The 109,971-nt window shown below is 68.6% G+C and carries 113 protein-coding genes and 1 tRNA gene (2 of these 114 only partly in view); 59 read left to right on the plus strand and 55 right to left on the minus strand.

The features are described 5' to 3' along the window. From mnmE to BUR28_RS13160, 3 genes are all read right to left on the minus strand, one after another. Positions 1-1,055: the 5' portion of a tRNA uridine-5-carboxymethylaminomethyl(34) synthesis GTPase MnmE gene (gene mnmE / locus BUR28_RS13150; protein ID WP_074220539.1), read on the minus strand. 235 nt of this gene lie to the left of the window's left edge; 1,055 of the gene's 1,290 nt are visible here — the first part of the coding sequence; the start codon lies at positions 1,053-1,055; the stop codon falls past the left edge of the window. A 24-nt stretch (positions 1,056-1,079) separates the two neighbouring features. Continuing rightward, positions 1,080-2,351 (minus strand): transcription termination factor Rho, encoded by a 1,272-nt coding sequence (rho, locus tag BUR28_RS13155; protein WP_074220540.1) that lies wholly within the window; start codon positions 2,349-2,351, stop codon positions 1,080-1,082. Between the two features lie 124 nt (positions 2,352-2,475). Then, a complete protein-coding gene (locus tag BUR28_RS13160) occupies positions 2,476-2,925 on the minus strand; it encodes a CopD family protein (RefSeq protein WP_074220541.1) in 450 nt (149 codons plus the stop codon). A 426-nt stretch (positions 2,926-3,351) separates the two neighbouring features. Here BUR28_RS13160 and BUR28_RS13165 point away from each other — a divergent pair, with 426 nt between their 5' ends. The 4 genes from BUR28_RS13165 to dnaQ are packed head-to-tail and all read left to right on the plus strand — an operon-like array spanning position 3,352 to position 6,068. Next, complete coding sequence (locus BUR28_RS13165; protein ID WP_074221652.1) at positions 3,352-3,951, plus strand: Maf family protein; 600 nt, start codon at positions 3,352-3,354, stop codon at positions 3,949-3,951. Then, on the plus strand, positions 3,948-4,781 hold the full coding sequence (locus tag BUR28_RS13170; protein ID WP_074220542.1) for a shikimate dehydrogenase: 834 nt from the start codon (positions 3,948-3,950) through the stop codon (positions 4,779-4,781). Before BUR28_RS13165 ends, BUR28_RS13170 begins: the two co-directional genes overlap by 4 nt. Continuing rightward, the gene (gene coaE, locus BUR28_RS13175; RefSeq protein ID WP_074220543.1) at positions 4,778-5,377 is read left to right on the plus strand and encodes a dephospho-CoA kinase; all 600 of its coding nucleotides are present in this window, start codon (positions 4,778-4,780) and stop codon (positions 5,375-5,377) included. The genes BUR28_RS13170 and coaE overlap by 4 nt, the downstream gene beginning before the upstream one ends. Next, positions 5,370-6,068: a DNA polymerase III subunit epsilon gene (dnaQ, locus tag BUR28_RS13180; RefSeq protein WP_074220544.1), complete on the plus strand. Its 699-nt coding sequence runs from the start codon at positions 5,370-5,372 to the stop codon at positions 6,066-6,068. The genes coaE and dnaQ overlap by 8 nt, the downstream gene beginning before the upstream one ends. Positions 6,069-6,072: 4 nt before the next feature. Here dnaQ and secB read toward each other — a convergent pair whose 3' ends face one another. After that, positions 6,073-6,585, minus strand: a complete 513-nt coding sequence (gene secB, locus BUR28_RS13185) for a protein-export chaperone SecB (protein ID WP_074220545.1) — start codon at positions 6,583-6,585, stop codon at positions 6,073-6,075. A gap of 58 nt (positions 6,586-6,643) precedes the next feature. Beyond that, positions 6,644-7,123, minus strand: a complete 480-nt coding sequence (locus tag BUR28_RS13190) for an FxsA family protein (RefSeq protein ID WP_074220546.1) — start codon at positions 7,121-7,123, stop codon at positions 6,644-6,646. Between the two features lie 112 nt (positions 7,124-7,235). Here BUR28_RS13190 and BUR28_RS13195 point away from each other — a divergent pair, with 112 nt between their 5' ends. From BUR28_RS13195 to BUR28_RS13205, 3 genes are read left to right on the plus strand one after another with little or no spacing between them, the layout of a single operon-like run. Then, positions 7,236-7,904, plus strand: a complete 669-nt coding sequence (locus BUR28_RS13195) for a Tim44/TimA family putative adaptor protein (protein WP_074220547.1) — start codon at positions 7,236-7,238, stop codon at positions 7,902-7,904. Continuing rightward, entirely contained in the window at positions 7,901-8,932 is a 1,032-nt protein-coding gene (locus BUR28_RS13200; protein ID WP_074220548.1) for a murein transglycosylase A, read from the plus strand. The genes BUR28_RS13195 and BUR28_RS13200 overlap by 4 nt, the downstream gene beginning before the upstream one ends. A gap of 3 nt (positions 8,933-8,935) precedes the next feature. Further along, positions 8,936-9,520: a Smr/MutS family protein gene (locus tag BUR28_RS13205; protein WP_074220549.1), complete on the plus strand. Its 585-nt coding sequence runs from the start codon at positions 8,936-8,938 to the stop codon at positions 9,518-9,520. Here the strand turns inward: BUR28_RS13205 and BUR28_RS13210 are convergent. The 13 genes from BUR28_RS13210 to regB all read right to left on the minus strand — a co-directional run bounded on the left by BUR28_RS13210 (position 9,503) and on the right by regB (position 26,196). Next, positions 9,503-10,726: an MFS transporter gene (locus BUR28_RS13210; protein ID WP_074220550.1), complete on the minus strand. Its 1,224-nt coding sequence runs from the start codon at positions 10,724-10,726 to the stop codon at positions 9,503-9,505. The genes BUR28_RS13205 and BUR28_RS13210 overlap by 18 nt on opposite strands. Before the next feature lie 27 nt (positions 10,727-10,753). Next, positions 10,754-11,866, minus strand: coding sequence for an alpha/beta hydrolase (locus tag BUR28_RS13215; protein ID WP_083626643.1), 1,113 nt, complete (start codon positions 11,864-11,866; stop codon positions 10,754-10,756). 21 nt (positions 11,867-11,887) lie between these two features. Beyond that, complete coding sequence (gene hslU, locus BUR28_RS13220) at positions 11,888-13,198, minus strand: ATP-dependent protease ATPase subunit HslU (RefSeq protein ID WP_074220551.1); 1,311 nt, start codon at positions 13,196-13,198, stop codon at positions 11,888-11,890. 8 nt (positions 13,199-13,206) lie between these two features. Then, entirely contained in the window at positions 13,207-13,527 is a 321-nt protein-coding gene (locus tag BUR28_RS13225) for a DMT family transporter (protein WP_074220552.1), read from the minus strand. 1 nt (position 13,528) lies between these two features. Next, positions 13,529-14,092, minus strand: a complete 564-nt coding sequence (gene hslV, locus BUR28_RS13230; protein WP_074220553.1) for an ATP-dependent protease subunit HslV — start codon at positions 14,090-14,092, stop codon at positions 13,529-13,531. A gap of 117 nt (positions 14,093-14,209) precedes the next feature. Further along, positions 14,210-14,530: a thioredoxin gene (gene trxA, locus BUR28_RS13235; protein WP_074220554.1), complete on the minus strand. Its 321-nt coding sequence runs from the start codon at positions 14,528-14,530 to the stop codon at positions 14,210-14,212. Between the two features lie 59 nt (positions 14,531-14,589). Continuing rightward, positions 14,590-17,973: a double-strand break repair helicase AddA gene (gene addA, locus BUR28_RS13240; protein WP_074220555.1), complete on the minus strand. Its 3,384-nt coding sequence runs from the start codon at positions 17,971-17,973 to the stop codon at positions 14,590-14,592. Beyond that, on the minus strand, positions 17,970-20,915 hold the full coding sequence (addB, locus tag BUR28_RS13245) for a double-strand break repair protein AddB (protein ID WP_074220556.1): 2,946 nt from the start codon (positions 20,913-20,915) through the stop codon (positions 17,970-17,972). Before addB ends, addA begins: the two co-directional genes overlap by 4 nt. After that, entirely contained in the window at positions 20,908-21,600 is a 693-nt protein-coding gene (locus BUR28_RS13250) for a nucleotidyltransferase family protein (RefSeq protein ID WP_074220557.1), read from the minus strand. Before BUR28_RS13250 ends, addB begins: the two co-directional genes overlap by 8 nt. Further along, positions 21,582-22,598: an aminoglycoside phosphotransferase family protein gene (locus tag BUR28_RS13255; protein ID WP_074220558.1), complete on the minus strand. Its 1,017-nt coding sequence runs from the start codon at positions 22,596-22,598 to the stop codon at positions 21,582-21,584. Before BUR28_RS13255 ends, BUR28_RS13250 begins: the two co-directional genes overlap by 19 nt. Further along, a complete protein-coding gene (gene tsaE / locus BUR28_RS13260; protein ID WP_074220559.1) occupies positions 22,591-23,106 on the minus strand; it encodes a tRNA (adenosine(37)-N6)-threonylcarbamoyltransferase complex ATPase subunit type 1 TsaE in 516 nt (171 codons plus the stop codon). Before tsaE ends, BUR28_RS13255 begins: the two co-directional genes overlap by 8 nt. Positions 23,107-23,148: 42 nt before the next feature. Then, on the minus strand, positions 23,149-24,690 hold the full coding sequence (locus BUR28_RS13265) for a PAS-domain containing protein (protein WP_074220560.1): 1,542 nt from the start codon (positions 24,688-24,690) through the stop codon (positions 23,149-23,151). Between the two features lie 108 nt (positions 24,691-24,798). Further along, positions 24,799-26,196, minus strand: coding sequence for a sensor histidine kinase RegB (gene regB, locus BUR28_RS13270; protein ID WP_074220561.1), 1,398 nt, complete (start codon positions 26,194-26,196; stop codon positions 24,799-24,801). Positions 26,197-26,282: 86 nt separating this feature from the next. Between regB and BUR28_RS13275 the strand changes: the two genes are divergently transcribed. The 3 genes from BUR28_RS13275 (at position 26,283) to BUR28_RS13285 (ending at position 27,938) form a co-directional block, all read left to right on the plus strand. Further along, positions 26,283-26,909 carry an SCO family protein gene (locus BUR28_RS13275; RefSeq protein ID WP_074220562.1) on the plus strand — a complete coding sequence of 209 codons (627 nt, stop codon included), beginning with the start codon at positions 26,283-26,285 and terminating at the stop codon, positions 26,907-26,909. A 67-nt stretch (positions 26,910-26,976) separates the two neighbouring features. Next, positions 26,977-27,531 carry an ActR/PrrA/RegA family redox response regulator transcription factor gene (locus tag BUR28_RS13280; protein WP_074220563.1) on the plus strand — a complete coding sequence of 185 codons (555 nt, stop codon included), beginning with the start codon at positions 26,977-26,979 and terminating at the stop codon, positions 27,529-27,531. Then, complete coding sequence (locus BUR28_RS13285) at positions 27,528-27,938, plus strand: hypothetical protein (RefSeq protein WP_074220564.1); 411 nt, start codon at positions 27,528-27,530, stop codon at positions 27,936-27,938. The genes BUR28_RS13280 and BUR28_RS13285 overlap by 4 nt, the downstream gene beginning before the upstream one ends. A gap of 37 nt (positions 27,939-27,975) precedes the next feature. Here the strand turns inward: BUR28_RS13285 and BUR28_RS13290 are convergent, their stop codons facing one another. After that, the gene (locus BUR28_RS13290; protein ID WP_074220565.1) at positions 27,976-28,566 is read right to left on the minus strand and encodes an HD domain-containing protein; all 591 of its coding nucleotides are present in this window, start codon (positions 28,564-28,566) and stop codon (positions 27,976-27,978) included. A gap of 110 nt (positions 28,567-28,676) precedes the next feature. On the opposite strand from BUR28_RS13290, the gene ahcY reads away from it, so the two are divergent. Further along, positions 28,677-30,071: an adenosylhomocysteinase gene (ahcY, locus tag BUR28_RS13295; RefSeq protein ID WP_074220566.1), complete on the plus strand. Its 1,395-nt coding sequence runs from the start codon at positions 28,677-28,679 to the stop codon at positions 30,069-30,071. A 167-nt stretch (positions 30,072-30,238) separates the two neighbouring features. Here ahcY and trpB read toward each other — a convergent pair whose 3' ends face one another. Beyond that, positions 30,239-31,444, minus strand: coding sequence for a tryptophan synthase subunit beta (gene trpB, locus BUR28_RS13300; protein WP_074220567.1), 1,206 nt, complete (start codon positions 31,442-31,444; stop codon positions 30,239-30,241). Between the two features lie 168 nt (positions 31,445-31,612). Here trpB and BUR28_RS13305 point away from each other — a divergent pair, with 168 nt between their 5' ends. Both BUR28_RS13305 and BUR28_RS13310 read left to right on the plus strand, forming a co-directional pair. Next, the gene (locus BUR28_RS13305; protein WP_074220568.1) at positions 31,613-31,954 is read left to right on the plus strand and encodes a DUF2853 family protein; all 342 of its coding nucleotides are present in this window, start codon (positions 31,613-31,615) and stop codon (positions 31,952-31,954) included. Positions 31,955-32,279: 325 nt separating this feature from the next. Next, positions 32,280-33,143, plus strand: coding sequence for an MBL fold metallo-hydrolase (locus BUR28_RS13310; protein WP_074220569.1), 864 nt, complete (start codon positions 32,280-32,282; stop codon positions 33,141-33,143). Positions 33,144-33,149: 6 nt separating this feature from the next. On the opposite strand, the gene BUR28_RS13315 is transcribed toward BUR28_RS13310, so the two are convergent. The 4 genes from BUR28_RS13315 to tsaD are packed head-to-tail and all read right to left on the minus strand — an operon-like array spanning position 33,150 to position 35,891. After that, positions 33,150-33,563, minus strand: coding sequence for an EVE domain-containing protein (locus tag BUR28_RS13315; protein ID WP_074220570.1), 414 nt, complete (start codon positions 33,561-33,563; stop codon positions 33,150-33,152). Next, positions 33,563-33,838 (minus strand): YciI family protein, encoded by a 276-nt coding sequence (locus tag BUR28_RS13320; RefSeq protein ID WP_371441596.1) that lies wholly within the window; start codon positions 33,836-33,838, stop codon positions 33,563-33,565. The genes BUR28_RS13315 and BUR28_RS13320 overlap by 1 nt, the downstream gene beginning before the upstream one ends. 2 nt (positions 33,839-33,840) lie before the next feature. Continuing rightward, positions 33,841-34,806, minus strand: coding sequence for an NAD(P)H-dependent glycerol-3-phosphate dehydrogenase (locus tag BUR28_RS13325; RefSeq protein ID WP_074220572.1), 966 nt, complete (start codon positions 34,804-34,806; stop codon positions 33,841-33,843). Next, positions 34,803-35,891 carry a tRNA (adenosine(37)-N6)-threonylcarbamoyltransferase complex transferase subunit TsaD gene (tsaD, locus tag BUR28_RS13330; RefSeq protein ID WP_074220573.1) on the minus strand — a complete coding sequence of 363 codons (1,089 nt, stop codon included), beginning with the start codon at positions 35,889-35,891 and terminating at the stop codon, positions 34,803-34,805. The genes BUR28_RS13325 and tsaD overlap by 4 nt, the downstream gene beginning before the upstream one ends. A 76-nt stretch (positions 35,892-35,967) precedes the next feature. Between tsaD and BUR28_RS13335 the strand changes: the two genes are divergently transcribed. From BUR28_RS13335 to BUR28_RS13350, 4 genes are all read left to right on the plus strand, one after another. Beyond that, on the plus strand, positions 35,968-36,693 hold the full coding sequence (locus BUR28_RS13335) for a uroporphyrinogen-III synthase (protein ID WP_254813749.1): 726 nt from the start codon (positions 35,968-35,970) through the stop codon (positions 36,691-36,693). An 81-nt stretch (positions 36,694-36,774) separates the two neighbouring features. Then, positions 36,775-38,019 (plus strand): COG4223 family protein, encoded by a 1,245-nt coding sequence (locus tag BUR28_RS13340; protein WP_074220574.1) that lies wholly within the window; start codon positions 36,775-36,777, stop codon positions 38,017-38,019. 13 nt (positions 38,020-38,032) lie between these two features. Continuing rightward, on the plus strand, positions 38,033-39,430 hold the full coding sequence (locus tag BUR28_RS13345) for a heme biosynthesis protein HemY (protein WP_074220575.1): 1,398 nt from the start codon (positions 38,033-38,035) through the stop codon (positions 39,428-39,430). A 56-nt stretch (positions 39,431-39,486) separates the two neighbouring features. Beyond that, a tRNA-Thr gene (locus BUR28_RS13350) sits at positions 39,487-39,562 on the plus strand. A 34-nt stretch (positions 39,563-39,596) separates the two neighbouring features. On the opposite strand, the gene BUR28_RS13355 is transcribed toward BUR28_RS13350, so the two are convergent. Beyond that, positions 39,597-40,523: a ring-cleaving dioxygenase gene (locus BUR28_RS13355; protein WP_074220576.1), complete on the minus strand. Its 927-nt coding sequence runs from the start codon at positions 40,521-40,523 to the stop codon at positions 39,597-39,599. 230 nt (positions 40,524-40,753) lie between these two features. On the opposite strand from BUR28_RS13355, the gene BUR28_RS13360 reads away from it, so the two are divergent. The 5 genes from BUR28_RS13360 to BUR28_RS13380 all read left to right on the plus strand — a co-directional run bounded on the left by BUR28_RS13360 (position 40,754) and on the right by BUR28_RS13380 (position 46,665). Beyond that, positions 40,754-41,617, plus strand: coding sequence for an OmpA/MotB family protein (locus tag BUR28_RS13360; protein ID WP_074220577.1), 864 nt, complete (start codon positions 40,754-40,756; stop codon positions 41,615-41,617). 86 nt (positions 41,618-41,703) lie between these two features. Beyond that, on the plus strand, positions 41,704-43,053 hold the full coding sequence (locus BUR28_RS13365; protein ID WP_074220578.1) for a flagellar hook protein FlgE: 1,350 nt from the start codon (positions 41,704-41,706) through the stop codon (positions 43,051-43,053). Positions 43,054-43,090: 37 nt separating this feature from the next. Further along, positions 43,091-44,548, plus strand: a complete 1,458-nt coding sequence (gene flgK / locus BUR28_RS13370; RefSeq protein WP_074220579.1) for a flagellar hook-associated protein FlgK — start codon at positions 43,091-43,093, stop codon at positions 44,546-44,548. A gap of 3 nt (positions 44,549-44,551) precedes the next feature. Beyond that, positions 44,552-45,562, plus strand: a complete 1,011-nt coding sequence (locus BUR28_RS13375; protein WP_074220580.1) for a flagellin — start codon at positions 44,552-44,554, stop codon at positions 45,560-45,562. Then, a complete protein-coding gene (locus BUR28_RS13380) occupies positions 45,562-46,665 on the plus strand; it encodes a flagellar basal body P-ring protein FlgI (protein WP_074220581.1) in 1,104 nt (367 codons plus the stop codon). The genes BUR28_RS13375 and BUR28_RS13380 overlap by 1 nt, the downstream gene beginning before the upstream one ends. A gap of 442 nt (positions 46,666-47,107) precedes the next feature. Here the strand turns inward: BUR28_RS13380 and fliP are convergent, their stop codons facing one another. From fliP to fliF, 4 genes are read right to left on the minus strand one after another with little or no spacing between them, the layout of a single operon-like run. Further along, the gene (gene fliP, locus BUR28_RS13385; RefSeq protein WP_074220582.1) at positions 47,108-47,845 is read right to left on the minus strand and encodes a flagellar type III secretion system pore protein FliP; all 738 of its coding nucleotides are present in this window, start codon (positions 47,843-47,845) and stop codon (positions 47,108-47,110) included. Between the two features lie 3 nt (positions 47,846-47,848). Next, complete coding sequence (locus tag BUR28_RS13390) at positions 47,849-48,142, minus strand: FliM/FliN family flagellar motor switch protein (protein ID WP_074220583.1); 294 nt, start codon at positions 48,140-48,142, stop codon at positions 47,849-47,851. Beyond that, positions 48,135-48,731 (minus strand): FliH/SctL family protein, encoded by a 597-nt coding sequence (locus tag BUR28_RS13395; RefSeq protein WP_074220584.1) that lies wholly within the window; start codon positions 48,729-48,731, stop codon positions 48,135-48,137. Before BUR28_RS13395 ends, BUR28_RS13390 begins: the two co-directional genes overlap by 8 nt. Beyond that, positions 48,728-50,347 (minus strand): flagellar basal-body MS-ring/collar protein FliF, encoded by a 1,620-nt coding sequence (gene fliF / locus BUR28_RS13400; protein WP_254813750.1) that lies wholly within the window; start codon positions 50,345-50,347, stop codon positions 48,728-48,730. Before fliF ends, BUR28_RS13395 begins: the two co-directional genes overlap by 4 nt. A 137-nt stretch (positions 50,348-50,484) precedes the next feature. Here fliF and fliL point away from each other — a divergent pair, with 137 nt between their 5' ends. From fliL to BUR28_RS13445, 9 genes are all read left to right on the plus strand, one after another. After that, entirely contained in the window at positions 50,485-50,982 is a 498-nt protein-coding gene (fliL, locus tag BUR28_RS13405; RefSeq protein ID WP_074220586.1) for a flagellar basal body-associated FliL family protein, read from the plus strand. Positions 50,983-50,992: 10 nt separating this feature from the next. Further along, a complete protein-coding gene (locus BUR28_RS13410; protein ID WP_074220587.1) occupies positions 50,993-51,445 on the plus strand; it encodes a hypothetical protein in 453 nt (150 codons plus the stop codon). Beyond that, a complete protein-coding gene (locus BUR28_RS13415; protein WP_074220588.1) occupies positions 51,442-52,041 on the plus strand; it encodes a MotE family protein in 600 nt (199 codons plus the stop codon). The genes BUR28_RS13410 and BUR28_RS13415 overlap by 4 nt, the downstream gene beginning before the upstream one ends. Before the next feature lie 64 nt (positions 52,042-52,105). Continuing rightward, complete coding sequence (gene motA / locus BUR28_RS13420; protein ID WP_074220589.1) at positions 52,106-52,975, plus strand: flagellar motor stator protein MotA; 870 nt, start codon at positions 52,106-52,108, stop codon at positions 52,973-52,975. After that, positions 52,972-55,230 (plus strand): hypothetical protein, encoded by a 2,259-nt coding sequence (locus BUR28_RS13425; protein WP_074220590.1) that lies wholly within the window; start codon positions 52,972-52,974, stop codon positions 55,228-55,230. The genes motA and BUR28_RS13425 overlap by 4 nt, the downstream gene beginning before the upstream one ends. Before the next feature lie 239 nt (positions 55,231-55,469). Next, positions 55,470-57,563: a flagellar biosynthesis protein FlhA gene (flhA, locus tag BUR28_RS13430; RefSeq protein WP_074220591.1), complete on the plus strand. Its 2,094-nt coding sequence runs from the start codon at positions 55,470-55,472 to the stop codon at positions 57,561-57,563. Next, positions 57,560-58,330, plus strand: coding sequence for a flagellar biosynthetic protein FliR (locus BUR28_RS13435; RefSeq protein ID WP_074220592.1), 771 nt, complete (start codon positions 57,560-57,562; stop codon positions 58,328-58,330). Before flhA ends, BUR28_RS13435 begins: the two co-directional genes overlap by 4 nt. Beyond that, on the plus strand, positions 58,327-59,406 hold the full coding sequence (locus tag BUR28_RS13440; RefSeq protein ID WP_074220593.1) for an EscU/YscU/HrcU family type III secretion system export apparatus switch protein: 1,080 nt from the start codon (positions 58,327-58,329) through the stop codon (positions 59,404-59,406). The genes BUR28_RS13435 and BUR28_RS13440 overlap by 4 nt, the downstream gene beginning before the upstream one ends. Next, positions 59,406-59,753 carry a hypothetical protein gene (locus tag BUR28_RS13445; RefSeq protein WP_074220594.1) on the plus strand — a complete coding sequence of 116 codons (348 nt, stop codon included), beginning with the start codon at positions 59,406-59,408 and terminating at the stop codon, positions 59,751-59,753. Before BUR28_RS13440 ends, BUR28_RS13445 begins: the two co-directional genes overlap by 1 nt. Before the next feature lie 8 nt (positions 59,754-59,761). On the opposite strand, the gene BUR28_RS13450 is transcribed toward BUR28_RS13445, so the two are convergent. From BUR28_RS13450 to BUR28_RS13490, 9 genes are read right to left on the minus strand one after another with little or no spacing between them, the layout of a single operon-like run. Continuing rightward, positions 59,762-60,280, minus strand: coding sequence for a flagellar basal body-associated FliL family protein (locus BUR28_RS13450; RefSeq protein ID WP_074220595.1), 519 nt, complete (start codon positions 60,278-60,280; stop codon positions 59,762-59,764). Positions 60,281-60,285: 5 nt separating this feature from the next. Then, a complete protein-coding gene (gene flgH, locus BUR28_RS13455) occupies positions 60,286-61,023 on the minus strand; it encodes a flagellar basal body L-ring protein FlgH (protein WP_074220596.1) in 738 nt (245 codons plus the stop codon). A gap of 14 nt (positions 61,024-61,037) precedes the next feature. Continuing rightward, on the minus strand, positions 61,038-61,469 hold the full coding sequence (gene flgA, locus BUR28_RS13460) for a flagellar basal body P-ring formation chaperone FlgA (protein ID WP_074220597.1): 432 nt from the start codon (positions 61,467-61,469) through the stop codon (positions 61,038-61,040). Then, the gene (gene flgG / locus BUR28_RS13465; protein ID WP_074220598.1) at positions 61,469-62,254 is read right to left on the minus strand and encodes a flagellar basal-body rod protein FlgG; all 786 of its coding nucleotides are present in this window, start codon (positions 62,252-62,254) and stop codon (positions 61,469-61,471) included. The genes flgA and flgG overlap by 1 nt, the downstream gene beginning before the upstream one ends. Before the next feature lie 15 nt (positions 62,255-62,269). Beyond that, positions 62,270-62,992, minus strand: coding sequence for a flagellar hook-basal body complex protein (locus BUR28_RS13470; protein WP_074220599.1), 723 nt, complete (start codon positions 62,990-62,992; stop codon positions 62,270-62,272). Positions 62,993-62,995: 3 nt separating this feature from the next. Further along, positions 62,996-63,262 carry a flagellar biosynthetic protein FliQ gene (locus BUR28_RS13475; RefSeq protein WP_074220600.1) on the minus strand — a complete coding sequence of 89 codons (267 nt, stop codon included), beginning with the start codon at positions 63,260-63,262 and terminating at the stop codon, positions 62,996-62,998. 3 nt (positions 63,263-63,265) lie between these two features. Beyond that, positions 63,266-63,550: a flagellar hook-basal body complex protein FliE gene (gene fliE, locus BUR28_RS13480; protein ID WP_074220601.1), complete on the minus strand. Its 285-nt coding sequence runs from the start codon at positions 63,548-63,550 to the stop codon at positions 63,266-63,268. 11 nt (positions 63,551-63,561) lie between these two features. Further along, positions 63,562-63,954, minus strand: coding sequence for a flagellar basal body rod protein FlgC (gene flgC, locus BUR28_RS13485; RefSeq protein ID WP_074220602.1), 393 nt, complete (start codon positions 63,952-63,954; stop codon positions 63,562-63,564). A gap of 15 nt (positions 63,955-63,969) precedes the next feature. Beyond that, positions 63,970-64,356: a FlgB family protein gene (locus BUR28_RS13490; RefSeq protein ID WP_074221655.1), complete on the minus strand. Its 387-nt coding sequence runs from the start codon at positions 64,354-64,356 to the stop codon at positions 63,970-63,972. An 84-nt stretch (positions 64,357-64,440) separates the two neighbouring features. Here BUR28_RS13490 and BUR28_RS13495 point away from each other — a divergent pair, with 84 nt between their 5' ends. Beyond that, positions 64,441-65,793 (plus strand): FliI/YscN family ATPase, encoded by a 1,353-nt coding sequence (locus BUR28_RS13495; RefSeq protein ID WP_074220603.1) that lies wholly within the window; start codon positions 64,441-64,443, stop codon positions 65,791-65,793. 15 nt (positions 65,794-65,808) lie between these two features. Here the strand turns inward: BUR28_RS13495 and BUR28_RS13500 are convergent, their stop codons facing one another. The 6 genes from BUR28_RS13500 to BUR28_RS13525 form a co-directional block, all read right to left on the minus strand. After that, positions 65,809-67,056 carry a DUF1217 domain-containing protein gene (locus tag BUR28_RS13500; protein WP_074220604.1) on the minus strand — a complete coding sequence of 416 codons (1,248 nt, stop codon included), beginning with the start codon at positions 67,054-67,056 and terminating at the stop codon, positions 65,809-65,811. After that, positions 67,053-67,460 carry a flagellar biosynthesis repressor FlbT gene (flbT, locus tag BUR28_RS13505; protein WP_074220605.1) on the minus strand — a complete coding sequence of 136 codons (408 nt, stop codon included), beginning with the start codon at positions 67,458-67,460 and terminating at the stop codon, positions 67,053-67,055. Before flbT ends, BUR28_RS13500 begins: the two co-directional genes overlap by 4 nt. Further along, the gene (flaF, locus tag BUR28_RS13510) at positions 67,457-67,837 is read right to left on the minus strand and encodes a flagellar biosynthesis regulator FlaF (protein WP_074220606.1); all 381 of its coding nucleotides are present in this window, start codon (positions 67,835-67,837) and stop codon (positions 67,457-67,459) included. Before flaF ends, flbT begins: the two co-directional genes overlap by 4 nt. A 77-nt stretch (positions 67,838-67,914) precedes the next feature. Further along, positions 67,915-69,192 (minus strand): flagellin, encoded by a 1,278-nt coding sequence (locus BUR28_RS13515; protein WP_074220607.1) that lies wholly within the window; start codon positions 69,190-69,192, stop codon positions 67,915-67,917. A 213-nt stretch (positions 69,193-69,405) separates the two neighbouring features. After that, a complete protein-coding gene (locus tag BUR28_RS13520) occupies positions 69,406-69,744 on the minus strand; it encodes a hypothetical protein (protein WP_074220608.1) in 339 nt (112 codons plus the stop codon). Then, positions 69,731-70,024, minus strand: a complete 294-nt coding sequence (locus BUR28_RS13525; RefSeq protein ID WP_074220609.1) for a rod-binding protein — start codon at positions 70,022-70,024, stop codon at positions 69,731-69,733. The genes BUR28_RS13520 and BUR28_RS13525 overlap by 14 nt, the downstream gene beginning before the upstream one ends. Positions 70,025-70,140: 116 nt before the next feature. On the opposite strand from BUR28_RS13525, the gene BUR28_RS13530 reads away from it, so the two are divergent. Beyond that, positions 70,141-71,940 (plus strand): flagellar hook-length control protein FliK, encoded by a 1,800-nt coding sequence (locus BUR28_RS13530; protein ID WP_074220610.1) that lies wholly within the window; start codon positions 70,141-70,143, stop codon positions 71,938-71,940. 14 nt (positions 71,941-71,954) lie between these two features. Then, the gene (locus BUR28_RS13535) at positions 71,955-72,632 is read left to right on the plus strand and encodes a flagellar hook capping FlgD N-terminal domain-containing protein (RefSeq protein ID WP_074220611.1); all 678 of its coding nucleotides are present in this window, start codon (positions 71,955-71,957) and stop codon (positions 72,630-72,632) included. 7 nt (positions 72,633-72,639) lie between these two features. Here BUR28_RS13535 and ubiB read toward each other — a convergent pair whose 3' ends face one another. Both ubiB and ubiE read right to left on the minus strand, forming a co-directional pair. Then, the gene (ubiB, locus tag BUR28_RS13540) at positions 72,640-74,169 is read right to left on the minus strand and encodes a 2-polyprenylphenol 6-hydroxylase (RefSeq protein ID WP_074220612.1); all 1,530 of its coding nucleotides are present in this window, start codon (positions 74,167-74,169) and stop codon (positions 72,640-72,642) included. A 1-nt stretch (position 74,170) separates the two neighbouring features. Continuing rightward, positions 74,171-74,923 (minus strand): bifunctional demethylmenaquinone methyltransferase/2-methoxy-6-polyprenyl-1,4-benzoquinol methylase UbiE, encoded by a 753-nt coding sequence (gene ubiE, locus BUR28_RS13545; RefSeq protein ID WP_074220613.1) that lies wholly within the window; start codon positions 74,921-74,923, stop codon positions 74,171-74,173. Positions 74,924-75,009: 86 nt separating this feature from the next. Here ubiE and mutM point away from each other — a divergent pair, with 86 nt between their 5' ends. The 9 genes from mutM to gyrB all read left to right on the plus strand — a co-directional run bounded on the left by mutM (position 75,010) and on the right by gyrB (position 85,097). Next, positions 75,010-75,861, plus strand: coding sequence for a bifunctional DNA-formamidopyrimidine glycosylase/DNA-(apurinic or apyrimidinic site) lyase (mutM, locus tag BUR28_RS13550; protein WP_074220614.1), 852 nt, complete (start codon positions 75,010-75,012; stop codon positions 75,859-75,861). Positions 75,862-75,924: 63 nt separating this feature from the next. Then, positions 75,925-76,701 (plus strand): enoyl-CoA hydratase, encoded by a 777-nt coding sequence (locus tag BUR28_RS13555; RefSeq protein ID WP_074220615.1) that lies wholly within the window; start codon positions 75,925-75,927, stop codon positions 76,699-76,701. 228 nt (positions 76,702-76,929) lie between these two features. After that, a complete protein-coding gene (gene rpsT, locus BUR28_RS13560) occupies positions 76,930-77,196 on the plus strand; it encodes a 30S ribosomal protein S20 (RefSeq protein ID WP_074220616.1) in 267 nt (88 codons plus the stop codon). Positions 77,197-77,792: 596 nt separating this feature from the next. Then, entirely contained in the window at positions 77,793-79,151 is a 1,359-nt protein-coding gene (gene dnaA, locus BUR28_RS13565; protein WP_074220617.1) for a chromosomal replication initiator protein DnaA, read from the plus strand. 116 nt (positions 79,152-79,267) lie between these two features. Next, complete coding sequence (dnaN, locus tag BUR28_RS13570; protein ID WP_074220618.1) at positions 79,268-80,386, plus strand: DNA polymerase III subunit beta; 1,119 nt, start codon at positions 79,268-79,270, stop codon at positions 80,384-80,386. Positions 80,387-80,443: 57 nt separating this feature from the next. After that, entirely contained in the window at positions 80,444-81,556 is a 1,113-nt protein-coding gene (gene recF, locus BUR28_RS13575) for a DNA replication/repair protein RecF (protein ID WP_074220619.1), read from the plus strand. Then, positions 81,553-81,984 carry a VOC family protein gene (locus tag BUR28_RS13580; RefSeq protein WP_074220620.1) on the plus strand — a complete coding sequence of 144 codons (432 nt, stop codon included), beginning with the start codon at positions 81,553-81,555 and terminating at the stop codon, positions 81,982-81,984. Before recF ends, BUR28_RS13580 begins: the two co-directional genes overlap by 4 nt. Further along, positions 81,981-82,601: a LysE family translocator gene (locus tag BUR28_RS13585; RefSeq protein WP_074220621.1), complete on the plus strand. Its 621-nt coding sequence runs from the start codon at positions 81,981-81,983 to the stop codon at positions 82,599-82,601. The genes BUR28_RS13580 and BUR28_RS13585 overlap by 4 nt, the downstream gene beginning before the upstream one ends. A gap of 78 nt (positions 82,602-82,679) precedes the next feature. Then, positions 82,680-85,097, plus strand: coding sequence for a DNA topoisomerase (ATP-hydrolyzing) subunit B (gene gyrB, locus BUR28_RS13590; protein WP_074220622.1), 2,418 nt, complete (start codon positions 82,680-82,682; stop codon positions 85,095-85,097). Positions 85,098-85,109: 12 nt separating this feature from the next. On the opposite strand, the gene BUR28_RS20145 is transcribed toward gyrB, so the two are convergent. After that, entirely contained in the window at positions 85,110-85,280 is a 171-nt protein-coding gene (locus BUR28_RS20145; RefSeq protein ID WP_175566949.1) for a hypothetical protein, read from the minus strand. A 217-nt stretch (positions 85,281-85,497) separates the two neighbouring features. Between BUR28_RS20145 and BUR28_RS13595 the strand changes: the two genes are divergently transcribed. Continuing rightward, complete coding sequence (locus tag BUR28_RS13595; protein ID WP_074220623.1) at positions 85,498-86,460, plus strand: DUF808 domain-containing protein; 963 nt, start codon at positions 85,498-85,500, stop codon at positions 86,458-86,460. Positions 86,461-86,632: 172 nt separating this feature from the next. Next, on the plus strand, positions 86,633-87,058 hold the full coding sequence (locus BUR28_RS13600) for an NUDIX hydrolase (RefSeq protein ID WP_254813751.1): 426 nt from the start codon (positions 86,633-86,635) through the stop codon (positions 87,056-87,058). A gap of 9 nt (positions 87,059-87,067) precedes the next feature. Here the strand turns inward: BUR28_RS13600 and idi are convergent, their stop codons facing one another. Genes idi through BUR28_RS13630 form a run of 6 tightly spaced genes read right to left on the minus strand, consistent with a single transcriptional unit; the run spans position 87,068 to position 93,295 of the window. Next, positions 87,068-87,598: an isopentenyl-diphosphate Delta-isomerase gene (idi, locus tag BUR28_RS13605; protein WP_074220625.1), complete on the minus strand. Its 531-nt coding sequence runs from the start codon at positions 87,596-87,598 to the stop codon at positions 87,068-87,070. Next, on the minus strand, positions 87,595-88,776 hold the full coding sequence (locus BUR28_RS13610) for a geranylgeranyl diphosphate reductase (RefSeq protein WP_074220626.1): 1,182 nt from the start codon (positions 88,774-88,776) through the stop codon (positions 87,595-87,597). The genes idi and BUR28_RS13610 overlap by 4 nt, the downstream gene beginning before the upstream one ends. A 5-nt stretch (positions 88,777-88,781) precedes the next feature. Then, positions 88,782-90,071 carry a BCD family MFS transporter gene (locus BUR28_RS13615; protein WP_074220627.1) on the minus strand — a complete coding sequence of 430 codons (1,290 nt, stop codon included), beginning with the start codon at positions 90,069-90,071 and terminating at the stop codon, positions 88,782-88,784. Between the two features lies 1 nt (position 90,072). Beyond that, a complete protein-coding gene (gene chlG, locus BUR28_RS13620; protein WP_074220628.1) occupies positions 90,073-90,978 on the minus strand; it encodes a chlorophyll synthase ChlG in 906 nt (301 codons plus the stop codon). A gap of 54 nt (positions 90,979-91,032) precedes the next feature. Beyond that, positions 91,033-92,457, minus strand: a complete 1,425-nt coding sequence (gene ppsR, locus BUR28_RS13625; protein ID WP_074220629.1) for a transcriptional regulator PpsR — start codon at positions 92,455-92,457, stop codon at positions 91,033-91,035. 37 nt (positions 92,458-92,494) lie between these two features. Further along, positions 92,495-93,295, minus strand: coding sequence for a cobalamin B12-binding domain-containing protein (locus BUR28_RS13630; protein ID WP_175566950.1), 801 nt, complete (start codon positions 93,293-93,295; stop codon positions 92,495-92,497). 296 nt (positions 93,296-93,591) lie between these two features. On the opposite strand from BUR28_RS13630, the gene bchF reads away from it, so the two are divergent. The 14 genes from bchF to BUR28_RS13700 all read left to right on the plus strand — a co-directional run bounded on the left by bchF (position 93,592) and on the right by BUR28_RS13700 (position 108,441). Beyond that, on the plus strand, positions 93,592-94,095 hold the full coding sequence (gene bchF / locus BUR28_RS13635; RefSeq protein WP_074220630.1) for a 2-vinyl bacteriochlorophyllide hydratase: 504 nt from the start codon (positions 93,592-93,594) through the stop codon (positions 94,093-94,095). Beyond that, the gene (locus BUR28_RS13640) at positions 94,092-95,381 is read left to right on the plus strand and encodes a ferredoxin:protochlorophyllide reductase (ATP-dependent) subunit N (RefSeq protein ID WP_074220631.1); all 1,290 of its coding nucleotides are present in this window, start codon (positions 94,092-94,094) and stop codon (positions 95,379-95,381) included. Before bchF ends, BUR28_RS13640 begins: the two co-directional genes overlap by 4 nt. Further along, positions 95,378-96,925: a ferredoxin:protochlorophyllide reductase (ATP-dependent) subunit B gene (bchB, locus tag BUR28_RS13645; protein ID WP_074220632.1), complete on the plus strand. Its 1,548-nt coding sequence runs from the start codon at positions 95,378-95,380 to the stop codon at positions 96,923-96,925. The genes BUR28_RS13640 and bchB overlap by 4 nt, the downstream gene beginning before the upstream one ends. Then, positions 96,915-100,490 (plus strand): magnesium chelatase subunit H, encoded by a 3,576-nt coding sequence (locus tag BUR28_RS13650; RefSeq protein ID WP_074220633.1) that lies wholly within the window; start codon positions 96,915-96,917, stop codon positions 100,488-100,490. The genes bchB and BUR28_RS13650 overlap by 11 nt, the downstream gene beginning before the upstream one ends. Before the next feature lie 21 nt (positions 100,491-100,511). Further along, entirely contained in the window at positions 100,512-101,408 is an 897-nt protein-coding gene (gene bchL, locus BUR28_RS13655; RefSeq protein ID WP_074220634.1) for a ferredoxin:protochlorophyllide reductase (ATP-dependent) iron-sulfur ATP-binding protein, read from the plus strand. A 13-nt stretch (positions 101,409-101,421) separates the two neighbouring features. Continuing rightward, positions 101,422-102,105 (plus strand): magnesium protoporphyrin IX methyltransferase, encoded by a 684-nt coding sequence (bchM, locus tag BUR28_RS13660; RefSeq protein WP_074220635.1) that lies wholly within the window; start codon positions 101,422-101,424, stop codon positions 102,103-102,105. Further along, positions 102,102-103,541, plus strand: coding sequence for a PucC family protein (locus BUR28_RS13665; protein WP_074220636.1), 1,440 nt, complete (start codon positions 102,102-102,104; stop codon positions 103,539-103,541). Before bchM ends, BUR28_RS13665 begins: the two co-directional genes overlap by 4 nt. Positions 103,542-103,558: 17 nt before the next feature. After that, on the plus strand, positions 103,559-104,344 hold the full coding sequence (gene puhA, locus BUR28_RS13670) for a photosynthetic reaction center subunit H (protein WP_074220637.1): 786 nt from the start codon (positions 103,559-103,561) through the stop codon (positions 104,342-104,344). A 12-nt stretch (positions 104,345-104,356) separates the two neighbouring features. After that, positions 104,357-104,986: a photosynthetic complex putative assembly protein PuhB gene (gene puhB, locus BUR28_RS13675; protein ID WP_074220638.1), complete on the plus strand. Its 630-nt coding sequence runs from the start codon at positions 104,357-104,359 to the stop codon at positions 104,984-104,986. Positions 104,987-104,994: 8 nt separating this feature from the next. Next, on the plus strand, positions 104,995-105,462 hold the full coding sequence (puhC, locus tag BUR28_RS13680) for a photosynthetic complex assembly protein PuhC (protein WP_074220639.1): 468 nt from the start codon (positions 104,995-104,997) through the stop codon (positions 105,460-105,462). A 48-nt stretch (positions 105,463-105,510) separates the two neighbouring features. Beyond that, the gene (locus tag BUR28_RS13685; RefSeq protein ID WP_074220640.1) at positions 105,511-105,807 is read left to right on the plus strand and encodes a hypothetical protein; all 297 of its coding nucleotides are present in this window, start codon (positions 105,511-105,513) and stop codon (positions 105,805-105,807) included. Further along, positions 105,804-106,919 (plus strand): magnesium-protoporphyrin IX monomethyl ester (oxidative) cyclase, encoded by a 1,116-nt coding sequence (acsF, locus tag BUR28_RS13690; RefSeq protein ID WP_074220641.1) that lies wholly within the window; start codon positions 105,804-105,806, stop codon positions 106,917-106,919. The genes BUR28_RS13685 and acsF overlap by 4 nt, the downstream gene beginning before the upstream one ends. Next, positions 106,916-107,737 (plus strand): putative photosynthetic complex assembly protein PuhE, encoded by an 822-nt coding sequence (gene puhE / locus BUR28_RS13695; protein WP_371441597.1) that lies wholly within the window; start codon positions 106,916-106,918, stop codon positions 107,735-107,737. The genes acsF and puhE overlap by 4 nt, the downstream gene beginning before the upstream one ends. A gap of 263 nt (positions 107,738-108,000) precedes the next feature. After that, a complete protein-coding gene (locus BUR28_RS13700) occupies positions 108,001-108,441 on the plus strand; it encodes a c-type cytochrome (protein WP_074220642.1) in 441 nt (146 codons plus the stop codon). 62 nt (positions 108,442-108,503) lie between these two features. Here BUR28_RS13700 and bchO read toward each other — a convergent pair whose 3' ends face one another. Together bchO and BUR28_RS13710 are read right to left on the minus strand one after the other, a co-directional pair. Next, positions 108,504-109,367 (minus strand): alpha/beta fold hydrolase BchO, encoded by an 864-nt coding sequence (bchO, locus tag BUR28_RS13705; RefSeq protein WP_074220643.1) that lies wholly within the window; start codon positions 109,365-109,367, stop codon positions 108,504-108,506. Positions 109,368-109,376: 9 nt separating this feature from the next. Beyond that, positions 109,377-109,971, minus strand: the final stretch of a protein-coding gene (locus tag BUR28_RS13710; RefSeq protein ID WP_254813752.1) for a magnesium chelatase subunit D. Its footprint extends 1,112 nt past the window's final position; only the last 595 of its 1,707 coding nucleotides appear in the window; the start codon falls outside the window, past its right edge; its stop codon occupies positions 109,377-109,379.

Here is a 109,971-nt window from a genome sequence, read left to right on the forward strand (position 1 = left end):
TCGAGAACGGAGGTAATGCGCGCAACCAACTCCGCAACTCCGGCGCCCGTCCTACCTGACACCGTCAAGCCCGTCCCCCGACCCAGGTCCGCCTTCCCTTGCACCACGATGTCATCGGCCTCCAGTACCAGGTCCTGCGTCATGTCACCCCCGCTCAGCAAGAACACGCGCAGGTCCGCCGCGCGGGCGCGTTCCACCGCGCGGGCGATGCCGATCGATTCGATGGCATCCCTGCTTTCGCGCAGGCCCGCGGTATCCAGAATCGTAACCGGCAGACCGTGAAGATCCATTCGCACCTCGATCACGTCGCGCGTCGTGCCGGCATGTTCCGAGGTGATCGCCGCATCCCGCCCCGCCAGATGGTTCAAAAGCGTCGATTTCCCCGCATTCGGCGGGCCGACAATCGCCACCTCGAACCCTTCCCGAATACGTTCCGCAGCGGCGACTCCGGCGATCTCGGCCTTCAAGCCCGCGGCCACCTCCTCCAGCAGCACAGAGACCTCGGGCGTGACATCAACCGGTACATCCTCGTCGGCGAAATCGATCGTCGCCTCCAGTAGCGCAGCCGCCCGGATCAAGCGGTCGCGCCACGCATCGACCTTTTCGCCCAGCGCGCCCGAGAACACCCGCAGCGCCTGGCGTCGCTGCGCCTCCGTCTCTGCCTCCAGCAAATCGCCGAGCCCCTCGATCTCGGCCAGATCCAGCACCCCGTTCGCCAGCGCGCGCCGCGTGAACTCTCCCGGTTCGGCCAGCCGAAGCCCCGCGATCCCGCCAAGCGACCGCAACACGGCCGAGACCGTCGCGGGGCTGCCGTGGCAATGGAGTTCGACGACGTCCTCTCCGGTAAAACTGGCCCCCGCCTCAAACCGGACCACCAGCGCCTCGTCGAGCAGATCGCCCCCCGCATCCCTCAGCCGGCGAAGTCCCGTCCGCCGGGGTGGCGGAAGCGTGCCGCACAGAGTTTCTGCGGCGTCAGCGGCCCGCGGCCCGGAAACCCGGATCACCGCAACGCCGGCTTTCCCGCGCGCCGAGGCCAAGGCAAAGATCGTGTCCACCTTTCATCTCCGGACGTCGCCGCGTCAGGTGTTCATCGAATCGAAGAATTCCGAATTCGTCTTTGTCTGCTTGAGCTTGGAGATCAGGAAATCGATCGCGTCCGTGGTTCCCATGGGGTTCAGGATGCGGCGCAGGACGAAAGTCTTCTGCAGATCGCCCTTGTCGATCAGCAGGTCTTCTTTCCGCGTGCCGGACTTCAGGATGTCCATCGCCGGGAAGACGCGCTTGTCCGCGACCTTTCGGTCCAGAACGATTTCGCTGTTACCCGTGCCCTTGAACTCCTCGAAGATCACTTCGTCCATCCGGCTGCCGGTGTCGATCAGCGCGGTCGCGATGATGGTCAGCGATCCGCCCTCTTCGATGTTCCGCGCCGCGCCGAAGAACCGCTTGGGCCGCTGGAGCGCGTTGGCGTCCACGCCGCCGGTCAGGACCTTGCCCGAGGACGGGACGACCGTATTGTAGGCCCTACCAAGTCTTGTGATGGAATCAAGCAATATAACCACATCTCGCTTATGCTCGACCAAGCGCTTGGCCTTTTCGATCACCATCTCGGCAACGGCGACGTGCCGCGTGGCCGGTTCGTCGAAGGTCGAAGAGATCACCTCGCCCTTCACCGAACGCTGCATGTCGGTCACTTCCTCGGGGCGCTCGTCGATCAGCAGGACGATCAGGTAGCATTCGGGGTGGTTCGCCTCGATCGAGTGGGCGATGTTCTGCAAGAGCACCGTCTTGCCGGTCCGCGGCGGGGCCACAATCAGAGAGCGCTGCCCCTTCCCGATCGGTGCCACCAGATCGATAATCCGGGCCGAGCGGTCCTTGATCGTGGGATCCTCGATTTCCATTTTCAGCCGCTCGTCAGGATAAAGCGGCGTGAGGTTGTCGAAGTTTATCTTGTGCCGCGCCTTCTCGGGCTCCTGGAAGTTGATCGCGGTGACCTTCGTGATCGCGAAATACCGCTCGTTCTCGCGCGGGGCCTGCATCACGCCTTCCACCGTGTCGCCGGTGCGCAAGCTGTGCTGGCGGATCATGTCGGGCGAGACGTAGATGTCGTCCGGCCCCGGAAGGTAGTTTGCCTCGGGCGAGCGCAGGAAGCCGAAGCCGTCCTGCAAGACTTCCAGAACGCCATCGCCCGAGATCTCCCAGCCGTCCTCGGCCCGTTCCTTCAGGATGGCGAACATCATGTCGCCCTTGCGCATCGTCGAGGCGTTCTCGATCTCGAGCTCCTCGGCCATGGAAAGGAGATCCTTGGGGCTCTTGGCCTTGAGATCGGCAAGGTTCAGGCGGTCTTGGGTCATGGGAGAACTTATCAGAAACAGGGTGCCTCAGGCGGCACGGCTTGAAGAAGGGCGGAAAATCAACGGGCCGGACGGCCCGTGCTGACCTCGCTCAATAGGCTTGTGCGGACCGCGAGTCAATCGCTCAGAACTTGAACACCACCGAGAACACGATGACCAGCATAAGAAGCGTCGGCAACTCGTTCATCATCCGATAGGTGCGGCCGCTGCGTGTATTCGTGCCCGCAAGGAATTCCTTCCGACGCAGACCCAGCCACATGTGGAACCAGGTCATCGCGATGACCCCGACCCCCTTGGTGTACGGCCAGATCGTATCCCAGGCGACGATCCCGGGAGTGAAGACAAGCGCCAGCCCGAAGATCCAGACCGCGATGATCGAGGGATTCATGATGTAGCGGTAGAGCTTCATCTCCATGATCTTGAAGATCTCGTCGGTCTCGCTGCCGACGCCCGCCTTTTCGACATGGTAGACGAATATCCTTGGCAGGTAGAACAACCCCGCCATCCAGGTCAGCACGGCGATGATGTGCAGCGTTTTCATCCATGGATAGAGATACGCAAGGAACTCGCCCATTCTTCGTCACTCCCGCTCTCAACGCTGCACGGCCCCCTTCTAGAACAAGAAAATAAGGAAAGGAAAGATGATGTTTTTGTTGGGGCTGTGAAGATTGGGGATTACGTGACCGTCCCCGGTTCCATCCACAGACCGCGTCTTGTTGACAACACTGGTGATATTTCTTGAAATCGACGTTCGGGACGAGAAATATACATATTATCAATACTTTGCGTTCCTATAGCCGCACGTCGGCCTGTGGATGCTTTTGGATACCTCCGACGCAGCCGAGTCGTTCACAGCCGACCGGTCGGTCGGTCCACGGTGGATGCTCACCCCCGAACGCTTGACATTTTCCCCTGTCGTCGCCACGCCGGAGATGCTCGCTTGAGTTGTCCGCTCACATCCCGAGTGTTCGACCTCTTCTATCCACAGGGTTCTTCGCAGATGTCGCAGCGCGTTATCCTCGCCTCCGGCTCGGCCATCCGCCGCCAGCTGCTCGAGCGCGCCGGACTGGACTTTGACGTTCTGCCCGCGCGCCTCGATGAAGGCGCCATTCGCGACGGGCTGGCGGCCGAGGGCGCGACGGTGCAGGTCGTGGCCGAGGCTCTGGCCGACTTCAAGGCACGGCGGGTGGCCGAACGGGACCCGACCGCGCTGGTGATCGGGTGCGACCAGGTCCTTGCCCACAGGGGAAAGGTGCTGGCCAAGCCGCAATCGATCGACGAGGCCCGCGCGCAGCTGCGCGCGCTGCGCGGGGCCCCGCACGAGTTGCTCTCGGCGGTGGTGGTCTACGACGATCTCGCGGCGCTCTGGCGCCATGTCGGCAAGGTCACGCTGACGATGCGCCCGTTTTCCGACGCCTATCTCGACGAGTATCTCGCGCGGAACTGGGAAAGCGTGCGCGAGTCGGTCGGAGCGTATAAGCTGGAAGAGGAAGGGGTGCGGCTGTTCTCGCGGATCGATGGCGACTATTTCGATGTCCTGGGCCTGCCCCTGCTGCCGCTGCTGACCTTTCTGACGACGCGTGGAGTGCTGATGGCATGAGTGAACGGATTCCCCTCGCCGGCGTGATCGGCTCTCCGGTCGCCCATTCCAAGTCGCCGCTTCTGCATCGCCACTGGCTGGAGCGTTATGAAATCCCCGGCTACTACATCCCGATGGACGTCTCCCAATCCGACCTTCGACAGGTTCTGGCGGCTCTGCCCCGCATGGGTTTCGTCGGTGTGAACGTTACCATCCCGCACAAGGAAACGATCCTGGGTCTTGCCGATCTCGTCTCAGATCGCGCCGCGTTGATCGGGGCGGCCAACACCCTGATCTTTCGTGCCGACGGAAAGGTGCATGCCGACAACACCGACGGCATCGGGTTCATCGAGAACCTGCGACAGGGCGCCCCGGGATGGGAGCCGACCTCGGGACCGGCGGCGGTTCTGGGGGCCGGCGGCGCCGCGCGGGCCGTGGTCGCGGCGCTGGCGGAACAGGGTGTGCGCGAGATCCGCGTCAGCAACCGCACCCGCTCGCGGGCCGAGGCGTTGCGGGCCGAGTTCGGCCCCAAGATCGTGGTCCATGAATGGGTGCAGGCCGGGAACATGATCGACGGGGCGGTAACGGTCGTGAACACCACGTCGCTGGGGATGGTCGGCAAGTCGGCCTTCCGCGTTCCCTTGGATGCGCTCTCGCCCAAGGCCGTGGTCTGCGATCTCGTCTATACCCCGCTTGAGACAACGTTCCTCAAGGAAGCGCGCAAGCGGGGCTGCGTGGCGGTAGACGGGCTGGGCATGCTGCTGCACCAGGCCGCGCCGGGCTTCGAGCGGTGGTTCGGCCGCCGGCCCGAAGTGGACGAAGCCGCCCGCGGCGTGGTTCTCGGCGAATGACCTCCCGGCCTTTTCTGCTTGGCCTGACCGGGTCGATCGGGATGGGAAAGTCGACGACCGCAACCCTGTTTCGTGATCTCGGGGTGCCGGTCTGGGACGCCGATGCCGCGGTTCATCGGCTTTATGCGAAAGGCGGGGCCGCGGTTGCGCCGATCATGAAGTTGCGGCACGAGGCGGTCCGCGATGGCGCCGTCAGCCGGCCCGTGCTGAAATCCTGGATCGTGGAGGACCCGGAGGCGCTGGCCCGCATCGAGGCGGTCGTTCACCCGCTGGTGGCCGAGGACAGGCAGGGGTTCATCGCCGATCACGCACAGATTCCGTTGATCGTGCTCGACATCCCGCTGCTGTTCGAAACGGGCACGGATGCGTGGCTTGACGCCGTGCTCGTCGTGACGGCCGATCCGGACACCCAGCGCCGGCGGGTCCTCTCGCGCCCGGGCATGACCGAGGCCCAGTTCCGGGCGATCCTGGCCAAGCAGATGCCCGATGCGGAAAAACGCAGGCGCGCGGATTTCGTGATCGAGACGCGCACCCTTGAACAGACGCGCGCCGAGGTGCACGCCTTGGTGAAACGGCTGAGGAAACGCGATGCGTGAGATCGTTCTGGATACCGAAACGACGGGGTTCGAACCGGCCGAGGGGCACCGGATCGTTGAAATCGGAGCGGTGGAATTGTGGAACCACCTGCCGACGGGCAACACCTTTCACGAATACGTCAATCCGGAACGCCCGATGCCGCAGGAGGCGTTCGAGGTTCACGGGCTGGGCGACGACTTTCTGCGCAGCAAGCCCGTCTTCGCCCATGTCGGGCAGAGATTTCTGGATTTCGTCGCCGACGCCAAGCTTGTCATCCACAACGCGTCGTTCGACATGAAATTCCTCAATGCCGAGCTCGAATGGCTTGGCCTGCCGCGCCTGCCGATGGAGCAGGCCATCGACACGCTTGTGATGGCGCGGCAAAGGTTCCCCGGCGCGCCGGCGACCCTCGACGCGCTGTGCCGCCGTTTCGGGGTCGACAACTCCGCCCGCGAGAGACACGGCGCGCTTCTTGATTCCGAAATCCTAGCCGAGGTCTATCTGGAACTGATCGGCGGGCGGCAGCCCGATCTGGTGCTGGCGACGCGGTCGGCGGGAGGACCGGCTACGGGCTCGGGAACGGGTGAGATCTGGCGCCCTTCGCCACGTCCCGCCCCGCTGCCGCCGCGCCTGACCGATGAGGAAGCGGCCGCCCACGCCAGTTTCGTCGAGAGACTGGGCGACCAGGCGCTGTGGAAGCGCTTGGAGTAAGCGCTCAGGCGGTCTCGCCGTTGGCGGGCGTGTCCTGCGCCTGCTGCTGGGCCCGCCGTGCGATCTCCTGGCGATAGAGCGCCACGAAATCGACCGGCTCCAGGTTCAGCGGCGGGAAGCCGCCGTCGCGGGTCATGTCCGACACGATCCGACGCACGAAGGGGAACAGCATCCGCGGGCACTCGATCAGCAGGAAGGGATGAAGCTGTTCTTCGGGGACGTTCTCGATGTGGAAGATCCCGGCATATTCCAGTTCCATCAGGAACAGTTGCGCGTCGTCACTCTTGTTCTTCGAGTTTATCGTGAACTTGGTGATGATCTCGTACTGGTTCTCGGCGGTCCGCTTGCGGGCATCCAGCGCGACCTGAACCGAAATATCGGGGCTGACCTCGCCCTGTGCGCCCTTGCGCACCAGCATGTTCTCGAAGGACAGGTCCCGGATATACTGACCGAGGATCTGCATCTTCACTTGGGGCGGCTGCTGCGTCGCGGCGCCGTTGCCTTCGGTCTCGCTCATGGCGTGCTCCTGCCGGATGTTGAGTCGGTCGCTGCCTTAGCAGCTTGCCCCGGTTCTCTCAATGCCGTGTCCATTGTGACGGGCCGTCGGGGCGGTGCGGACGGGTTCCCAGATCCTCGAACTCGCCCTCGATCACGTCGCTCCGGTCGGTCCGCGGCTGTTCGGGGCCTTGGCCATAGGTCATGGTCTGCACCACGACGCGCCGCGACAGCCAGCGATAGGCCGCACTGCGCACCGGCGGCATGAGAAGTGCGAATCCGACGGCATCGGTGAAGAACCCGGGCGTGAGCAACAAGGCCCCCGCGAACAGGATCATCGCGCCGTGGGCCAGCGGCTCGGCCGGGTCGCGCAATTCCTGGAAGGATCGGCGCAACTGCACCAGCGCATGCGCCCCTTGCCGGCGCAGGAGCCAGGTGCCCAGCACCGCGGTCAGCACCACGATCGCCAGCGTCGGCCAAAGGCCGATAGCGCCGCCTACCTGGATGAACAGCGCGATCTCGATCAGCGGGACCGACAGGAAAATCAGGAAGAGCCACATGGCGAGAAGACCTCATTCGCACGGCGGGGCTGGTGGACTTGATCGGAGCCGTGACTTACATATGTGCGATGACGCTTGGATACAAACCCTGACGGCGCACTGCGAGGTTTCAATGGGCTCTGCCATCATCCAACTTCTGGTTCTCGCGGGGATCGCCGTGTTCCTGATCCTGCGGCTTCGCTCGGTGCTCGGCACGCGCGAGGGATTCGAGAAGCCGCCCCTGTCGATGCCCGACCCGGCCTCGCGCCGGTCGGAGGCGCGCCGGGACTTCGAGGTGATCGAGGGCGGGGTGGATACCGACATCACCGATCACGTCCCCGACGGCAGCGATGCCGCCAAGGCACTGGCCGCGATGAAAATGGCCGAGCCCGGCTTTTCGGTGGGCGAGTTCCTGCACGGCGCCCGCGGCGCCTACGAGATGATTCTGATGGCCTTCGAGACGGGTCAGCTTGAAGAGGTCGAACCGTTCCTCGCGCCGGATGTCTACGAAAGCTTCGCAGAGGTCGTGAAGCTGCGCGAGGACCAGGGGCTGACGGTCGAGGCGAACTTTGTGGGCGTGCGCGAACTCAGCCTGAAGGACGCGACGTTCGACCGCCAGACGCGCGAGGGCGAACTGACCGTGAAATACGTCGGCGAATTGACCTCGGTCGTGCGCAACAAGGCCGGGGACGTCATCGAGGGCAGCCCCAGCGAGATCAAGCGCCAGCGCGACGTCTGGACCTTTGCCCGGCGGATGGGCGTGGATGACCCCAACTGGCAGCTGGTCGCCACGGGCGAATGACCCGGGGCCTCGGCGCGGCGCTCTGCTTGGCCCTTGTCGTGAGTGCCGGAACAACCCGCGCCGACCCGCCGGTGGAAATCCTCCGGTTTTCCGATCTCAAGGGGTGGGCAGCCGACGACCATGGCGCGGCGCTGTCGGTCTTCCGTGAAACCTGCGGCAATCTCGACGCGCCCGACTGGGCGCCGCTCTGTGCGCTCGCCGAAACCCAGACAGATGCCCGCCGCTTCTTCGAGCTGTTCTTTCGCCCCGTGCTGATCGGCGGGCAGGAGGCCGCGCTGTTCACCGGCTATTTCGAGCCGGAACTGCACGGCGCCCGCACGCCCGACGACCGCTACCAGTATCCGATCTACCGCACGCCGCCCGACCTCGTTCCGGGCGAGACCTGGCATTCGCGCCGCGAAATCCATGACCTCGGTCTGTTGCGCGACCGGGGCCTGGAAATCGCCTGGCTCGACGACCCGGTCGATGCGTTCTTTCTGCAGGTCCAGGGCTCGGGCCGCATCCGCCTGACCGACGGCACGGCGATCCGGGTGGGCTATGGCGGGACCAATGGCCATGATTACCGCTCAGTCGGCAAGGAACTGGTGCGCCGCGGGATCTATGCGCCGCACCAGGTCTCGGCGCAGGTGATCCGCGCCTGGGTGCGGCGCAATCCCGAGGCGGGGCGCGAGTTGCTGCTGCACAACCCATCCTTCGTGTTCTTCAGGGAGTTGACGCGCGTTCCGCCCGACAAGGGTCCGCTGGGGGCGATGAACCGCTCGGTCACGCCGATGCGCACCGTCGCGGTCGATCCCGAATTCGTGCCGCTGGGCGCCCCGGTCTGGATCGAAAAGGGCGGCCGCGGACCCCTGCACCGGCTGATGGTGGCGCAGGATACCGGCTCGGCGATCAAGGGGGCGCAGCGGGCGGATATCTTCTATGGCACGGGCGACGCCGCCGGCGAGAGGGCCGGGCGGGTGCGTGACCGTGGGCGCATGGTCGTGCTTCTGCCCATAGACACGGCGCTCGCGCTGCTACCCGGGGGCTGAGCGTTGAGCCGGAGGGGACGGAAAGACCTCAGCCGCGAGGACCGCGCGCTTTGGGAGCAGGTGGCCAGACGCACCCGGCCGCTCGACCCGACCCGCAAGCCGCCGCCACTAGCCGAGGCGGACGCGCGCGCGCCGGACAAGGGTCAGGCCGACGCGCCGCCGCCCGTGCCGGCGTTCCGCATCGGCGAAAAGGCCGGTCAGGCGGGCTCGACGCTGGCCGGGTCACGGGCGGAGCGCTCGGTCGCGATGGACCGCAAGCTCTTCACCCGGCTCAAGCGCGGCAAGATGGCGCCCGAGGCGCGCATCGACTTGCACGGGATGACGCTGGCCCAGGCCCACCCGGCGTTGATGGGGTTCATCCTGCAAAGCCAGGCCTCGGGCCGGCGCCTTGTCCTTGTCATCACCGGCAAGGGCGCTGGGCCTGATGGCGACGGGCCCATCCCGGAGCGGCGCGGGGTTCTCAAGCGGCAGGTGCCCCACTGGCTGCGGCAGGCCCCCCTTGCCGGGGCCGTGTTGCAGGTGACCGAGGCGCATCGCCAGCACGGGGGCGGCGGGGCCTATTACGTCTATCTACGACGTGCGCGGTAGCAGGCGCGCCGCGCGCGAGACACCTGTCGCCAGCAGCGCCGCGGACAGCGCGAAATAGACCGACATGCCCAGAAGCTGCGCCTCGAAGCCGATGCCCAGATCGATCAACGCGCCGGTCAGGCCGGGGCCGAGCGCGGTGCCCAGCACCATGACCGCCGCCCCCAGCGCCTTGATGGCACCCAGATTGCGAGTGCCGTAGAACTCGGCCCAGAACGCCGAGGGCAGGGTGGTGAACGCGCCGATCGACAGCGCGCTGAAGCCAAAGGCAAGCGCGGCACCGGTCAGGCTGTCGGCGCCGGCCATTAGTGCGAAGCCGACGGCGACGGGCAAGAGCGCACCGGGCATCAGGCGCGCCGTGCCGACGCGATCGATGGCCCATCCGGCGATCAGCATCGCCAGAACCGAGATCGCGGTGAACAGGGGAAACAGCGCGACGAGATCGACCAGCGGCCAGCCCTTGATCTCGGCCAAGTGCACCTGCTGGAAGAACAGCGCGGTCCCGAAGGCGGGCGGCCCGGCCACCGCGGGCACCACCAGCCAGAAAAGCCAGTGGCGCACCACCTCGCCCCGCCGCCAGTGCCGGCCGTCCATGCCCTCCGACTGGGTCGTTTCGGCGTGGTATTGTGGCGTTCGTTCCTGCCGCAGCAGGAGCAGAAGCACCGGCAGGGCCGCGAGCACCAGGCCGGCGGCCAGCAGCCAGAGCGTGCGCCAGGGCATGACCTGCATCAACGCGACAAAGACGACCGGCAACACCGCTTGGCCCGCCTGCACCCCGAGGATCGCGATCGACAGGGCGCGCCCGCGATTGCGCACGAACCAGCGTGCCATCGCCACCATCGCAAGCTGACTCGTGATCCCCTGCCCGAACAACCGCAGCCCCAGGATGACCAGCGGCAGCGCCCAGACGGCGCTGACCGTCGCCATCGCGATGCAGGCCAGCGCCAGCAGGCCGAGTACGGCAATCGCCAGGCTGCGCACCCGCCAGCGGTCGGTCAGCGCGCCGGCCCAGACCATCAAGAGTGCCGAGACCGCCGTCCCCAGCGTGTAGATCCCGCCCCAGGCGGCGTGGCTCAGTCCGAACTCCGCGCGGATCTCGCCCGCGAAGATCGCGATGAAGAAGGTCTGGCCGTAGCTCGATGTGAAGGTCAGCAGCGCCCCGGCGGCCAGCCAGGCGCGGTTCTCGCGCAGGAAGTGCCAGAATGGCATGCGGTCGGGCTTTCTTTGGGGGCCGCCCTACTGCGCCGAAAGCGCGGTCAGCGGCGACAGGATGATCGCCGTCGCGTTCTGCACCGTCAGTACCGTCCCCGGCAAGAGCCCGGGTCGGCCCGGCGCCCCCTCGTTGAAGGCACGGTCCAGATCCTCGACCCCACGCAACAGCCGGATCAGGTCGGGCGAACTGCCCGCCGTGAAATGGCCCAGCCCGCGCGAGAACTCGGTCACGTCGACCAGTGTGATGTCGAGATCGGCCACCTCATCGACACTGTCGAGATTGCCCAGCCGGTCGCGCTGGCCCGACAGCCGGGCCGAGAGCGTCAACGCCCGGTCGCGCTGCGATGTCACGATGATCACGCTGTCGGGCATGCGGCCGATATCGCGTACCTGCGCGCGGAACACGTCGATATCGATATCGGGCGAGAGCAGCACAAGCTCGTGGATCTCGCGTCCGACGCGGCCCGGCGCCTCCAGCGCCATCTGGCGCAGCGCCTCCATCGTCAGCAGCGCCCCCATGGAATGCGCGACGATCAGGACATCGTCGGGCTTGGCGGCGATCACGGCGTCGAGGAACCGGTCGAACCCCGTGCGTGCGAACAGCGTGCTGTCGCGGTCATGGGCATATCCGAAGGGGCTGGCGAGGCTCGGCCAGGAATAGTGCAGCGTCACGCCACCGATCCCGAAATCGTGCGACAGCTGCGCCGACCGGTAAAGCCCCTCGGCGAAATTCGTGTTGAAGCCATGGACATAAAGCACGACTGCGCGCTCGCCGCGCGGCCGGTCGACCAGCGCCCGCCGGAGCGCCGCGGTGAACTCGGGCGCCGCGCCATAGCTTTGGGCCGCCACGGTCACGAAATCCTCGCGCGGGTCCGGCGCGCCGCGCGGATAGCTGATCTGGCCTGGCGCACGATCCGCAGGAATCGCGACCTCGTAACTGGCGAACCGCAGCTCCGGTGCGCGGTCTTCGGAGAACCCGGCCCCGGTTTCGGGCACCCGGGTTGTGCCGACGAACACGCTGCGCGTCACCGCCGAGGGATCGGGCGCGGGGACGAAGTGGAGCACGCCCCGCGGCGCGCAGCCCGCAAGCGTCACGAGGCAGGCCAGGCAGATCAGGAATGCATGCTGTCGGAGCACGGAGGCCCCCGCCGGAAAGCGTTAGAGGATATAGCGGGTCACGTCCGCCGACCGCGTCAGTTCCCCAAGGTTCTTCTCGACGAAATCCGCGTTCACTTCAACCGTCTCGCCGGTGCGGTCCGGCGCGGTGAAGCTGAGCTCCTCGAACACGCGCTCCATCACGGTGTAAAGCCGCCGCGCCCCGATATTCTCGATGCTCTCGTTGACCTCGGCCGCGATCCGGGCGAGCGCCGCGATCCCGTCCTCGGTGAAGCTGACCGCGACCTCCTCGGTGGCCATCAGCGCGGAGTATTGCCGGGTGAGCGCGTTGTCCGTCTCGGTCAGGATGCGGACGAAGTCGGCCTCGGTCAGGGCGCGCAGTTCCACCCGGATCGGCAGGCGCCCCTGCAATTCGGGCAACAGGTCCGAGGGCTTGGCGATGTGGAAGGCGCCGGACGCGATGAACAGGATGTGGTCAGTCTTCACGGGGCCGTATTTCGTGGATACCGTCGTGCCCTCGATCAGCGGCAGCAGGTCGCGCTGCACGCCCTCGCGGCTGACATCACCGCCGCGGGTTTCGGACTTGGCGCAGACCTTGTCGATCTCGTCGAGGAAGACGATGCCGTTCTCTTGCACCGCTTCCAGGGCCGCGCGGTTCACCGTCTCGTCATCCAGAAGCTTGTCGGCCTCTTCGGAAATCAGCACCTCGTAGCTGTCGCGCACGGTCGTCTTCTTCTTGACGGTGCGCCCCCCGAACGCCTTTCCGAACAGGTCGCCAAGCGACATCATGCCGCCCTGCTGTCCCGGCGGCATGCCCGGCAGGTCCATCATCGGCAGCGGGTTCGACGTGTCGGTGATTTCCAGTTCGATCACCTTGTCGTCCAACTCGCCTTTCTTCAGCTTGGTGCGGAACATCTCGCGGGTCTGCTCGCGCGCGTCGGTTCCGGCGATGGCCTCGATCACCCGGTCCTCGGCGGCCTGGTGGGCGGCGGATTTCACCTCGTCGCGCATGTATTCTCGGGTCTGGGCGATGGCGCTGTCCACCAGGTCGCGGACGATCTGTTCCACGTCGCGGCCGACATAGCCCACCTCGGTGAACTTGGTCGCCTCGACCTTGATGAAGGGCGCGCGGGCCAGCCGGGCCAGCCGACGTGAAATTTCGGTCTTGCCGACGCCGGTGGGGCCGATCATCAGGATGTTCTTCGGGTAGACTTCTTCGCGCAGGTCGTCCGCCAGCTGCTTGCGCCGCCAGCGATTGCGCAGCGCCACGGCGACCGCGCGCTTGGCGTCCTTCTGCCCGATGATGAAGCGGTCGAGTTCCGAGACGATCTCGCGCGGGGTCAGGTCGGTCATGGGGACTCCTATTGGGATGACACGAACTTCAGCCCGATGATCGAGAAGATCAGCAGGCCGAGAAAGAATACGCGCAGCAGGCCGGCGGGTTCGCCGTAAAGGAAGATCCCCACCAGGACGGTTCCGACTGCGCCGATGCCTGTCCAGACGGCATAGGCCGTCCCGAGGGGCAGGTAGTCCAGCGACCGGAACAGCAGGTAGAAGCTGGTGATCGCGCAGACCAGGAAAGCCATGGAGGGCAGCGGCCGCGTCAACCCGTCGGAGGCCTTCATCGCGGTGGTGAATCCAACCTCGAAGATTCCTGCAACAACGAGAATCAGCCAGCCCATCTCAGTCTTTCGAGATCGTCTCTACGGTCAGGTTGCCGTTTGTGTAGACGCAGATGTCAGAGGCGATCGCCATCGCCTTGCGCGCGATCTCCTCCGCCGAGAGGTCGGTCTTTTCCATCAGCCCGCGGGCCGCGGCCAGCGCGAAATTCCCGCCCGAGCCGATGGCCGCCACGTCATGTTCGGGCGCCAGCACGTCGCCCGCGCCTGTGATCACGTACATCTCGGCCCCGTCGCTGACGATCAGCATCGCTTCCAGCTTCTGCAGGTACTTGTCGGTGCGCCAGTCCTTGGCCAGTTCCACCGCCGCGCGCTGCAACTGCCCCGGCGTCGCCTCCAGCTTGGCCTCCAGCCGCTCGAGCAGGGTGAAGGCATCCGCGGTCGAGCCCGCGAAGCCCGCGACCACGTCATAGCCGCCGGGCGACAGCCTGCGCACCTTGCGCGCGCTGCCCTTGATGACGGTCTGGCCCAGGCTCACCTGCCCGTCGCCCGCGATCACCACCTCGTTGCCCCGTTTCACGCCGACGATCGTCGTGCCGTGCCATCCGGGGAACTCGTCTCTTGCCATCGGGCGCCCTCCGTCTCTCGCGCTCCGGCCCATATATGTGCGGGATGTTGCGCCACAACCCGGCAAACAGAAAGGGGCGCTGCAGCGCCCCTTTGTCTCAGTTCCCAAGGATCGGGCTCAGACCGACTCTTCGATCCAGCTTTGCAGCGCGGCCTTGGGCGCCGCGCCGATCTTGTTCGAGACGATCTGCCCGTCCTTGAACAGGAACAGCGCGGGAATGCCGCGCACGCCCATCTGCGCGGGCGTGTTCGGGTTGTCGTCGACATTGACCTTCACGATCTTCACCTTGCCCTCCATCTCGTTCGAGAGTTCTTCGAGGGCGGGGCCGATCTGCTTGCAGGGGCCGCACCATTCGGCCCAGAAATCCACGACGACGGGGATGTCGGAGTTGCGCACCTCGGCGTCGAACGTGTCGTCGGTGACGGCTTGGGTCGGCATCTGCTCTCTCCTTGGAACCAACGGTTGATGCGGGACAGTAAGTAGCGGGCTTTGGGCCGTCAAGGCGCAGGCAGGCGCCCCAGCGCGGCCCGGCCGAGCGACTCCGGGATCGGCATCAGGTCCGCCGTCCGCGTCCACAGGATCGCGGTCTCGACGCGGCGGCCGGGAAAGATTTGCGCCAGCGCCGCGGCATAGGCCCCGACCTGGCGCAACAGACCCTCGGGCACGTCCCCGGGGTCGCTGGGCACCAGCCGGTTCGTCTTGAAATCGACCGCGCAAACGCGTTCCGGCGTCACGATCAGCCGGTCGATCGCCCCGCGCACCGGCCGGCCCATGATCTCGGCCGCGAAGGGCACCTCGGCCAGCGTTCCGGGCGCGAAGACCTCGGCCAGTGACGGGTGCGCGATCAGCTCCTGGGCTTCTGCCAGAAGCGCGGCGATGGCGTTGGCGGGCGCCGGCGGGTCGCAGGCGGACAGCAGGGTGTGTGCCAGCGCCTCGCGCTTTGGCACGGGTGTCCCGGGAAGATGCTCCAGCAACAGGTGCATCCAGGTTCCGCGGGCTTTGGCCGCCTCGGCATCGGTCTGCTCCCCCTCGCCCGGCAACGCCTTGGCGCCCCCGAGGTCGGACGGGGTGAGCGGCGGGCTTTCGCGATCCCGCGCCGGTGCCTCCCGCCGCGCCCAGTCCGGCAAGGCGGTCGCTACGGGTGCCGGTGGCGCGGGCGGTGTCTCGGCCGCGCCGGACCAATCGCCCGTTTCGTAGCGCAGCCCGGTCCCGAAGCCGAACGCGTACGCATCGCCCAGGCTTTCCAGCCCGCGGGCCACGCGGCTGTACCAGTCGCTCCCGTCCTTCGCGAGGTTGCCGGCCGCCGCCACGATCAGCCATTGCTCGGCCCGGGTCATGGCCACGTAAAGCAGGCGCTGGCGCTCTTCCTCCTCGCGCCGCACCCGCGCCTCGTGCGCCGCGGCCAGCAGGTCGGGCCGGGCGTCGGCGGGCGCGGTCCAGGCCATGCCGCCCGCGGGCAGCGGCAACAGCTGGTCGCGGATGCGAACGTCGCGCTGGGCCGTGTCGGGCAGAATCACGATCGGTGCCTCCAGCCCCTTCGCGCCATGCACCGTCATCACCCTCAGCCTGTCGCCCGCACTGTCGAGCTGGCGCTTGATCTCGACCTCGTCGCTTTCGATCCAGGCGAGGAACCCGGTCAGCGACGGCACCTCGAGCCGTTCGTAGGACAGCGCCTGGGCCAGCAGCGCGTCGATGCCGTCCTCGGCCTCCTCCCCCAGCCGCGCGATCAGCCGCCGACGGCCGTCATGCCGTGTGAGGATGCGCTCCAGCACCTCGTAGGGGCGCAGGAAATCGGCATGGCGCGCCAGGTCGTCGAGGGCCGCTTTGGTTTCTGTTCCGGCCCAATCCGCGTGCCGCAGCACCTGCCACAGATGCGCCCCGCTGCGCTTCGCCGCCAGCCGGTAAAGCGCAGCCTCGTCCCAGCCGAACAGCGGCGAACGCAGCGCGCAGGCCAGCGACAGGTCATCCTCGGGCAGCGCGAGAAAGGACAGGAGCGCGGTCAGGTCGCGCACCGCCAGTTCGCCCCCGATCTTAAGCCGGTCTGCGCCGGCCACCTCCAGCCCTTGCGCCTTGCAGGCGCGGATGATCTCGTGAAACAGGTCCGACCGCCGCTGGACCAGGATCAGCACATCGCCTTCATGCACCGGCCGCCGGCGGAGGCCGCCGCCCTCGACCTTTTTCGCGATGGTCGCGCCATCGTCGATCATCGCCCGGATCGCGCCCGCGACCCGCCGTGCAAGCGTGACGCTGTGGTGCCGCTCGGACGGTGTATCGACGGGGTCGGCCCAGTGCCCCTCTTCGCCGGGCCCGGCGGGTTCGACCACGGGCCACAGCTCGACGCGGCCGGGCAGGTCGTCATGGAATGCCCGGTGCAGCATCTCGCGCCCCAGACCTTGGCGTGCGCCTTCGGGAAAGGTCTGGTCCACCACCCCCAGAATGGCCGGCGAGGACCGGAAGGAGTATTCCAGCGGCAGTTCCACAAGTGCCCGGTCGATGCCCTGCAACCGCGTCCTGAACAGGTCCTTCATGCGGTCGAACCCGTCCGGGTCGGCGCCCTGGAAGGAATAGATCGACTGTTTCTTGTCGCCGACGACGAAGATCGTCCGTTCGACGTCGGCCCGCGCCCCGGCGCCGGCGGTGAATTCCTCGGCGAGCCGCTCTATCACGTCCCACTGGGCGGGGCTCGTGTCCTGCGCTTCGTCCACAAGGATATGGTCGAGCCCGCCATCCAGCCGGAACAGCACCCATTGCGCCACGCCCGGATCGGTCAGCAGGGCGCGCGCCTTCAGGATCAGGTCGTCGAAGTCGAGCCAGCCCCGTTCCAGCTTGCGCCGGTCGTAGCGCGGCAGGAAGGCGGCCGCGAACCGGTGCAGCGCAAGCGTGCGCTCGGCGGCGGCCAGGGCGAGGCGCTGGCGCCGCCCCTCGGCGACACGCTCCATCAGCGCATCGAGACGGGCCAGCGCCGGGCCCAGCGCCGCCCGCGTCGCCTTGGTCGGGAAAGCGCCGACCTTGGCCGAGAACGGCTCGGCCGCGCTTGTCTTGGCCCCGTAAAGAAACGGACCCTCCAGCGCCTCCAGAAGGCCGAGCGACGGCCGGCCGAAATCGAGCCCGCCCAGCAGGGCGGCCGCCTTGGCGTCGGTCTTGGTGCCCGCCTGCAGCACCGGCAGGACCCGAGCCATGAGCTCGGGTTCGTCGCCCGTGACCACGCCGCGCAAGACGCATGCGGCGTCCGTTCCGGGCGCCAGCCCGAACTGGCGCCAGATCGCTTCCGCGTCGGGCCGCACGGGGAAGCCGTGGCGGTGCTGCCCGATTTCGGCCGTCAGCCCGTCCAGATCGTCCCCGACATGAAATCGGGCCAGCGCCGCGAAGGCCGCCGCGTCCGCCCCGTCGGCCATCTCCTCCACGATCTCGGCGCGCAGGCGCCGTGCCGCGCGGTCGTCCATCTCGACGAATTGCGGCGAGACCCCGGCCTCGAGCGGGAAACGCCGCAGAAGCGCCGCGCAGAACGAGTGGATGGTCTGGATCTTGAGCCCGCCCGGCGTCTCGATCGCGCGCGCAAACAGCCGCCGGGCCTCGCGCAACATCGGCGCCTCGATGGGTCCGTCCTGGCCGAGCCGCCGCAGCGCGTTGCGCAGATCGGCATCGCCCAGCATTGCCCAGTCCCCTAGCCGCCGGAACAGGCGGTTCTGCATCTCGCTGGCGGCCGCCTTGGTGTAGGTCAGGCACAGGATGCGCTCGGGCGGCACGCGGTTCAGCAACAGCCGCGCCACCCGGTCGGTCAGCACCCGCGTCTTGCCCGAGCCGGCATTGGCCGACAGCCAGGTGGAGTTGGCCGGATCGGCCGCCTGAACCTGCCGCTCGGTCGCCGGGTCGCGCCTCATTGGCCCACCTCGACCGGGTGCGGGCTGTCGGTCTCGTCCCATTCGCCGTGGCGCGACAGTAGGTCGTAATCGGTGACGTCGCCGCGCCGTTGGAGGCGGCTGCGGGCCACGTATCCGCGCGACCGGTCCTCGTAATGGGCGATCAGGCGGCCAAGCTCCGCCCAGGTGCGGTCGACAAGCCCGTCTTCAAGCGCGTTCGTTACCGTTTTCGGCGGGTTTCCCAGGCCCAGATAACTTACATGGGCGACGGGCGCCGCCGGGATCTCGTCGAAGCCGCCGCGTTCCGCGATGCACGCTTCGAGAAGCAGCTGCTTGTCGAACAGTTCCATCGCCTTTTGACTGGGCGGGGTTCCGGTCTTGTAATCGTAGAGGATCAGGCGGCCGTCGGGGCGCCGGTCGATCCGGTCGGCCTCGGCCGAGAGGGTGAAGCCACCCGGCAATGTCACTTCGCCTGACCTTTCCCGCGCGATGCACGTGGCCGCCGCGTGGCGCGCCGCCTCATCGCGGAGGAAGCTGTCGGCCACCCGTTCGAGCCGCGCACGCCAGAGGAGCCGCGCCGCGGGCCATGGCGCTTCGGTCGCAAGGACCCGGTCCGCGATCGCCAGCAGCCGGTCCCGCGCGGCGGCCGGCTCTGGCTCCAGCGACTTTTCAAGAAACTCCTCCATCACCTTGTGCAGCACCGTGCCGCGCAGAGGCGCGTCGGCGGCATGCACGAGCGGGTCGAGCGGTTTGAGTTGCAGGATATGTCGCGCGTAGACCGCGTAGGGATCGCGCACCAGCCGCTCGACCGCGGTCACCGACAGGCGGGCGGGCCGGTCCGCGACCGGCGGGCATGGCGCGGGGCGCGGGGCGGCGGCGACGCGGCGGTCGGGACGTTCCAGCGCCGAGGCCAGCCGCAGCCAGCCCTGCCCGCGCGACCGCATTGCCTCCAGCGCTTCGGGTCCGTTGCGGCCGGGCAGGCCGCGCATGAGGTTGGTCAGCCGGTTCAGCCACCGCGCGGGCACGGTTTCGGCCTCGGCATTGCGGATCGCCCGGCTGAGCACGACGGTGGGTGCAGCAACGGCCTGCTGGAAATCATGCGCCGCGAGGCCGATCTGGCGGTCGGGCAGCAACAGTCCGGCCTCGGCCCGCATCCGCCGGTTCAGCCACGGGTCGGGCGGGGGAGTCTCGGGCCAGACCCCTTCGTTGAGCCCGCCCAGGATCACCATGTCGGCCCCCTGCACCCGCGCCTCCAGCGTGCCCCAGATCATGATGTCCGGGTGCGGCTCGACGGCGCTGCGCACGAGGCCGGCTTGCAGCACGCCCTCGAACAGCGCCGCGTAGTCGGCCGGGGTCATCTCGCCGCCCGCCTCCGCATCGGCCCGCAGGCCGTTGCAGATCGTCCGCGCCTCGATTCCCGCCTCTTCCTCCCAAAGCCCCCCCGTGCCGTCTTCTGCCGGACCGGCGGCAAGGGCCTCCGTGACCTCGATATGGCGCGACACATGGTCGGGCAGCGGTTCTGTCCCGGCGCGGTCGAGCCCGTCGAGCGTGCGGGCAAGCCAGTCTGCCCAATCGTGGCGCCCGTCGTTGCGGCCCGACTCCGCCCACGCGCGCAGGGCGGCGCCGTCTGGAAAGGCCGGGCCGCGCCCCCGCAGGTGCAGTTCCAGTTCCCGCGTCCAGAGCAGGTGGGTCGCACGCTGCCCGGTGCCCGAGGCCGTCAGCGGGTGTTTGAGCAGCGCCAGCAGCGCGCCGACCGTCAGCCGCGTGCCGAAAAGGCGCGCGACCTGCCGCAGCAGTCGGCCCGGCGGCGACAGCGGCAACGGCTGGCCCGCGCTGTCGTCGGGCCGGATGCCCCAGCGGTCGAGCGCGGCGGTGACCTGCCGCGACAGCGTCCGGTCCGGCGTGACCAGCGCGGCGCGCGTGCCGTCTTCGGCAGCGCGCCGCAGGCACAGCGCGATCGCGAGCGCCTCGGCGCGGGGCGCGGGCGCCTCGATCAACGTGACATCGGCCGTGGCGCCGGTCAGCTCGGGCAGGGCGGGCCCCTCGTCCATCCACTGATCCGTCACCGGTGCGGGCCGCAGCGCGAGCGACACCAGCCTGTTGCGGGCCGGGCTGGGGGCCGCGGCGGCGCCGTGCCATGGCCGCACCGCTCCGGGCGCGAGGTCGAGCGCATCCAGCAGGCGGCGAAACCGGAACTGGGGGTGATCCTCGGCGGTCAGCGCGTCCTCGACCGTGTTCCAGACCGGCTCGGGCATGTCGAAATCGAAGCCGGGCAGGACGGCGGCGCCTTGCGGCAGGCGCGCGACGGCGGCCAGGAACAGCGCGGTCGCGCCGCGCGAGCCGGTCGTGCCAGCGACGATCACCGGATGCCCGGGCGGGGCCGTTTGCCAGAGCGCCGCCAGCCGCTCCGCCGCCAGCCGTTGGCGTCCCCCGTCGTCCAGCCGCCCCGTCGTCTCGGGGCCCAGATAGGTCTCCACCAGGCTCACGAAGCGTCGCGCGCGCGCCCAATGAGCCGAGAGCTCTCCGACATCCAGCTCATGCAGCGCGCCCGGCGGCACGCCCTCGGTCTGAAGCTCGTCGAGGAGGCGGGCGAGGCTGTCTGCGAGGTCGTAGACCGAACTGCGCGGGGCGAGACCGGGCTCGCGCTCGAGAAGTGCGGCCACCAGCCGGGCGAGTTCGAGGCGCCGCCGCAGCGGCGACACCGGCGGCGGCAGGTCGGCCAGAACCGGGTCGCGCGCCAGTTCGGTGACAAGGCGGATGCGGGGCCAGAGCCGGGGCGGCCCAGCTTGCAGAAGGTCCTGAAGCCGGCGCCGCATGCGCTGCGTGTTGACCCAGATCTCGACCTCGGCCCAGGCCTCGGCCGGGGCGTCGGACAGCCTCTGTTCCAGCCCGGACAAGAGGCCGCGCGGGAAATCCGCACCGGGCGGCAAGCCGAAAAGGCGCGGGCCGGGGCCGTCAAACATCGCGCGTCTCCGCCAGCATACGCTCCGCGGCGGCGATGCCCTCGGGGTGGCCGACATCGCACCAGAGCCCGGGATAGCGGACGCCGAAAAGCCGGCCGTCCGCGATCAGCCGGTCCCAGACGCGGTTGAGCGAGAACACGGGTTGGTCGATCCGGCCAAGGCCGCCGGTGTGCAGGATTTGCGCCCCGGTGTAGACCATGGGCCCCCCGCGCCTCAGCGCGCCGTCCGCCGCGCGCGTGAAGTCGCCGTCGCCGGACCGGCCCCGTGCGCGCCCCGGCTCGATCAGCAGCAGCAGCGCGTCCATCCGCGACGGATCCCACGCCCCGGCAAGGTGGCGCAGCGGATTCGGGCCGGCCCAAACCGCATCGCTGTTCAGGGTGAACACGGTTTCGGCCCCAAGCAGCGGCAAGGCATGGCGGAGGCCGCCCCCCGTATCGAGGATTTCGGGCGTTTCGCGCGAAATGCGCACGGCGGCCCGCCCGGCAAGATGGGCTTCGAGTTGCGCCGCGCGGTAATGCGTGTTCACGACGATCCGCCCGAGGTTCGCTTCCTCCGCCAGCGTCAGCGCGTGATCGATGAGCGGCTTGCCCGCCACATCGATCAGCGGTTTTGGCCGGTCCGCGGTCAGCGCCCCCATCCGGGTGCCGAAGCCCGCGGCGAAGAGCATCAAGGTGTCGGGTGGCATCTGCGGGCGATCCTGTCGAACTGGGCCGGGTCCGGCGGGGGCAGAAGGGCCAGGCAGCTGTCGCGGATATCGGCAAGGGCGGGATGGGCGAGGTCGCGCATCAGGTGCCCCCAGACCCGCGGCAGAAGCGGCAGGTAACCCGGTTTGCCATCCCGCAGGCAAAGGCGTGCGAAGACGCCGAGTATTCGCAGGTTGCGCTGGGCGCCCAGCAGGGCGTAGGCGCGGTCGAACGCGGCCGGGTCGGCGCCGCTGGCCTGGACATAGCGCGCCTTGATGCGGGTTTGCAGCGGCTCGGGCACATCCCGCCTCGCATCTTCCAGCAGCGAGACGAGATCGTAGGCCGGGTGCCCGATGCGCGCGTCCTGGAAGTCGAGCAGTCCGACACGCGCCGTCCCCGTGCGTTCAGGCAGCCAGATCAGGTTCTCGGCGTGGTAGTCGCGCAGGATCAGGACGGAGGGGACGACCTCCTCCAGACGGTGTTGAAACGCCGCAAGCAGCCGCGTCGCCTCGGCGTCCTTCACCGGTGCGTCCAGAGCCCGCGCGTACCAATCGAAGGCGAGCCCGGCCAGCGGCGCCATGGTGGCGGCATCGTAGGGGTCGAGACGCGCGGGCGGCGCGGCCCGGTGCAGGTCGACGAGCAGGTCGACCGCCGCGGCATAGAGGTCCTCTTCGCACGCCGGGTCGGCGGCCACGACCCGGGCGAACAGCGCATCGCCAAGATCTTCGATCAGCAGGAAGCCGCGCGCCGTGTCCTCGGCGAGAATCCCCGGCGCCGACAGACCGAGCCCGGCTAGGTGGCGCGCGATCCCGACGAACGGCCGGACATCCTCGCCGGTGTCGGGCGGGGCGTCCATCAGGACCGCGCCCGTTCCCTCCGGCCCGCCCCGCAGCCGTTCGTAGCGCCGGTTCGAGGCATCGCCCGCGAGCGGCGCGCGCGCGGCGTCCTGCCAACCGGCCCGGGCGAGAAAGGCCGCCTTCTCCGCACTGCGATCAGGCATCTTTCGTGGACGTCTCGAGAAGCGGGGACAGGCGGTCGCGCCACGCCGGGTCGGACGCCGAGAGGCGAAGGGTGCGGCTGGTCTCCGACGCGCCGGGCGCGAAGCTCAGCGTCAGCGCCGACGGCGGTGCAAGGTCGCCCAGCCGGTCGGGCCATTCCACCAGGCAGATCGCCGACGCGAACGCCTCTTCCAGGCCGAGTTCGACCACCTCGTCCGGGTGCCCGAGGCGATAGAGATCGGCGTGCCAGATTTCGAGCGGGCCGGCCGCGTAGACCTGGATCAGGGTGAAGGTGGGCGAAGGCACCTCTTCCGGCGGGTCGCCCGCCCGCCTGCGCAACGCCCCGATCAGCGCGCGGGCGAAGGCGGTCTTGCCCGCGCCGATCCGCCCTTCCAGCAACAGCGTGTCCCCCGGGCGCAGCAGTTCGCCCAGGCGGTCGGCAAGGCCGGCGGTTGCGTCCTCGGACGCGAGCGTTAGAGAGATGGGGGCGAAGGGGCGCGCGCTCTGCATGGGCGCAGTCTTACGCCCGGCGCCGGTCCCTGCAAGGCCCGATCAGCCGGTGGCGCGGGATGCCGCGTCGTCGCCGGCGCGGTCGAGATGTTCGGGCCGGAACCCCGCCAGCACGGCGCCCGCCCCGATGGGGCAGAGCCGGCAGACCAGCCGCCGGCCGTCTGCATGCACGAGCGTGCCGGACCACGGCTTGCGCTGGCGGATATGCCGCGACATCTCAAGCGCGGTGCCGGTCTCCTCGGGCATGGCGTTCTCCTGCCATTGGGCGGTGGCTGCGGCGATGTCGAGCGTGCCCATGACCAGGCGCGGGTCCTCCCCCCAAAGCTCGGAATAGGCGGCGTTCGACATGGTCATGATGCCCCCGCTCGAGAACACGGCGATCGCCTCGCTCAGGCTGTCGATTACGGCCTGCCCGGTCTCTATCTCGCCACGGAAGCGGCGCGTCAGCGACATCTCGGCGCTGATATCCTCGAACAGGAACGCGACCGCCCCGTCCGGGTGCGGCCGCCCGGTGACCCGGTAGACCTGCCCGTTGGGAAGCGTCCAGGTGTCCGAATAGACCCCGTCCGCCGCGTCGCGTTCCAGCCGCACGATCTGCTCGCGCCAGGAACGGTAGTCCTTGGGTTCGGGCATCATGCGGGTTTCGCGCAGCCGGTCGAGCACGGCGACCAGCGTGGGCCGTCCGGTCAGGAATTCCGGCTCGAGGTTGAAGAGGTCGGATATCGCGGGGTTGAACAGCACCAGTTCGCGCGCCCGGTTGAACACGGCCAGCCCGATCGGCAGTTCGGCAAAGGTCTTGCTGAGCGTCTGGACGAAGTTCCTGAGCGCCGTCTCGGCGCGCACCGCGCCGTCCGCCGGCAAGGCGAAATGGAACCGCGTGCCGCCGGTCGCGACCGATGCGCAGTCGAACCAGCGTTCTTCCGTCCCGATATGCAGCACCACGCGGTGGCGCTCGGCCTCGTCGCCGGGCGGCGGGGCCAGCAGGGCGGGGAGCGGCCAACCCAGCGGTCTGTCTTCGCCCTGCTGCGCGCGGGCGAGGTCCAGATAGGCGCTGTTCGCCCAGCTCACGGCGCCGTGGTCGTCCTGCTGCCAGGCGGGGGTGGGCATCGCCTCGACCACGTCGCGCAGGGTGGAAAGTTCGGCCGTCATCGCCGACAGGCTTTGCGCGTCGGGCACGCCCTCTGCCGCCGCGGGTTCGGGCAGGCGCAGGCACAGCCGGGTGACGCCGCCGAGCCAGTTGGCCGAAAGCTGACCGTCGCCGCTGGCCTCGGTCAGATGCGTGCTGCCATCATGGGGCAGGTTCGCCATGCGCTGCGAAAAGCACGGAAAGCGCGGCAGAACGCGCGCGCAAAGCCGCTGCCAGTCGGAAAGCCCGGCCGGCCCCGCGGCGAGGAAGCGGCGCGCTTCGGGCGTGGCATCGACCAGGTGTTCGCCCTCGAAGAGGAAGACCAGTTCCCTGTTGCCGGCGCGACCCGATGCGCGCCCGCCCGGAAAGGCGACGCCCGGCATCAGCGCCAGCGCCACCAGCGCCGCCGATACCGACATCGCCGCGAAAACCAGCGCAACTACCCAGTCGAAAGCCATATCTCTGCCCAGAACCCAGCGCAAGTGCGTCCCAGATTTCCGACAGAACGGTTAACGACCCGTTAATACAGCGTTTATCCGGTTGAAGACGCGGCAACTCTGCCACGCCTAGGCCTCGATGGGCATGTTCTCCCCGAGTGCGGAAAGCTGCGATTCCGCGCTGACCCCGATATGCGCGATCGGCCATTCGACCTCGACCACCGCGCCCCTCCGCTCGGTCCGGTCCGACGCGGTCAGGAACGGGTCCGACCCGTTGGCGAAGCTCAGCCGGGCGCCCGACCGTTCGAGCAGCGTCTTGGCGATGAACAGGCCAAGGCCCATGCCTTCGTATTCCGGCCGCTTGTTCTGCGACTGGGACTCCTTGCGCTTGCGTACGAAGGGGTCGCCGATGCGGCCCAGCAGGTGGGGCGGATAGCCCGCCCCGTCATCCATGATCCGCACCGTGATCGCGTCCGGGGTCCATTGCGCGACGACCCAGACCTTGCTGTCGGCGAAATCGACAGCGTTCTGGACGAGGTTTCTGAGCCCGTGGATGATCTCGGGCCGGCGATAGATCACCGGCATGCGCGGCGCGCCGCCCTGGATCGGTTCGGCCTTGAAGATGATCTCCTTGCCCCGCTCGACATGGGGCTCGGCCGCTTCCTCGATCACCGCCTCGAGCGGCGCGGTGTGCATGTGCAGGTCGTCCTTGCCCGCCCGTCCCATCGACCGCATGATGTCGCGGCAGCGGTCCGCCTGGTCGCGGATCAGTTCAACATCCTCCCGCAGTTCGGGCCGGTCGCCCAGTTCCTCGATCAGTTCGGAGCTCGCCAGCTTGATGGTGGCCAGCGGCGTGCCCAGCTCGTGCGCGGCCGCCGCGACCACCCCGCCGAGATCGGTCAGCTTCTGCTCGCGCGCGAGCGCCATCTGCGTCGCCAGCAGCGCGTCGGACATGTTGTTCATCTCCGAGGTCACCCGGTCGGCATAGAGCCCGAGGAACGAGATTCCGATCACGATCGCCGCCCAGAACCCGAACAGGAAGATCGTCGGCAGCCGCTGCACCGCGCCGTCCAGGGTGACCAGCGGCAGGTTGTAGAACGCGACCAACGTGATCAGCGCGAAGGCCACATGGGCCAGAAACAGGGTCGATTTCTGGCTGAGCGCCGTGGCCGAGATGGTCACCGGCGTCAGGATCAGGAGCGCGAAGGGGTTGTTGAGCCCGCCGGTCAGGAACAGCAGCGCCGAGAGCTGCGCGATGTCGAACAACAGGTTCAGCATCGTCTCGTTCTCGGACAGCCGGCGGTTCTCGGGATAGATCGCGACGGCGACGATATTGGCCAGGACGGCGGCCCCGACGACCAGCAGGCACAGACCGAGGTCCAGCCTGATCTGGAAATAGAGCTGCGCCACCGCGATCGCGATGACCTGGCCCACCACCGCGGCCCACCGCAGGAGGATCAGCGTGCGCAGCCGGATCCAGTTGCTGCGTTCCGTGGGTGGCAGAAGTCCGGCGGCGCGATCGGTCATGACGTGTTCCGTTTTGAGGCTCGCCCCTTGTTAATCCGGCGGCAAACCCCGATCAATGAGGAGAGCGCATGTCAGGAGACACACGCATGACCCGCATCGCCGCGCTGGGCCTCGCCCTCTTCGTGATCGCTGCGGCCGTCGCTGGCGGCTATTTTCTTCTCCGGCCGGACCCGGGGCAGGACCGGTTCGCCGCGTGCCGGTCGGGCGGTATCGGCGGCGACCCGTCCCTGATTGGCGGCCCCTTCACGCTTGTCAGCGAGACCGGGCGCACGGTGACCGAGGCCGATGTCATCACCGGCCCCACGCTCCTCTACTTCGGTTACACGTTCTGCCCCGATGTCTGCCCGCTGGACAACGCGCGGAACGCCGCCGCCGTCGACCTTCTCGACGCGCAAGGCTACGAGGTGACGCCGGTCTTCATTTCCGTGGACCCGGATCGGGACACGCCCGAGGTCCTGGCGGAGTTCACCGGCTACATGCATCCGCGCATGCTGGGCCTCACCGGCAGCCCCGAGCAGGTCAAGGCGGCCAGCCGGGCCTACCGCACCTTCTACCAGGTGCAGGACCCGGAGGATGATTACTACCTCATCGATCACTCGACCTTCACCTATCTCGCCTTTCCCGGCCTCGGCGTGCTCGAGGTATTCTCCCGCGGCACCACCCCCGAGGAGATGGCCGAGCGCGTCGCCTGTTTCGTCGATATGCGCGACTGAAATTGACCCTCCCGCGTTAACGTCATAAAAAGGCGAAAATCCAAGGCGCGGTCAGGAGGTTGCCCCAATGGCAGACGGCGAATTCAAGGACATCGGCGAAGATCCCTCCCTTCTGATCGTCGACGATGACGAGCCTTTCCTGCGGCGCCTGGCCCGCGCCATGGAAAAACGCGGCTTTCAGACCGAAACCGCCGACTCCGTCGCCGCCGGAAAGGCGATCGCCACCGCGCGGCCCCCGGCCTACGCCGTGGTCGACCTCCGGCTGGAGGATGGCAACGGCCTCGACGTGGTCGAGGTGCTGCGCGAGAAGCGGCCGGAGGCCAAGATCGTGGTGCTGACCGGCTATGGCGCGATCGCGACCGCCGTCGCCGCGGTCAAGATCGGCGCGACCGACTACCTCTCGAAACCGGCCGATGCGAATGACGTCACTTCCGCGCTGCTGGCCGATGGCGAGGCGTTGCCGCCGCCGCCCGAGAACCCGATGTCGGCCGACCGCGTCCGCTGGGAGCACATCCAGCGCGTCTACGAACAGTGCGACCGGAACGTGTCGGAAACCGCGCGGCGGCTGAACATGCACCGCCGCACGTTGCAACGGATCCTGGCCAAACGCAGCCCGCGTTGAGGTTCGGCCCGGCGGCGCTGGGCCTTGCGCTCGCCGCGGGATGCGCCGCCCCGCCGGCGGAGGCGCCTTCGACCCTGTTCCTGCCCGACGCCCGCGGTCTGGCCATCGTCGGATCGACCCTGCGTATCGATTTCGGCCGGGCGCCGGATGGCGTGATCTCGGCCCTGGCCCGCGAACTCGGCCCCGGCCGCCCGCGCCCGCTCGCCGGGTGCGCCGAGGGCATCGTTCAGCGCCGCGCCTGGGGTGCCCTCGATCTGACCTTCAGCCGCGAACGCTTCGTCGGCTGGCAGACCGCCACCGCCGCCGCCGGCCGCGGCTGCGCCCCGGCGGGAGAAACCGCTTCCAGGTCTTTCCCGTCACCTGCCCCCAGGAAAACAATGCGCCGGGAGCGCCCTTCCGATTCCTGAGCTGCGTCCGCGCCGCGTTGCCCAGCCCGCACGGTGGTCAGAGGGCGGCAATCAGTTCGGCATGCCGGGCCGTGTAGGCCGCGCGCGCCTCGACCGGTGGACGCAGCCGGATCGCCAGACCTTCGATCGCCGCCGGGTCCGGTCGGCCGAAGAACCGCGTTGCCTCGCGCTCGTCGAACCCGGCGATCTGCGTGGCCTCCAGCCAGGCCGAGATCCGGTCGGCCTTCTTGATCTGCGACTTGACCTTCGCCGGCACCGCCGCCGGCAGCCCGAAGCGCAGATGCACCGCCGCCGCCAGTCGTCGTTCGAGGTCGCCATAGCCGGGGCCGACCGCAGATTTCACCGGCGAGATCATGTCTCCGATCACGTATTCCGGCGCATCGTGCAGCAGTGCCGCCAGGCGCCACTTCACCGGCGCCTTCGGGGCCAGCCCTCCGAAGATCTCCTCGACCAGCAGCGAATGCTCGGCCACCGAGTAGGGAAAGTCGCCCGCCGTCTGTCCGTTCCAGCGCGCCACGAAGGCCAGCCCGTGGGCGATGTCCTCGATCTCGATATCGACCGGCGTCGGGTCCAGCAGGTCCAGCCGCCGCCCCGACAGCATCCTTTGCCACGCGCGCGCCTGTTTCATCCTCGTCCCCGTTCTGGCCCCGCCCGCTTGCCATGGCCCGTTTGGATTGTCGAGACACCCGGGTGATGCTATGGCCAGCGGCAACGGAAATCCCTGAGGAGAAGGCCGTCATGGCTGAAGATTACATCATCAAGGACCTTTCGCTTGCGGGTTTTGGCCGCAAGGAGCTTGAGATTGCGGAGACGGAGATGCCGGGTCTGATGGCGTGCCGGGAGGAGTTCGGCGCGGCGCAGCCCCTGAAGGGCGCGCGGATCGCCGGCAGCCTGCACATGACGGTCCAGACCGCGGTTCTGATCGAGACGCTGGTGGCGCTGGGGGCCGAGGTGCGCTGGGCGTCCTGCAACATCTTCTCGACCCAGGATCATGCCGCGGCCGCGATCGCCGAGGCGGGCATTCCCGTCTTCGCCGTCAAGGGCGAGACGCTGCCCGAGTACTGGGACTATTGCGACCGCATCTTCCAGTTCGCCGAGGGCGGCGCCAACCTGATCCTGGACGACGGGGGCGATGCCACGCTCTACATCCTGCTCGGCGCGCGGGTCGAGAACGGCGAGGACGACCTGATCGCGGTGCCGACCTCGGAAGAGGAAGAGGCGCTGTTTGCCCAGATCCGCAAGCGGATGGCCGAAAGCCCCGGCTGGTTCACGAAACAGCGCGACATGCTCAAGGGCGTCAGCGAGGAAACCACGACCGGCGTTCACCGTCTCTACGAACTGATGAACAAGGGCCTGCTGCCCTTCCCGGCGATCAACGTCAACGACAGCGTCACCAAGTCGAAATTCGACAACAAGTACGGCTGCAAGGAAAGCCTGGTCGACGGCATCCGGCGGGCCACCGACACGATGATGGCCGGCAAGGTCGCCTGCGTCTGCGGCTATGGCGACGTGGGCAAGGGCTCGGCCGCCTCGTTGCGCGGGGCCGGCGCGCGGGTGAAGGTGACCGAGGTCGACCCGATCTGCGCCCTTCAGGCCGCGATGGACGGGTTCGAGGTGGTGCTTCTGGAAGACGTGATCGGCACCGCCGACATCTTCATCACCACCACCGGCAACAAGGACGTCATCCGCATCGAGCACATGCGCGAGATGAAGGACATGGCGATCGTCGGCAACATCGGGCACTTCGACAACGAGATCCAGGTGGCCTCCCTCAAGAACCACAAGTGGACCAACATCAAGGACCAGGTGGACATGATCGAGATGCCCTCGGGCGCGCGGATCATCCTGCTGTCCGAGGGGCGGCTGCTGAACCTGGGCAACGCCACCGGCCACCCCAGCTTCGTGATGTCGGCGAGCTTCACCAACCAGGTGCTGGCGCAGATCGAGCTCTGGACCAAGGGCGAGCAGTACGGCAACGAGGTCTACATCCTGCCCAAGCATCTCGACGAGAAGGTCGCCCGCCTGCACCTGGAGAAGATCGGCGTGAAGCTGACCGAACTCTCCACCGAACAGGCCGCCTATATCGGCGTCACACAAGAAGGCCCGTTCAAGCCAGAACATTACAGGTATTGAGCCGCGGCTCGAGACAACAGGAACCGCCGTCCGGAATAGCCCGGGCGGCAGTCTTGTTCGGTTGATCTGCTAGATAAGGGCAGCGCCCGCCCGGGGCGCGGGCGGGCGCTGCCCGGCGTCGCCGCCGGGCCGTTCGTCCGATTTGCGGATCACGCTGGCCCGCGCCCCTATAGCCCCTCGCCCAGCCCGAAATTCTCGGTCACGTAGTCGATATCCTTGTCGCCCCGGCCGCTGAGGTTGATCAGGATCGACTTGCCCGGGTGGTTCGGCGCCTCACGCGTGGCAAAGGCCACGGCATGGGCGGATTCCAGTGCGGGGATGATGCCTTCGTGACGCGAGAGGGCATAGAACGCCTTCAGCGCCTCTTTGTCGTCGGCGGCGGTGTAGGTGGCGCGGCCGGTCTTGCGCAGATGGGCGTGCTCCGGCCCCACGCCGGGATAATCGAGCCCCGACGCCACGGTATGGACCGGCGCGGGATCGCCGTTCGCGTCGGTCAGTACGACGGTCCGAAACCCGTGGATATCGCCATCGGCGCCATAGGTGAGCGTTGCGGCGTGATCGCCGAGTTCGGGTGAGGTGCCGCGCGGCTCCACCCCGTAAAGCGCGACGTCATCGTCGATGAAGCCCGAGAACAGCCCCATCGCGTTCGACCCGCCACCGACGCAGGCCGCGACGATGTCGGGCAAGTCGCCCGTCATCTCGAGGAACTGCGCGCGCGCCTCGACACCCACCACATGCTGGAAGTTGCGCACCATCATCGGAAACGGGTGCGGTCCCACGATCGATCCGATGGCGAAGAGCGCGGTGTCGGCCTGCTCGATATAGCTCTGGAAGCAGGAGTCCACGGCCTCCTTCAGCGACCGCCCGCCGAAGGAGACCGGCACAACCGTCGCGCCGAGGAGCTTCATCCGCGTGACGTTCGGCGCCTCCTTGGCGATGTCGATCTCGCCCATGTGGATTTCGCACTCCATGCCGAAATAGGCCGCCGCGGTGGCCAGCGCCACGCCGTGCTGCCCTGCCCCGGTTTCGGCCATCAGCTTGGTCTTGCCCATGAACTTGGCCAGCAGCCCTTCGGCCATGCAGTGGTTCAGCTTGTGCGCGCCGGTATGGTTCAGGTCCTCGCGCTTGGCGTAGATCTGGGCGCCGCCGCAGACCTCCGAGAGGTTGCGGAAATGCGAGACCGGGGTGGGCCGCCCCTGGAAATGTTTGCGGATATACTGCAGCTCGCGGATGAAGTCGGCCGATTTCGCGATCCTGTCATACGCCTTGCGGATGTCCTTGAAATGCGGCTCCAGCGGCGGTGGCAGCATCGCCCCGCCATAGTCGCCGAAATAGCCGTCCCGCGTGGGGGTGGTCTTGAGGTAAGCAGTCATCCGGGCAGTCCTTCTCTGTCGGCGCCGGCGATTTGACACCCTGCCGGACTCCCCTGCAAGGCGCGAAAGCGCCACACACCGGCGACATACGGTGCAATTCCTGTTGGAGCGCGATTCGCTTTGCGGCTAGGCTTCCGCCGAGGGAACGAGGACCAGGGAGATGAGACCATGGGTAAACGCGAAGAGCTGATCGAGAAATACGCCGACGACCTGCGCAACAAGTGCGGGATGGCACCGGACATGGACCTGCTGACCAAGGTCACCATCGGCTGCGGCCCGGCGATCTACGATGCCGATGCCGAAACCGTGGCCGCCTCCCAGCCCGGCGAGCTGGAAACGGTCAAGAACAACTTCCTGGTCAAGAAGCTGGGGCTTTCGGACGGGCCCGAGCTGATGGAGGCGATCAATGCCGTCATCGAGACCTATGGCCAGTCCGAGCGGAACAAGTACCGCGCGGTCGTCTACTACATGCTGACCAAGCATTTCGGCAAGGAACACGTCTACGGGTAGGCGGCTCCGGGGCCGGTTTTGCGCCGGCGGTTGTCTTAAATTCTCGGCACTCGGCCTTTGCGCGCGCCGCGCGAGTGGGCTAGGGTTGTGCTTGCCCGGCAGGATGGCAGGGCCCTCATAGAATTCACGTGTGGTGCGCAGGGTGCACGTGGGGTGATGGAGGGTTCTGCAACCGGTAGAACCCTCCATTTCTATGTTTTCGTGGCGCCCATGCCCCGGCAGACAGACGTGCCGCCACAGCTGGTTGTATCGCGGCCGGCGGTGCCTAGGTGTTGCCTGAAGGCGGCGTGCGACCGACGCCGCGACTGGACAACGGAGGGAGCCCATGGCGCATAAGCCCGTCGTCACACCGTTCTGGGACCGCGATACCGGAAGCTGGCAATACGTCTTTCACGATCCTGACACGATGAAGGGCGCGATCGTCGATCCGGTGCTGGACTACGATCCCGACCATGCCCGGACCGCGACCGGCAATGCCGACCGGCTGCTGGACTTCGTGCGGGCCGAGGGCATCGAGGTTGCGTGGATTCTCGATACCCATCCCCATGCCGACCATTTCTCCGCCGGGGTCTACCTGGCCGACAAGCTTGGCGCGCCGCGCGGGATCGGCGAGAACGTCGTCAAGGTCCAGCGCCTCTGGAAAGACCTTTACAACCTGCCCGACGATTTCCCCACGGATGGCCGGCAGTGGGACCGGCTCTTCGCTGACGGGGACGAATTCGCGGTGGGCGACATCCCGGTGCGGGTCCTGTTCACGCCCGGTCACACGATGGCCACGGTGACCTACGTGGCCGGCGATGCGGCATTTGCCAACGACACGTTCATGATGCCCGAGAACGGCACCGCGCGGGCCGATTTCCCCGGCGGCAGCTCGTCGGAGCTTTACGACTCGCTCCAGCGCCTGCTCGACCTGCCGGAAGATACGCGCATCTTCATCGGTCACAATTATCCCGACGCAGGCGAGGCGCCGCGCTGCGAGGCCAGCGTCGCCGAGCACAAGGCCAAGAACGCCCATCTCTCCGGTCGGGACAAGGCGGAATACATGGAGTTGCGCGATGCCCGCGATGCCACGCTCGGCCTGCCCCGGCGCATGCTGGCGGCACTGCAGGTCAACATCCGCGGCGGCCGCCTGCCCGAGCCGAAGGGCAACGGGGTCTCGTATCTAACGATACCGGTGAACCGCTTCTGAGCGGGCCTACAGCCCGCCCATCTCGCAGACGATCCGCCACTCCTCCTCGGCCACCGGCTGGACCGAAAGCCGCGAATTGTTGACCAGCACCATGCCGGAAAGCCGTGGGTCGGCCTTGCACATGTCCAGCGACACCGGGTTGGGCATCGGCTCCACCGCCTTCACGTCCACGCACTCCCAGCGTGCGTCGTCGGTGGTGCTGTCGGGATGCGCCTCGGCGATCACCTCGACGATGCCGACAATCGCCTTCTCCTTGAGCGAATGGTAGAAGAAGCCGAGGTCGCCCACCTGCATCGCGCGCATGTTGTTGCGCGCCTGGTAGTTGCGCACGCCGTCCCATTCCTCGCCGGCGTCACCCTTCGCGACCTGGTCGTCCCAGCTCCAGGTGTTGGGTTCGGACTTAAACAGCCAGTACGCCATCACCCGACCACCTTCTTCCACGCCATGATCGACACCTCCTCGAACAGCCCGGCCCGTGCGTAGGGATCGCCCGCCGCCCAAACCTCGGCCGCCGACAGGTCGGCCACGTCGAGAATGACCAGAGAGCCGCACATGTCGCCGGCCTCGTCGAGGAACGGCCCGGCCTGGGCCACAACGCCGGTCTTCTCGATATAGGCCAGATGCGCGTCGCGATTGGCCTTGCGGGTGTCCAGTTGGCCGGGCCTGTCCCGGCAGATCAGCGCGAAAAGGGCCAAGATCATTCCTCCTTAAGGGGGCGGCTCAGCAGGATCTTCACGGCTTCCTGGATGCTGCGCCTGCCGTCGATCACGTGGGCCACGCTTTGCGTCACCGGCATGTCGATGGCGCGGGCCTGGGCGATGGCGGCGACGGCCCGCGCGGTGGGCGCGCCCTCCACCGTCACATGCGGGTCGAAATACGCCCCCTCGCCCAGCGCAACGCCGTAGCCGAAGTTGCGCGACTGCGCGCTGGTGCAGGTCAGGACGAGGTCGCCGAAGCCCGACAACCCGGCCAGGGTCTCGGGGTCGGCCCCGTAGGCGCGGGCAAATCGCTGCATCTCGGCAAAACCCCGCGTGATCAGCGCCGCGCGCGCACTTTCGCCAAGGCCCGATCCGATCACGATCCCCGCGGCAATGGCCATCACGTTCTTGAGCGCGCCGCCCAGTTCCGCCCCCACGACATCGGTGGAGCGGTAAAGGCGCAGGCTCGGGGTCGACAGCCGGTCCTGCAGGTGCGCGCCGGCATCGGCCTCGGCACAGGCGAGCGTCAGCGCGGTGGGCAGGCCGCGCGCGATATCGGCGGCGAAGCTCGGCCCGGTCAGGACCGCGGGCGTCGCGCCGGGGCACGCCTCGGCGATCAACGCGGTGGGGCCGCGCCCCGTGGCCAGGTCCACCCCCTTGCAGCAGGCCACCAGCGCGCGGCCGTCCAGCGCCGCGCCGTGGTCGTCCAGAAGGCCGGACAGCGCCTGTGTGGGCACCGTTAGAAGCACCGCGTCGCAGGCGGCGATATCGCCGATTTCGGCCGAAACAGAGACGTTTTCCTGCAGCGCGACCCCCGTGAGCAACGGGTTTTCCCGCGCGGCACGCATCTCGTGGACACGCGCCGCGTGCCGGCCCCACAGGACCACTTCCCGTCCCGCCTGTGCCAGCGTCACGGCCAGCGCCGTTCCGAAAGCGCCGGCGCCTGCGATTCCGATCCGGTTCATGCCTTCGCTCCCTTCTTGCCCGCGCCCACCAGCGCGGGGCTGCGGTCGTCCAGCGGCCAGCGCGGGCGCGCGGCCAGCCGCATGTCGTCGCGCCCGCCCGCCCGGAACCGCTCCAGCCCCGCCCAGGCGATCATCGCGGCGTTGTCGGTGCAGAGCGCGAGCGGCGGGGCGACGAAGGGCAACTGCGCCGCGCCGGCCACCTCTTCCAATGCCGCGCGGACCGTGCGGTTCGCGGCGACCCCGCCGGCAACGGCTAGCGCGGTCAGGCCCGCCGGCGCCGCGGCAATGGCGCGGCGCGCCTTTTCGGCCAGCACGTCGCGCACCGCGGCCTGGAACGCGGCGCACAGATCGGCGCGGTCGGCCCGAGTGATCCCGCCTTTCTCGGCGATCAGGGCATCGCGCGCCCGCAGGAGCGCGGTCTTCAGACCCGAAAAGGACATGTCGCAGCCCGGCCGGTCGAGCAGCGGGCGCGGAAAGGCGAACCGGGCGGCATCGCCCTGCGCGGCCTCGGCCTCGACCGCCGGCCCGCCCGGTTGCGGTAGGCCGAGCAGCTTGGCGGTCTTGTCGAACGCCTCGCCCGGCGCGTCGTCGATGGTGCCGCCAAGCCGGGTGAAGGTCTCCGCCCCCTCGACGGCGAGGAACTGGCAATGCCCGCCCGAGGCCAGCAGCATCAGGTAGGGAAAGGTCAGCCGGTCGGTCAGCCGCGGCGTCAGGGCGTGTCCTGCCAGGTGGTTCACCCCCACCAGCGGCAGCCCGGTCGCCGCGGCGATCCCCTTGGCGCACATCACGCCCGAGAGCACGCCGCCGATCAGCCCCGGCCCCGCCGTGACCGCGATCGCGTCGAGATCGCCGAGGCCGACCCCGGCCTGCGCCAGCGCTTCTTCCACACAAAGATCCAGCTTCTCGGCATGGGCGCGGGCCGCGATCTCTGGCACGACGCCGCCGAAGGGCGCGTGCAACTCGGCCTGTCCGCGCACAACTGAGGACAGGATCTCGGGCGGCGCCTCCCCGCGCTTACGGACCACCGCCGCGGCCGTGTCGTCGCAGCTGCTTTCCAGCCCAAGGATCGTGAGCGTCTCGCCCATGGTTCTGCCGTTGCCTCGTCTGTCGTCGGCAGGTAACACCACCGCCACGACAGGCACAATCCCGTGGACACCCGCCTTGCCCCCCGACCTGCCCCTTCTGCTGCTGACCCGTCCTCGCCCGCAGTCGGCCCGCTTCGCCGACGCCTTCACCGCCCGTTTCGGCACGGGCGTGGAGATCGTGACCGCGCCGGTGATGGAGATCGTGCCCGACGACGACCCGGTTCCGCTCGACGGGGTGGACGGCCTCATCTTCACCTCGGAGAACGGCGTCGCGGCCTTCGCGGAGGTGCAATCCGACCGCACGCTGCCTGCCTGGTGCGTTGGCGACCGCACCGCCCAGGCGGCACGGGCCGCCGGATTCGCCACCGCCACCGCCTCGGATGGCACGGCAACCGCGCTGGTGCGCGATATCGCGGCCCACGCGCCCGGCGGCCGGCTGTTGCACCTGCGCGGCGAGCATGCCGCCGGCGACGTGGTGGGCGATCTCGCGGCGCTGGGTTTCGAGGTCGAGTCGCGGGTCATCTACCGGCAGCGGGCGATCCCCCTGGACGATGCCGCGCTTGCGCGTGCCGCCGCGGCGCCCGCGACCTTGCTGCCGCTGTTCTCGCCCCGCTCGGCCTCACTTGTCGGCGCCGCCTTCGAGGGCCGGTCGGCGCGGCTCGACATCGTGGCGATGAGTCCGGCGGTGACGCAGGCGTGGCGCGGCCCCGCACCGTTCCGCCTGCGCGAGGCCGCACGGCCCGATGCGGAGGCCATGCTGGACGCGCTGGGCGAATTGCTCGCGGCGCCTGCAGCGCCTTGAGGCCGTTACGGCAACTCTTTATGGTGCGCTGCGTCGCGCCGGGCGCGGTCTGGGACTGAACGAATCGAAAGGCGGTTTTCCGTGGCCAACACCAAAGACGACAAGGACTCGCAGGAGCCCGACAACCGGTCGCAATCCGACGCCGCCCCTGCGGCCGAAGAGGCCATGTCGAACACGCCGTCAGAGGCGGAAGCCGAAACGGAAGAGCGCAGCGGCGAGGATCCGACGGCGCTCGACGACGACCAGGCGGGTTTCCGGGCCGACAGCCCGGCCGATAACACGACCGCGTCGCAGGCGCCCGCACGCCGGCGCGGCGGGCTTCTCGGTCCCGTTATCGGCGGGGTTCTGGCCGCCGGCATCGGCTATGGCGCCGCGCAATACGTCAAGCCCGAGGGTTGGCCCTTTCCCGGCATTGCCGGGCTCGGCGAGGAGGCCCAGGCCACGTTGCGCTCGACCCGGGACGAGCTTGCGCAGACCACCGCGCGGCTGGCCGATCTCGAAGCGCAGGTCGCGGAGCTTGGTGCCGCCGGCGATGCCCCGCCCGACCTGTCGGAGCCGCTGCAGGCCATCGAAGCCGACCTGTCGGGCCTGGCCGGCCGGATCGGCGGGCTCGAAAGCCGCCTGAATGAGATGGACGGTCGCGTCGAGGAGATCGCCAAGACGCAGGTCGCCGCCGCGGGCGAACAGGCGGCCGAAGCGGTCTCCGCCTATGAACGCGAGATCGCGGCGATGCGCGACGAACTGGTCGCGCAACGCGAAGAGAACGCGCAGTTGGCGGAATCGGTTGCCTCGGTCGCCGACGAGGCCGAGGCCGAGCTTGACGCCGCGATGCAGCGCACCGCCGAAATCGAGAGCCGCGCCGCGCTCATGCGGATCGGTGCCGCGCTGGCCAGCGGGGCGTCCTTCGAGAGCGCGCTGGACCAGATCCAGGGCATCGAGGTGCCCGAGCCGCTTGCCGCCGTCGCCGCCGAGGGCGTGCCGACCATGGCCGAGCTGCGCGACGACTTCCCGCCCGCCGCGCGCGCCGCGTTGGCCGTCGCCCGCGAGGTCGAGGCCCAGGGCGATCCCGGCGATCGCGTGGGAGCCTTCCTGCGCAACCAGTTGGGCGTGCGCTCGCTGGAGCCGCGCGAGGGCGACGATGCCGACGCCGTCCTGTCGCGCGCCGAGGCCGCGCTGCGCGGCGGCGACCTGCGCGCCGCGCTGGCCGAACTCGACACCCTGCCCGAGCCTGTCCGCGACGAGATGTCGGGCTGGATCGCCGACGCCACCGCCCGTGCCGACGCCGTCGAGGCGGCCGAGGCGCTCGAGCAAAGCCTGAACAACTGAGGACGCGCGACACATGCTCTGGTCACTTCTCAAGATCCTCATCTTCGTCGGGCTCGTCGCCGCGCTGGCCTTCGGTGCCGGCGTGCTCATGGAAAACGCGCCGGGTCTGCGGATCGCGGTCGGCGAGGTCGAGTTCGTCCTGGGCCCGCTGCAGGCGGTGATCCTCGGTCTTCTGGTGGTGATCGCCGTCTGGCTGCTGCTGAAGCTGGCTGGCCTCCTCCTGGCCACGCTGCGCTTCCTCAGCGGTGACGAGACCGCGATTTCGCGCTACTTCAACCGCTCGCGCGAGCGGCGCGGATTTCAGGCGCTGGCCGACGGCATGATCGCGCTCGCCTCGGGCGAACCGCGGCTGGCGATGTCGAACGCGGCCAAGGCGGAACGCCTGCTCGGCCGGCCGGAACTGACGAACCTGCTGTCCGCCCAGGCGGCGGAGATGACCGGTGACACCCGGCGCGCGATCGACATCTACAAGAAGCTGGTCGTGGACGACCGCACCCGCTTTGTCGGGGTCTGCGGGCTGATGAAGCAGAAGCTGGCGGAGGGCGACACCGACACCGCGCTGAAGCTTGCCGAGAAGGCGTTCGCGCTGAAGCCGCGCCACGGCGAGACGCAGGACGCGCTGCTGCAGTTGCAGGCGCGGAACGAGGACTGGAAGGGCGCGCGAACGACCCTGAATGCCAAGCTGCGCCACGGCACCCTGCCGCGTGACGTGCACAAGCGGCGCGACGCGGTGCTGGCGCTGGCCGAGGCGCGCGACCTGCTGGTCGACGGCAACGGCCCGCGGGCCCGCGACCTTGCCATCGAGGCGAACCGCCTTGCGCCGACGCTGGTGCCCGCGGCTGCCATGGCCGCCCGGGCGCTGGTCGAGCAGGACAAGCCCAAGCCCGCCGCCAAGGTGCTCAAGCGTGCCTGGGAGGTGCAGCCCCATCCCGACCTTGCCGCCGCCTTCGCCGAGATCGCGCCGGAGGAAACGCCGGAGGAACGGATCAAGCGGTTCGAGGCCCTGACTGCGCTGCGCCCCGACGACTCCGAAAGCCGCATGCTGATGGCCGAGCTTCACATTGCCGCCGAGGATTTCCCCGCGGCGCGCAAGGCGCTGGGCGATCTGGCCGAGAGCGATCCGACCGCGCGTGTCCTGACCCTGATGGCCGCGATCGAGCGCGGCATGGGGGCCGACGACAGCGTGGTGCGCGGCTATCTGGCCCGGGCGCTGAGCGCGCCCCAGGGGCCGCAATGGGTCTGCGAGAGCTGCGGCACGGTGCACGAGACCTGGGCGCCGGTCTGCAGCGCCTGCAACGGGTTCGACACCATGTCGTGGACACGGGCGGCCTCGGGCCAGGCGGCCCTGCCCGGCGCGTCCGACATGCTGCCGCTGCTGGTGGGCGGGCCGAAGGAAAAGCCTGCGGGCTGAGACGAAAAAAGGGTCTACACACCCCCGGGCGGGGGTGCTAAAGACCGCGCCACGATGCCGGTGTAGCTCAGCTGGTAGAGCACGTCATTCGTAATGATGGGGTCGGGGGTTCGAGTCCCTTCACCGGCACCACCGAAACGGCGCCCCGCGGGGCGCCGTTTCCGTTTCACCCCTCCAGCGGGACAAGCTCACGTTCCAGCCGATCGCGCAGATGCGCGTGCTGCTCGGGCAGCTGCAACGCCTCGCCAAGATGGGCGGGGTCCTCGTCGCGGGCGAAGCCGGGCAGGTTGGTCGCGATCTCGAACAGCACCCCGCCGGGGCTGCGGAAATAGATCGCGTGGAAATAGTCTCGGTCGATGACGGGCGTCGTGCCGTGGCCCGCTTCGGCGAGCGTTCGGCGCATCGCGTCCTGGGCGTCCCGGTCGGGCACCGCGAAGGCGACGTGATGCACCGACCCCGCCCCCTGCGCCGCCGCCGGACCGTCGACGCGTTCAAGGTCGACGAGGCCCGCGCCGTTGTGCTCGGCCAGCGCAAGCCGCGTGACCGTGCCCTCGCGCCCGATTTCTCGGAACCCCATGAGCCGCAGAAGCTCGGCCGTCGGCTCGTTCTCGCCTAGCCGCAGCGTCACCGCATGCAGGCCGCGGATCGCCATGTCGGCCGCCACGGGGCCGTCCGCCCACGGCCTCCGGTCGTCCGCCGTGCCGACAAGGGCAAGCGTCTCGCCGTCCGGCCCTTCGAACAGCAGCCGGTCTTCGCCGAACGGCCGGTCCCGGTGCACAGGTCCGACCGATCCTGCTTCGAGCCGGGCCTGCCATGCGTCGAGACTGCACGGCGGCACGGAGAAGCCCGTGACCGAGGCTTCGCCCGTGCCCCCGCGTCCGCGGCGGGCGCCCTCGAAGGGAAAATAGGTGATGAGCGTGCCGGGCTGGCCGACCTCGTCGCCGAAATACAGGTGGTAGACGTCAGGCGCGTCGAAGTTGACGGTCTTCTTGACCCGCCGAAGACCGAGCGTTTCGGTGAAGAACCGGTTGTTCGCCACCGCATTCCCCGCCAGCGACGTGACGTGATGCAGCCCATCGACACGCTGTGCCATTGTTCCTTCTCCCTTGGCTTGTGTCCCGTGCAGGTGGGTGCCCCTGCGTCCGCGGCAAGGGCGCCATCGGACACCGGCCCTGTGCAGAATCGCACGGGCGGGCGGCTCACGCCGGCCGGAAAATGCCTTGGGGCCGCCGTCTTGCGCCCGAATTCCGCCAGGATTGCGCGCTAGCACGGAGGTTGGGCCGCTCGCCAGAACCGGGGTGAGGTGAATACGAAGGTGGTGCTATGGCGCATGGACAGAACGCGCCAGTCATCATCAAGCGTAAGAAGGTCGTGGGCGGCGGCGGACACCACGGGGGGGCGTGGAAGGTCGCGTATGCCGACTTTGTGACCGCCATGATGGCCTTCTTCATGCTGATGTGGCTGCTGAACGCGACGACGGAAAAGCAACGCAAGGGGATTGCGGACTATTTCAATCCCACGATCCCGGTGAACCGGGTCTCCGGGGGCGGCGAGGGCGCCTTCGGCGGCGAGAGCGTGTTTTCCGAGCGTGTGCTCGCCCAGACCGGCACCGGCGCGGCCCAGCCGAGCCCGACGCCCGAACGCCAGGCCCGCGGCACGATCGGTGCGCAGAGTTCCTCCGAGGACCGCGCCGAGGCCCGGTCTCAGGCCGAGGCGAGCGTCTTCCGCGAGATCGAGGACATGCTGAACGGCAAGGCCGGCGAGACGCTGCTCAGCGAGCAGATGATGCGCCACATCGTGACCCGGCTCACCGACGAGGGGCTCATCGTCGAGATCTTCGACCTCGACGACGCGGCGCTCTTCGAGACCGACACGACCACGCCGATGCCCGTGCTCGACGAGCTCGTTGCCATCATCGGCCAGGCCTTCGCGATCGTGCGCAACGGGGTTTCGGTCTCGGGCCATGTAAGCGCGCGCCCGGTGGTGCTGGCCGAGAATCCCGTCTGGGACCTGTCGACGGCGCGGGCGCAGACGGTGCGGCGCATGCTGCAGGACATGGGCATCGACCCCGAGCGGTTTCAGCGCATCAGCGGCTATGCCGACCGGAAGCCCGCCGTGGATGCCCCGATGGCCCCGCGCAACAACCGTCTGGAACTCGTGCTTCTGCGATCGGACATCACAAACTAGGGCGCATTTTACTTGTTAGGGCCGCATTAAGCCCCGCTCGGTAACGCTGCTCTGGGCTGGGGTCCAAGCAGCAGAAAGGTGCTTAGATGACGATTTCCTCCTCGCTGAATGCCGGTGTCGCCGGCCTTGCCGCGAACGCGAACCGTCTTTCGACGATTTCCGACAACATCGCCAACTCGCAGACCTACGGGTACAAGCGGGCCCAGGCCGATTTCCACTCGATGGTTATCGACAGCGTGGCCGGTACCTATTCGGCTGGCGGGGTGCGCATCACCACGAGCCGGATGATCGACCAGGCCGGCGCGCTGGAGACCACGGACAACCCGACCGACCTTGCGGTGCGCGGACGTGGGTTCCTGCCGGTGACGCAGGAGACGGCGCTGATATCGAACACGGACGACTACCCGATGTACCTGACCACGACGGGGTCCTTCCGAACGGATGAAGACGGGGTCCTGCGGAATTCCACAGGGCTTGTCCTGATGGGATGGCCGGCGAACCCGGACGGCACGATCCCGGCCTACCCGCGCGATACCTCCGACGGTCTGCGTCCGGTGCAGATCCAGACCAACCAGTTCGCCGCGGAACCGACGACGGAGGTCACGCTGGGCGTGAACCTTCCCGCGACCGAGACGATCGCGGGGGCCGATGGCACGACCATCCCGCTGTCGGTGGAGTATTTCGACAACCTGGGCACGTCGCAAAGCATCAATGTCACCTATACACCCACGGTGCCGGCCTCGGGGGCTTCGAACCAGTGGACGATGACCTTGCGCGACTCCGCGCAGGGCGGTGCGGTGGTCGGCGTCTACACGCTGAACTTCGACAACACCACCGGGTCCGGCGGCACCCTGGCATCGGTCACGCAACCCGATGTCGACGCGAGCGGTGTGCCCACCCCGCCGCCGGCCGGCGGCCCGATCGGCGGCGCCTACAACGCGACGAGCGGCGAATTCCAGGTGACGGTGGATCGCGGCCCGATCGACATCTCCATCGGCGCCGTCGGCGACGGCGGTGTCATGACCCAGCTGTCCGACAGTTTCGGGCCCACGGGCATCAACAAGAACGGCTTTCCGGTCGGCAACATGACCTCGATCGAGGTGGACGGCAACGGCTTCGTCAAGGCGAACTTCGACACCGGCATCACCCGCACGATCTACCAGGTGCCGATCATCGACGTGCCCAACCCGAACGGCCTCGTTGCCCTGGACAACCAGACCTACACGACCTCCGACACCAGCGGCTCGTTCTTCATGTGGGACGCGGGCGACGGGCCCACTGGCGACGTGATCAGCTATTCGCTTGAAGAATCCGCCACCGACGTGGCGGGCGAACTGACCGAACTGATCCAGACCCAGCGCGCCTATTCGTCGAACGCCAAGGTCATCCAGACCGTGGACGAGATGCTTCAGGAGACGACCAACATCAAGCGCTAGGCCGCGTGCCCGCGGCCGGCCCATTGCGAGGTGAGAGATGAGCCTGAGTTCGAGCCTGTCCAACGCCCTGTCCGGGCTCAATGCCTCGTCACGGGGCGCCCAGGTCGTGTCCTCGAACATCTCGAACGCGCTGACCGAGGGCTACGGCCGCCGGGTTCTGGAAACCTCGGCGTCCACCGTCATGGGCGCCGGTTCCGGCGTCCAGGTCGACGGGGTCCGCCGCGACACCAATCTGGCGCTGATCTCCGACCGGCGCCTGTCCCAGTCCGACCTCGGCCAGGCACAGACCCGTGCCGACGGCCTGGCCCGGGTCGAGGCCGCCCTCGGCACGCCGGACAGCCCCGATTCCATCGCCGGGCGCATGGCCGCGCTGGAATCGGCGCTTGTCGCCGCGGCCAGCCGGCCCGACAGCGCCACGCGCCTTGCCGACGTGAAGACGGCGGCGCAATCCGTGGCGGGCAGCATCCAGATGGCCTCGGACGATCTGCAATCGATCCGCATGCAGGCCGATTCCGCCATTGCGGGCGAGGTGGAGTTGCTGAACGGGACCCTCCGGGAGATTGCCGATCTCAACACCGAGATTCGAAGCCACTACGGAACCAGGACCGACATGAGCGCGCTTTTCGACGAGCGCCAGGTGCTCGTCGACCGGATCGCCGAGGTGGTGCCGCTGCGCCAGATCCAGCGCGACCACGGCACCATCGCGCTCTACACCGAAACCGGCGCGGCGCTGGTCGACGGTCGCGCCTCCGAATTCTCCTTCGACCAGGTCGGGGTCATCACGCCGGACATGACGATCGCGAGCGGCGCGCTCTCGGGGCTCACTCTCAACGGCGAGCCGGTGCGCGCCGTGGGCAGCCACGCCCCGATGGGCGGCGGCCGCCTCGAGGCGCTGTTCGAGCAGCGCGACCAGACCGTCCCCGCCGCGCAGGCCAACCTCGACGCGCTGGCCCGCGACCTGATCGAACGGTTCGAGGCGCCCGGCGTCGACCCAAGTGCCACGCCCGGCGCGCCCGGCCTCTTCACCGACAACGGTCTCGTGCTCGACCCGGCGAACGAACTCGGCCTGTCCGCCCGGATTTCCGTCAATGCGACCGTGGACCCTGACCAGGGCGGAGATCTCTGGCGCCTGCGCACCGGCCTCGGGGCGCCCGCGGCGGGCGATGTGGGCGACTCGACCCTCCTGAACGCGTTCGCTGACGCGCTGTCCAACACGCGCGTGCCGTCGTCGGGTACGTTCGGAAGCCAGCCCATGTCCGCCTCCGGCTTGGCGACCGAAGCGGTTTCGCGAATCTCGGTCCAGGCGCACTGGGCGGCCGAGGAAGAAGGGTTTGCCAGCGCGCGGACCAATGCGCTCAAGGAGGCCGAGCTTCAGGGCGGTGTCGATACCGATGCCGAATTGCAGAATCTGATGCTCTACGAGCAGGCCTATGCCGCGAACGCCAAGGTCATCCAGGCGGTCGACGAGATGATGCAGATGCTGATGGAGATCTGAGCCATGTCCTTCGTGTCCATCGGCGATCTCGCCCGCAGCTTCAACCTGCGCAACCACACCGCCGAGATCAAGGCGCGCCTCGACCGCCTGGGCGAAGAGGTGACCACCGGCCAGACCACCGACCCGGCCGGCCGGTTGCGCGGCGATTTCAGATCCCTCGGCGCCATCGACCGGAGCCTCAAGGTGATGGACTCCTACGATCTCGCCACCAAGGAGGCCGCGCTTACCACCGACGCGATGCAGCTGACCCTGGCGCGCATCAGCGATGCCGCCACCACGCTGAGCCCCTCGCTGCTCGACGCGTCGACGATGCACAGCGCCCAGACCGTCGAAGCGCTGGGCAAGGACGCGCGGGAATGGTTCGAATTGTCGGTCGCGTCGCTGAACAACCAGACCGCGGGCCGCAGCCTCTTTGCCGGGGCCGCCACCGACTCTCGGGCGCTCGCGTCGGGCGAGGACATGCTGGCCGCGATCCAGACCAGCATCACCGGCCTGACCCAGGCCGAGGACGTGCTCACCGCCATTGACGCCTGGTTCGACACGCCCGGCGGGGCGTTCGAGTCCTCTGGCTATCTCGGTTCCGACCTGCCGACAGGAAAGGTTCGCCTGAACGATTCCCACAGCATGCAGCTCGACGTCACCGCCGCCGACCCCGAAATCCGCGATGCGCTGAAGGCGTTCGCAACAGCCGCGGTGCTGTCGGACCCGACCGTTCTGGCCGGCGATCTCTCGGAGCGATCCGAGCTCGCCGGGGCGGCCGGGGAACGCATGATGTCGAGCAATGGCGGCCTGATCGACCTGATGGCCGAAGTCGGCATCGCCCAGTCGCGGATCGAGGAGATCGGCACCGAGAACGCCGCGAACCGCAACCTGCTCGACCTTGCCCGCGCCGACATGCTCGCCGTCGACCAGTACGAGGCCGCGAGCGATCTCCAGGCGGTCCAGGTGCAGCTCGAAACCGTCTATACCGTCACCGCGCGCCTGTCGCGCCTCAGCCTAGCGGATTACCTCTGATGATACGCCGGTTCCTCCTCGGCCTTCTCGCGCTGATGATCGCCGTTCCCGCAAACGCGACGCCGATCCGCATCAAGGACCTCGTGGAGTTCGACGGCGTGCGCGGCAACGACCTCGTGGGCTACGGCCTCGTCGTCGGCCTGAACGGAACCGGCGACGGTATCCGCAACGCGCCCTTCACCGAGGAGATCATGTCGAACATCCTCGAACGGCTGGGCGTTAACGTTACCGGCGAGCAGTTCCGGCCCAAGAACGTGGCCGCGGTCTTCGTCACCGCGACGTTGCCGCCGTTCTCCCGGACCGGGTCGCAGATCGATGTCACCGTCTCGGCGATCGGCGACGCCAAGAGCCTGCTCGGCGGCACGCTCGTGATGACGCCGCTCAACGCCGCGGACGGCCAGATCTACGCCGTCGCCCAGGGCACGATCATCGCCGGCGGCGCCTCGGCCGAGGGCGATGGTGCCCAGGTGATCCAGGGGGTGCCCACATCGGGCGTGATTCCCGCCGGCGCGCGGGTCGAGCGCGAGATCGAGTTCGATTTCACCGCGATGACGTCCCTGCGGCTTGCGTTGCGCAGCCCCGATTTCACGACCGCCGGTCGGATCGAGGCGGCGATCAACAACAGTTTCGGGCGCGGCGTGGCGCGGATGATCGATGCTGGTACGGTCGTGCTGGACATTGCCGCCACCCGCGCGCCCTCGCCGGCCCATGCGCTGCAGCGGATCGAAAGCATCACCGTCGAGCCCCAGCGCAAGGCCCGCGTGGTCGTCGACCAGCGCTCTGGCACGATCGTGATGGGCGAGGATGTCCGCATTTCCCGCGTCGCCGTTTCCCAGGGCAACCTGACGCTGCGGATCGAGGAAGAGCCGATGGTGGTTCAGCCGAACCCCTTCGCCGAGGGCCAGACGGTCGTGGTGCCCCGCACCCGGGCCGCGATCGAGGAGGAGCCGGGGATCGGCCTGGCCGAGATCGACGAGGGCGCCTCGCTCTCCGAGGTGGTGGCCGGGCTGAACGCGCTTGGCGTGGCCCCGCGCGACATGATCGACATCCTCAAGAGCATCAAGGCCGCCGGCGCGCTGCATGCGGAATTCGTGGTGCGCTGACGCCCGGATCGCCCGCGCCCGGGGCGCGGCCGTTCAAGGGGCCGCCCGCCGGAGCCAGTCCAGTTCATTCCCGGCGGGCGCCCGCCCCGACCTGCGGCACCGCTGACCACCTTTGTCCCGGCTGCGGTCGCGGCGCAGGCGGGCCCATCGTGTTCCGGTTTTCCGCCCCGTCCGGGAGCGCGCCGCGCTTCATCCCGAACACGCTTTTCGCCGCCCGGGCCGCCTTTCGCGGGGCGTCCCACCCGCAGGCCCGTGGGCAGCGTGCGATATGGCGTTCGACGCGAACACCGCGGGCAATCGTGCCGCGGTGTTGACAGGCGCTGCCTGGCTGAACCGCGTGCGCGGTTCTCCGCTGGCGAAGATGCATCGGACAGGACGGCGATGCGTCCCGGCCGGCCGGCCGCGCGATGTGCGGCCCGGGCCGACCTTGCGGTCGGGGTTTCTAACCGGCGGGGAAGTATCCGCGGACAAGCGCTTCGGAGATCAGGGTCCAGCCGTCCGCCACCACGAAGAAGGCAAGCTTGAACGGCATCGCGACCATGGCCGGCGGAACCATCATCATCCCCATCGACATCAGGATCGCCGCGACCACGAGGTCGATGATCAGGAAGGGCAGGAAGATCAGGAAGCCGATCTCGAAGGCCCGCTGGATCTCGCTGAGCATGAACGCGGGCACCAGCACCGACAGCGGCGCGTCCGCGATCGGCTGTTCCGCGTCGAATTCCGGGCGGAGCGAGCCGAGAGAGGCGAAGGTGTCGGCTTCCGCCCGGGCGGCCATGAAGCCGCGGAACGGCTCGATGATCCTTGGGAACGCCTCCTCGTAGGACAGGGTTTCCTCGACCAGCGGCGTGACGCCCTCCTGCCAGGCCTGGCTGAAGGTCGGTTCCATCACGAAATAGGTCAGGAAAAGCGCGAGGCTCACGATGAGCATGTTGGGCGGCGACTGCTGCAACCCGATCGCCTGGCGCAGGATCGCGAGCACCGTGACGATGAAGGGAAAGCACGTCACCATGATCGCGAGGCCGGGCGCGAGGCTCAGCACCGTCACCAGAAGGATCAGCTGCACGCCGCGCCCCGCCAGGGACCCGCCCTCGCCGAAGGAAATCGAGATGTCCTGCGCCGCGGCCGGCGCGGCAAGCGCGGCAAGGCAGACAAGGGCGAGGATCGGGAGGGCGCGCATGGGTCAGTCGCCCGAGGCCACGTCGATCACCTCGGTCAGTCGCACGGCGATCTGGCCGGGCTGGTCGCCGTCCACCTCCTGCAACTCGCCCCGCGCGATCAGCCGGTCGCCGATATAGAGTTCGACCGGGTCGTCGATACGGCGGTCGAGCGGCAGGATGCCGCCGCGGTCGATCCGCAGCAGATCGCGCAGAAGCGGCCGGGCCTTGCCGACCGAGACCGTGATCTCGATCGGGACCTGGTCGAGGAATTTCGCGCCCAGCGCCTCGCCCGGGCCGTCTTGCGTGGTCTCAGCCATGGCGTCTGGCCTCCTCTTCGGTCTTCAGGAATTCGTCGAGCGCGGTCTGGATCGCGGCCAGCATCCCGTCGATATCGATCTCGCATTCGGACTCGGTGCCCGAGACGAGCGCCTGGCCCGGCCCGACCGTGTCATCGTCGACGATGGCCAGCGGCAGGCCCGGATCCTCGCCGATCAGGGCGTCCAGCGCCTCGCGGTTATCGGGGTTGATGCGCAGCCGGACCGGCCGGTTGGCCTCGGCCTCGGCCATCTGCATCGCGGTCTCGACCACCGTCCGGGCAAAGCCCGCGGAGGCGATATGCGGCACGACCCGCTCGACCATCGCGGTCAGCAGCGGCCCGAGCGCGGCGAGCACATGCGCCCGCGCCTCGTGATAACTGAACGACATCTCCTGCAGTGTCTTGGCGAAATCGGCCGAGACACGTGCATGCTCCTCGTTCTCTGCGGCCGCGGCGTCGTCCCAGCCGGCCTTGTAGCCCTCTTCATAGGCGTTCAGCCGGATGTCCTGGGCGTCGGGCGGTTCGGGCGGCGCGGCGGCGGGCTGCTGCGGCGCAGGCGCCGCGAAGTCTTCGAGACGCAGCCGGTTCATTGCGGGGTCTCCTGCCGGTCTTCCATCCAGCCGCGCAGGATGGCGACGGATTCGTCACGGCGCCGCTCGATCAGGTCGCGCAGACGATCCACCGGGTCCTCGTCGGTCGCGCCGAAGCCGCTGTCGGTGAAATCGGCCGGGTCCAGGGTGTTCATCGTCATCGGGGCGGCCATCGGCAGGCCGGCCGGTTCGTCATCGGGATTGATCTCGCCATCGAGCCAGGGTTGGTTCAGCGCCGCCGGCTCGCCGCCCGCGGGAGCAGGCAGGCCGACCGGGCCGGGCCGGGCGCCGCCGGCCAGGATCGGGCGCACCACGAACAGGCCGAGGATCAGCGCGACCACGGCCAGAACGCCCAGCTGGATCAGGGTCAGCGGATCGAGCGCGACATCTCCGAACAGGCTGGACTGCGGGCCGGTGCCGAGTGTCTCCACCGGCTCGAAGGGCATCGACTTCAAGGTGATCACGTCGCCGCGCTCGGCATCGAAGCCGGCCGCCGAGGCGACGAGTTCGCGCAACGCCTCCAGCTCGGTCTCGGGGAGCGGGGCCCAGGTTTCGTTGCCCTGGTCGTCGAGCGAGGTGACGCCGTCGACCAGCACCGCGACGCTGAGCCGCTTGATCGCGCCGGGGGCCCGCAGGATCTCGCGCTCGGTCTCGGAGACCTCGTAGTTCACGCGTTCCCGGGTCTCGGTTTCCTTGCGTTGGGCGGACCGCTCGGCCGCGCCCTCGCCCTCGGGCAGGTTGCTGGCCACGGTGACGGCGCCGCCGCCGGTGTCGCTGGAACTGGTGGACCGTTCCTCGTTGTCGGCGCTGATGGCGATGCGCGAATCGGGGTCGATGCGGCGTTCGCGGATCGACTCGCTCTGCATCTCGGTCTCGACGCTGACCTCGACCACCGACCGTCCGGGCCCGAGGCGCGCGGCGAGCAGCCGCTCCAGCCGCGCCTTGAGCGCGTCCGAGCGGTCGTCGGCGCCGGAGCCGAATCCCGGAATGGCGTCGTCGGTGACGACCGTGCCGGTATTGGCGTCGATCACGGAGACGTCCTCGGGCGCCAGGCCGGCGACGCTGGAGGCGACGAGGAAACGCAGCGCCTTGGCCTGGGCGGGCGCCAGCGCGCCGCCGGCCGCGCCCACGGTGACCGCCGCCGACGGCTTGATGTTGCGGGCGAAGGGCCGGGCGGTCGGCGTGGCGATATGCACGCGGGCGCTGCGGAACTGCGGGTTGGCCAGGATCGTGCGCGCCAGCTCGCCCTCCTTGGCGCGCCAGTAGGCCGCATCGAACATCTGCGAAGTGGTGCCGAAGCCCGACAGCCCGTCGAGCAGTTCGTAGCCGGCCGAGCCGTTCGCTGGCAGCCCGTCGCTCGCCAGCGTCATGCGCAGCGAGTCGCGCTGGCTGGCATCGACGTAGATCGCGGGGCCGCGCACCTCGTAGGCGACGCCGCTCTGGTCGAGCGCGCGGATCACGTCGCCCGCGGCGGCGCCGTCGAGCCCGGAATACAGCAGTTCCATGCGCGGCGTCGTGGCCACGCGCGACAGTGCGAGAACTGCGGCGAACATCGCCACGGTGGCGATGATCACGATCACCCTGCGGCGCGGGGTCAGCCCGGTCCAGATGGCCATAAGCTGCTGCAAGATGGGTCTCCCGATCCTGGGGGCTTCTGCCCCGTTTCTGCCGCACATCCTTCGCAGGCTCGGCTTAACAATCGGTTAGCCCTCCTGCGGCTATAGAGGTGACGACGAACAAGGAGGCCCGGAAGATGGCCGATGCGGCAACGGATCCGGCGGAAGAACCCGCCGGCAGATCGAAGAAGCCCCTGATCCTCGGGCTCGTGGGGGCGCTGGTCCTGGGCGGAGGCGCCTTTTTCGCGATCTATTCGGGCATGATTCTCGGGGGTGGCGACGAGGCGGCCCATGCCGCCGACGGCCATGGCGACGCCGACGAATCGGCGCTTGGCACCGTGACCTTCGTCGAGGTCGAGCCCCTGGTCATCAGCCTCGGACCCGACTCGCGCAGCCGGCACCTGCGGTTCCGCGCCCAGCTCGAGGTGACCCCGACCTACCAGCAGGAGGTCGCGCTCCTGATGCCGCGGGTGCTCGACGTGCTCAACAGCTATCTCCGCGCCGTCGAGGCGGCGGAATTCGAGAAACCGACCGCGCTGATCACGCTCCGGGCGCAGATGCTCCGCCGCGTGCAGCTCGTGACCGGCCAGGGTCGCGTCCGCGACCTGCTGATCACGGAATTCGTGCTGAACTGAGGAAAGTGGAATGGGTTTGATCGCGGATATACTGCTGATCGCCGGGGCGCTGGGCGCCACGCTCTACTGCCATGTGCTGGCGCGCCGGCTGCGCCGGTTCAACGACCTCGAAAAGGGGATGGGGGGCGCGATCGCCGTGCTGTCGGCCCAGGTCGACGACATGACCAAGGCGCTCAAGGTGGCGCAGAACTCGGCGCAGCATTCCACCGACGGGCTGCAATCGCTGACCGGCCGGGCCGAGGACGTGGCGCACCGGCTGGAACTGCTGGTCGCCGCGATGCACGACCTCCCCGGGGAGGCCCCGCCGCCCGCGCCCGCGCCCCGCGCGGCCCCCGCGCAGGCGCAAGCGCCCGCCCCTGCGCCAGATCCGGCCCCTGCCCCGGCCGCCGCGCCCGCTGTCGGCGAGGATGAGGCGCCCGCGCCCCTCTTCCGGCGCCGGCGCATGCAGGAGGCCGCGGAATGAGTCGGAAGACGTCCTATCTGCGCGGCGGCGCCGTTCTGCCCGTCATCGCCGGGCTGTTCCTGGCGTCGGGCTTGATCCGCTTCGGCGGCGGCACGGCGCAGGCATTGACCGAGGAGTTGCGCGGTCTCGCGGCGCGGGAACCGGACGCGACGGCCGCCGCCCCCGCCGCCGAGCCCTGCCCGCCGCCGCCCGACATCGCCGAGGTGCTGGCCGCCCTGAAGGCGCGCGAGGCCGAGATCGACGCCCGCGCGGCCGCGCTGGAGGACCGCGCGGCCACCCTGGAGATCGCCGAAGAGGAGATCGCCCGCCAGATGGCGGCGCTCGAATCCGCCGAAGCGGCGTTGCGCTCGACGATCACTGTCGCCGACGAGGCGGCCGAGTCCGACGTCGCCCGCCTGACCTCGGTCTACGAGAACATGAAGCCCGACGAGGCCGCCGCCCTCTTTGCCGAGATGGATCCCGAATTCGCCGCCGGGTTCCTCGGCCGGATGCGGGCGGACGCCGCCGCGGCGGTGATGGCCGGGCTCGACCCGCCGGTCGCCTATTCGATCTCGGTGATCCTCGCGGGGCGGAACGCGCGCGCGCCGCAAGAGTGATCAGCCTTTCTTAACGCGGACTTGCGAAAGTCCGCGGGACCAAGTCTTTAGCGGAGCCCTGCCCATGTTCGGCATCATCGGGATCGTCCTCATCTTCGCGATGGTCTTCGGGGGCTACATGGCTGCCGGGGGCAAGCTCGGCATCATCCTCAAGGCACTGCCCTTCGAGATGATGATGATCGGCGGCGCGGCCATCGGGGCCTTCGTCATCGGCAACGATCTGCCGGCTATCAAGCAGACCGCGAAGGATGTGGGCAAGGTCTTCAAGGGCCCGAAATGGAAGCCCGAGGATTACCGCGATCTGTTGTGCCTCCTGTTCGAGATGATCCGGGTCGCGCGGCAGAACCCGCTGGAGCTGGAAAGCCATATCGAGGCGCCGAACGATTCGGCGATCTTCGGCCGCTATCCCCGGATCGTGGCCGACCACGAGGCGGTCGAACTGATCTGCGACACGCTGCGCGCGGCAAGCATGAACTACGACGATCCGCACCAGGTGGAGGAGGTTCTGGAAAAGCGGCTCGAGGCGCACATGCACCATTCGATGCATTCGAGCCATGCGCTGCAGACGATGGCCGACGGCCTGCCGGCGCTCGGGATCGTCGCCGCGGTTCTGGGCGTGATCAAGACGATGGGCTCGATCGACCAGCCGCCCGAGATCCTCGGCAAGATGATCGGCGGCGCGCTCGTCGGCACCTTTCTCGGCGTGTTCCTGGCCTACGGCCTGGTCGGGCCGTTCGCCACGAAGGTGAAGACCGTGGTCGAGGAGGACGCCCATTTCTACCTGCTCATCCGCGAGGTGCTGGTGGCCAACCTGCACAACCATTCGCCCGCGATCTGCATCGAGGTCGGGCGCCAGAACACGCCCGGCGACCGCCGCCCCAGCTTCTCCGACCTCGAAGAGGCCTTGAAGGCCGCCAAGCAGGAGGCCGCATGAGCCGGTTCCTGATCGCCCTCGCTCTCTTTCTGGCGCTGGCGGCGCCCGGCCTGGCGCAGACCGTGACGATCCGCTCGGGCGAACATGCCGCGTTTTCCCGGCTCGTCTTCGAGACCCCGCCGGACGCGGACTGGCGCCTCGGCCGCAGCGCCGAGGGCTACCTGCTCGCCTTCGAGAACGCGGAACTGGCGTTCCGCTTCGACGGTGTGTTCGACCTGATTCCGCGCACGCGGATCCGCGATGTCGGTGCAGCCGGGCCGGGGGAGGTCGCGGTGCAGGTCGGCGAGGGCGTCCATGCCCAGGCCTTCACGCTGCGGCCCGGGGTCGTCGTCCTCGACATCCGTGACGGCCCCCCGCCGCAGGGCTCGCCGTTCGAGACGCCGCTTGCCCAGGCGCAGCCCGACCCGCCGCCCGCGCCCGTCCCCGAGCCGGTCGCGCCCCGCCCGGCCGTGCGCCTTCCGATCGATGTCGGTCGCACGCCGCCGCCGCCCCTTGTCGGTCGCTTCCTTCCGCCGGAGCGGCGCCCCGCCGCGCCCGACCCGCGGGTGGAAAGCGCGCGGAACGACCTGCTCAAGCAGATCGGGCGCGCCGCCTCGCAGGGCTTGCTGGAGCCCGCCTTCGACGTGGCCGACACGCCGCCCGCTGAGACGCCCGCCGCGCCGGAGCCGACCGCCGCAAGCGCCGAGCCGCCGCCCGAACCGCCTTTGCCCGGCCTTGACGACCGCGCGCATATGCGCGTCGAAACCAGCATCGACCGGGGGCTGGGCGGTGCGGACGGCGTGCCGCCGCAGTCCGCGACCGGAACGGCCTGTCTGCCCGAAAGCTATTTCGATTTCGTCCAGCTCGGCGCCGATGCCCGGCCCGCGACCCTGATCGCCGAGAAGCGCGGCGCGCTTCTGGACATGCGCGACGTGCCCGACCCGGCCGGGGCGGAGGAGCTCGTGCGTGCCTATCTCGCCTTCGGCTTCGGCGCGGAGGCCCGCGCGGTGATCGACGAGGTGGGACTCGCGACGCCGCCCGCGCCGGTCTGGCGGGAAATCGGGGCGATCTTCGACCAGGGGCATGCCCGGCGGCCCGAGCTCTTCGAGGGGCAGCTGTCCTGCCCGTCTCGCGCGGCGATGTGGGCCATCCTCGCCGCGAAGGAACTGCCCGACGACAGCACGGTCGACGAGGCCGTCGTCATCCGCAGTTTCTCGGAACTGCCGGTCCATCTGAGGCGCCACCTCGGTCCGATCCTGGCCGACCGCTTCCTCTCTGCCGGGAACGCGGCGGCCGCCGACCGGGTGCGGAATGCCGTGGCGCGCGCGGGCGAGGCGGGCCGGACGGGCGACCTCGCCATCATCGAGGCGCGCCTCGACCTCTCGCGCGGGCAGGTCGACTCCGCCAACCGCCGGATCGAGGAAGTTCTGTCGAAGGGCGGCCTGGAATCGCCCGGGGCGCTGGCTCTGCGCATCGAGGCGGACCTGTCCGAGGACCGGCTGCCCGAGGCGGATGCGCTCGCCCTGGCCGAGGCGCTCGCCTACGAACGCCGGGGCACGCCCACCGGCCGTGGGCTCCTTGCGCTGGCGATCCGCGGCCACGCCGCGCGGGGCAATTTCGAGACCGCGTTCGGCATGCTCCGGCATCACGACCTCAAGACGGACGAGGCGTTGGCCAGCGAACTCATGATGCGCCTGGGACGCGCCGGCAGCGATGCCGACCTGCTGCGCGAGGCGGTTTCCGGCCTGCTCGCCGATCCCGAGGTCACCCTGCAGCCGCAGGCCCGCCTGGTGGCTGCGGGCCGCCTGCTCGACCTGGGCTTCACCGACCGGGCCGAGGAGATCGTGGCCGATGTCCCGCCCCAGGGGACGACCGTCGAGCGCGTCGCGCGTGCCCGCGTGGAATTGGCGCGGGGCCGACCGGGACCGGCGCTTCAGTACCTTTCCGGGCTCGAAGGCCCGGACTACGACCGCCTGCGGGCCGAGGCCGCCCGGCTGAGCGGCGACCTCGCGGCGGCGGCGCGCCACTACGGCGAGGCGGGCGAGACCGAGCGCCAGGCCGGCCTCGCCTGGCGCACCCGCGACTGGCCGCTTGTCGAAGCCGTCGGCGCCGATCCCCAACGCGGCTATGCCACGTTGCAGGACGAAACGCCCGCGGCACGCTACGCCCCCGAGGCCGCGCCGTCGCTCTCCGGGGCCCGCGCGCTGGTCGAGGGCAGCGGCGAGATGCGTGCCCGTCTCGAGGCGCTTCTCGGGGCGCAGGATGAAGGGCCGTAGAGCGGCGGATATTCAGCTTTTCTCAACCGCCCGTCCCTAGTCTGGCCGACGACACAGGGATCGGAAGGGCCAGAATGGCACATCCACGTCGACACCGACTCGCCGCCGGCACCGGGGCCTCGGCCCCGACGGCACGTCCGCGCGCCGCCGCGCCGGGCGCCATGGGCGGCCCCCGGCTCCAGGCCGCGCAGAGGGCGCCACGCCCGCACGCGGGCCCCCGCCCCGGCGGAGGTTGAGCCATGCCGCAACTCGCTCTCAGCGACCTCTTCCGCCCCACGATCCTCCTGGCCCTCGCCCTGATGGCGGTCATCGTGATGATGATCCTGCCGGTGCCGGCCTGGATGCTGGATATCGGCCTCGCCGCCTCCTTCGCGCTGGCGATCCTGATCTTCACCGTCACGCTCTTCATCGAACGCCCGCTCGATTTCTCGGCCTTCCCGACCGTCTTGCTCGCCGCCCTCATGCTGCGGCTGTCGCTGAACGTGTCCTCGACGAAGCTCATCATCGGCCAGGGCCATACCGGCACCGGGGCCGCGGGCGACGTGATCCAGGGTTTCGCGATGTTCGTGATGGGGGGCAGCGTGTTCCTCGGGCTCGTCGTCTTCGGCGTGCTGATGATCGTGAACTTCATGGTCATCACCAAGGGCGCGGGCCGCATGGCCGAGGTCGGCGCGCGGTTCGCCCTCGACGGGATGCCCGGCAAGCAGCTCGCCATCGACAGCGACATGGCCGCCGGCGCCATCGACCATGCCGAGGCCAAGCGCCGGCGCGAGACCGAGCAGGCCGAGACCACCTTCTTCGGCTCGCTCGACGGCGCATCGAAATTCGTCAAGGGCGACGCGGTCGCGGGGCTGCTGATCACGCTTCTGAACCTCGTGATGGGGCTCGCCATCGGTACGATCATGCATGGCATGCCGCTCGGCCAGGCGTTTGAGACCTACGCGATCCTGACCGTGGGCGACGGGCTGGTGAGCCAGATTCCGGCGGTCATCATCTCGATCGCGGCGGCGCTGCTTCTGTCGCGCGGCGGCGCGCAGGGCACGGCCGATTTCGCGCTGCTCAGCCAGCTCGGCCGCCATCCGGGCGCGCTGGCCACGGTGGCGGTGCTGCTCGGTCTCTTCGCGCTGGTGCCCGGCCTGCCGTTCCTGCCCTTCATGGCCGGCGCGACCGCGCTCGGCGTTGCCGCGGTGGCGATGCACCGGCGCAAGCTGCAAGAGGCCGAAACCGCCGCCAGCGCGGCGGCCGAGCCCGGCGCGGCCGCGGAGCCCGAAAGCCGGCTCGGCGATCTGCTCGACCTCGACGACATCCACCTGGAATTCGCGCCCGACCTGGTCGGCATGGTGCTCGACCCCGCCACCGGGATCGAGGCGCGGATCAGCTCGATGCGCCGCCACGTGGCCGAGAGCTTCGGCCTGATCCTTCCCGAGATCCGTCTGACCGACAACGGCGCGTTGACGCCCGGCACCTACGTGATGCGCATCCAGGGGGTCGAGCAGGCGCGCGACCGGCTGCGGCCCGAACAGGTGCTGGCGCTTCAGGCCGACAACGCCCTGGCGCTGCCGCCCGGCGAGGACGTGCGCGAGCCGGTCTACGGCGCCCCGGCCCGCTGGGTCCCGGCCGAAAGCCGCGAGGACCTCGCGCTGCAGGGCGTCACCGTGGTCAACCCCTCCGAGGTGCTGGCCACGCACCTGCTCGAGGTGGTCAAGCGCAACTTCTCGCGGCTGCTCACCCACAAGGCCCTGCGCCGGCTTCTGGACGAGCTCACGAACCTGTCCGATCCCGACCGCGCCGCGGCGAACCGCCGGATGCTCGACGACCTGGTGCCCGAAAAGGTGCCCCAGGACCTTCTGCTGGCCGTGCTGCGCCTGCTGCTCGAGGAACGGGTGTCGATCCGCAACATCCCGCTGATCCTGGAGGCCATCGCCGAGGCCCGGTCCGCGCATGCCAGCGCCGAGTCGATCTGCGAGCATGTCCGCCGGCGCCTCGGCTTCCAGATCGTGGCCGAGCACCGGCGCGAGGACGGCACCCTGCCGCTGCTGCAGCTGGCCCCGGAATGGGAAGAGTGCTTCGCCACCTACCAGATCGCGAACGACCACGGCGCACCGGATGTCGCGCTGCCGCCCGAGCAGTTCAACCGCCTCGCCGGCGCGGTGTCGGAACGCCTGGCGCGCGCGGGCGAGGGCGGCGTCTTCCCGGTGATCGCGACCTCCGGCCGCCGCCGGCGCTTCCTGCAGACCGCGCTCTCGGCCAAGGGCATCTCCGCGCCGGTCCTCTCCTTCGAGGAGATCGGCACCAACTCGCGGCCCGCCCTCGTCGGCATGGTGGCGGCATGACGCTCGACCTCGCGCCGCTCCTCGACGTGTGGGAGCCGCTGCTCTGGGCGGGCTACCTCGTGTTCCTGCGGGTCGGTGCGGTGATGGCGATGCTGCCGGCCTTTGGCGAACGCGCCGTCCCGGTGCGGGTGCGGCTCGGTCTCTCACTGGCCTTCACCGCCGTCGTGGCGCCCGCAGTGGCCGCCGACCTGCCCGAGGAAATCCCGCCGCTCAGCCTCGCGCTCGCCTCCGAGGCGGTGATCGGCCTCGCCCTCGGCCTGGTCCTGCGGCTGATGATCCTCGCGCTGCAGATGGCCGGCGAGATCGCCGCGCAGGCGACGTCCCTGTCGCAGCTTCTGGGTTCGGCCTCGATGGACCCGCAACCGGCGATGGGCCGCCTGATGATGGTCGCGGGCCTGGCGCTGGCGGTGATGTCGGGCCTCCATGTCCGGGCGGCCGAGGCGATGATCCTGTCCTACGAACTCCTGCCCGCCGGGCAATTCCCCGACGCCGCGACGCTGGCCGACTGGGGGGTGCTGCGAATCGCGCAGGTCTTCGCGCTCGCGGCCACGCTGGCGATGCCCTTCGTCATCGCCGCGCTGATCTACAATCTCGCGCTCGGCGTCATCAACAAGGCGATGCCGCAGCTCATGGTCGCCTTCGTGGGCGCGCCGGCGATCACCGCGGGCGGGCTGATCCTGCTGTTCCTGGCCCTGCCGCCGATGCTGGTGCTCTGGCAGATGCGGCTGCTGGAACTGTTCGCCGCGCCGTTCGGAGGTGGCGGATGAGCGACCAGTCCCCCGGCGACAAGCAGCACGAGCCGACACAGAAAAAGCTCGACGACGCCCGCAAGAAGGGCGAGATCGCCAGTTCCAACGACCTCAACACCGCCGCCGCCTATGCGGGCTTTGCGCTGACCGCGTTCGGGCTTGGCGCGGCGAGCCTCACCGCGCTGGGCGATCTCGGCGCGGGGCTTCTCGCGCGCGCCGACAAGATCGCGCCGATGATGCTCGACGGGCACGGCACGGCGCCGGTCGGGAACGTCATGGCCCATGCCGGGCTCGCCGCCCTGCCCTGGCTCGCGCTGCCGGGGCTCGCCGCGCTGGCCGCGATCCTCGCCCAGCGCAGCCTCGTCGTCGCGCCCGAAAAGCTGATGCCGAAGCTGTCGCGGATTTCGCCGCTGTCCAACGCGAAGAACAAGTTCGGCCGCGGGGGGCTGTTCGAATTCGCCAAGAGCGCGGTCAAGCTCTCGCTCTACACCGTTCTGCTCGGCGTCTACCTGTCGGCCCATATCGAGGAAATGCTGGGCACGATGCATCTGTCGCCCGGCATGGCCGCGGCGCGGATGGGGCGCATGGCGGCGGAGTTCATGGCCGTGGTGGTGGCGATCGCCGGGTCCATCGCGGCGGTCGACTACTTCTGGCAGGTGCTCGAACATCGCCGCAAGAACCGGATGACGCATGAGGAACTGAAGGACGAGGTGAAGCAGTCCGAGGGCGATCCGCACATGAAGCAGCAGCGCCGGCAGCGGGGCATGGACATCGCCACAAACCGGATGCTGACCGAGGTGCCGGACGCCGACGTGGTGATCGTGAACCCGACCCACTACGCCGTCGCCCTGAAATGGGACCGGGCCACCCCCGGCGCGCCGGTCTGCATCGCCAAGGGCACCGACGAGATCGCGGCGCGGATCCGCGAGGTCGCGGCCGCCTCCGGCGTGCCGATGCGGCGCGATCCGCCGACCGCCCGCGCGCTTCATGCCACGGTCGAGATCGGCGAGGAGATCCTGCCCGAGCATTACCGCGCCGTGGCCGCCGCGATCCGCTTTGCCGAAGAGATGCGCAGCCGCGCACGGGGCCGCTGATGGGCGGCGGCGACGACCGGTTCGCGCGCCTGGCCGAGGTGGGCGGGGCGCTGCGCGATGCCGCGCTCGCCCGGCTGCGGCGGGCGGCCGGCGAATGCCGGCGGCTGGAGGCCGAACTCGCCGCGCTCGACGCGGAGAAGCGGCGCGCCGAGGCCACGGCCGACGCCACGGCGCGGGCGTTCCTGGGCGACAGCCCGGAGCGCTGGTACCGCGAGCGGCGCACGGCGCTGAATGCCGCGCTCGCCCGGGCGCGGGTCGAGGAAGCCATGCTGATGAAGGAGGCCGCGGTCGCCTTCGGCCGCGACGATGCGCTGCGCCGGCTGCGCGAGCGCAGCCGGCCGGGCTGAGCCGCCGCTCAGGCGTCCTGGCGGACGATGTCGGTGATCAGAACGTCGCGGACCATGGGGCCCATCACCTGCCGCGCGGCTTCCAGAAGGGCGCGCCGCAGCAGCGTCATGGTGCCGCTTTCGGTGAAGGCGCCGTCGAAACCGCCGACATTGGCGTGGTCGAACATGACCTGCAGGAACGCGTCGCGCAGCTTGGGCTCGCGTTCGTAGACCGGCTCCTTGCCGCCCGAGGTCACCTCGAGGCTGAGCGAGAGCACGACCAGCGCGCCCACCCGCCCGTCACGCACCACCGGGATCACGAACTGGTTGTTGAGCTTCACGAAATCCGAGGTCTGGCCGTCCGCGTCGCCATGGTCGTCCTTGCCCGCCTTGGCATGGGCCGCGTCCGCGCCGTGATCCGCCTCGCCCGCATGGGCGGCGTCTTCCGGCGCCTCCTCGGGCGGGGCCGGGCGCAGCATGTAGCCGGCGCCGCCCCCGAGGACGAGGCCGACGACGGCGATGATCACGGGAATCAGCTTGCCCATCATGGTCCTCAGAACGGCAGGAGGATGTCGGCGATCTGTTGGCCGTAACGGGGCTGTTGCATGTCGGTAATCTGGCCGCGCCCGCCATAGGAGATCCGCGCCGAGGCGATCTTGTCATAGGTGATCTCGTTCTGGCGCGAGATGTCCTCGGGGCGCACGTAGCCGGCCACGATCAGCTCGCGCATCTCGAAATTCACCCGCACCTCCTGGCTTCCCTCGATGCGCAGGATGCCGTTCTGCAGCACGTCGGTCACGGTGGCGGCCACCCGCAGCGTCAGCTTCTCGTTGCGCCGCACCGAGCCGTCGCCGCTGTGGTTGGTGCTGGACTCGGCCTCGGCGAGGTTGTCCATCGTTGCGCCGTCGGGCAGCAGCGGGCCGACGATCTGCGGAATCCCGGCCATCTGCGGGATGCCGGCCGACGTGGACCCCGAGCGGCTGCGCGCGGTGGAGTTGGAAATCTCGGCCTCGTCGTCGATCTCGATTACGACGGTCATGATGTCGCCGCGCCGTTCGGCCCGGCGATCGCCGAGCAGCGATTGCCGCCCCGCGGCCCAGAGCGACGCGCGGTCCACCGTCCGGCGGCGTTCGCTCGTCTCGGGCAGGGTGCCGGGATTGGTCATCGCGTAATAGGCATTGCTGCCTTCGACGGGTTTGAAATCGGGCGCCTTGCCGACCTGCTCCAGCCGGCCGCAGGCCGAGGGCAGGGCGAGCGCCGCGGCGCAGGCGAGAAGGAGGACGGGTTTCATGGCAGCAGGGCTCCTCAGGGTCTGGCTTGGGCCCCGACGGTCACGGTGCCGTCGGGCATGACATATCCGGTGACGGTGGCGCGCGAGGCGAGGTTCATCACCTTGAGCGCGTCGCCCACCCCCGCGCGGCCCAGCGACCGCGCCTCGGCGGCGATCTTCACCACGCCGTTGCGGTAGATCAGCGTGACGATCTGGTTGCGCTCGATGATCGCGGGCGGGCCGATATCGCCCGACCGGATCGGGCGGCCGGCATAGAGATTGACGCGCGCCTCCTGCCCGACCGCCTCGGCCGGGTCGGTGAGCGCGCCGGGCATGGTTCCCTCGGCCACGGCGATGTCGCCCGGCCCCAGGATCGTCTGGCCGCGGATCGTGCGCGTGGCGACCAGCATCTCGGCGGTCGCGGGAAACGCGGCGAGGAGCGCGGCGAGGAGGGCGAGGGCGCGCATCACCGCACCTGCGTCGTGGCGGCGAGCATCTGGTCGGCCGCGGTGATGACCTTGGAGTTCAGCTCGTAGCCGCGCTGGGCCTCGATCAGCTCGGTGATCTCGCGCACCGCGTCGACCGAGCTGTCCTCCAGATAGCCCTGGCGCAGCGTGCCGAAGCCCTCGTCGCCCGGCACGCCCGCGATGGGTGCGCCCGAGGCCTCGGTCTCGGTGAACAGGTTCGACCCGATCGCCTCCAGCCCCTTCTCGTTGGTGAACATCGTCAGCGTGAGCTGGCCGAGAAGCTGCGGTTCCACCTGGTCCTGGAAATAGGCGTAGACCTCGCCCTCGGCGTTGATCGAGAGGCTGCGCGCGTCGTCGGGGATGGTGAGGCCCGGCGCCACGGTGAAGCCGTCCGAGGTGACGATCAGCCCGTCGCCCGTGCGCTTCAGCGCACCGTCGCGGGTAAAGGCGGCGTTGCCGTTGGGCAGCGTCACCTCCAGGTAGCCGCGGCCCTCGACCGCGACGTCCAGGTCGCCCCCGGTCTGCGACAGCGACCCCTGCGCGAGGTTCACCGTGACCGCGGAGGGCCGCACGCCCAGGCCCAGCTGCACGCCGGTGGGCAGCACGGTGCCGTCGGAGGCGTTGATCGTGCCGGCGCGGGTGACCTGCTGGTAATGCAGGTCGGCGAACTCGGCGCGGCGGGCGTCGTAGCCCGTGGTGTTCATGTTGGCCAGGTTGTTGGAAATCGTCTCGACCCGCATCTGCTGGGCCGACATGCCGGTGGCGGCGATGGACAGGGCGCGCATGGGTCAGTCCTTTCCTCAGGTGCCGCCGCTCAGGGTGCGGATGGCGGCGCGAACGCGTTCGTCTTCGCGGTCGAGGAAGGTCTGCCCCAGCTCGTAGGCGCGCTGCACCTCGATCATCCGGGCGATCTCCGAGACCGGGTCGACATTCGATTCCTCGACGAAGCCTTGCAGGAGCGTCGTCTCAAGGACGGGTTCGGTGGGGCCGCCCGGGTCGAACAGCGTGCCGGCGACATGGGTCATCGCCTTGGCATCGGCGGGCTGGTAGAGCCCCACCTGGGTGAGCGGCCGCCCGTCGGCGCTGAGCGTGCCGTCGGCGGCCATCGAAACCGAGGCGGCATCGGGCGGCACGAAGACCGGCGCCCCGCCCGCATCGAGCAGGCGGTGGCCGTCGGGCGAGACCAGCTCGCCATTGGCGTCCGGGGTGAAGCTGCCCGCGCGGGTCAGCCGCTCGCCCTGGGGCGTTTCCAGCAGGAAGAACCCCTCGCCCTCGATCGCGAAGTCGAACCGGCCGTTCGTCTGCTTCAACGGACCCTGGCTGAGGTCGATCTCGCGCACATGGGCGTTGGCCATCGACAGCGAGCCCCCCGGCCCCTCGACCGCGGCGATATGTTCGGAGAAGACCACGCCCTCGCGCCGGAACCCGGTGGTCGACGCGTTCGAGATGTTGTGCGCGACGCTCTGCATCTCGCGCATCAGCCCGACCTGGCGGTTCAGCGTGACGTAGCCCGAACTGTCCATCGCTCAGACCCCCGCGATCATCGGCACGATGCGGCCGGTGAAGAAACTGGTCAGCGTCTCGGTCATGAAGCTCATCGAGACCCAGAACACGATCAGGATCGCCGCGAGCTTCGGCACGAAGGTCAGCGTCATCTCCTGCACCGAGGTCAGCGCCTGGAACAGGCCGATCGCGACACCGGTTACCAGCGCCGCGGTCAGGATCGGCAGCGAGATGATGACCGCGATCCACAGCCCCTGGCGCAGCGTGTCGTAGAAGATGAACTCGGTCATGGCCTACACCGGCATCCTGAGGATTTCCTGGTAGGCCTCGACCACCTTGTCGCGCACGGTCACGGCGGTCTCCACGGCCAGTTCGGTCTGGGCCAGCGCCTGCACCAGCGCATGCGGGTCGGCGCCGCCCGACATCGCCGCCATCGCGGTCTCCTCGCCCTGGCGGATGGTCTGGGCGAATCCCTTGGCGGCGTCGGCAAAGGCCGCGCCCGCCTCGGGCTTCTGCGGTTGGGTCGCCGGCCGGGCGGTGGCATAGGCCTGGGCGGCGATGCTGGACCGGATATCCATGAGCGTCCCTCCTAGCGGCGCAGCAGGTCGAACAGGCCGCGCGACATCTCGCGCGCCTGATCGAAGAGTTTCAGGTTCGCCTCGTAGCTGCGCTGCGCCTCGCGCGCGTCGGCGATCTCGATCACGAGGTCCACGTTCGACCCGTCGTAATGGCCCGTGGCGTCCGCCATCGGGTGCGCGGGGTCGTAGACCTTGGGCAACTGGGTCTGGTCGAGCCGCACCGGCCCGGTCTTGACCGCGCCTTCGGGCTTGTTCGGGCCAAGCTCGGCCTCGAAGGCCATCAGTTTCCGCCGGTAGCCCGGCGTGTCGGCATTGGCGATGTTCTCGGACACGTGGCGCAGCCGTGCCGCCTGGGCGCGCAGCCCGCTCGCCGAGACTGCCCTGCTATCGCTGAAATCGCTCATTCAGGCCTCCTCTTCCTAGCGCCCGATGCTGGTGCGCAGCACGTTGAGCGAACTCTTGTAGACGGCCAGCGCGAGGTTGTGCTTGCTCTTGACCTCGGCGGCCTTGAGCATCTCTTCCTCCAGCGACACGGTGTTGCCGTTGGGCTCTCCGACGCCGTGGCCCGAGACGACCTCGGCCGATCGCGACCCGCTGTCCGCGGCGGCGATATGGCCCGCGCGCGTCGTGCGCAGGGCCATGGAGTCGTCGCTCTGTCGGTAGGTTTCCGTGAAATCGGCGATGTCGCGGGCCCGGTAGCCGGGGGTGTCGGCATTGGCCACGTTGCGGGCGATGACGGTCTGGCGCGCACCGGCATGGGTGGCCAGCCCTTGCGCCATCCGGAAAATCTCCAGCTTGTCGAACATCGGGGTTTCTCCCACGGTTTCAATCAATGCTTAAGGGCGATTCCTTTAGAAACGGTAAGTGTCGACCGCCTCGGGAGAATCCGGATGCCTGAAAGCCCCTTCGCCGCGCTTGCCGGGCGCATCGCCGCGCTCAAGCCGATCCGCCCCGTGGGCCGCGTGCGCGCTGCGGGCAGCGGCACGGTCACCGTCACCGGCCTGTCGGAACGGGCCGGGCTCGGCGATCTGGTCGAGATCCGGCACGGCCCCGGCGTGCGCCGCCGCGGCGAGGTGCTGGCGCTGGCCGAGGGGGCGGTCACGGTCCTGCCCGACGGCACGCCCGAGGGGCTGTCGGTGGGCGACCGGGTGGTGTTGCTGGGCCCGGGAAAGATCGCGCCGGATCGCCGCTGGCTCGGCCGGGTGGTCGATCCGTTCGGCCAGCCGCTCGACGGGCGTCGGCTGATGCCGGGACCGACCGCGCGGCCGTTGCGCGCCCTGCCGCCGCCGGCGACCGAGCGGCGCGGTCTCGGGGCGCGGCTCGGCACCGGGCTGGCCGCGTTCGACACCCTCCTGCCCATCGTGCGGGGCCAGCGCATCGGCCTGTTCGCCGGCTCCGGCGTCGGCAAGTCGACCCTGCTCGCCAAGCTCGCGCGCGGGGTCCAGGCCGACATGGCGGTGATCGCGCTGGTGGGCGAGCGTGGGCGCGAGGTGGGCGAATTCGTCAGCCAGGTTCTGGGGCCCGAGGGCATGGCGCGCTCGGTGATCGTGGCCGCGACCTCCGACCAGTCGCCGATGGTGCGGCGCCGCGCGGCCTGGGCGGCGATGGCCGTCGCCGAGCATTTCCGCGACGAGGGCAACCACGTGCTGTTTCTCGCCGACTCGGTCACGCGCTTCGCCGAGGCGCACCGCGAACTGGCGCTGGCCGCGGACGAGCCGGCCGCCCTGCGCGGCTATCCGCCCTCGACCGCGCAGGCGATCATGGCCCTGGCCGAACGCGCGGGGCCCGGCACCGAGGGCATCGGCGACATCACCGCGGTGTTCTCGGTGCTCGTCGCCGGGTCCGACATGGAAGAGCCGGTGGCCGACATCCTGCGCGGGGTGCTCGACGGTCACGTCGTGCTCGACCGCCGTATCGCCGAACGCGGCCGCTTCCCGGCGGTGGACCTGTTGCGGTCCGTCTCGCGCAGCCTGCCGCGGGCGGCGAGCGGGTCGGAGAACGCGCTGATCGCGCAGGCGCGGCGTCTTCTCGGGGCCTATGACCGGGCGGAGATGATGATCCAGGCGGGGCTTTACGCCGCCGGCTCCGACCCCGAGATCGACGCGGCGATCAAGGTCTGGCCGGCGCTCGACGCCTTCCTGTCCGAAGATGCGGCCGCCGGTGTCGAGTCGAGCTTCGCGCGGCTGGGCCAGGTGCTGGCCCTGGCGGGCGAGCGGCCGGAGGGGGCCATCGCCGGGTCCTGACGCGCCCCGGACGCCTCAGCCCCCGAGAAGGGTCAGCGCGGTCTGCGCGCCGGTCATGCCGCCGCCAAGCGCGTTCGCTTCCGACCGGGCAAGGAACAGGCGGACCAGTTCTTCCCGCTTGTCGGGGTCGCTGAACTGCGCGACGCTGCTGTCGCCGAAGAAGCTGTCGGCCCGTTCGCGGTAAGTCTCGAGCTGGCGGTCGAGATCCAGCGCGGCAAACGCGTCGGGCATCCCGAAGGCGGTATCGAAGACTTCCCGCAGGGGGTTGGAGCCCATGACCCCGAACCACTGCGCCTCGTCCGAGAGGTCGCGCGCGGCGAGATCCTGAAGCTCGCGGTCGAGGTTGAGCGCGAGGCGCATGTCGCCGTCCTGTTCGCCCACGGCAAGCTCGAAGCTGCGCGTGCGATAGGCGGCCATCACGGCGCCCGTGTCGAAAGCGGTTTCGGCCGCGGCCAGTTCCGTCTGCACCAGCTTGCCGAAGCCGAGGCTGCCGGCGCTGCCAAGCACGGCGGGGCCGGAGTCCCCGGTTTCCAGAAAGACCCCCGAGGGCCGCCCCGTCAGCAGCCCCGCAAGGCCCTCCGCCGGCGCCTCTTGCAGGGCCGTCGCGTCCGAAAACGTGGCCAGCTCGATCTCGCCGAGCAGGAATTGCGGGCCGCCCGGCTGGTAGGCGCCGTAGACCGCGCCCCGCGCCGAGACCGACACGCTGGCGATCGTCTCGTCGATCACGATTTCCGGCCGGACGGCATGGCCGTCGGACGTGACGAGGCGCCCGCCCGCGCCGCGTTCGAGCGCGGCGTTCCGCGTGTAGCCCGTTTCGCCCGAATCCAGGCGGACCGGCAGGTAGCCGTCGCCCTCGATCTCAAGGCTCAGGTCCCGGGCGAACGTCGTCTGGTCGGTCCGCGCCGCGGCCGCGTCGGCACTGAGAAAGCTGAACGCCTCGGCCAGCCTCTCGTAGCTTTTGTCGGAAAGCTTCGTGGCGAAGGCGTCCTCGGCGGTGGTGCCTTCGGACAGCACCTTCTTGATGAAGAACTTGCTGCCGATATCGTCCTGCAACCCGAAGGCGCCCAGCGCGACCTTGAGCAGGCGATAGTCGCCGACCAGGTCGTCGGCCGTTTTGACGTCGCCGATCTTCTCGGCGAAATAGTCGAGGTCCCGCTGAACGGCGGGACTCTCGTTGAAGGCGTCCTGCTGGCGCTCCATCGTGCGTTCGAGGAAGCGCCAGCCGGCGAAACCGCCGAACGGGACGACCGGCTGAAAGCTCATGACGGTCGCGCGCCCGCCAGCAGCCGCTCCTCGCGCGGCAGAAGGCAGCGCAGCGCCTTGAGTACCTGGTAGGGCTGCTCACCCATCACCGCCTCGGTCGCCTGCGTCAGCTGGCTGCGGCTGTCATGGTCGGTCAGCACCTGGCTCAGCTGCTCGATCCCGCGCAAGAGCTGCGGGCGGGCATCCGCCGCCGCCATGTCGCCGGACAGCACGAGCTGCGCGATGTAGCACACCCGGCGGACCGGCGTGTTCACCTCCTCGGGGTGGATCGCGTCGCGCAGCCGCAGGATGTGGGCGTTGGGCGTCTTGATCGACAACCGCGTGCGGCGGTCGCCGTTCTCGATCACCGCGCCGTTCACGAGGACCCGTTCCTTGGGGCCGAGTTTGAGGACCAGACCGCTCATGCCGCCGCCTCCGAGGATTGCAGCCCGCGCATGATCGCGGTGTTGACCTCGACCAGCGGCCCGATCGCGGCGTTGCCGTTCAGGACCTCGCGGCTGTGGTGGGTGGTGAACTCGTACAGGTAGAAGATGCGCGCGCGCAGCGATTGCGGCAGGCCGTTGTCGCCGTCGGCGACATCGGCGGCGAGCATCGTCCAGAGCCGGCGGTTTTCGTGGATCGCGGAGGCGAGGGCGGGAAACCCCTTGGCCCCGGCGGTCTCCGCGGCCTTGAGCCGTGCCGTGATGCGGGCGAAGGCGGCGTATTCGGTGGCGCGGGGGGTGCGGGTCTGCGCCTGCTCGGGCGCGGAATAGGCCTTTTGGGCCATTTGCAGGGCATTCATGTTCTGTCACTCCATTCTGAAGATCGGCTAAGGCGTCAGCGGATGGGCCGGGGCGTTCGCCCCGGCCCGGCCGTGTCTTAGCGGAAGAGCGACAGCAGGTTCTGCGGCGCCTGGTTGGCGATCGACAGCGACTGCGTGCCCAGCTGCTGCTGCACCTGCAGCGCCTGCAGACGGGCCGAAGCCTCCTCCATGTTGGCGTCGACCAGCGTGCCGATGCCGGCCTTCAGCGAGTCGGTCAGCTTGCTGACGAAATCCGACTGGATCTCGATCCGGCTCTGGGCGGAACCGAACTCGGCCGCGGCGTCGATCGAGTACTGGATCATGTCCTCGATGTCGTTCAACGCTTTGGTCCGCGAGGCGTCGTCGGTGGTGACGCTCAGGGTGTTGAGGTCGGACAGACCCCCCTGGCCCCGGGTGCCGGTCACTGTGATGTCGACGTCGTTCTGGTTGGCAGGCGTCGTGGTCGGTTTGTTGTTGGTGATCGTCAGATCGGTGCCATCGAACGCGACGGCGAAATCGTTCGACAGGCCGGCGCCTTCCAGGGCACCCCGAAGACCGCCCAGAACGGCGGATGCGCCGTCGCCTTCGTTGATCGTGTAGGACACGTTCACGCCGCCGACATCGAGTTCGATCTGGTCGCCGGCCACCAGGCGGTCCGCATAGGCGCCGGTGAGTTCGTCGGCCCGCAGGGCCACGGCGCCGCCGGTGGTGCCGTCGGCTTGTGCGAAGTCGAAGCTCGCCCCGGTGATGGCGACGCTGCCACCGTTCTCGGCAGCGGTCGAGGCGCTACCGGTGTTGAAGACGGAGGCCGAAACATCCGTGCCCACGTTCACCGAGAGGTTGGTGTTGGCGAGGTCCACGGTGATGTTGTTGGACTGCACGGTGCCATCCGACGACCGGTCGAGCGACGACAGGATGTCGATCGAGTTCGTGCTGCCGCCGGCGGACCCGTTCACCAGGTTGAGGCCGTTGAACTGCGCTGCGCCGACGACGGATTCGATCTGGCTGGTCAGCTGGTCGATGTCGGTCTGCAGTTTGGCGCGGTCGACGTTTTCCTCCTGGGCGGCGACGATCTTGCCTTTCATCTCCGTCAGCAGGTCGGTGATCGACTCTGAGGCGTTCCGGGCGACCGCGACGCTCGATTCACCCAGCGCGAGGCTGTCGGAGATGCCTTCGAAGCCCTTCACGTCGGAGTCCATCACCTTCGAGATGGCCCAGACGGCGGCGTTGTCCCTGGCCGAGTCGACGGCCTTGCCGGTCGAGATCTGGTTCTGGACGTCGGCCATCCCCTTGTTGATGCTTTTCAGGGTTTGCAGCGCGGTCATGGCGCCGGTGTTCGTCAGAATGCTGGACATGTGTTTTCGGTCCTTGCTGTAGATAAGGCGCTTTGCGCCGTTGCGTTTGCACCGCGAGGCGGTGGCTTGTGCAGGCATTCTGTCCAGTGCGGTGGCGGAGAGTTCCGAACCCGCGCCGCCCTTTGTTGGGCGCGTCCCGAGCATTTCAGCCTCGGGTTAAGCGGTACCTAACGGCCGTTTCGTTCTATTCCGGCCTTTTGTCTAAAATGCGGCTCAGGCGCGGCGAGTTACGGCACGGTTAACGGCGCCGATGGCGGCGGACTGGCCGCCGGGGCCGTAGGTGGTCAGCGGCTCGGCCGGGGCGCGGGCGCGTTTCAGGCTGGCCGCCGCGCTGTCGACGCCGCGGCGCATCGCGGCCAGAAGCTCGGCATTGCGCGCGGCCATCTCGCGCAGGCGCGCAAGCGTGTCGGCGTCGGTGATCGGGTGCCGTTCGAGCTCGGCGACGGCGCGCTCCTTCTCGGCGGCGATGGCCGGCAGCGCCTTGAAGTCCGCGCGCCGCAGCGCCGTGCGCTCGCGCAGCAGCAGCTCTTCGAGCGGGTCAGCCTGCGTCATCGATTCTCTCCTTCAGCGCCTCGAACAGCGATTCGGCCAGCCCGATGCCGCCCGCCTCGACCATTTCCTTCGCCTGTTCCTGTCGCAGGAAGGAGGCGAACTGTTCCTCGCCGGGGCCGCCGGTGAAGGCCCCCTTGGTTTCGCCCAGGCCCGCGTTTTTCAGCATTTCCGCAAGGAATTGCGCCTCGAGCGCCTTGGCGGCCTCGCGCAGGTGCGTGTCGCGGGCCGATGGCGTTTCTGGCGGGACGTGGCCGGCGGGCGCGGAGATCGGCGGCAGCATGGGGCGTTCCCTAAATTGCGAGTCGTTTTTCCGGTTATGGCGCGCATCCGGTAAAGAACCGGTAACCCGTTGCCGGGCAGTCTGGCCGCGTCACAGGCAGAAGGCCGGCAGAACGCATGCAGTATCCTCTTGGTCTGGATTTGGCGGGCGGTCCCGTCACAGGTGCGCCCGAGGGCGCCCGCGCGGCGCCCGATGGCGAGGGCGCCGCCCCCGGCGGTTTCCTCGATGCCTTCGCGGCCGGAGAGGCGGCGCAGAGCGGCGGCGCGCCGGCGCGTGCCGCAAGGCCCTGGCCGGAAATGTCGGACGCGCCGCGCTCGGGCGCGCTTGCCGCCGCGATGGAGGCGCTGCAGGCCGCCGGCACGCAGACGGGGGAGCCCGCCGCCGATGCCCGCGCCACCGCCCCGCTTTCACCCGACGGCGTCGCGCCGCCCGACCCCGATGCCGTCGCGCGACCCGGCGCCGCGACGACCCCGCCGCGGGATGCCGCCGCCGTGCTGCCCGACGCCACGCCCGCCCTTGCCGAGGCCGCAGAGGACGGCGCGCTGCCGGCTCCGACCCCGGCCAAGGAGGCGCCCGCCGGCGCACCCGCGCCCGCGTCGAAAACGCCTGGCGAGGAGGCGCCGCCCGCGGGCGAGCCGTCGCCCGCGCTTCCGGAGGTCGCCGCCGTGCCCGCCCCGACCGACGAGCGCGTCGCGGATACCCCGCGCAAGAGGCCCCCCGCGGCCGCAAACGCGCCGGACAGCATGCCCCCGGCCGCCAGGGCCCCGGCCATGCCGGGCAAGGAAACGGCCCGTGGCGCCGTCGAGGCCGCGCCGCCCGACGCGGCGCGCCGCCCTGCGTCCCCCGACGCGCCCGCGGCGCAGCCGCACCCCGGCGGGCCCCGCCCGCATGGCGAGGCCCGGCCCGCGGTTGTGCAGGCGGCCGCCGAGACAGCGGGCCGGGCCGCCCCGGAAGACACGGCCCGGCCGCGCGCCGACGCGGCGCCCGCCGATCCGGCGGGGCGCGGCGCGGAGCCGAAGGTCGAGGCCCCGCGCAACGCGCCCGCCGCGGCCCCGCCCAAGGCTCCGCCGCCGGTCGCGCCCGCCCAGGCCGCGCCCCCCGAGGCCGATGGCGCTCCGGCCCCCCGGCCCGAGAGCCAGGCGCCGGCGACCCGCGGCGAAGGTGTCGCGGACCGCCCCGCCGCGCCCGCGACGGCCGCGCAGACCCCCGCGATGGCCGAGGCGATTCGCCGCCAGCAGGCCGCCGACGGGGCGCCCGCCCCGGGCGACCGCGCCCGCGGCGACGAGGCCCCGCGCGCCGAGGCCCGCCCCGCGGCCTCGGCCCCCGACGCGCCGCGCCCCGCCCCCGAGCCGGTTGCCGCGAAGCCCGCCGAGGCGCCGGCGCCGGCCGACGCCGCCCGGCTGCCCTCGGCCATGGCGGAGCCGGCCCTGCCCGACGCCCAGCCCCTGGCCGACGCGCCGCAGTCCGACCGGCCGACGACCGACGCGCCGCGCGCGCAGCAGCCCGCGCCGGCGCTCGCCGACACCCCGCGGGCCGCCATGCGGATCATGGCCGAGGCGCTGCATCGCGCCGCGGACGGCTCGGTCGAACTGACCCTCAGCCCCGAGGAACTCGGCCGCGTGCGCCTGACGCTGAGCCCCGGCGAGAACGGCATCGCCGTGACGGTCACCGCCGAGCGAGGCGAGACGGCGGACCTGATGCGCCGCCACGCCGACATGCTGGGCAATGCCATGCGCGAACTCGGCTATGGCGAGGTGACGCTCGATTTCACCGGCGGCGGCCCGCGCGACGGCCACGCCGCCCCCGACCCCGACGCCGTGGCCGAGGGGCTCTCCGACGCCCCCGCCCCCGACCGGACCGATGCGCGGGCGCCGGCCCGCCCGGCCGCTGCGGGCGGCCTCGACCTGCGCCTCTGACAGGAGTGACCGACATGGACAGCGTGACATCAGCGACGGCCGCCAGCGCCGCAAGCACGGCCCGGGACAAGGGTGACGACTCGAAAAAGGGCGCGATCAGCAGCGATTTCGAGACCTTCCTGCGCATGCTGACCGTGCAGATGGAGAACCAGGACCCGCTGAACCCGATCGAGTCCTCCGACTACGCGGTTCAGCTTGCGACATTCTCCGGCGTCGAGCAGCAGGTCCTGACGAACGACCTGCTGGAGACGCTGGGCCAGAATCTCGGCGGTGCGGGGCTTGCGCAATACGGCTCCTGGGTCGGGATGGAGGCGCGCGCCGCGGTGCCGGCGGCGTTCGACGGCAGCAGCCCCGTCACCGTCGTTCCGCAAGCCGCGGCCGATGCCGACAAGGCGCAGCTTGTGGTCCGCGACGCCGACGGCAAGGAGGTGCAGCGGCTTTCGATCGGAACCGACGGGGCGCCCATGGAGTGGACCGGGGCGGGGACCGACGGCGCGGTGCTGCCGGCCGGCAGCTACCGTTTCGTCGTCGAAAGCTTCAAGGAAGGCGCCCGGATCGCCGAGAAGCAGGCCGAGGTCTATGCCCCCATCACCGAGGTCCGCAGCGGCACCGAGGGCGTCACGGTCGTCTTCGCCGGCGGCGGCGAGGCGTCGGCCGGCAACGTCTCGGCCCTGCGCCAGGGCGACGGCTGAGCGCGGCCTAGATCAGCAGCGCAAGGCCGATCGCCGCGCTGGCCGCCCCGGCGCCCAGGCCCATCCAGAGCGCGGGCTTCAGCGCCGAGGGCGGGTCGGATTCGGGCGCGGGGTTGGAACTGCGGATCAGCGCCGCCTCGGCCATGTCGGGCAGGCGCGGGCCGAACCGCGAGAGAACCTGGACGGTGCGCAGCAGGTCGCGCACGACCGCCTTGGGCCCGATGTTCTCCTTGATGTATTCCTCGACGACGGGCTTGGCGACTTCCCAGATGTTGATCGAGGGGTTGAGCGAGCGCGACACGCCCTCGACCACCACCATCGTCCGCTGGAGCAGGATCAGCTCGGTCCGCGTCGCCATGCCGAAGCGTTCGGTGACCTCGAACAGATAGGCCAGCAGCCGCGCCATCGAGATGTGGCTGGCATCCATGCCGAAGATCGGTTCGCCCACCGAGCGCAGGGCCTGCGCGAACTCGTCCACGTCGCGGTCGGCGGGCACGTAGCCCGCCTCGAAATGCACCTCGGCCACGCGCTGGTAGTCGCGCCGGATGAAGCCGTAGAGGATCTCGGCATAGACCCGCCGGGTATATTCGTCGATCCGCCCCATGATGCCGAAATCGAACACCAGGATGTCGCCGTTGGGCGCCACCTTCATGTTGCCCTGGTGCATGTCGGCGTGGAAATAGCCGTCGCGCAGCGCGTGCCGCAGGAACATCGACAACACCCGCTCGCCCAGCGCGCGCCGGTCGTGCCCGGCGGCGTCCAGCGCCGCGTTGTCGCCCAGGGCGACGCCTTCGGCCCAGCCCAGCGTCAACACGCGCTTGCCCGAGAGCGGCCAGACCACCCGGGGCACCTGGAAGCCGGGGTCGGCCTCGGTATTCGCGGCGTATTCGGCCGCGGCCGAGGTCTCGATCCTGAGGTCCAGCTCGCCCGTCACCACGCTGTCGAAATGCGCGATCACGTCGGTCGGGCGCAGCCGCCGCGAGAACGGCGCGAGGATCTCGATGGTCGAGGCGGCGAAGTAGAACGCGTCGATATCCTTGCGGAACTTCCGTTCCACGTTGGGCCGCAGCACCTTGACCGCGACCTGTTCGCCGGTCGCGGCGATGCGCGCCTTGTGCACCTGCGCGATCGAGGCGGCCGCGATGGGTTCGGAGAACTCCGAGAACAACGCATCGGCCGGCTGGCCCAGCTCCTCGGCCACGGTCGCCTTGGCCACCTCGATCGGGAAGGGCGGCAGCTTGTCCTGCAGCACGCGCAACTGCTCGGCCAGGTCGGCCCCCACCACGTCGGGCCGGGTCGACAGGATCTGCCCGAACTTGATGTAGGCCGGCCCCAGCGCGGTCAGCGCGCGGGTCACCGGGGGGCGGCTCTCGTCGCCCTTCTCGCCCAGCCACTTGAACGGCCAGCCGAGGATGCGCGCCGCGACCCGGACGCTGGCCGGGGCCTCCATCGCCTCCAGCACGAAGCGGTTGGCGCCGGTGCGTTCGAACGTGGCCAGTGTCTGCACCAGCCGCCAGATATTGTGGGGACCGCGCACTCTAGATCTTCCAGCCCGAATGCAGCGCCGCGATGCCCATCGACAGGTTGCGATACTTGACCTGCCCGAACCCGGCCTTGCGGATCATCTCGGCGAAGGCCTCCTGGTCGGGGAACTTGCGGATCGATTCCACCAGGTACTGGTAGCTGTCGCGATCCTTGGCCACGATCTGGCCCATCACCGGGATCACGTTGAAGGAATAGCGGTCATAGGCCCATTGCATCGCGGGGTTCGGCAACTGGCTGAACTCCAGCACCATCAGCCGCCCGCCCGGTTTCAGCACCCTGTAGGCCTCGTTCAGCCAGTCCTGGATGCGGGTGACGTTGCGGGTGCCGAAGGCATTGGTGACCACGTCGAAGGACCCGGTCTCGAACGGCAGGTCCATCGCGTCGCCCACCACCCAGTCCAGCCGGTCGGCCAGGTCGGCGGCCGCGGCGCGCTTCTGCCCCTCGACCAGCATCGACTCGGTCATGTCGCAGACCACCGCCGTCGCCCCCGGCGCGCGGCCGAGGAACCGGAACGCGATGTCGCCGGTGCCGCCCGCCACGTCCAGCAGCCGCTGGTGCGACCGCGGCGCCAGCCAGTCCATCATCGCGTCCTTCCAGATGCGATGGATGCCGCCCGACATCAGGTCGTTCATCAGGTCGTAGCGCGAGGCGACGCGGGTGAAGACCCCGTGGACCATCCCCGCCTTTTCCTCTTCGGCGACGGTCTGGAAGCCGAAATGGGTGGTGTTCTGGGTGTGCTCTGTCATCGGGCCTTGCCGTTGATCTCTCGGGCTCTTCTTATAGGGCGCCCTGCGGGGGTTACAATGCGCGTCCGATCACAAGGAAGGGCCCGATGCCCGAATTGCCGGAGGTAGAGACAGTGCGTCGCGGCCTGGCCCCGGTGATGGAGGGCCGGGCGATCGCGCGCGCGCAGGTCAACCGCCCCGACCTGCGCTGGCCGCTGCCCGCGCGCATGGCCGAGCGGTTGACCGGGGCGCGCGTCACGCGGCTGGGGCGGCGGTCGAAATACCTGCTCGCCGACCTGTCCACCGGCGAGACGCTGATCTGGCACCTGGGCATGTCGGGGCGCATCCTCGTCTCGGGCGAGACGCTGGGCGCGTTCCAACACGCCCATCCCGCGCCGCAAAAGCACGATCACGTTGTGCTGGACATGGCGGGCGGGGCACGCATCACCTTCAACGACGCCCGCCGGTTCGGCGCGATGGACCTGATCGCCACCGACCGGGTCCAGGAGCACTGGCTGCTGGCCGGGCTTGGCCCCGAACCGCTCGGCAACGCCTTCGACGAGCCGTATCTCGTGGCGCGGCTCAAGGGCCGTATGACGCCGATCAAGGCCGCGCTTCTGGACCAGCGCGTGGTGGCGGGGCTGGGCAACATCTATGTCTGCGAGGCGCTGCACCGGGCCGGGATCGACCCCCGGCGCAAGGCGGGCCGGATTGCCGCACCCCGCCTCGCGCGCCTGGTGCCGGTGATCCGCGACGTGCTGGCCGAGGCGATCGAGGCCGGCGGGTCGTCCTTGCGCGATTATCGCCGCGCTGACGGGGAGTTGGGCTATTTTCAGCACAATTTCCGCGCCTACGGCCGCGCGGGCGCCCCCTGTCCCACGCCGGGCTGCGCGGGCACCGTCGCGCGCATCGTGCAATCGGGCCGCTCGACCTTCTACTGCCCGCAATGCCAAAGATAACTTGATCGCCGGGGCAGGGCTGCTAAGGACTCGGGTTCGTATGTTAACGGAGGCGAGGCTCCAATGGCTTTCAAGACGCTGATCGTCGAGATCGAGGACCACGTGGCGCTGATCCGCCTGAACCGGCCGGACGCGCTCAACGCCCTCAATTCCGAACTGATGGGCGAACTGGTCGACGCGGTGGGCCAGGCCAACGCGAACGAAAAGGTCCGGGTGATCGTCCTGACGGGCTCGGAAAAGGCGTTCGCCGCCGGGGCCGACGTGCGCGAGATGAGCGACAAGGGCTTCGTCGACGTCTTCACCTCCGACTTTTTCACGCCCGAGTCCGAGGCGCTGATGGCCTCCCGCAAGCCGATCATCGCGGCGGTGTCGGGCTATTGCCTGGGCGGCGGCTGCGAGCTGGCGATGATCTGCGATTTCATCATCGCGTCGGACACCGCCAAGTTCGGCCAGCCCGAGATCAATCTCGGCGTGGTGGCCGGCATCGGCGGCACCCAGCGGCTGACCCGCTTCGTGGGCAAGTCCAAGGCGATGGACATGCACCTGACCGGCCGCTTCATGGATGCCGAAGAGGCCGAGCGCGCGGGGCTCGTGTCCCGCGTGGTCCCCGCCAAGAAGCTGATGGAAGAGGCGATGGCCGCGGCCGACAAGATCGCCGAGAAGTCGGCGCTGACCACGATGGCGGTCAAGGAATGCGTCAACCGCAGCTACGAAACCACGCTCCGCGAGGGGCTGTTGTTCGAGCGGCGGATGTTCCACATGCTGTTCGCCACCGAGGACCAGACCGAGGGCATGCAGGCCTTCGTCGAGAAGCGCGAGCCGCAATTCCGCGACAAGTGAGGACCGGACGGGTCCGATAAAGGTCCGACGGAAGTCCGATGAAAATCCGATGGAATTCCGATTGCGTTTTCGGGTTCCCTTCGCGGCCGATCTGCCCTATACGGCGCGCCTGACATGCGCGTGAGGCCCGCCTTGGCCGGAATCAGCCGGTAGTCCGAAAACCCGGCCGGGGGCTTGTCGCGCGAGCTATGTGAACGACGATACCCGACCCGGAAGGACTTGAAAAATATGGCCAATTCGCCCCAAGCCAAGAAGCGCGCCCGTCAGAACGAGCGCCGCTTCGCCGTCAACAAGGCGCGCCGCTCGCGCATCCGCACCTACCTGCGCAAGGTCGAGGAGGCGATCGCCTCGGGCGACAAGGACGCCGCCACCGCCGCCCTCCGCCAGGCCCAGCCCGAACTGATGCGCGGCGTCACCAAGGGCGTTCTGCACAAGAACACCGCGGCGCGCAAAATGTCGCGGCTGGCCGCCCGGGTGAAGGCGCTGGGCGCCTAAGGTTAGACAATCGGACGTTGAACGAGGGGCGCGGTTGCGACCGCGTCCCTTGTTTTTATTGGTTTTCAAAGACCTCGCATCACCGGCGCCACATCGTCCGGATTCGTTCTCCGTAAAGAAACCGTCAAGGTCTAAGTTCTGTTGCGCGCTCCGCAACACACGGTCTACCTTCAGTCCTGCGATTCACATCGACTTGGGGGGACATGGCGCGACGCAGCCCCCGCGGAAGCCGAACGGCCGAAGGTGCACGGTTCGAGGCGGAAACGGGAGGTCAGGCCGGAACTGCGAATGAGTGGGGCAATAGCGCAGTTCTGAACGCGTTTGCAGACCGTCCGGGTGGGTTCGGCCCGAACGTGATCTGTGCTTCATGTCCGAGATGTTGCCCGCGCGGAAGCGGAGCAGGAGACTTGGGTGCCGGGATCCTTTCACAGGACGTCCCCGATAGGCCGTGCTTTTCCTGACTGTCCGTGATGCGCTGGGCCTGGGCTTTCGGGCCGCCGGGTCTGTGTGGACGCGGGGGGCGGAGTTTCGTGACCGAAACGGTGCGGAACGAGGTCTGCCAAACGCAGTGGGACGGATCAAAGAGCGGGCACGAGATGACAGACGACACGTGGGGACGTATCTGCCAAGACCTTGAAAAGACGATTGGAAAGAACAATTTTGTCACCTGGATCGCGCCGCTGGAATTTCGCGCGCTGGAGGACGGTGTCGCGCGGTTCGGCGTTCCCACCAGCTTTGTCGGCGATTGGGTGAACCGCAATTTCGGCGACCGCATTCTCGAACAACTCGCCCGCAACGGCGTGCCGGTCGACCGGCTGGAGTTTTCCGTCGCGGCCGGTCGGTCCGGCGCGGACCGACATGCGCAAAAGCCCGCGGCGGCCCAGCCGCAAGCCGACGCAAAGGCCGAGGCCGACATGCCCGGCGCGCCGCTCGATGCGCGCTTTACCTTCGACACTTTCGTGACCGGCAAGCCAAACGAACTGGCGCATGCCGCCGCACGGCGGGTGGGCGAGGGCGGCGCGGTCACCTTCAACCCGCTCTTCCTCTACGGCGGCGTGGGCCTCGGCAAGACGCACCTGATGCACGCCATCGCCTGGGAGCTGCGCGAGCGCGCGCCCGAGAAGACGGTTGTCTACCTGTCGGCCGAGCAGTTCATGTACCGTTTCGTGCAGGCGCTGCGCGAGCGCGACATGATGGGGTTCAAGTCGCTGTTCCGCTCGGTCGATGTGCTCATGGTGGACGACGTGCAGTTCATCGCCGGCAAGGACAGCACGCAGGAGGAGTTCTTCCACACGTTCAACGCGCTGGTGGACCAGAACAAGCAGATCGTGATTTCGGCGGATCGGGCGCCGGGCGAGATCAAGGATCTCGAGGAGCGGATCAAGAGCCGTCTGCAATGCGGGCTGGTGGTCGACCTGCACCCGACCGATTACGAACTGCGCCTCGGCATTCTGCAGCAGAAGGTGGACCTCTACCGGATGCAGTATCCCGGGCTCGTGATCTGCGACGGGGTGCTGGAATTCCTCGCCCACCGCATCTCGACCAATGTCCGGGTGCTGGAAGGCGCGCTGACGCGGCTGTTCGCCTTCGCCTCGCTCGTGGGCAAGGAGATCACGCTGGAGCTCGCGCAGGACTGCCTGGCCGATATCCTGCGCGCGACCGACCGCAAGGTCACGATCGAAGAGATCCAGCGCAAGGTGAGTGAGCATTACAACATGCGGCTGGCCGACATGATCGGGCCCAAGCGGCACCGCACCATCGCCCGGCCGCGGCAGATCGCGATGTGGCTGTCCAAGCAGCTGACCCAGCGCAGCCTGCCCGAAATCGGCCGGCGCTTCGGCGGACGCGACCACACCACGGTCATGCACGCCGTCAAGCGCATCGAGGAACTGCGCGGCAGCGATCCGCAGATCGCCGAGGACCTCGAATTGCTGCGCCGTATGCTGGAGGCCTGACGCCTGCCAGCTATGGCCTTGACGCCCTTGCCAAAGTCTCGGACAGTCCAGAAAACGCTTGCGACGGGAGGCGGAGCCGATACGGTTCGCCTCCCGGCGGCATGAGGAGCGAGGGCATGAAATTCAGCATCGAACGCGGCACCCTTCTCAGGGCAGTCGGCCAGGCACAATCGGTTGTCGAGCGGCGCAACACGATCCCGATCCTGGCCAATGTGCTGATCGAGGCCGAGGGCGACAGCGTCAGTTTCCGGGCGACCGACCTGGATATCGAGGTGGTCGACAAGGTGTCCGCGCAGGTGGAACGGGCCGGGGCGACCACCGTGCCCGCGGTCACCCTGCACGAGATCGTGCGCAAGCTGCCTGACGGCGCGCTGGTGGGGCTGGCCGATGACGGTGCCTCGGGGCGGATGACCGTCCAGGCGGGGCGGTCGCACTTCACCCTGGCCACGCTGCCCAAGGAAGATTTCCCGGTGATGGCGTCCTCGGAATACGTTTCCAACTTCTCGGCGCCCGCCCCGGTGCTGCGCCGTCTCTTCGACAAGTCGAAATTCGCGATCTCCACCGAGGAGACGCGCTATTACCTCAACGGCGTCTACATGCATGTCGCCGATGGCGAGAGCGGCAAGACGCTGCGTTGCGTGGCGACCGACGGCCACCGGCTGGCGCGGATCGACGCCGACCTGCCCGAGGGGGCCGAGACCATGCCGGGCGTGATCGTGCCGCGCAAGACCGTGGGCGAATTGCGCAAGCTGCTGGACGACGACGAGGCGCAGATCGCGGTCTCGGTCTCCGACACCAAGGTGCGCTTCGCCACGCCCGAGATCACCCTGACATCGAAGGTGATCGACGGCACCTTCCCCGATTACAGCCGGGTGATTCCGGCAGGCAATTCGCGCCGGCTGGAGGTCGACGCCGCCGACTTCGCGAAAGCCGTGGACCGGGTGGCCACGGTCAGCTCGGAACGGTCGCGCGCGGTCAAGCTGGCCCTCGACGAGGACCGGCTGACGCTGTCTGTGAACGCCCCGGACAGCGGCGCGGCCGAAGAGGAACTGGCGGTCGCCTATGGCGACGAGAAGCTGGAAATCGGGTTCAACGCGAAATACCTGCTGGAGATCGCCAGCCAGGTGGACCGTGAGAACGCGGTATTCCTGTTCAACTCGGCCGGCGACCCGACGCTGATGCGCGAAGGCAACGACGACTCGGCGGTTTATGTCGTGATGCCGATGCGGGTCTGACCCGGCTTCGCCGGGCGCCTGCGGCGGGGATATTTCTGGCCAGAAGAAGGGCGGGGTGTGCCTGGGCTTGCGGTGACAGAGGTGACGCTGGCCCAGTTCCGGTCGCACGGGCGGGCCCGGCTGGCCCTGGATGGCCGGCCCGTGGCCATCTTCGGGCCGAACGGTGCCGGCAAGACCAACCTGCTCGAGGCGGTCTCCCTGCTGTCGCCGGGGCGCGGTCTGCGGCGCGCGAGCGCCGACGAGATGGCGCGCGCGCCGGGCACGGTCGGCTGGAAGGTCACGGCGCTCTTGCAGTCGCTTTGGCAGGTGCACGAGGTCGAGACCTGGGCCGAGCCGGGCGGAACCCGCCAGCTGCGGATCGACGGCAAGACGGCGGCGCAGGTGGCGCTTGGCCGGATTGCGCGGGTGCTGTGGCTGGTGCCCTCGATGGACCGGCTGTGGATCGAAGGCGCCGAGGGCCGGCGCCGCTTCCTCGACCGGATCACCCTGAGCTTCGAGCCGTCCCACGCGGAGGCGGTGCTGGCCTACGACAAGGCGATGCGCGAGCGGAACCGGCTTCTGAAGGACGAGGTGCGCGACACGCACTGGTACGGTGCGCTCGAAGGCCGGATGGCCGAGGCCGGGGCCGCCATCGGTGCGAACCGGCGGGCGGCGCTGCTGCGCCTCGCCGCGGCGCAGGCGGGGGCCGAGACGGCGTTTCCGTCGGCGGCGTTGGCGCTGCAGGGGCCCGAGGGCTCGGATCCGGGCGCCGCGGCCGATCTTGCGCAGGCGCTGGCCGCGGGCCGGGGCCGCGACATGGGCGCGGGCCGGACGCTGACGGGGCCGCATCGCGTGGACCTCGACGCGGTCTTCGCGGCCAAGGGGGTGCCGGCGCGGCAGTGTTCGACGGGCGAGCAGAAGGCGTTGCTGATCGCGCTGATCCTGGCCAATGCCCGCGCGCTTGCCGAGGATTTCGGGGCGCCGCCGCTGGTGCTGCTGGACGAGGTGGCGGCGCATCTCGACGCGGGGCGGCGGGCCGCGCTTTACGACGAGATCTGCGCGCTCGGGGCACAGGCCTGGATGACGGGCACCGGGTCGGACCTGTTCGCCGATCTCGGCGATCGGGCGCAATACCTGGAGATGTCCGAAACCGACGGAACCAGTCGTATCGAGAGGAGGGCCGGACCATGACCCCGCAGCGCGTCAGCGTCATCACCCTTGGGGTAGCCGATATCGACCGGGCCCGCACCTTCTACGAGGCGCTGGGCTGGCAGGCGGCAGAGGCGGAGGCCGCGATCGCCTTCTATCAACTCGACGGCATTGTGCTGGCGCTGTTCGACCGCGCGGCGCTGGCCGAGGATCAGGGGCGTGCCGGTGCCACGCTGGGTACGGGCGCCATCACGCTGGCGCAGAACTTTCACGACCGTGCGGCTGTGGACAAGGCGTTCGATGCGGCCCGGGCGGCGGGGGCAAGCGTCCTGAAGACCCCGCAGGAGGTCTTCTGGGGCGGCTATTCGGGCTGTTTCGCCGACCCGGACGGCCATGTGTGGGAGCTTGCCCACAATCCCTGCTGGCCGCTCGATGCCACCGGGCGCGTGACCCTGCCGGCGCCGGAATGACCGTCGGCGCGGGCGAACTTGCCCTGTATGCGGGCGCGCTTTTCGTGCTGTTCCTGACGCCGGGGCCGGTCTGGGTCGCGCTGACGGCGCGTGCCTTGTCGGGCGGGTTCCATGCCGCCTGGCCGCTGGCGCTGGGCGTTGTGATCGGCGACGCGCTCTGGCCGCTTCTGGCGATCCTCGGCGTCAGCTGGGTGGTGACGGTCTTCGACGGAGTTCTTGTGGCGTTGCGCTATGTCGCGGCGCTCGTCTTCATCGGGATGGGTGTGCTTCTGCTCCGTCATCCGGGCGCGACGATTGCGGAAGACAGCCGTCTGACGCGGCCCGGCATGTGGGCGGGCTTCCTGGCGGGGCTCGCGGTGATCCTCGGCAATCCCAAGGCCATCCTGTTCTACATGGGCGTGCTGCCGGGGTTCTTCGATCTGGCCGCGATCCGCGCCCCCGACATCGCGGCCATTGTGGCGATCTCGATGGCCGTGCCCTTCCTTGGCAATCTGGTGTTCGCGCTGTTCATCGACCGGGCGCGGCGCATCCTGACCTCGCCCGCCGCGCTCAGGCGGACCAACCGGACCGCCGGCGCGCTGCTGGTGATGGTGGGCGTCGTCATCCCATTTGCCTGACACCAAATCTTGTGGGGCGCGCGTGACATTCCCACCACCAACGCGTATAAGATCGCGAAACGACAAAGGATCGCTCGCATGGCGGAAAACGCGCGGCAGCCCGAGGAATACGGCGCCGAATCCATCAAGGTTCTCAGGGGCCTGGAGGCCGTGCGCAAGCGGCCCGGCATGTATATCGGCGACACCGATGACGGTTCGGGCCTGCACCACATGGTCTACGAGGTCGTCGACAACGGCATCGACGAGGCGCTGGCGGGCCATGCCGACGCGGTGACCGTCACGATCCACGCCGATTCCAGCGTCTCGGTCAGCGATAACGGCCGCGGGATTCCGGTGGGCATCCACGAGGAAGAGGGCGTCTCGGCCGCCGAGGTCATCATGACCCAGCTGCACGCGGGCGGGAAATTCGACCAGAACTCCTACAAGGTCTCGGGCGGCCTGCACGGCGTGGGTGTGAGCGTGGTGAACGCGCTGTCCGACTGGCTGGAGTTGCGCATCTGGCGCGACGGCAAGGAGCATTATGCCCGCTTCGAGCGCGGCGAGACGGTGGAGCATCTCAAGGTCGTCGGCGATGCCGAGGGCAAGACCGGCACCGAGGTCCGGTTCCTCGCCTCGCTCGAGACCTTCTCGAACCTCGACTACATCTTCAAGACGCTTGAGAACCGGTTGCGGGAACTCGCGTTCCTGAATTCCGGCGTCCGTATCACCCTGACCGACGAGCGCGGGCCCGAGCCCGAGACCGCGGACATGGTCTACGAGGGCGGCGTGCGCGAATTCGTCCGCTATCTCGACCGGCACAAGTCGCCGCTGATGCCCGAACCGATCTTCATGACCGGGGAGCGCGACGGGATCGGGGTCGAGATCGCGATGTGGTGGAATGACGGCTATCACGAGACGGTGCTGCCGTTCACGAACAACATTCCGCAGCGGGACGGCGGCACCCACATGGCCGGCTTCCGCGGCGCGCTGACCCGCACGATCAACGGTTACGCCATGTCGAGCGGCATCGCGAAGCGCGAGAAGGTCAGCTTTTCCGGCGACGACGCGCGCGAGGGGCTGACCTGCGTGCTCTCGGTCAAGGTTCCCGACCCGAAATTCTCCAGTCAGACGAAGGACAAGCTGGTCAGCTCCGAGGTTCGGCCCGCGGTCGAGAGCCTGGTGAACGAGAAGCTGGCCGAGTGGTTCGAGGAGCACCCGGCCGAGGCGCGCAACATCGTCGGCAAGATCGTCGAGGCCGCGCTGGCGCGCGAGGCGGCGCGCAAGGCGCGCGAACTGACCCGGCGCAAGACTGCGATGGACGTGGCCTCGCTGCCCGGAAAACTCGCCGATTGCCAGGAACGCGACCCGGCGAAGTCCGAGCTTTTCCTCGTCGAGGGCGACAGCGCCGGCGGCTCGGCGAAGCAGGGTCGCGCGCGTGCGAACCAGGCGGTTCTGCCGCTGAGGGGCAAAATCCTCAACGTGGAACGCGCCCGCTTCGACCGGATGCTGTCGAGCCAGGAGATCGGCACCCTGATTACCGCGCTGGGCACCGGCATCGGGCGCGACGAGTTCGACATCTCCAAGCTGCGCTACCACAAGATCGTCATCATGACCGACGCGGACGTGGACGGCGCGCATATCCGCACCCTGCTTCTGACGTTCTTCTTCCGGCAGATGCCCGAGATCATCGAGGGCGGGTATCTCTACATCGCGCAGCCGCCGCTCTACAAGGTGAGCCGCGCCAAGTCCGAAGTCTATCTCAAGGACGAGCCGGCGCTGGAGGATTACCTGATCGAGATGGGGGTCGAGGGCGCGATGCTGCGGCTGGGGACCGGCGAGGAGATCGTCGCGCAGGACCTGGCCCGCGTCGTCGACGAGGCCCGGCAGGTCCGTCGCATCCTGCAGGCGTTCCCGACGCATTACCCGTCGCACATCGTGGAACAGTCGGCGATCGCCGGGGCGTTCGTGCCGGGGCAGATCGATGCCGATCTGCAAGGCACCGCCGACCGCGTGGCCGAGCGGCTGGACCTGATCGCGTTGGAATACGAGCGCGGCTGGCAGGGGCGACCGACCCAGGACAAGGGGATGCGGTTCTCGCGCATGCTGCGCGGGGTCGAGGAGGTGCGCATCCTGGATGGTCAGGTGCTGCGGTCGCCCGAGGCGCGGCGGCTGGGCGGGTTCACCGACAAGCTGCAGGACGTTTACGGAGCGCCGGCGACATTGGTCCGCAAGGACCGGCAGCAGGCGATCCATGCGCCGTCCGAACTCCTCGACGCGATCCTTGCAGAGGGGGAGAAGGGACTGACGCTGCAGCGCTACAAGGGGCTGGGCGAGATGAACCCCGATCAGCTGTGGGAAACCACGCTGGACCCCGAGGCGCGCACGCTGTTGCAGGTGCGGGTGGAGGACGTGGCCGAGGCCGACGACATCTTCACCAAGCTGATGGGCGACGTGGTGGAACCCCGCCGCGAGTTCATCCAGCAGAACGCGCTGAGCGTCGCCAATCTCGATTTCTGAGGCGGGTCGCGCCTAGGCTTGGCGTCGTCCGTCGCCGAAACGGTCGAGCGCCAGGGCAAGGCGTCCGCCCTGACCGAAATCCATGTCGAAGAGACCGTGTTCGCCGAGCGCCGCCCAGGCACGGGCAAGCGGGTCCGTGTCGAGCTGGGTCAGAGTGGGGAAGCGGCTGGCTGTGAGAATCATCGCGTCTTTCCTGTCGTTTTAATGTCGTGCGCCGTGCGGGCTTGGGAGCGTGTCTCGAACTCTCACGCGCAAGTCTGACAAAAAGACTAAGAAATGAAAAGGGGCATGTCCCGTCTCCCGGCGCACCGCCGCCCGCCCGGCCCGTGCCGCCCCAAGGCTTTGCCCCATCTGGATCGGCCGCTATGGTGCGCCAGGGATCGACAGGGAAGGACAGCACATGAGCGGGCTTCTGGCGCTCCTCGATGACGTGGCGGCGATCGCCAAGGTCGCGGCCGCCTCGGTCGACGACGTGGTCGGGCAGGCGGTCAAGGCGTCGTCCAAGGCGGCGGGCGCCGTGATCGACGATGCCGCGGTCACGCCGAAATATGTCCACGGGTTCTCGGCCGACCGCGAAATCCCGATCGTCTGGAGCATCGCCAAGGGCTCGTTCTTCAACAAGCTGGTGATCCTGCTGCCGCTGGCGCTGCTGCTGTCGCTCTTCGCGCCGTGGGCGATTCCGCCGCTCCTGATGCTGGGGGGCGCCTATCTGTGTTTCGAGGGGGCCGAAAAGGTCTGGCACGCGCTCAACCCGGCCGATCATTCCGAGGAGAACGTTTACCGCGAAAAGCTCTCCGATGCGCATCTGGAAGAGAAAAAGGTCAAGGGCGCGATCAAGACCGACTTCATCCTGTCGGCCGAGATCATGACGATCACGCTGTCGGCCCTCCCGACCGATCTGCCGCTCTGGATGGTCGCGGGGGCGCTTGCCGTGGCGGGCATCCTGATCACCATGGCCGTCTACGGCGCCGTGGGGCTGATCGTGAAGGCCGACGACGCGGGGCTGGCCATGGCGGCGAAGGGCCGGCTTCGGGCGACGCGTGCGCTGGGCGTCGGAATCGTGCGCGGCATGCCCTATTTCATGAAACTGCTCGTCGTGGTCGGCACGGCGGCGATGATCTGGGTCGGCGGCGCGATCATCGTCCACAGCGCCTATGAACTCGGGTTCAAGATGCCCTACCAGGCCATCCACGAAGTGGCGTCGGCCGCCGGGCATGCGGTGGCGCGCTTCGCCGGTGCTTTGGAATGGGCCGTCACCGCGCTTCTGGATGGGCTGGTCGGGCTTTGCCTCGGCCTGCTGTTCATTCCCGCCGTGAAGTATGCCATCGCTCCGGTTGCAGGGCGTTTCGCCGGGAAGACCTGACGCGGGGCTGCGCACGGGCAACGCACGCAGCGCTAGGACGGCGTTTCCCGGAACCGCGTAGGGTCTCGGGGACCGGACGAACCGTGCGACGTCCGCCCCCCCTTGCTCCCCAAGACCGTATATGGCCCACCGCGACAGAAACCGAACCGGAACCGAGATTGCCGCCCTGCCGATGCGGTGGGGGTCAGACGGCACGCTCTATGTGCTGATGGTGACGGCCATCGGAACCAGGAAATGGGTCATGCCCACCGGGTGGCGTCTCGACAGCGGCAAGCCATGGCGGGCCGCCGAGCTCGAGGCCCTGGACGCGGCGGGCGTTGTCGGCCATGTCGGACCGAACCCGATCGGCCGGTACGCCTACCGCAAGACGCGGCCGGACGGCTCGGTTGTCGTGGCCGAGGTCGATGTCTTCCCGATGGTGGTCGAACGGCTGCGGCGCGATTGGCGCGACCGGAACAATCGCAAGCGCCGCTGGTTCCACGCCATGCACGCCGCGCGCCATGTCGAAGAGGTGGAGTTGGCCGGCCTGCTGCGCAGCCTGTCGATCAAGCCGCCCCGGCGCACCACGCTGGGACGGCTGTTTTCGGGGTGGCTATAGCCCGCCCCCTCAGGCCGGGGACAACGTGCCGAAGATGCTCTCGCTATGCTGATCGAGATAGATGCGCAGCCAGGGGGTATAGGCCTCGGGCTGTGCCGTCACCGCGCGCGCAAGGTCGGGAAGCGCGATCCACTTCACGTCCATCACCTCGTCCGGATTCGGCGCAAGGGGCAGGTCGGCGCCCGCGCGGGCGACGAAGATGTCCACCACCTCGTGCTCGATCAGCCCGCCACCGACATCGGCGCGGTATTCCACCCGGTCACGATGGTCGAGCTTGAGCCCGGTGATCCCGAGTTCCTCCGTCAGCCGCCGGGCCGCGCAGGCTTCCTGGCTTTCGTCCCAGTGGGGGTGGGTGCAGCAGGTATTCGCCCAAAGCCCGGGCGTGTGATACTTGCCCAGCGCCCGGCGCTGGATCAGCACGCGGTCGCCATCCATCACGAAGACCGAGATCGCCTTGTGGCGAAGGCCCTTCCGGTGGGCCTCCAGCTTCTCGACCGGTTGCAGGTCGCCGTTCACCCAGGCCGGGATCATCTCGCTCATGTGTGTTGCGGCGAGACGAGGCCGGTCAGGTGGGCAACGTTCTTGATGCCGATCTTGATATGCGCAAGCGGCCGCTTCTTGACCAGTTTCTTGTTCATGTAGGATTCGAAGGTCAGCGTCTGCACGTCGACATCGTGGCAGAGCGAGACGAAACGCTCGCGCCGCTCGTCGCTCTTGTAATAGGCGTCCTGCATGTTCTGCAGCGCGCGGAACGTCATCCGGTGGTCCTTCATGAACATCGACCGGGCAAGCTTGAGGTCCGACGCCCGGCCCGAGGCCAGCGCCGCCGATACCGCCGAGGCGCCGACGCGGCCGCCATACATCGCGTAGTAGATGCCCTCGCCCGACGACGGCGCCACGGTGCCCGCGGCGTCGCCCACCACGACCACGTCGCGACCGTTGTCCCAGCGCGCCATCGGCTTGAGCGGGATCGGCGCGCCTTCCTTGCGCAGCGTCTCGGCCTGGTCGAGCCCGGCCATCCTGCGTAGGTCCGCGGTGGCCTGTTTCAGGTCGAACCCGTCGACGCCGGTGCCCATGCCGACCGAGCAGGTATTCCCGTGCGGGAAGACCCAGCCGTAGAAATCGGGGCTGATGCGGCCGTCATAGATCACGTCGCAGCGGTTGGGCTGGTAGTTGCCCACCGCCATCGGCGCGTCGATGATCTCGTGATAGGCGATGACGTAGGGGATCTTTTCGCCGCCCGGCACCTCTGCGCGGGCCACGTCGGAGCGGGCGCCGTCGGCGCCGATGATGAACCTGGTCTGGAGCTTCACTTCCTCGCGGCTCTGCTTGTCGCGGTAGACGAGGAAGGTCTTTTCCTCCTCGCGCTCGATGCGCAGGAAGGTGCCGGTATGCCTGTGGGCGCCGGCGCGTTCGGCGCGGGCCCGCAGGAACGGGTCGAAATCCTTGCGGTCGACCATGCCGACGAAGCCGTTATCGATCGGGATGTCCACGAAGCGCCCCGAGGGCGAAACCATGCGCGCGGTGTCGATCTTGGCGACGAGCTGTTCGTCGCTGATATCGAAATCGCGCATCAGGCGCGGCGGGATCGCGCCGCCGCAGGGCTTGATCCGTCCCTCGCGGTCCAGAAGCGCGACCTTCTTGCCCGACCGGGCGAGGTCCTCGGCTGCCGTGGCCCCGGCGGGGCCGCCTCCAACGACGACGACGTCATAGATCATGTGCTTCACTCCCCGGGCACGAGCCCTGCGCTTTCCGTTGTTGGTCTGTTGGAATCCATGATCCTCAGCGCCATCCAGGCGGACAGCACGAAAAGGACCGCTTCGGCCAGGAACACACACCCGAAGGCCGGTGCATCGTCCATGATCTGGCGCAAACCGTCTGCGGCGGCGGCGCCGAGAAGCCCGCCCATGCCGGCGGCGATCGCCTGTGCCGCGCCCCAGAGCCCCATGCGGGTGCCCTCGCGCTCGCTCCGGCCTTCGCCGGCCAGCGCCATCATCGCGCCGATCGCGGCGACCGCAAACATGCCGTTGAAGAAGCCCATGAGGACGACAGCCGGCATGAACGGCAGGTGACTGCCGAAATTGCCCATCCCGGCGATCAGCGACAGCGACGCGGCCGAGCCGAGGCAGCCCGCGATCACCCAGGACCGGAGCGAGCCCACGCGGAAGACCGAGGTGCTGAGGCCCACCAGGATCATGCCGATCAGCACGCCGCCGTTCTGCGCACCCGACAGCGAGGTGGACTGGCCGGGCGTGAAGCCGAAGACGAGGCCCGAATAGGGCTCTAGGATCAGTTCCTGCATGAAATAGGCCGACATCGAGAGGAACACGAAGAGCGTGAAGATGCGCGCGCGCCGTTCGGCCCAGACCTCCTTGAAGCCCTCCCGGAACGGCATCTCGTCGGGCTCGCGGCGGGAAATCACGCGGCGTTCGATGCCCCAGACGGTCAGCGTGGTGAGAACCACCGCCGTCCCGGTCACGATCGCGACGATTTTCATCAGAAGCGCCGGGGTATAGGGGTCGAGGAACGCGCCGACGGTGCCCGCCGTGGCCGCGATGCCGGCGATCATCATCAGCCAGGTGATCGTGGCCGCCGCGCCGCGCCGTTCGGATGCCGTCGCAGTGGCCAGCAACGCCAGAAGCGATGTGCCCGAGGCGGCAACGCCGAGGCCGATGAGGACATAGGCGAGGATCGACAGGAGCAGACCCGGCCAGAAGGAATGCTCCAGCACCAGGACGCCCGCCGCCGCGCCAAGGCCACCCAGCGCCAGCACCACCATCCCGCCGATGATGAATCGGGTGCGTTGGCCCTTGGTGTCGGACATGAACCCCCAGCTGGGGCGGGTGATCTGGATGCCGTAATGCAACGCCACGAGAAAGCCGGGCAGCACCGCCGGCAGCGCCAGTTCCACCACCATAAGCCGGTTGAGCGTGGATGTCGTCAGCACCACGATGGCGCCAAGACACATCTGCACTAGGCCGAGCCGGACGATCTGGAGCCAGGACAGCGTCATCTCAGGCCCCTCCCAGCGAGCGGATCGCGAAGGCCGAGATCATCATGCCAGAGACGTAAAGCACGACGCCCACGCCGTTATACCAGGGCGCCTTGCCCTTCGGGTCCTTCATCATCACCGACATCGCCCAGAACTGCACCAGCAGCACGGCGGCGACGCCGAGTGCGTGATAGGGCCGGTCCCAGAGCCACAGAAGGGCGATCACGACGACCTGCGGCACCGCCATCACAATCGACGCAACCCAGGCGGCCTTCTCGGGGCCCAGCGTCACCGGCAGCGAGTTCACGCCGGTCGCCTTGTCGCCCTCCAGCGCCTTGAAGTCGTTGAGCGTCATGATCCCATGCGCGCCGATCCCGTAGAGCAGCGCGATGATCACGACGTAGATCGAGGGGGCGCCCGACGCCAGCACCGCGGCCCCGGTGAACCACGGCAGCGACTCGTAGGAGAGGCCCACCAGCCCCGGCCCCCACCAGCCCGAGCGTTTCAGCCGGACGGGTTCTGCCGAGTAGGCCCAGGCCGCGGCGACGCCCAGGATCGTGGCGCCGAAGCCCCAGGGGCCGAGTTGCCAGCCTATGACAAGCGCCAGAACCGACATGAAGAGCGCCTGGTAGAGGCCCCAGCGCCCCGGGATCCGCCCCGAGGGAATCGGCCGGTCGGGTTCGTTGATCGCATCGACATGCCGGTCGCACCAGTCGTTGGCCGCCTGGCTCATGCCGCAGACGACGGGGCCGGCGAGGACGATGCCGAGGATCACGAGCCCCGGCTTTTCGAGCGGCGACACACCGGACGAGACCGTGCCGCAGAGATAGGCCCACATCGGCGGGAACCACGTCACCGGGTGCAGCACCGACAGCATGGCGGCCGGCTCGGGCAGGCGCCGTGTCTGGACGTTGGACAAATCCGTCATGTCTTCCGCATGTTCTCCTGGCGCCGGAGGCGCGCGCGTTTCCACCCCGGGGCGCTAGTCCCCGCTTCCATCCCTGCTGAGAAGCCCGTATTTGCGCAGCTTCACATAAAGGCTCTGCCGCGAGAGCCCGAGCATCTCGGCTGCGGCCACCCGGTTGTTCCGCGTGAGTTCCACCGCCGTCTCGATGCACATCTTTTCCACCACGTCCGTCGTTTCGGCCACGATGTCCTTGAGCGTGGCCGAGCCCACCAGTTCCATCACCGACCGCATCGCGTCGTCCGAGACCGCGACGCCGGGCTTGCGCACGCCCTCCATCCGGCTGGCGTCGCGCACGACGAAGACGATGCAGGGATGCGTTTCGTGGTCGAGAAGGGTGGCCGAGATCTCCACCGAAACCTGCCCGCCGTATTGGCCGGCGAGCTTGGTGGCGAACATCCGCATCTGCCGCGCGCGCGTCGCGTTCTCGACCAGCACGCGCAGATCGACGCTGCCCCGCACGAGGTAGTCTCCGAAGGACTTGCCCTTGACCGAGGCCAGTTGCGGCGCGTCGGCCAGACCCAGGAAACTGTCGTTCGCGGCGAGGATCACGCCGTCGGTGTCGGTGAAGACGATCGCGTCCACGCCCTGGTGATAGAAGGCGAGCAGATTCTCGCTCAGCGCGTCGCCGGTGGATTCGTCGCTTTCGGCACGGTCGATCCGGCACAGGATCAGCGGCTCGCCCGCCGCGCGGAAGGCCGTGGCCCGGATACGCACCGCGGTCCCGTTGCGCCGGGTTTCGGCCTCGAGCGGCGCCGCATCGGTCTCGATCGCGGCGCGGTTGAGCGTCTCCATGAATTCCGCCCGGCGCCGCCCCTCGAATTCCTGGGGGAAGCCGGCGCCCACGAGGTCCGCGCGCTCGGCGCCCAGAAGCTTGCAGGCGACGGGGTTGGCGTCGATCACGCGGCCGTCCTTGGTGCTGACGAAGACGAAGGCATCCCGCGTCGCCTCGCTGAGCACGCGATAGCGGGTGTCGTATTCGCGCTGGGTCTCGTAGTCCCGCTCCAGCGCCATCTGCGCCTCGATGAGCTGCATCTGCATCTCGGCGATGGGGCGCAGGTCGCGGCCCAGCATCAGCAGGACGCTGCCATCCGGCCCGATGCGGTGGAACGTGTAGCGTACCGGGAAATCCCAGTTCTGGCCGTCTGAATGGTTGAGCTCCACCGGGCGGGCGCTGTCGCCGCCCTCGCTGAAAAGGTGCAGCTTGGCCTCGACCTTGGGCTGGCTGTCCTCGGTCAGCACGTCGCGGATGTCGCGCCCTTCCCAGTGATCGAGCTGGCCCGAGGCGCGGTGGCCGGCATTGACCAGCACCGACAGGATCTTGCCTTCCAGCGAAACGACGAGCGCAATGTCTGACGCCGCGGCGATGACCTCGCCCAGCATTTCGGGGGCGATGAGCGGGATTGCCCCGCTGATCCAGTATTTCGTGCCCCGTGACGTCACCTTGCCTCACACGGCCGCGCCGGCCGCCTCCATTCCCTCACGCCCCGGTCGCCTGTTGGGCCGCGCACGGCCCCGGAGCCGCGACGCCGCACAGGCGCAGGGCTTCCACCGGATCGGTCGTCGCATGATCCGCCCCCGTGAGGGCGCGGATGTCCTCGGCGCCGTCGACGACGAGCCCGCCCACCACGATCGGCACCTTGCCCTCGACCGCGCGCCGCAGGCTTTTCACCAGCTTGCGCGCCGAGTCGAGTTTCTGCCGGCAGGAGACCGAGACCGCGATCATGTCGAACCGGCGCGCGGCGGCCTTCTGCAGGACTTCATCCTCGCTTTGCCCGAGGCACAGGCAGACGGATATACCCATCCGCCGCAACTGGCTCGTCGCCGTCATGCCGCCGAGCGTGTGGAACTCTTCCAGCGGCACGACCACCATCACGTTGGGTGCATCCACGGGCATCGACGCGTCTGTCATCCAGGGTGCCGACAGCTCGCGCAGGATCGCCTGAAGACGCGCCGCGCCGATGGTGACGTCGGCGAAGCTGAGTTCGTCGCGACACCAGCGGTCGCCCATCTCGCGCGCGGCGGCGGGGATGTAGCCGTCGAGAATGGTGCCGATCTGGATTCCCTGGCGGCGCAGGTCGGCGACCGAGTCGGTCCGGATCGCCGTGTCGCCTTTCAGGATGTCGGCGCAGAAATTCTCAAGCACGACCCCGTCGATCTCGTGTTCCGCGTGACCCGCGCGCGAGGCGAGGGCCGAAAGCACCTGTGTGGCGAGCGATTCGACCTCGTCCTGGCGCAGCGCCTCGTTTCCGGCGGCCGTCGTCCTGCGGGTGTCATGCATCGATCCGGCCCTCCCAGGCGGCGCTGCAGCGGATTCGGAAAGCCACGGGGCGGACGTCGCCGATGGCCTGTGCGGCATTGTCAGAGCCAATTGACACTGGCGTGCCTCCCCGGTGGGAGGAATCAATCAATCGAGGCCTAGATATATGAAAAAAGACGACTTTTCCCATCGTTCCCGAACTGTCAACATCTCATCCTTGGAGGCGAGTGTAATGCCATCGAGTGTAAATTACAATTGACACTTTCGGTCCGCGGGGTCTAACTTGATCCCGCCACCGTCTGTCAGGGAGTCGGAGGATGTCGAAGGGAAACGGAGCCGCCGCGAAGGCGGTCCAACTCTACACACCGGAAGAGCGTCGCCGGCGGGATGAAACCGTCTGGACCGTCGTTCAGGGCGTGCTCGCGCCGTTGCAGTTTCTCGTGTTCCTGGTCTCGCTCGCGCTGGTGCTGCGCTACCTCGTGACCGGCGCCGGCTACGAGGCCGCCACGATCTCGGTCGTGATCAAGACCCTTGTGCTTTACACCATCATGGTCACCGGCGCGATCTGGGAGAAGGTGGTCTTCGGCAAGTACCTCTTTGCCAAGGCGTTCTTCTGGGAAGACGTCTTCTCGATGCTGGTGATCTTCCTGCACACGCTGTATCTCTGGGCGCTGCTGACCGGCAATGTCGGCCCGACCGGGCAGATGGTTATCGCGCTCGCGGCCTATGCCGCCTACGTCATCAACGCCGCGCAGTTCCTGTGGAAGCTGCGCCAGGCGCGCCTGCAGGGCCAGGCCGATAGCGCCGAGGTGCCGGCATGAAGGATTTCACGCCCCAGCCCCCGGCCCGGGGCTGCCGCAACGCCCCCGTCCTGAAGGAGCGCGGCCAGCGCGAGGTGTTCTGCGGGTTGACCGGCATCATCTGGCTGCACCGCAAGATGCAGGACGCCTTCTTTCTGGTCGTGGGCTCGCGCACCTGCGCGCACCTGCTGCAATCGGCCGCTGGCGTCATGATCTTCGCCGAGCCGCGCTTCGGCACCGCCATCCTCGAGGAAAAGGATCTCGCGGGGCTGGCCGACGCCAATGCCGAGCTCGACCGCGAGGTCGACCGCCTGCTCTCGCGCCGCCCCGACATCAAGCAGCTTTTCCTCGTCGGCTCCTGCCCGTCCGAGGTCATCAAGCTCGACCTCCATCGCGCGGCCGAGCGGCTGACCGAACGCCACGCCCCCCATGTGCGGGTGATGAACTATTCCGGCTCGGGCATCGAGACGACCTTCACCGAGGGCGAGGATGCCTGTCTGGCCACGATGGTGCCGACGCTGCCCGACAGCGACGAGCGCCAGCTTCTGATGGTGGGTGCGCTGCCGGACGTGGTCGAGGACCAGGCGCTGGGCCTCTTGCGCGACATGGGCGTCGGGCCTGTCCGCTGTCTGCCCGCCCATCGCGCGGCCGAGGCGCCGGGCGTGGGGCCGAACACCGTGGTCGCCCTGACTCAGCCCTTCCTGAACGAGACCGCCCAACTCTTGGAACGTCGCGGCGCCCGCATCCTGCCCGCGCCCTTCCCCTTCGGCGAAGAGGGCACCACCGCCTGGCTCTGGACCGTCGCGCAGGAATTCGGCGTGGATGCCGACACCTTCGCCCGCGTCACTGACGCCCCGCGCTCCCGCGCGCGAAAGGCCATCGCGGCCGCGGCCGAGACGCTGTCGGGCAAGTCGATCTTCTTCTTCCCCGATAGCCAGCTCGAAATCCCTCTCGCCCGTTTCCTCACGCGGGAATGCGGCATGGCGGCGGTCGAGGTCGGCGCGCCCTTCATCAACAAGCAGCTCGTCGGCCCCGATCTTGACCTTCTGGAAGAGGGCCCGGTGCTTGCCGAAGGGCAGGACGTGGACCTGCAGCTTGACCGTTGCAAGGCCGCGCGGCCCGACCTGACGGTGTGCGGGCTCGGCCTCGCCAACCCGCTGGAGGCCGAGGGCCTGGCCACGAAATGGGCCATCGAGCTCGTCTTCACCCCGGTCCATTTCTACGAACAGGCGGGCGATCTCGCCGGTCTCTTTGCCCGGCCGCTGCGGCGGCGCGAGGTTCTGAGCGGGTTGGAGGGTGTGGCATGAAGCTGACCGTCTGGACCTATGAAGGCCCGCCCCATGTCGGCGCGATGCGCGTCGCCACGGGGATGAAGGGCCTGCACTACGTCCTGCATGCGCCGCAGGGCGACACCTATGCGGACCTGCTGTTCACGATGATCGAGCGGCGCAACCACCGCCCGCCGGTCAGCTACACGACCTTTCAGGCGCGTGACCTGGGCGCGGACACCGCGAACCTGTTCAAGACGGCGCTGCACGACGCGCATGCCCGGTTCCAGCCGCAGGCGATGATCGTCGGTTCCTCCTGCACCGCCGAACTGATCCAGGACGACCCCGAGGGGATGTCGGCCGCGATGGACCTCGGCATTCCGGTGATCCCGCTGGAACTGCCCAGCTACCAGCGGAAGGAGAATTTCGGCACGGACGAGACGTTCTTCCAGATCGTCAAACGGCTGGCCAAGCCGATGGAGCGCACCGCGCATGTGTCGGCCAACCTGATCGGCCCCACCGGCCTCGGCTTCCGCCACCGCGACGACATCACGGAAGTGACCGCGCTGCTGGAAGAGATGGGCATCAGCGTGAACGTCGCCGCCCCGATGGGGGCGACACCGGCCGATATCGCCCGCATGGGGGCCGCGCATTTCAACGTGCTGATGTATCCCGAGCATGCCGAAACCGCGGCGCGCTGGGCCGAGAAGAACCTGGACCAGCCCTACACCAAGGTTGTGCCCATCGGCGTCGGCGCCACGCGCGACTTCATCGAGGAAGTGGCGAAACTGGCCGGTGTCGCGCCGAAGACGGACGATGCCCGCCTGCGGATGCCCTGGTACTCGCGTTCGGTCGATTCGACCTACCTGACCGGCAAGCGCGTCTTCCTGTTCGGCGACGCGACGCATGTGAAATGCATGGCCCGCGTCGCCCGTGACGAGATGGGCTTCGAGGTGGTCGGCCTCGGCTGCTACAACCGCGAATTCGCCCGCGACATCCGCGCGCTGGCCAAGGAGTACGGCGTCGAGGCGCTGATCACCGACGATTACCTCGAGGTCGAACAGGCGATCGAGGAACTGGCGCCCGAGATGATCCTCGGGACGCAAATGGAGCGCCATATCGGCAAGCGTCTGGGAATCCCCTGCGCGGTGATCTCGGCGCCGGTGCATGTGCAGGACTTCCCCGCCCGCTACAGCCCGCAGATGGGGTGGGAGGGTGCCAACGTGATTTTCGATACGCTGGTCCATCCGCTGGTGATGGGCCTCGAAGAGCACCTGCTGCACATGTTCCGCGAGGATTTCGAGTTCCACGACGAGGCCGGCGCCTCGCACCATGGCGGGCAGGCCAAGCTGCGCGCCGTCGATGCGGCGCCCGCGCCCGAAGCCGCGCAACCCGCCGCGGCCGCGCCACCGGCCGAGGGCGATATCGTCTGGCTGTCGGACGCGGAGAAGGAACTCAAGAAGATCCCGTTCTTCGTGCGCGGCAAGGCCAAGCGGAACACCGAGAAATTCGCGCTCGAGAAGGGCGTGCACGAAATCAGCGTCGAAACCTTGTACGAGGCAAAGGCCCACTATGCGCGATGATCGCCATATCCCCGGTTACCGAGTCGTCATCGTCACGCTGGATTCGCACTCGGCCGGTCCCGCCGCCCGTGTCACGGAACGCCTGCGCGACGACTTTCCGGGGCTGACCGTCTCGGTCCATGCCGCGGCGACCTGGGCCGAGAACCCCGATGCTCTGGCCCGGGCCAAGGACGATGTGCGCCACGGCGACATCATCATTGTGAACCTGCTGTTCATCGAGGAGCATATCACCGCGATCCTGCCCGACCTGCAGGCGCGGCGGGACGACTGTGACGCGATGATCGGGATCATCGCCGACAAGCAGGTCGTCCAGCTGACAAGGATGGGCGATCTCGACATGACCAAGCCCGCCTCGGGGCCGATGAAGCTTCTGAAGAAGCTGCGCGGCTCCAAGGAGGGCACGAACGGCGCGCCCAAGGGCAATGGCGAGAAGCAGATGGCGATGCTGCGCCGCCTGCCCAAGATGCTGCGCTATGTGCCGGGCAAGGCGCAGGACCTGCGCGCCTGGTTCCTGACAATGCAGTACTGGCTGGGCGGCTCGGACGACAATGTCGAGCAGATGGTGCGCTTCCTGATCTCGCGCTACGCCCATGACGCGACCTGGCGCGGCGGCCATTCCGAAGCGCCCATCGATTACCCCGAGGTCGGCCTGTATCACCCCGATATCCCCCATCGGATCACGACCGACCCCGCCGACCTGCCGCGCACCCAAACCCCCGTGGCCACGGTCGGCGTCCTGCTGATGCGCTCGTATATCCTCGCCTCGGACACCGCCCATTACGATGCGGTCATCCGGGCGCTCGAGGAGCGGGGCATCCGCGTGATCGCGGCCTTTGCGGGCGGACTGGACGCGCGCCCCGCGGTCGACGCCTATTTCAAGGGCGAGGACGGGGTTCATGTCGACGCGCTGGTCTCGCTCACCGGCTTCAGCCTGATCGGTGGCCCGGCCTATAACGACAGCGAGGCCGCGGTCGAGGTGCTCAGCGGGCTCGACGTGCCTTACGTCGCCGCGCACCCGCTGGAATTCCAGACGCTGGGGCAATGGAGCGCGTCCTCGGGCGGCCTCGGCCCGGTCGAGACGACAATGCTGATCGCGCTGCCCGAACTGGACGGCGCGATTTCGCCCACCGTCTTCGGCGGCCGTCATGGTCCCGAGGGCTGCCAGGGCTGCCCCAAGGCCTGCGCCTGCCAGGCCGACAGCAAGGAGATGGCGGCCTGTTCCGAGCGGGTGGCCACGCTGGCCGCCCGGGTAGAGCGGCTTGCCCGCCTGCGTCGGTCCGAAGTCGCGGCCCGCAAGGTGGGCGTCATCCTCTTCGGCTTCCCGCCGAACGCGGGCGCTGTCGGCACCGCCGCCTATCTTTCGGTCTTCGAGAGCCTGTTCAACACCCTCCACAGGATGAAGGACGAGGGCTACGACGTCGGCGAATTGCCCGGCAGCGTGGAGGAATTGCGCGACTCGATCCTCGAGGGAAATGCCCGCCAGTACGGGCAGGAGGCGAATGTCTGCGCCCATGTGCCCGCCGACGACCTGGTGCGCGGCACCCCGTGGTTGAGCGAAATCGAGGAAGTCTGGGGCCCCGCGCCGGGCAAGATCCGCTCGGACGGGCGCGGGGTGTTCGTGCTGGGGCGCGAGTTCGGCAAAGTCTTCGTGGGCGTGCAGCCGACCTTCGGCTACGAGGGCGACCCGATGCGCCTTCTGTTCGAGAAGGGCTTTGCCCCGACGCATGCGTTCAGTGCCTTCTACCTCTGGCTCAAGAACAGCTTCCGCGCCGATGTGCTCTTGCATTTCGGGATGCACGGCGCGCTGGAATTCATGCCCGGCAAGCAGGCCGGCATGGGCGCGCGCGACTGGCCCGACCGGCTGATCGGCGACATGCCGAACGTCTATCTCTACGCGTCCAACAACCCGTCGGAGGCGACGCTGGCCAAGCGGCGGTCCAACGCGGTGACGGTCACCCACCTGACGCCGCCGCTGGCGTCGTCGGGGCTCTACAAGGGGTTGCAGGAACTCAAGGACAGCCTGACCCGCTGGCGCAACACGCAGCCTGACTCGCCCGAAATGGCCGACCTGGAAGAGTTGATCCGGGTGCAGGCCGAGGCGGTGGACATGGGCGGCACGCCGCCCGAGGCGTTGTGGCTGAAGCTCCTGGAAACCGAGGACGCGCTGATCCCCGACGGTCTGCACGTGCTGGGCCGGCCGGTCTCGGATGACGAGCGCGCCGAGCATCTGCGGGTGATGTGCGAGACCGACGACGAGACGCGCGAGCGCGTCGATCAGTGGCTGCAGCAGGACACGGAACTGCCGGCGCTGATGCGCGCGCTGTCGGGTCGCTACATCCAGCCGGTCCCGGGCGGCGACCTGATCCGCTCGGCCGAGGTGCTGCCCACGGGCCGCAACATCCACGCCTTCGACCCGTTCCGCATGCCCACGCAATTCGCCATGCAGGAGGGTGCGAAACAAGCCCAGAAACTGCTGGACGCGCATGAAAGCCTGCCGCGCTCGGTGGCGATGGTCCTGTGGGGGTCGGACAACATCAAGTCGGATGGCGGCCCGATCGCGCAGGCGATGGCGCTGATGGGCGCCAGGCCCCGCTTCGACGGCTACGGCCGGCTCTGCGGCGCCGACCTCGTGCCGCTGGAGGAATTGGGGCGCCCGCGCGTTGATGTCGTAATGACGCTCTCGGGCATTTTCCGCGACCTTCTGCCGCTGCAGACCCGGATGCTGGCCGAGGCTGCTTGGAAGGCCGCGATGGCCGAGGACGAACCGCTCGAGATGAACTACATCCGCGCCCATTCGCTGGCCCATGCCGAGAAGATGGGCGTCGACATGGAAACGGCGTCGCTGCGCGTGTTCTCGAATGCCGAGGGGGCCTATGGCTCCAACGTCAACGGACTGGTGGATTCGGGTGCCTGGGGCGACGAGGATGAGTTGGCCGACGCCTACGAGGCGCGCAAGAGCTATGCCTATGGCCGCGACGGCAAATCCAAGGCCAACGCCGCGCTTCTGCAGCAGACGCTGAAGGACGTGGACGTCGCCTACCAGAACCTCGAAAGCGTGGAACTGGGGGTGACCACCGTCGACCACTATTTCGACACGCTCGGCGGCATTTCCCGCGCCGTGAAGCGCGCCAAGGGGTCCGAGGCCGCCGTCTATATCGGCGACCAGACCCGCGGCGAGGGCAAGGTTCGCACCCTGAAGGAGCAGGTCGATCTCGAAACCCGGTCGCGCAGCCTGAACCCCAAGTGGTTCGAGGGCATGCTGAAGCACGGGCACGAAGGCGTGCGCCAGATCGAGGCGCAGGTCACCAACACCCTCGGGTGGTCGGCAACGACCGGCCAGGTGGAGCCCTGGGTGTATCAACGGCTGTCGGAAACCTTCGTCCTCGACGACGAGATGCGCAAACGGCTGGCCAGCCTGAACCCCGCCGCAAGTGCGAAACTGGCCAACCGCCTGCTGGAGGCGCATGACCGCGACTACTGGCAACCCGACGCCGAAACCCTGGCCGCGCTGCAGGCGGCCGCAGACGAGCTGGAAGACCGGCTCGAAGGAATTGCGGCCGAATAGAGCCGCGAATGGAGGGAACCAATGAGCCCCAGAGATGAAATTCCGGCGCTGAAGGGCGAGGACGGCGAAGGCTCCGTCCAGGTCCATCAGGACCCGTCCATGAAGATCGAGGGCGCCAAGGTCTTTTCGGTCTACGGCAAGGGCGGGATCGGCAAGTCGACGACCTCGTCGAACCTGTCGGTCGCCTTCTCGATGCTCGGCAAGCGGGTATTGCAGATCGGCTGCGACCCCAAGCACGACTCCACGTTCACCTTGACCGGGCACCTGCAGTCCACGGTGATCGACGTTCTGAAGGACGTGGATTTTCACCCCGAGGAGTTGCGCCCCGAGGATTTCGTGACCGAAGGCTTCAACGGCGTGCAATGCGTCGAGGCGGGCGGCCCGCCCGCGGGCACCGGGTGCGGCGGCTACGTGGTCGGGCAGACCGTCAAGCTGTTGAAGCAGCACCACATGCTGGAAGATACCGACGTGGTGATCTTCGACGTGCTCGGCGACGTGGTCTGCGGCGGCTTCGCCGCGCCCCTGCAGCATGCCGACCGCGCGGTGATCGTGACCGCCAACGATTTCGACTCGATCTACGCGATGAACCGGATCATCGCCGCCGTGCAGGCCAAGTCCAAGAACTACAACGTCCGCCTCGCGGGCTGCATCTGCAACCGGTCCGAAGGCACCGACCAGGTCGACAAGTATTGCGATCGCGTCGGCTTCAACCGGATCGCGCATATGCCGCTGGTGGACGCGATTCGCCGGTCGCGGCTGATGAAGAAGACGCTTTTCGCGATGCCCGACGACGACGACATCGTCGCCTGCCGCAAGGAATACATCCGCCTCGCCGAGACGCTGTGGAACGGGACCGAGCCGCTGGCGCCCGAACCGCTGCCCGACCGCGAGATCTTCGAGCTTCTCGGGTTCGATTGAGGAACGCCCGCCGATGGACAGCTACGCCCGCACACGTGAACGGCTGGAACACTACTTCGACCGCACCGCGGCGAAGACGTGGGAGAGGCTGACCTCCGACGCGCCGGTGTCGCGCATCCGCCAGACGGTGCGCGAGGGACGCGACCAGATGCGCGCCGCGATGCTTTCGCGCCTGCCGGACGACCTGACCGGCGCCCGCGTCCTGGACGCCGGCTGCGGCGCCGGGCCGATGACGCTCGAACTGGTGCAACGGGGCGCCGAGGTCGTCGCGGTGGACATCTCGCAAAGCCTGCTCGACGTGGCGAAGAGCCGCATCCCGTCGAAGTATCACGGCCAGATCACCTTCGTGGCGGGCGACATGCTGTCCGACAGGCTGGGCCGGTTCGACTACGCCATGGCGATGGACAGCCTGATCCACTACAAGGCGCCCGATATCGCCGCGGCGCTGGGGAAACTCGCACCGCGGACGCGCGGCAAGGTCGTCTTCACCGTGGCGCCCAAGACACCGCTGTTGTCGGCGATGCACGTCACCGGCAAGCTGTTCCCGCGCTCGGACCGGTCGCCGCGCATCATTCCCCATTCCGAGGCCCGCATCGCCACCGCGCTGCGCAAGGCCGGCGTGAAAGGGCACCTGCGGCCGGTCGCACGCGTGGCCAAGGGCTTCTACATCTCCCAGGCGATGGAGCTTGAGCCATGATCCTGGGCGCCAAGAAGATGGCCCAGCTGGGCATTCGCTATCTGCCCTTCGCCGACGCGGTATCCGAGGACTTCCCGTTGCGCGACGTGCTGCGCCTGTCGCTGTTCCAGGTCTCGGTCGGCATGGCCACGGTCATGCTGCTGGGCACGCTGAACCGCGTGATGATCGTGGAGCTGTCGGTGCCGGCGATGGTGGTGGCGATGATGATCGCGCTGCCGGTGATGACCGCGCCGTTCCGGGCGCTGATGGGCTTCAAGTCCGACAACTACCGCTCGGCGATCGGCTGGAAGCGCATCCCCTACATGTGGTTCGGCACGCTCTGGCAGATGGGCGGGCTGGCGGTGATGCCGTTCGCGCTGATCGTGCTGTCGGGCGACCAGACACTGGGTCCCGCCTGGGCGGGCGAGGCGCTGGCCGCCGCATCCTTCCTGATGACGGGCCTCGGCATCCACATGACCCAGACGGTGGGCCTTGCGCTTGCCTCGGACCGCGCCAATGACGAGACCCGGCCGCGGGTCGTCGCACTGCTTTACGTGATGTTCCTGATCGGCATGGGCGTGTCGGCCATCGTGATCGGCTGGCTCTTGCGCGACTTCTCCCAGCTGACGCTGATCCGCGTCGTGCAGGGGGCGGCGGTGGCGACCGTGGTGCTGAATCTCGTCGCGCTGTGGAAGCAGGAGCCGATGAACCCGATGAGCAAGGCGGAACGGTCCACCCGGCCGCCGAGCTTCGGCGATGCCTGGCAGGACTTCGCCCGCGGCGGACGTGCCGGCCGGCTGCTGGCCGTGGTCGCTCTGGGCACGCTGGGCTTCAACATGCAGGACGTGCTGCTCGAACCCTATGGCGGCGAGGTTCTCGGGCTGTCGGTGTCCTCCACCACCCTTCTGACCGGCACCTGGGCCATCGGGGCGTTGGCGGGATTCGCCCTTGCCGCGCGCTGGCTGTTGCAGGGCGTCAACCTCTACCGCATGGGCGCCAGCGGCATCCTCGCCGGAATCGGGGCCTTCACGGCGGTGATTCTGGCCGGGCCGCTCGGCTCGGCGCCGCTGTTCTTTGCCGGGGCCTGTGGCATCGGTTTCGGCGGTGGGCTGTTCGCGGTCGCAACGCTGACCGCGGCGATGTCGATGCCCGTCGATGGCAAGGCCGGTCGTGGCCTGGCACTCGGCGCCTGGGGCGCGGCCCAGGCCACGGCGGCGGGCCTCGCGGTGGCGATCGGCGGCACGCTGCGCGACGTCGTCGGCCATTTCGCGATGGCCGGTACGTTCGGCGAAGGGCTGAACACCCCGGCCACCGGATACGCGGCGGTCTACCACATTGAGATCGTCCTGCTGTTCGTGACACTCATTGTCCTGGGGCCGCTCGTGCGGCCACAGGATCGCAATCATCCCAACGGGGATGCCTCGGCCAAGATCGGGCTGGCCGACTTCCCAACCTGACCCGGAGGACCGAACCCATGGTCAACGCATTTTTCGGAAACTTCGATCTCGCCAGTCTGTCCATCTGGTCGTTCTGGCTGTTCTTCGCTGGGCTTGTCTTCTATCTCCAGCGGGCCAACATGCACGAGGGCTACCCGCTCGAGGACGAGCTGGGCAACCCCGCGCCGAACCAGGGCATGTTCCCGTTGCCCGAGAAGAAGACCTACAAGCTGCCCCACGGGCAGGGTGAACTGACCGTCCCGAACGGCCAGACCGACCCTCGGAACAAGGACCTGGCGCTGCGCAGGGCGACCCAGAACAATGGCTATCCGCTGGAGCCGACCGGCGACCCGATGAAGGACGGCGTCGGCCCGGCCGCCTGGTGCGCGCGCAAGGACGAACCCGAACTGACGGGCCAGGGCCATCCCAAGATCCAGCCCCTCGCGGCGCTCAAGGGCTTCAAGGTCAGCGCCGGGCGCGACCCGCGCGGCATGCCGGTGGTCGCCGCCGATGGCGAAACCGTCGGCTCCTGTGTCGATCTCTGGGTTGACGAACCCGAGGCCGTCGTGCGCTATCTCGAAATCGAACTGGACAACGAACATGGCGGTGGCCGCCGTCTGCTGCCGATGCCGCTGGCGCAGATCGCGTGGTTCGGCAAGCCGGCCGTCAAGGTCCACTCGATCTACGGCAAGCACTTCGCCGACGTGCCGACGATCAAGTCGACGACCCAGGTGACCAAGCTCGAGGAAGAGAAGGTCAGCGCCTACTATGCCGGCGGCAAGCTCTACGCCGACCCGGAAGAGCGGCTGGAGCCGCAGCTCTAGGAGCGCAAAACGATGTCCCACGACGATTTCGCCATCGAACCGATCAGGGGCCTGCCCGAAGAACTGCCGGAGGGGGAAGAAATCCTCTGGCAGGGCTCCCCGAACTGGTGGGCGCTGGCCCGCGAGAGCCTCGCGCTCTACTGGGTGGCGGGATATTTCGTCGTGCTGTTCCTCTGGAGGGTGATCGTCGCCACAGAGACCATGTCCCTGTCCCAGGCGGCGGTCGCCTCGTCCTTCTTCCTGTTCCTCGGGGGGTTCGTCTGCGCGCTGTTGATGATGACGGCCTTCGTCCAGTCCAGGGCGGCGGTCTACACCGTCACCAATCGGCGGGTTGCGCTTCGGATCGGGGCGGCGCTTTCGATGACGCTGAACCTGCCCTACACGTGGATCGGCAACGCCAACCTGGACCTGCGGAAGTCCGGGACAGGAACGATCGCGTTCGAGTTGATGGGGACCACCCGGTTCTCGTACCTTTTGTGTTGGCCGCATGTTCGCCCTTGGCGGATGGCTCGCACGGAACCCGCGTTCCGCTGCATCCCTGAAGCGGCAAAGGTCGCAAGACTGATCGCCGACGCAGCGGAAACGCGGGTCTCCGAACCGAAGATCACGCGCGTCGGAGACGATGCGCTGGCCGCAGAGTAGGAACGACCATGGCAGCGACCGACCCGCGCAGATACCCGCAGCGGCAGGACCCGGACAAGATCCCCCCGGTCCTGATCAAGGCGATGTTCGCGCTCGTGTTGTTCTCGCTGGCGGTGGTGACCTATGCCCGGATCACCGACAAGCCCCTGGCGGCCATGCCCGACGCGACCGCGCCGGTGGCCGCGGAACGCATGATCGTGCTGGAAGGCAGCATGACCGGGGCGGCGACGGTCTACGACACCGAGGGCAACGTCATCCACGAATTCGACTCCGAACAGGGCGGTTTCATCGCCGGAGTCTGGCGGGTGCTGCAACGCGAGCGGGGCAAGATCGACGCCCCGGCCGATGCGCCCGTACGTCTCGTCCGCTACGAAGGCGGACGGCTCTCTCTGTACGACGACCTGACGGGTTGGCGTGCGGAACTGATCGGCTTCGGTGCCGATAACGCGGCAGCTTTCGCGCGGCTGCTGGACTGAAGGGGGAGGGAGACATGGCCCCCATCACAAAAAACAGGGAACCAAGAAATGGGACTTTTCACCCGAGAGAAGGAGACCGCACCCTGCACGGTTGAGGTTTCCCACAAGTTCGAGAGCCTTCACGCTCACGTCCGGTTCAACAACGGGGCCGTCGTCCACCCGGGCGACGAGGTGCTGGTTCACGGCCCCGAGATCATGGCCCCCTATGGCGAGGTCGTGACAGAGGATCGCACCGCCACCATCACCCGCGCCTCGGCCGTCGAACGGCTCTGGACGCGGCTGACCGGCGATTTCGAGTTCATGGAGCTTTGCGAGTTCTCCTTCTCCGAGGAGGCGACGCTATGAACGTCCATACCGCCGACGCCACCACCGTCGAGGAAGGTCTCGCGATCCAGGAAAAGCAGGCTGTTCTCGATTCCGAATCCGCGACCGCCGTCGCGATGCAGGACACCCTGCTGACGCCCCGCTTCTACACCACCGATTTCGACGAGCTCGACTCGGTCGACGTGACCCCGGTGCGCGAGGACTGGGACCAGCTCATCGAGGAAATGAAGGCCGACCCCAACAAGGGCCACTTCAAGAAGGACGAGAATTGGGACCATGTCGACTGGGACGCCATGGACCCGGCGCTCAAGAAGGAGTTCATCGACTTCCTGATCAGCTCCTGCACGGCGGAGTTCTCGGGCTGCGTCCTTTACAAGGAAATGAAGCGGCGCGGCAACAACCGCGACATCACCGAGTTGTTCCAGCTGATGGCGCGCGACGAGGCGCGGCATGCGGGTTTCATCAACGATGCGCTGCGCGAGGCGGGCATCGCGGTGAACCTGGGCTTCCTGACGCAGAAGAAGAAATATACCTATTTCCGGCCCAAGTTCATCTACTACGCCACCTACCTGTCGGAAAAGATCGGCTACGCCCGCTACATCACGATCTATCGCCACCTCGAGGCGCATCCCGAAAAGCGATTCCACCCGATCTTCAAGTGGTTCCGCGAGTGGTGCAATGACGAGTTCCGCCACGGCGAGGCCTTCGCGCTCCTGATGAAGACCGACCCGAAACTGACCTCGGGCGTGAACGTCTGGTGGATCAAGTTCTTCCTGACCGCGGTCTACGCCACCATGCATGTCCGCGACCACCAGCGCCCGGCCTTCCACAAGGCGCTGGACGTCGATACCGACTGGTACGGGCAGGAAGTGTTCCGCAAGACCTCGGAACTGTCCAAGCAGGTCTTCCCGATCACTCTGGACATCGAACATCCGCGCTGGATGAAAGGGCTGAAGACGCTTCAGGCGGCCTCGGCGCAGGTGGATGCGGGCAAGAAGCACGGCGGTCTCGGCGGGAAGCTCACGCAATGGTCCGGGTCGGCCAAGGCGGCCTGGGCCTTCGCGATGCTCTACACGATTCCGGCCAAGCGGCACGAGGTGCCCGCCAAGACGCGATTGGAGCCCGTCTATTGATCAGTTCGGCATGGTTTGCGGCTCTGGCAGCCCTGTTCATCTGGTGGTTCTCCACCGGGGCGATTCTGTTGGTCGTGCGCCGTGCCGAACATCGGGGCCGTCTGGCCCACCTGCGGGCGACGGTCATGGCTCTGCCCCTCATGGGGGGCGGGGTCTGGCTGTTCGAGTTGACGCGCCATCTGGAAACGGTGGCGTCCGCCTATCTCGCTTTCTTCGCGGCCATTGCCATCTGGGGGTGGGTGGAACTGGCCTTCCTGACGGGCGTCGTCGCCGGGCCGAACACCACCCATTGCCACGACGGGGCCCGTGGATGGGAGCGGTTCATCCGCGCCTACGGCACCATCGCCTACCATGAGACCTTGCTGGTCCTGATCCTGTTCGTGATGCTGGTGACCAGCTATGCGGCCCCCAACTCGGTCGGGCTCTGGACCTTCATCGTGCTGTTCTTCGCCCGGATCTCGGCCAAATTGAACCTGTTTCTGGGCGTTCCCAAGATCAATCTGGAGTTCATTCCACAGGTGCTGGCCCATGTACCCAGCCACTTCCGAATCTCCCGGTTGAACTGGCTGTTTCCGTTCTCGGTCTCGTTCATGACCTTCGCGGTCTATTGCTGGGCCGAACGGCTCTATTCGGCCACGACGCCACACGAGGTTGTCGGCTTTGCGCTGCTGGCGGCGATCACCGCGCTTGCGTTGCTCGAACACTGGCTGATGGTCCTGCCGCTGCCGGACGAACGGCTCTGGCGCTGGATGCTGCCGACCCGGAAGGCGGCCGGCGAAGCGCGCAAGAGCCGGCGGGACGACCTTCGCGACGCGTGACGGCCTGCGACAGGCGGTCGCACCGGTGCCGGCTGCCGGGCGCCCGTCGCGTGCACCCTGGGGTCGAAGGCGTTTTCCTGGCGATATTGGAACCATTCCAGACTGCGAAGGGCTGCCCGCTCGGGGTCCTTCGCGCGCCGATGACCCCGCAACGCCCCTGAAGGCGCGGGCCGATAGCGAAAAACAATCCCTTTTGGGGGTTTGACCTTCCCGCGACTGCACTCCATGGTATGCACGCACGATCCGAGTCAGGGAGACACTCTATGAAAACCCACTTCGTTCTTGTCGCGGCCGCCGCCCTGGCCGCAAGCCCCGCGCTTGCCGTCGAGGCGACCGGAGACGCCGCCGCCGGCGAGAAGGCGTTCCGCCAGTGCATCACCTGCCACGTCGTCGTGAACGACGAAGGCGAGACGCTGGCCGGCCGCAACGCCAGGGTTGGGCCGAACCTTTACGAAGTTCCCGGGCGGCATGCCGGCGCGATCGAGGATTTCCGCTACTCCTCGTCGATGGAAGAGGCCGGCGAAAAGGGCCTTGTCTGGACCGAGGAAGAGTTCGTGAAATACACGCAGGACCCGACCGCCTACCTGCGCGAGTACCTGGGCGACTCCAAGGCCCGCGGGGCGATGACGCACAAGGTCCGCAAGGAAGATGAGGCGGTCGACATCTTCGCCTACCTGGCAAGCCTCGGCGTTCACGAGGAGTAACGCCGAAGAGCCGCTGCGTTTTCGGGCCGCCGGTAGGTTCCGGCGGCCATTTTCGTGCGGTCTCAGAGATGCGCGTCGAGAAACGACACGATCCGTGCTGTGACCTCTTCGGGCGCTTCCTCGTGGGCGAGGTGACCGAGGCCGGGCAGGCGAAGGAACTCGGCCCGGGGCAGCCGTTCGGCTGCGCGGGCCGAGCTCGATGGCGGCACGGCCCGGTCGGCTTCGCCCACGATCAGCAGTGTCGGCACCTCGATACCGGGAAGGTCGTGCCCCAGCCCGTCAAGCGTCCATTGCGCCACCATGGCCAGCGTCGCATCGGTGTGGTGGCGGTCGGCCACCAGCTTGCGGTAGAGCGCCAGCCCTTCGGGCGAGAGTTGACTGCCGAGCCCGCCGATCATGTATTCCACCCCGGTTGCGTTCCCAAGCCAGCGTGAAATCTCGGGCGCGGAGAACGGGTTAAGCGCCATCATCCGCGCCATCACCGGGAACAGCCAACCGGCCATCCCCTTGAAATTCTCCAGCGCCGCGTTGATCCCGACGATGGCCTTGGGCGGGCGCTTGAGGTCGCGCACCATTCGCAGCGCGATCGCCGCGCCCGCCGAATGGCCCACGATCGCGTCGGGAAGCAGGCCCTCGCCGTCGAGCAGCGCGGAGATATCCTGGCTCATCGCGTCGAGACCGCAGCGCTGCCGGGCGCCCAGCTTGGTGAAGCCCTGGCCGGGCAGGTCGAGCGCCACGACGTGGTAGTGCCGGGTCAGACTCGGAAACACGTCCCGCCAGCTATGCGTGGCCCCCCCGGTGCCGTGCAGCAGGACCACAACGGGACCGTCGCCCGCCTCCTGGATATGCCAGTAATGCGGCCGGTGACGCACGAAGCGGGAATGCTCCCGGTTCGACCAGTCGGTTCCGTCCCGGGTCCAGTCCATGGGGTACCTTCAGGCGTCTAGGGCGGCCGATACGGCGGTCGAGAGCCGGTCGGCATCGGCCCTCGGTAACGGAATGTAGGGGGCGCCCAGCGTCTCGGCCAGCGCCTTGAGCGCGCGTTCTGGGCGCTGGCCCATGTCGATCACCATCGCCGGATATCCGTTCATGCGCAGCGCGGTCGCCATCCGTGTCGCGTCCTCTCCCGCCATCGCCCGGTTGGCCGAGCCGTCGAGCGCGATATTGGCACGCCCGTCCGTCATCAATGCGACGGTCGGCGTCATGCCGCGCCCCTTGGCCTGGATCGCGACCTCCAGCGCCATCTTCAGCCCGGCGGCCAGCGGCGTGCCGCCCCCGCCCGGCAGCGCCGCCAGCCGGCGCTTGGTCTGGACGAGCGAGCGGGTGGGCGGCAGCAGCAATTCCGCCCCTTCGCCACGGAAGGCCACCAGCGCGACGTGGTCGCGCCGCGCATAGGCTTCGGCCAGCAGGATTTCCACCGCGCCCTTGGCCTCGGCCAGGCGGGTCATGGCGGCCGAGCCGGAGGCGTCGACCACGAAGATCAGCAGGCGGTCGGATTTCTCCTCGAAGCGCTTGATGCGGAAATCGTCC

The organism is Rhodovulum sp. ES.010 (assembly GCF_900142935.1).
Taxonomy (GTDB): domain Bacteria; phylum Pseudomonadota; class Alphaproteobacteria; order Rhodobacterales; family Rhodobacteraceae; genus Rhodovulum.

What these genes read in the sequence shown, in the direction of transcription:
- BUR28_RS13345 (WP_074220575.1), top strand. Translation starts at nt 38,033, where the DNA reads ATGCTCTGGTCACTTCTCAAGATCCTCATCTTCGTCGGGCTCGTCGCC.
- BUR28_RS13305 (WP_074220568.1), top strand. Translation starts at nt 31,613, where the DNA reads ATGGGTAAACGCGAAGAGCTGATCGAGAAATACGCCGACGACCTGCGC.
- BUR28_RS13410 (WP_074220587.1), top strand. Translation starts at nt 50,993, where the DNA reads ATGGGTTTGATCGCGGATATACTGCTGATCGCCGGGGCGCTGGGCGCC.
- BUR28_RS13630 (WP_175566950.1), bottom strand. Translation starts at nt 93,295, where the DNA reads ATGCATGACACCCGCAGGACGACGGCCGCCGGAAACGAGGCGCTGCGC.
- chlG (WP_074220628.1), bottom strand. Translation starts at nt 90,978, where the DNA reads ATGACGGATTTGTCCAACGTCCAGACACGGCGCCTGCCCGAGCCGGCC.
- flaF (WP_074220606.1), bottom strand. Translation starts at nt 67,837, where the DNA reads ATGAATGCCCTGCAAATGGCCCAAAAGGCCTATTCCGCGCCCGAGCAG.
- BUR28_RS13190 (WP_074220546.1), bottom strand. Translation starts at nt 7,123, where the DNA reads ATGTGGCTCTTCCTGATTTTCCTGTCGGTCCCGCTGATCGAGATCGCG.
- flgG (WP_074220598.1), bottom strand. Translation starts at nt 62,254, where the DNA reads ATGCGCGCCCTGTCCATCGCCGCCACCGGCATGTCGGCCCAGCAGATG.
- BUR28_RS13360 (WP_074220577.1), top strand. Translation starts at nt 40,754, where the DNA reads ATGGCGCATGGACAGAACGCGCCAGTCATCATCAAGCGTAAGAAGGTC.
- secB (WP_074220545.1), bottom strand. Translation starts at nt 6,585, where the DNA reads ATGAGCGAGACCGAAGGCAACGGCGCCGCGACGCAGCAGCCGCCCCAA.
- BUR28_RS13425 (WP_074220590.1), top strand. Translation starts at nt 52,972, where the DNA reads ATGAGCCGGTTCCTGATCGCCCTCGCTCTCTTTCTGGCGCTGGCGGCG.
- hslU (WP_074220551.1), bottom strand. Translation starts at nt 13,198, where the DNA reads ATGACCGACCTGACCCCGCGCGAGATCGTCTCGGAACTCGACCGCTTC.
- puhC (WP_074220639.1), top strand. Translation starts at nt 104,995, where the DNA reads ATGGCAGCGACCGACCCGCGCAGATACCCGCAGCGGCAGGACCCGGAC.
- BUR28_RS13435 (WP_074220592.1), top strand. Translation starts at nt 57,560, where the DNA reads ATGACGCTCGACCTCGCGCCGCTCCTCGACGTGTGGGAGCCGCTGCTC.
- BUR28_RS13275 (WP_074220562.1), top strand. Translation starts at nt 26,283, where the DNA reads ATGACCCGCATCGCCGCGCTGGGCCTCGCCCTCTTCGTGATCGCTGCG.
- BUR28_RS13615 (WP_074220627.1), bottom strand. Translation starts at nt 90,071, where the DNA reads ATGACGCTGTCCTGGCTCCAGATCGTCCGGCTCGGCCTAGTGCAGATG.
- flgK (WP_074220579.1), top strand. Translation starts at nt 43,091, where the DNA reads ATGAGCCTGAGTTCGAGCCTGTCCAACGCCCTGTCCGGGCTCAATGCC.
- ubiE (WP_074220613.1), bottom strand. Translation starts at nt 74,923, where the DNA reads ATGACAGAGCACACCCAGAACACCACCCATTTCGGCTTCCAGACCGTC.
- BUR28_RS13490 (WP_074221655.1), bottom strand. Translation starts at nt 64,356, where the DNA reads ATGTTCGACAAGCTGGAGATTTTCCGGATGGCGCAAGGGCTGGCCACC.
- BUR28_RS13475 (WP_074220600.1), bottom strand. Translation starts at nt 63,262, where the DNA reads ATGACCGAGTTCATCTTCTACGACACGCTGCGCCAGGGGCTGTGGATC.
- fliP (WP_074220582.1), bottom strand. Translation starts at nt 47,845, where the DNA reads ATGCGCGCCCTCCCGATCCTCGCCCTTGTCTGCCTTGCCGCGCTTGCC.
- dnaN (WP_074220618.1), top strand. Translation starts at nt 79,268, where the DNA reads ATGAAATTCAGCATCGAACGCGGCACCCTTCTCAGGGCAGTCGGCCAG.
- BUR28_RS13380 (WP_074220581.1), top strand. Translation starts at nt 45,562, where the DNA reads ATGATACGCCGGTTCCTCCTCGGCCTTCTCGCGCTGATGATCGCCGTT.
- BUR28_RS20145 (WP_175566949.1), bottom strand. Translation starts at nt 85,280, where the DNA reads ATGATTCTCACAGCCAGCCGCTTCCCCACTCTGACCCAGCTCGACACG.
- BUR28_RS13450 (WP_074220595.1), bottom strand. Translation starts at nt 60,280, where the DNA reads ATGATGGGCAAGCTGATTCCCGTGATCATCGCCGTCGTCGGCCTCGTC.
- tsaE (WP_074220559.1), bottom strand. Translation starts at nt 23,106, where the DNA reads ATGCAGAGCGCGCGCCCCTTCGCCCCCATCTCTCTAACGCTCGCGTCC.
- dnaA (WP_074220617.1), top strand. Translation starts at nt 77,793, where the DNA reads ATGACAGACGACACGTGGGGACGTATCTGCCAAGACCTTGAAAAGACG.
- BUR28_RS13290 (WP_074220565.1), bottom strand. Translation starts at nt 28,566, where the DNA reads ATGAAACAGGCGCGCGCGTGGCAAAGGATGCTGTCGGGGCGGCGGCTG.
- BUR28_RS13325 (WP_074220572.1), bottom strand. Translation starts at nt 34,806, where the DNA reads ATGAACCGGATCGGAATCGCAGGCGCCGGCGCTTTCGGAACGGCGCTG.
- BUR28_RS13390 (WP_074220583.1), bottom strand. Translation starts at nt 48,142, where the DNA reads ATGGCTGAGACCACGCAAGACGGCCCGGGCGAGGCGCTGGGCGCGAAA.
- BUR28_RS13515 (WP_074220607.1), bottom strand. Translation starts at nt 69,192, where the DNA reads ATGTCCAGCATTCTGACGAACACCGGCGCCATGACCGCGCTGCAAACC.
- BUR28_RS13600 (WP_254813751.1), top strand. Translation starts at nt 86,633, where the DNA reads ATGCGGTGGGGGTCAGACGGCACGCTCTATGTGCTGATGGTGACGGCC.
- flgA (WP_074220597.1), bottom strand. Translation starts at nt 61,469, where the DNA reads ATGCGCGCCCTCGCCCTCCTCGCCGCGCTCCTCGCCGCGTTTCCCGCG.
- bchM (WP_074220635.1), top strand. Translation starts at nt 101,422, where the DNA reads ATGGACAGCTACGCCCGCACACGTGAACGGCTGGAACACTACTTCGAC.
- BUR28_RS13165 (WP_074221652.1), top strand. Translation starts at nt 3,352, where the DNA reads ATGTCGCAGCGCGTTATCCTCGCCTCCGGCTCGGCCATCCGCCGCCAG.
- idi (WP_074220625.1), bottom strand. Translation starts at nt 87,598, where the DNA reads ATGAGCGAGATGATCCCGGCCTGGGTGAACGGCGACCTGCAACCGGTC.
- puhA (WP_074220637.1), top strand. Translation starts at nt 103,559, where the DNA reads ATGGTCAACGCATTTTTCGGAAACTTCGATCTCGCCAGTCTGTCCATC.
- BUR28_RS13650 (WP_074220633.1), top strand. Translation starts at nt 96,915, where the DNA reads ATGCGCGATGATCGCCATATCCCCGGTTACCGAGTCGTCATCGTCACG.
- fliE (WP_074220601.1), bottom strand. Translation starts at nt 63,550, where the DNA reads ATGGATATCCGGTCCAGCATCGCCGCCCAGGCCTATGCCACCGCCCGG.
- bchO (WP_074220643.1), bottom strand. Translation starts at nt 109,367, where the DNA reads ATGGACTGGACCCGGGACGGAACCGACTGGTCGAACCGGGAGCATTCC.
- BUR28_RS13665 (WP_074220636.1), top strand. Translation starts at nt 102,102, where the DNA reads ATGATCCTGGGCGCCAAGAAGATGGCCCAGCTGGGCATTCGCTATCTG.
- addA (WP_074220555.1), bottom strand. Translation starts at nt 17,973, where the DNA reads ATGAGGCGCGACCCGGCGACCGAGCGGCAGGTTCAGGCGGCCGATCCG.
- BUR28_RS13355 (WP_074220576.1), bottom strand. Translation starts at nt 40,523, where the DNA reads ATGGCACAGCGTGTCGATGGGCTGCATCACGTCACGTCGCTGGCGGGG.
- BUR28_RS13535 (WP_074220611.1), top strand. Translation starts at nt 71,955, where the DNA reads ATGGACAGCGTGACATCAGCGACGGCCGCCAGCGCCGCAAGCACGGCC.
- BUR28_RS13685 (WP_074220640.1), top strand. Translation starts at nt 105,511, where the DNA reads ATGGGACTTTTCACCCGAGAGAAGGAGACCGCACCCTGCACGGTTGAG.
- BUR28_RS13500 (WP_074220604.1), bottom strand. Translation starts at nt 67,056, where the DNA reads ATGAGCTTTCAGCCGGTCGTCCCGTTCGGCGGTTTCGCCGGCTGGCGC.
- fliL (WP_074220586.1), top strand. Translation starts at nt 50,485, where the DNA reads ATGGCCGATGCGGCAACGGATCCGGCGGAAGAACCCGCCGGCAGATCG.
- BUR28_RS13700 (WP_074220642.1), top strand. Translation starts at nt 108,001, where the DNA reads ATGAAAACCCACTTCGTTCTTGTCGCGGCCGCCGCCCTGGCCGCAAGC.
- fliF (WP_254813750.1), bottom strand. Translation starts at nt 50,347, where the DNA reads ATGGCCATCTGGACCGGGCTGACCCCGCGCCGCAGGGTGATCGTGATC.
- rpsT (WP_074220616.1), top strand. Translation starts at nt 76,930, where the DNA reads ATGGCCAATTCGCCCCAAGCCAAGAAGCGCGCCCGTCAGAACGAGCGC.
- regB (WP_074220561.1), bottom strand. Translation starts at nt 26,196, where the DNA reads ATGACCGATCGCGCCGCCGGACTTCTGCCACCCACGGAACGCAGCAAC.
- flgC (WP_074220602.1), bottom strand. Translation starts at nt 63,954, where the DNA reads ATGAGCGATTTCAGCGATAGCAGGGCAGTCTCGGCGAGCGGGCTGCGC.
- BUR28_RS13225 (WP_074220552.1), bottom strand. Translation starts at nt 13,527, where the DNA reads ATGGGCTGGCTGATTCTCGTTGTTGCAGGAATCTTCGAGGTTGGATTC.
- BUR28_RS13580 (WP_074220620.1), top strand. Translation starts at nt 81,553, where the DNA reads ATGACCCCGCAGCGCGTCAGCGTCATCACCCTTGGGGTAGCCGATATC.
- trxA (WP_074220554.1), bottom strand. Translation starts at nt 14,530, where the DNA reads ATGCCGACCCAAGCCGTCACCGACGACACGTTCGACGCCGAGGTGCGC.
- acsF (WP_074220641.1), top strand. Translation starts at nt 105,804, where the DNA reads ATGAACGTCCATACCGCCGACGCCACCACCGTCGAGGAAGGTCTCGCG.
- bchF (WP_074220630.1), top strand. Translation starts at nt 93,592, where the DNA reads ATGTCGAAGGGAAACGGAGCCGCCGCGAAGGCGGTCCAACTCTACACA.
- BUR28_RS13520 (WP_074220608.1), bottom strand. Translation starts at nt 69,744, where the DNA reads ATGACGCAGGCTGACCCGCTCGAAGAGCTGCTGCTGCGCGAGCGCACG.
- BUR28_RS13610 (WP_074220626.1), bottom strand. Translation starts at nt 88,776, where the DNA reads ATGATCTATGACGTCGTCGTCGTTGGAGGCGGCCCCGCCGGGGCCACG.
- BUR28_RS13195 (WP_074220547.1), top strand. Translation starts at nt 7,236, where the DNA reads ATGGGCTCTGCCATCATCCAACTTCTGGTTCTCGCGGGGATCGCCGTG.
- trpB (WP_074220567.1), bottom strand. Translation starts at nt 31,444, where the DNA reads ATGACTGCTTACCTCAAGACCACCCCCACGCGGGACGGCTATTTCGGC.
- BUR28_RS13415 (WP_074220588.1), top strand. Translation starts at nt 51,442, where the DNA reads ATGAGTCGGAAGACGTCCTATCTGCGCGGCGGCGCCGTTCTGCCCGTC.
- BUR28_RS13310 (WP_074220569.1), top strand. Translation starts at nt 32,280, where the DNA reads ATGGCGCATAAGCCCGTCGTCACACCGTTCTGGGACCGCGATACCGGA.
- hslV (WP_074220553.1), bottom strand. Translation starts at nt 14,092, where the DNA reads ATGGCAAGAGACGAGTTCCCCGGATGGCACGGCACGACGATCGTCGGC.
- BUR28_RS13280 (WP_074220563.1), top strand. Translation starts at nt 26,977, where the DNA reads ATGGCAGACGGCGAATTCAAGGACATCGGCGAAGATCCCTCCCTTCTG.
- bchL (WP_074220634.1), top strand. Translation starts at nt 100,512, where the DNA reads ATGAGCCCCAGAGATGAAATTCCGGCGCTGAAGGGCGAGGACGGCGAA.
- BUR28_RS13315 (WP_074220570.1), bottom strand. Translation starts at nt 33,563, where the DNA reads ATGGCGTACTGGCTGTTTAAGTCCGAACCCAACACCTGGAGCTGGGAC.
- BUR28_RS13640 (WP_074220631.1), top strand. Translation starts at nt 94,092, where the DNA reads ATGAAGGATTTCACGCCCCAGCCCCCGGCCCGGGGCTGCCGCAACGCC.
- BUR28_RS13525 (WP_074220609.1), bottom strand. Translation starts at nt 70,024, where the DNA reads ATGCTGCCGCCGATCTCCGCGCCCGCCGGCCACGTCCCGCCAGAAACG.
- BUR28_RS13395 (WP_074220584.1), bottom strand. Translation starts at nt 48,731, where the DNA reads ATGAACCGGCTGCGTCTCGAAGACTTCGCGGCGCCTGCGCCGCAGCAG.
- BUR28_RS13445 (WP_074220594.1), top strand. Translation starts at nt 59,406, where the DNA reads ATGGGCGGCGGCGACGACCGGTTCGCGCGCCTGGCCGAGGTGGGCGGG.
- tsaD (WP_074220573.1), bottom strand. Translation starts at nt 35,891, where the DNA reads ATGGGCGAGACGCTCACGATCCTTGGGCTGGAAAGCAGCTGCGACGAC.
- flbT (WP_074220605.1), bottom strand. Translation starts at nt 67,460, where the DNA reads ATGAGCGGTCTGGTCCTCAAACTCGGCCCCAAGGAACGGGTCCTCGTG.
- gyrB (WP_074220622.1), top strand. Translation starts at nt 82,680, where the DNA reads ATGGCGGAAAACGCGCGGCAGCCCGAGGAATACGGCGCCGAATCCATC.
- BUR28_RS13555 (WP_074220615.1), top strand. Translation starts at nt 75,925, where the DNA reads ATGGCTTTCAAGACGCTGATCGTCGAGATCGAGGACCACGTGGCGCTG.
- dnaQ (WP_074220544.1), top strand. Translation starts at nt 5,370, where the DNA reads ATGCGTGAGATCGTTCTGGATACCGAAACGACGGGGTTCGAACCGGCC.
- ahcY (WP_074220566.1), top strand. Translation starts at nt 28,677, where the DNA reads ATGGCTGAAGATTACATCATCAAGGACCTTTCGCTTGCGGGTTTTGGC.
- BUR28_RS13530 (WP_074220610.1), top strand. Translation starts at nt 70,141, where the DNA reads ATGCAGTATCCTCTTGGTCTGGATTTGGCGGGCGGTCCCGTCACAGGT.
- BUR28_RS13170 (WP_074220542.1), top strand. Translation starts at nt 3,948, where the DNA reads ATGAGTGAACGGATTCCCCTCGCCGGCGTGATCGGCTCTCCGGTCGCC.
- BUR28_RS13255 (WP_074220558.1), bottom strand. Translation starts at nt 22,598, where the DNA reads ATGCCTGATCGCAGTGCGGAGAAGGCGGCCTTTCTCGCCCGGGCCGGT.
- BUR28_RS13585 (WP_074220621.1), top strand. Translation starts at nt 81,981, where the DNA reads ATGACCGTCGGCGCGGGCGAACTTGCCCTGTATGCGGGCGCGCTTTTC.
- BUR28_RS13470 (WP_074220599.1), bottom strand. Translation starts at nt 62,992, where the DNA reads ATGGACAGTTCGGGCTACGTCACGCTGAACCGCCAGGTCGGGCTGATG.
- motA (WP_074220589.1), top strand. Translation starts at nt 52,106, where the DNA reads ATGTTCGGCATCATCGGGATCGTCCTCATCTTCGCGATGGTCTTCGGG.
- puhB (WP_074220638.1), top strand. Translation starts at nt 104,357, where the DNA reads ATGTCCCACGACGATTTCGCCATCGAACCGATCAGGGGCCTGCCCGAA.
- BUR28_RS13200 (WP_074220548.1), top strand. Translation starts at nt 7,901, where the DNA reads ATGACCCGGGGCCTCGGCGCGGCGCTCTGCTTGGCCCTTGTCGTGAGT.
- BUR28_RS13365 (WP_074220578.1), top strand. Translation starts at nt 41,704, where the DNA reads ATGACGATTTCCTCCTCGCTGAATGCCGGTGTCGCCGGCCTTGCCGCG.
- addB (WP_074220556.1), bottom strand. Translation starts at nt 20,915, where the DNA reads ATGTTTGACGGCCCCGGCCCGCGCCTTTTCGGCTTGCCGCCCGGTGCG.
- coaE (WP_074220543.1), top strand. Translation starts at nt 4,778, where the DNA reads ATGACCTCCCGGCCTTTTCTGCTTGGCCTGACCGGGTCGATCGGGATG.
- BUR28_RS13375 (WP_074220580.1), top strand. Translation starts at nt 44,552, where the DNA reads ATGTCCTTCGTGTCCATCGGCGATCTCGCCCGCAGCTTCAACCTGCGC.
- mutM (WP_074220614.1), top strand. Translation starts at nt 75,010, where the DNA reads ATGCCCGAATTGCCGGAGGTAGAGACAGTGCGTCGCGGCCTGGCCCCG.
- rho (WP_074220540.1), bottom strand. Translation starts at nt 2,351, where the DNA reads ATGACCCAAGACCGCCTGAACCTTGCCGATCTCAAGGCCAAGAGCCCC.
- BUR28_RS13440 (WP_074220593.1), top strand. Translation starts at nt 58,327, where the DNA reads ATGAGCGACCAGTCCCCCGGCGACAAGCAGCACGAGCCGACACAGAAA.
- BUR28_RS13265 (WP_074220560.1), bottom strand. Translation starts at nt 24,690, where the DNA reads ATGGCTTTCGACTGGGTAGTTGCGCTGGTTTTCGCGGCGATGTCGGTA.
- BUR28_RS13160 (WP_074220541.1), bottom strand. Translation starts at nt 2,925, where the DNA reads ATGGGCGAGTTCCTTGCGTATCTCTATCCATGGATGAAAACGCTGCAC.
- bchB (WP_074220632.1), top strand. Translation starts at nt 95,378, where the DNA reads ATGAAGCTGACCGTCTGGACCTATGAAGGCCCGCCCCATGTCGGCGCG.
- BUR28_RS13495 (WP_074220603.1), top strand. Translation starts at nt 64,441, where the DNA reads ATGCCTGAAAGCCCCTTCGCCGCGCTTGCCGGGCGCATCGCCGCGCTC.
- flgH (WP_074220596.1), bottom strand. Translation starts at nt 61,023, where the DNA reads ATGAAACCCGTCCTCCTTCTCGCCTGCGCCGCGGCGCTCGCCCTGCCC.
- flhA (WP_074220591.1), top strand. Translation starts at nt 55,470, where the DNA reads ATGCCGCAACTCGCTCTCAGCGACCTCTTCCGCCCCACGATCCTCCTG.
- BUR28_RS13595 (WP_074220623.1), top strand. Translation starts at nt 85,498, where the DNA reads ATGAGCGGGCTTCTGGCGCTCCTCGATGACGTGGCGGCGATCGCCAAG.
- BUR28_RS13210 (WP_074220550.1), bottom strand. Translation starts at nt 10,726, where the DNA reads ATGCCATTCTGGCACTTCCTGCGCGAGAACCGCGCCTGGCTGGCCGCC.
- BUR28_RS13250 (WP_074220557.1), bottom strand. Translation starts at nt 21,600, where the DNA reads ATGCCACCCGACACCTTGATGCTCTTCGCCGCGGGCTTCGGCACCCGG.